At 45.0% G+C, this 104,811-nt stretch carries 100 protein-coding genes and 1 pseudogene (1 of these 101 running past the window's edge); 44 read left to right on the plus strand and 57 right to left on the minus strand.

Annotated features, from left to right (window positions below):
* The 3 genes and pseudogenes from L4D06_RS08600 to L4D06_RS08610 all read left to right on the plus strand — a co-directional run.
* Window positions 1-106, plus strand: the end of a protein-coding gene (locus L4D06_RS08600; RefSeq protein ID WP_429738844.1) for a hypothetical protein. 407 nt of this gene lie to the left of the window's left edge; only the last 106 of its 513 coding nucleotides appear in the window; its start codon lies beyond the left edge, outside the window; the stop codon is at window positions 104-106.
* Window positions 107-473: 367 nt separating this feature from the next.
* Window positions 474-1,825, plus strand: a pseudogene (locus L4D06_RS08605) (ISNCY family transposase).
* A 117-nt stretch (window positions 1,826-1,942) separates the two neighbouring features.
* On the plus strand, window positions 1,943-2,143 hold the full coding sequence (locus L4D06_RS08610; protein ID WP_429738846.1) for a hypothetical protein: 201 nt from the start codon (window positions 1,943-1,945) through the stop codon (window positions 2,141-2,143).
* 30 nt (window positions 2,144-2,173) lie between these two features.
* Here L4D06_RS08610 and L4D06_RS08615 read toward each other — a convergent pair whose 3' ends face one another.
* The 4 genes from L4D06_RS08615 to L4D06_RS08630 all read right to left on the minus strand — a co-directional run bounded on the left by L4D06_RS08615 (window position 2,174) and on the right by L4D06_RS08630 (window position 3,854).
* Window positions 2,174-2,614 (minus strand): hypothetical protein, encoded by a 441-nt coding sequence (locus L4D06_RS08615; protein WP_429738848.1) that lies wholly within the window; start codon window positions 2,612-2,614, stop codon window positions 2,174-2,176.
* Window positions 2,615-2,650: 36 nt separating this feature from the next.
* Complete coding sequence (locus L4D06_RS08620; RefSeq protein ID WP_429738850.1) at window positions 2,651-3,379, minus strand: hypothetical protein; 729 nt, start codon at window positions 3,377-3,379, stop codon at window positions 2,651-2,653.
* A 173-nt stretch (window positions 3,380-3,552) separates the two neighbouring features.
* Window positions 3,553-3,699: a hypothetical protein gene (locus L4D06_RS08625; RefSeq protein WP_429738852.1), complete on the minus strand. Its 147-nt coding sequence runs from the start codon at window positions 3,697-3,699 to the stop codon at window positions 3,553-3,555.
* The gene (locus L4D06_RS08630) at window positions 3,678-3,854 is read right to left on the minus strand and encodes a hypothetical protein (protein WP_429738854.1); all 177 of its coding nucleotides are present in this window, start codon (window positions 3,852-3,854) and stop codon (window positions 3,678-3,680) included. Before L4D06_RS08630 ends, L4D06_RS08625 begins: the two co-directional genes overlap by 22 nt.
* Before the next feature lie 673 nt (window positions 3,855-4,527).
* On the opposite strand from L4D06_RS08630, the gene L4D06_RS08635 reads away from it, so the two are divergent.
* Window positions 4,528-5,328 carry a delta-class carbonic anhydrase gene (locus L4D06_RS08635; protein ID WP_429738970.1) on the plus strand — a complete coding sequence of 267 codons (801 nt, stop codon included), beginning with the start codon at window positions 4,528-4,530 and terminating at the stop codon, window positions 5,326-5,328.
* A 106-nt stretch (window positions 5,329-5,434) separates the two neighbouring features.
* Here the strand turns inward: L4D06_RS08635 and L4D06_RS08640 are convergent, their stop codons facing one another.
* From L4D06_RS08640 to L4D06_RS08655, 4 genes are all read right to left on the minus strand, one after another.
* Window positions 5,435-5,833 carry a VOC family protein gene (locus L4D06_RS08640; RefSeq protein ID WP_429738856.1) on the minus strand — a complete coding sequence of 133 codons (399 nt, stop codon included), beginning with the start codon at window positions 5,831-5,833 and terminating at the stop codon, window positions 5,435-5,437.
* Window positions 5,834-5,862: 29 nt separating this feature from the next.
* Window positions 5,863-6,081 carry a DUF6500 family protein gene (locus L4D06_RS08645; protein ID WP_274163160.1) on the minus strand — a complete coding sequence of 73 codons (219 nt, stop codon included), beginning with the start codon at window positions 6,079-6,081 and terminating at the stop codon, window positions 5,863-5,865.
* Between the two features lie 399 nt (window positions 6,082-6,480).
* Window positions 6,481-6,807: a hypothetical protein gene (locus L4D06_RS08650; protein ID WP_429738858.1), complete on the minus strand. Its 327-nt coding sequence runs from the start codon at window positions 6,805-6,807 to the stop codon at window positions 6,481-6,483.
* Window positions 6,808-7,089: 282 nt separating this feature from the next.
* Complete coding sequence (locus L4D06_RS08655) at window positions 7,090-7,596, minus strand: DUF6985 domain-containing protein (RefSeq protein ID WP_274163162.1); 507 nt, start codon at window positions 7,594-7,596, stop codon at window positions 7,090-7,092.
* A gap of 328 nt (window positions 7,597-7,924) precedes the next feature.
* On the opposite strand from L4D06_RS08655, the gene L4D06_RS08660 reads away from it, so the two are divergent.
* Complete coding sequence (locus L4D06_RS08660) at window positions 7,925-8,206, plus strand: hypothetical protein (protein ID WP_274163163.1); 282 nt, start codon at window positions 7,925-7,927, stop codon at window positions 8,204-8,206.
* A gap of 43 nt (window positions 8,207-8,249) precedes the next feature.
* Here L4D06_RS08660 and L4D06_RS08665 read toward each other — a convergent pair whose 3' ends face one another.
* From L4D06_RS08665 to hutW, 8 genes are all read right to left on the minus strand, one after another.
* Entirely contained in the window at window positions 8,250-8,456 is a 207-nt protein-coding gene (locus tag L4D06_RS08665) for a hypothetical protein (protein WP_274163164.1), read from the minus strand.
* Window positions 8,457-8,795: 339 nt separating this feature from the next.
* On the minus strand, window positions 8,796-9,017 hold the full coding sequence (locus tag L4D06_RS08670) for a hypothetical protein (protein WP_274163165.1): 222 nt from the start codon (window positions 9,015-9,017) through the stop codon (window positions 8,796-8,798).
* Window positions 9,018-9,500: 483 nt separating this feature from the next.
* Window positions 9,501-9,719: a GDCCVxC domain-containing (seleno)protein gene (locus L4D06_RS08675; RefSeq protein ID WP_429738861.1), complete on the minus strand. Its 219-nt coding sequence runs from the start codon at window positions 9,717-9,719 to the stop codon at window positions 9,501-9,503.
* A gap of 237 nt (window positions 9,720-9,956) precedes the next feature.
* Window positions 9,957-11,756: an ABC transporter ATP-binding protein gene (locus tag L4D06_RS08680; RefSeq protein ID WP_274163167.1), complete on the minus strand. Its 1,800-nt coding sequence runs from the start codon at window positions 11,754-11,756 to the stop codon at window positions 9,957-9,959.
* A gap of 111 nt (window positions 11,757-11,867) precedes the next feature.
* Complete coding sequence (locus L4D06_RS08685) at window positions 11,868-14,060, minus strand: TonB-dependent hemoglobin/transferrin/lactoferrin family receptor (protein ID WP_274163168.1); 2,193 nt, start codon at window positions 14,058-14,060, stop codon at window positions 11,868-11,870.
* 125 nt (window positions 14,061-14,185) lie between these two features.
* On the minus strand, window positions 14,186-14,716 hold the full coding sequence (gene hutZ / locus L4D06_RS08690) for a heme utilization protein HutZ (protein WP_028022601.1): 531 nt from the start codon (window positions 14,714-14,716) through the stop codon (window positions 14,186-14,188).
* Window positions 14,713-15,237 carry a heme utilization cystosolic carrier protein HutX gene (gene hutX, locus L4D06_RS08695; RefSeq protein WP_274163169.1) on the minus strand — a complete coding sequence of 175 codons (525 nt, stop codon included), beginning with the start codon at window positions 15,235-15,237 and terminating at the stop codon, window positions 14,713-14,715. The genes hutZ and hutX overlap by 4 nt, the downstream gene beginning before the upstream one ends.
* 121 nt (window positions 15,238-15,358) lie before the next feature.
* A complete protein-coding gene (gene hutW, locus L4D06_RS08700; RefSeq protein ID WP_429738865.1) occupies window positions 15,359-16,813 on the minus strand; it encodes a heme anaerobic degradation radical SAM methyltransferase ChuW/HutW in 1,455 nt (484 codons plus the stop codon).
* A 262-nt stretch (window positions 16,814-17,075) separates the two neighbouring features.
* Between hutW and L4D06_RS08705 the strand changes: the two genes are divergently transcribed.
* From L4D06_RS08705 to L4D06_RS08735, 7 genes are all read left to right on the plus strand, one after another.
* Window positions 17,076-17,798 carry an energy transducer TonB gene (locus L4D06_RS08705; RefSeq protein ID WP_429738867.1) on the plus strand — a complete coding sequence of 241 codons (723 nt, stop codon included), beginning with the start codon at window positions 17,076-17,078 and terminating at the stop codon, window positions 17,796-17,798.
* Window positions 17,799-17,800: 2 nt separating this feature from the next.
* Entirely contained in the window at window positions 17,801-18,532 is a 732-nt protein-coding gene (locus tag L4D06_RS08710; RefSeq protein ID WP_274163172.1) for a MotA/TolQ/ExbB proton channel family protein, read from the plus strand.
* Window positions 18,529-18,945: an ExbD/TolR family protein gene (locus L4D06_RS08715; RefSeq protein WP_274163173.1), complete on the plus strand. Its 417-nt coding sequence runs from the start codon at window positions 18,529-18,531 to the stop codon at window positions 18,943-18,945. Before L4D06_RS08710 ends, L4D06_RS08715 begins: the two co-directional genes overlap by 4 nt.
* Window positions 18,942-19,811 carry a heme/hemin ABC transporter substrate-binding protein gene (locus L4D06_RS08720; RefSeq protein ID WP_429738870.1) on the plus strand — a complete coding sequence of 290 codons (870 nt, stop codon included), beginning with the start codon at window positions 18,942-18,944 and terminating at the stop codon, window positions 19,809-19,811. The genes L4D06_RS08715 and L4D06_RS08720 overlap by 4 nt, the downstream gene beginning before the upstream one ends.
* 9 nt (window positions 19,812-19,820) lie before the next feature.
* Complete coding sequence (locus L4D06_RS08725) at window positions 19,821-20,873, plus strand: FecCD family ABC transporter permease (RefSeq protein ID WP_429738872.1); 1,053 nt, start codon at window positions 19,821-19,823, stop codon at window positions 20,871-20,873.
* Entirely contained in the window at window positions 20,873-21,637 is a 765-nt protein-coding gene (locus tag L4D06_RS08730; protein WP_429738874.1) for a heme ABC transporter ATP-binding protein, read from the plus strand. Before L4D06_RS08725 ends, L4D06_RS08730 begins: the two co-directional genes overlap by 1 nt.
* Before the next feature lie 262 nt (window positions 21,638-21,899).
* The gene (locus L4D06_RS08735) at window positions 21,900-22,928 is read left to right on the plus strand and encodes a Gfo/Idh/MocA family oxidoreductase (RefSeq protein ID WP_429738876.1); all 1,029 of its coding nucleotides are present in this window, start codon (window positions 21,900-21,902) and stop codon (window positions 22,926-22,928) included.
* 357 nt (window positions 22,929-23,285) lie between these two features.
* Here L4D06_RS08735 and chrA read toward each other — a convergent pair whose 3' ends face one another.
* Complete coding sequence (chrA, locus tag L4D06_RS08740) at window positions 23,286-24,437, minus strand: chromate efflux transporter (protein WP_429738878.1); 1,152 nt, start codon at window positions 24,435-24,437, stop codon at window positions 23,286-23,288.
* 614 nt (window positions 24,438-25,051) lie between these two features.
* On the opposite strand from chrA, the gene L4D06_RS08745 reads away from it, so the two are divergent.
* Window positions 25,052-25,963 (plus strand): LysR family transcriptional regulator, encoded by a 912-nt coding sequence (locus L4D06_RS08745; protein ID WP_429738880.1) that lies wholly within the window; start codon window positions 25,052-25,054, stop codon window positions 25,961-25,963.
* 173 nt (window positions 25,964-26,136) lie between these two features.
* Here L4D06_RS08745 and L4D06_RS08750 read toward each other — a convergent pair whose 3' ends face one another.
* On the minus strand, window positions 26,137-27,249 hold the full coding sequence (locus tag L4D06_RS08750) for a 1-acyl-sn-glycerol-3-phosphate acyltransferase (RefSeq protein WP_274163180.1): 1,113 nt from the start codon (window positions 27,247-27,249) through the stop codon (window positions 26,137-26,139).
* Window positions 27,250-27,470: 221 nt separating this feature from the next.
* On the opposite strand from L4D06_RS08750, the gene L4D06_RS08755 reads away from it, so the two are divergent.
* Window positions 27,471-28,139, plus strand: a complete 669-nt coding sequence (locus tag L4D06_RS08755; protein ID WP_274163181.1) for a hypothetical protein — start codon at window positions 27,471-27,473, stop codon at window positions 28,137-28,139.
* A 60-nt stretch (window positions 28,140-28,199) separates the two neighbouring features.
* Here the strand turns inward: L4D06_RS08755 and L4D06_RS08760 are convergent, their stop codons facing one another.
* Together L4D06_RS08760 and L4D06_RS08765 are read right to left on the minus strand one after the other, a co-directional pair.
* Entirely contained in the window at window positions 28,200-28,634 is a 435-nt protein-coding gene (locus L4D06_RS08760) for a hypothetical protein (protein ID WP_274163182.1), read from the minus strand.
* 173 nt (window positions 28,635-28,807) lie between these two features.
* Window positions 28,808-29,329 carry a nicotinate-nicotinamide nucleotide adenylyltransferase gene (locus L4D06_RS08765; RefSeq protein WP_429738883.1) on the minus strand — a complete coding sequence of 174 codons (522 nt, stop codon included), beginning with the start codon at window positions 29,327-29,329 and terminating at the stop codon, window positions 28,808-28,810.
* Between the two features lie 271 nt (window positions 29,330-29,600).
* Here L4D06_RS08765 and nadE point away from each other — a divergent pair, with 271 nt between their 5' ends.
* Complete coding sequence (nadE, locus tag L4D06_RS08770) at window positions 29,601-30,437, plus strand: NAD(+) synthase (protein ID WP_429738885.1); 837 nt, start codon at window positions 29,601-29,603, stop codon at window positions 30,435-30,437.
* A 92-nt stretch (window positions 30,438-30,529) separates the two neighbouring features.
* Here the strand turns inward: nadE and L4D06_RS08775 are convergent, their stop codons facing one another.
* The 10 genes from L4D06_RS08775 to L4D06_RS08820 form a co-directional block, all read right to left on the minus strand.
* Window positions 30,530-31,054, minus strand: a complete 525-nt coding sequence (locus L4D06_RS08775; protein WP_274163185.1) for a phosphohydrolase — start codon at window positions 31,052-31,054, stop codon at window positions 30,530-30,532.
* Between the two features lie 122 nt (window positions 31,055-31,176).
* Complete coding sequence (locus tag L4D06_RS08780; protein WP_274163186.1) at window positions 31,177-31,329, minus strand: YoaH family protein; 153 nt, start codon at window positions 31,327-31,329, stop codon at window positions 31,177-31,179.
* 65 nt (window positions 31,330-31,394) lie between these two features.
* Complete coding sequence (locus L4D06_RS08785; RefSeq protein WP_429738888.1) at window positions 31,395-32,570, minus strand: conjugal transfer protein TraF; 1,176 nt, start codon at window positions 32,568-32,570, stop codon at window positions 31,395-31,397.
* A 209-nt stretch (window positions 32,571-32,779) separates the two neighbouring features.
* Complete coding sequence (locus tag L4D06_RS08790; protein WP_274163188.1) at window positions 32,780-33,634, minus strand: DUF2861 family protein; 855 nt, start codon at window positions 33,632-33,634, stop codon at window positions 32,780-32,782.
* Window positions 33,635-33,675: 41 nt separating this feature from the next.
* Window positions 33,676-34,344: a response regulator transcription factor gene (locus L4D06_RS08795; protein WP_274163189.1), complete on the minus strand. Its 669-nt coding sequence runs from the start codon at window positions 34,342-34,344 to the stop codon at window positions 33,676-33,678.
* On the minus strand, window positions 34,316-35,755 hold the full coding sequence (locus tag L4D06_RS08800; protein ID WP_429738891.1) for an ATP-binding protein: 1,440 nt from the start codon (window positions 35,753-35,755) through the stop codon (window positions 34,316-34,318). The genes L4D06_RS08795 and L4D06_RS08800 overlap by 29 nt, the downstream gene beginning before the upstream one ends.
* A 122-nt stretch (window positions 35,756-35,877) precedes the next feature.
* Window positions 35,878-37,263 carry a Re/Si-specific NAD(P)(+) transhydrogenase subunit beta gene (gene pntB, locus L4D06_RS08805; protein WP_274163191.1) on the minus strand — a complete coding sequence of 462 codons (1,386 nt, stop codon included), beginning with the start codon at window positions 37,261-37,263 and terminating at the stop codon, window positions 35,878-35,880.
* A gap of 15 nt (window positions 37,264-37,278) precedes the next feature.
* Complete coding sequence (gene pntA / locus L4D06_RS08810; protein ID WP_429738893.1) at window positions 37,279-38,835, minus strand: Re/Si-specific NAD(P)(+) transhydrogenase subunit alpha; 1,557 nt, start codon at window positions 38,833-38,835, stop codon at window positions 37,279-37,281.
* Window positions 38,836-39,157: 322 nt separating this feature from the next.
* Window positions 39,158-39,433: an HlyU family transcriptional regulator gene (locus L4D06_RS08815; RefSeq protein WP_274163193.1), complete on the minus strand. Its 276-nt coding sequence runs from the start codon at window positions 39,431-39,433 to the stop codon at window positions 39,158-39,160.
* 259 nt (window positions 39,434-39,692) lie between these two features.
* Complete coding sequence (locus L4D06_RS08820) at window positions 39,693-39,884, minus strand: hypothetical protein (RefSeq protein WP_429738895.1); 192 nt, start codon at window positions 39,882-39,884, stop codon at window positions 39,693-39,695.
* Between the two features lie 257 nt (window positions 39,885-40,141).
* Here L4D06_RS08820 and L4D06_RS08825 point away from each other — a divergent pair, with 257 nt between their 5' ends.
* Window positions 40,142-41,077, plus strand: coding sequence for a hypothetical protein (locus L4D06_RS08825; RefSeq protein WP_429738897.1), 936 nt, complete (start codon window positions 40,142-40,144; stop codon window positions 41,075-41,077).
* A gap of 499 nt (window positions 41,078-41,576) precedes the next feature.
* Here the strand turns inward: L4D06_RS08825 and L4D06_RS08830 are convergent, their stop codons facing one another.
* Both L4D06_RS08830 and L4D06_RS08835 read right to left on the minus strand, forming a co-directional pair.
* The gene (locus L4D06_RS08830; RefSeq protein ID WP_429738899.1) at window positions 41,577-43,325 is read right to left on the minus strand and encodes a bifunctional metallophosphatase/5'-nucleotidase; all 1,749 of its coding nucleotides are present in this window, start codon (window positions 43,323-43,325) and stop codon (window positions 41,577-41,579) included.
* A gap of 674 nt (window positions 43,326-43,999) precedes the next feature.
* Window positions 44,000-44,839 carry a pirin family protein gene (locus tag L4D06_RS08835; RefSeq protein ID WP_429738901.1) on the minus strand — a complete coding sequence of 280 codons (840 nt, stop codon included), beginning with the start codon at window positions 44,837-44,839 and terminating at the stop codon, window positions 44,000-44,002.
* A 306-nt stretch (window positions 44,840-45,145) separates the two neighbouring features.
* Between L4D06_RS08835 and L4D06_RS08840 the strand changes: the two genes are divergently transcribed.
* The 6 genes from L4D06_RS08840 (at window position 45,146) to L4D06_RS08865 (ending at window position 49,059) form a co-directional block, all read left to right on the plus strand.
* A complete protein-coding gene (locus tag L4D06_RS08840) occupies window positions 45,146-45,826 on the plus strand; it encodes a DUF4336 domain-containing protein (protein ID WP_429738903.1) in 681 nt (226 codons plus the stop codon).
* A gap of 109 nt (window positions 45,827-45,935) precedes the next feature.
* Window positions 45,936-46,859 carry a polyprenyl-phosphate transporter gene (locus tag L4D06_RS08845; protein WP_274163198.1) on the plus strand — a complete coding sequence of 308 codons (924 nt, stop codon included), beginning with the start codon at window positions 45,936-45,938 and terminating at the stop codon, window positions 46,857-46,859.
* 165 nt (window positions 46,860-47,024) lie between these two features.
* Complete coding sequence (locus L4D06_RS08850) at window positions 47,025-47,477, plus strand: hypothetical protein (RefSeq protein ID WP_274163199.1); 453 nt, start codon at window positions 47,025-47,027, stop codon at window positions 47,475-47,477.
* Complete coding sequence (locus L4D06_RS08855; protein WP_274163200.1) at window positions 47,474-48,058, plus strand: SCO family protein; 585 nt, start codon at window positions 47,474-47,476, stop codon at window positions 48,056-48,058. Before L4D06_RS08850 ends, L4D06_RS08855 begins: the two co-directional genes overlap by 4 nt.
* 99 nt (window positions 48,059-48,157) lie before the next feature.
* Window positions 48,158-48,619 (plus strand): copper chaperone PCu(A)C, encoded by a 462-nt coding sequence (locus L4D06_RS08860; RefSeq protein WP_274163201.1) that lies wholly within the window; start codon window positions 48,158-48,160, stop codon window positions 48,617-48,619.
* 194 nt (window positions 48,620-48,813) lie between these two features.
* Complete coding sequence (locus L4D06_RS08865) at window positions 48,814-49,059, plus strand: LPP leucine zipper domain-containing protein (RefSeq protein ID WP_028022635.1); 246 nt, start codon at window positions 48,814-48,816, stop codon at window positions 49,057-49,059.
* A gap of 18 nt (window positions 49,060-49,077) precedes the next feature.
* On the opposite strand, the gene L4D06_RS08870 is transcribed toward L4D06_RS08865, so the two are convergent.
* Window positions 49,078-50,013: a L,D-transpeptidase family protein gene (locus L4D06_RS08870; protein ID WP_429738971.1), complete on the minus strand. Its 936-nt coding sequence runs from the start codon at window positions 50,011-50,013 to the stop codon at window positions 49,078-49,080.
* A gap of 322 nt (window positions 50,014-50,335) precedes the next feature.
* On the minus strand, window positions 50,336-50,752 hold the full coding sequence (locus L4D06_RS08875; RefSeq protein WP_429738907.1) for a hypothetical protein: 417 nt from the start codon (window positions 50,750-50,752) through the stop codon (window positions 50,336-50,338).
* Window positions 50,753-51,080: 328 nt separating this feature from the next.
* Between L4D06_RS08875 and msrP the strand changes: the two genes are divergently transcribed.
* The 5 genes from msrP to L4D06_RS08900 all read left to right on the plus strand — a co-directional run bounded on the left by msrP (window position 51,081) and on the right by L4D06_RS08900 (window position 55,814).
* Complete coding sequence (gene msrP / locus L4D06_RS08880; RefSeq protein WP_429738909.1) at window positions 51,081-52,100, plus strand: protein-methionine-sulfoxide reductase catalytic subunit MsrP; 1,020 nt, start codon at window positions 51,081-51,083, stop codon at window positions 52,098-52,100.
* A complete protein-coding gene (msrQ, locus tag L4D06_RS08885; protein ID WP_429738911.1) occupies window positions 52,097-52,717 on the plus strand; it encodes a protein-methionine-sulfoxide reductase heme-binding subunit MsrQ in 621 nt (206 codons plus the stop codon). Before msrP ends, msrQ begins: the two co-directional genes overlap by 4 nt.
* Window positions 52,718-52,831: 114 nt before the next feature.
* Window positions 52,832-53,461: a hypothetical protein gene (locus tag L4D06_RS08890; RefSeq protein ID WP_274163205.1), complete on the plus strand. Its 630-nt coding sequence runs from the start codon at window positions 52,832-52,834 to the stop codon at window positions 53,459-53,461.
* A gap of 79 nt (window positions 53,462-53,540) precedes the next feature.
* Complete coding sequence (locus L4D06_RS08895) at window positions 53,541-54,899, plus strand: MATE family efflux transporter (protein ID WP_429738913.1); 1,359 nt, start codon at window positions 53,541-53,543, stop codon at window positions 54,897-54,899.
* A 33-nt stretch (window positions 54,900-54,932) separates the two neighbouring features.
* On the plus strand, window positions 54,933-55,814 hold the full coding sequence (locus L4D06_RS08900; RefSeq protein WP_429738915.1) for an AEC family transporter: 882 nt from the start codon (window positions 54,933-54,935) through the stop codon (window positions 55,812-55,814).
* A gap of 94 nt (window positions 55,815-55,908) precedes the next feature.
* On the opposite strand, the gene L4D06_RS08905 is transcribed toward L4D06_RS08900, so the two are convergent.
* Window positions 55,909-57,627 (minus strand): SgrR family transcriptional regulator, encoded by a 1,719-nt coding sequence (locus tag L4D06_RS08905; RefSeq protein ID WP_429738917.1) that lies wholly within the window; start codon window positions 57,625-57,627, stop codon window positions 55,909-55,911.
* A 207-nt stretch (window positions 57,628-57,834) separates the two neighbouring features.
* On the opposite strand from L4D06_RS08905, the gene L4D06_RS08910 reads away from it, so the two are divergent.
* Window positions 57,835-58,347: a hypothetical protein gene (locus L4D06_RS08910; protein ID WP_429738919.1), complete on the plus strand. Its 513-nt coding sequence runs from the start codon at window positions 57,835-57,837 to the stop codon at window positions 58,345-58,347.
* 616 nt (window positions 58,348-58,963) lie between these two features.
* On the opposite strand, the gene L4D06_RS08915 is transcribed toward L4D06_RS08910, so the two are convergent.
* From L4D06_RS08915 to puuE, 5 genes are all read right to left on the minus strand, one after another.
* Window positions 58,964-60,193 carry a urate hydroxylase PuuD gene (locus tag L4D06_RS08915; RefSeq protein ID WP_274163210.1) on the minus strand — a complete coding sequence of 410 codons (1,230 nt, stop codon included), beginning with the start codon at window positions 60,191-60,193 and terminating at the stop codon, window positions 58,964-58,966.
* Between the two features lie 170 nt (window positions 60,194-60,363).
* Complete coding sequence (locus L4D06_RS08920; protein ID WP_429738920.1) at window positions 60,364-60,891, minus strand: ureidoglycolate lyase; 528 nt, start codon at window positions 60,889-60,891, stop codon at window positions 60,364-60,366.
* Window positions 60,892-60,943: 52 nt separating this feature from the next.
* On the minus strand, window positions 60,944-61,936 hold the full coding sequence (gene alc, locus L4D06_RS08925; RefSeq protein ID WP_429738921.1) for an allantoicase: 993 nt from the start codon (window positions 61,934-61,936) through the stop codon (window positions 60,944-60,946).
* Between the two features lie 186 nt (window positions 61,937-62,122).
* Window positions 62,123-62,638 carry a 2-oxo-4-hydroxy-4-carboxy-5-ureidoimidazoline decarboxylase gene (gene uraD, locus L4D06_RS08930; protein WP_429738923.1) on the minus strand — a complete coding sequence of 172 codons (516 nt, stop codon included), beginning with the start codon at window positions 62,636-62,638 and terminating at the stop codon, window positions 62,123-62,125.
* Window positions 62,639-62,646: 8 nt separating this feature from the next.
* A complete protein-coding gene (puuE, locus tag L4D06_RS08935; protein WP_274163214.1) occupies window positions 62,647-63,579 on the minus strand; it encodes an allantoinase PuuE in 933 nt (310 codons plus the stop codon).
* A gap of 557 nt (window positions 63,580-64,136) precedes the next feature.
* On the opposite strand from puuE, the gene uraH reads away from it, so the two are divergent.
* From uraH to L4D06_RS08955, 4 genes are all read left to right on the plus strand, one after another.
* Complete coding sequence (gene uraH, locus L4D06_RS08940; protein WP_274163215.1) at window positions 64,137-64,490, plus strand: hydroxyisourate hydrolase; 354 nt, start codon at window positions 64,137-64,139, stop codon at window positions 64,488-64,490.
* A 140-nt stretch (window positions 64,491-64,630) separates the two neighbouring features.
* Window positions 64,631-65,971: an NCS2 family permease gene (locus L4D06_RS08945; protein WP_429738925.1), complete on the plus strand. Its 1,341-nt coding sequence runs from the start codon at window positions 64,631-64,633 to the stop codon at window positions 65,969-65,971.
* Window positions 65,972-66,103: 132 nt separating this feature from the next.
* Window positions 66,104-67,537: a nucleobase:cation symporter-2 family protein gene (locus tag L4D06_RS08950; RefSeq protein WP_429738927.1), complete on the plus strand. Its 1,434-nt coding sequence runs from the start codon at window positions 66,104-66,106 to the stop codon at window positions 67,535-67,537.
* Window positions 67,538-67,636: 99 nt separating this feature from the next.
* A complete protein-coding gene (locus L4D06_RS08955; protein WP_429738928.1) occupies window positions 67,637-68,995 on the plus strand; it encodes an 8-oxoguanine deaminase in 1,359 nt (452 codons plus the stop codon).
* Window positions 68,996-69,261: 266 nt separating this feature from the next.
* On the opposite strand, the gene L4D06_RS08960 is transcribed toward L4D06_RS08955, so the two are convergent.
* The 8 genes from L4D06_RS08960 to L4D06_RS08995 are packed head-to-tail and all read right to left on the minus strand — an operon-like array spanning window position 69,262 to window position 76,625.
* Window positions 69,262-69,837 (minus strand): TerD family protein, encoded by a 576-nt coding sequence (locus tag L4D06_RS08960; RefSeq protein ID WP_274163219.1) that lies wholly within the window; start codon window positions 69,835-69,837, stop codon window positions 69,262-69,264.
* Between the two features lie 11 nt (window positions 69,838-69,848).
* The gene (locus L4D06_RS08965) at window positions 69,849-70,415 is read right to left on the minus strand and encodes a TerD family protein (protein ID WP_274163220.1); all 567 of its coding nucleotides are present in this window, start codon (window positions 70,413-70,415) and stop codon (window positions 69,849-69,851) included.
* Window positions 70,415-71,641, minus strand: coding sequence for a toxic anion resistance protein (locus tag L4D06_RS08970; RefSeq protein WP_429738930.1), 1,227 nt, complete (start codon window positions 71,639-71,641; stop codon window positions 70,415-70,417). The genes L4D06_RS08965 and L4D06_RS08970 overlap by 1 nt, the downstream gene beginning before the upstream one ends.
* On the minus strand, window positions 71,642-72,751 hold the full coding sequence (locus L4D06_RS08975) for a toxic anion resistance protein (RefSeq protein ID WP_429738932.1): 1,110 nt from the start codon (window positions 72,749-72,751) through the stop codon (window positions 71,642-71,644).
* Window positions 72,752-72,802: 51 nt separating this feature from the next.
* Window positions 72,803-73,669, minus strand: coding sequence for an HpcH/HpaI aldolase/citrate lyase family protein (locus L4D06_RS08980; protein ID WP_429738934.1), 867 nt, complete (start codon window positions 73,667-73,669; stop codon window positions 72,803-72,805).
* A gap of 9 nt (window positions 73,670-73,678) precedes the next feature.
* Complete coding sequence (locus L4D06_RS08985; protein WP_429738936.1) at window positions 73,679-74,782, minus strand: cysteine protease StiP family protein; 1,104 nt, start codon at window positions 74,780-74,782, stop codon at window positions 73,679-73,681.
* Window positions 74,779-75,540 (minus strand): HAD family hydrolase, encoded by a 762-nt coding sequence (locus L4D06_RS08990; protein ID WP_429738938.1) that lies wholly within the window; start codon window positions 75,538-75,540, stop codon window positions 74,779-74,781. Before L4D06_RS08990 ends, L4D06_RS08985 begins: the two co-directional genes overlap by 4 nt.
* The gene (locus tag L4D06_RS08995; protein ID WP_429738940.1) at window positions 75,537-76,625 is read right to left on the minus strand and encodes a phosphoribosyltransferase domain-containing protein; all 1,089 of its coding nucleotides are present in this window, start codon (window positions 76,623-76,625) and stop codon (window positions 75,537-75,539) included. Before L4D06_RS08995 ends, L4D06_RS08990 begins: the two co-directional genes overlap by 4 nt.
* 568 nt (window positions 76,626-77,193) lie before the next feature.
* On the opposite strand from L4D06_RS08995, the gene L4D06_RS09000 reads away from it, so the two are divergent.
* On the plus strand, window positions 77,194-77,982 hold the full coding sequence (locus tag L4D06_RS09000; protein ID WP_274163227.1) for a phytanoyl-CoA dioxygenase family protein: 789 nt from the start codon (window positions 77,194-77,196) through the stop codon (window positions 77,980-77,982).
* Between the two features lie 97 nt (window positions 77,983-78,079).
* Here the strand turns inward: L4D06_RS09000 and L4D06_RS09005 are convergent, their stop codons facing one another.
* Window positions 78,080-78,583 (minus strand): hypothetical protein, encoded by a 504-nt coding sequence (locus tag L4D06_RS09005; protein ID WP_429738942.1) that lies wholly within the window; start codon window positions 78,581-78,583, stop codon window positions 78,080-78,082.
* Between the two features lie 211 nt (window positions 78,584-78,794).
* Between L4D06_RS09005 and L4D06_RS09010 the strand changes: the two genes are divergently transcribed.
* Window positions 78,795-79,799, plus strand: a complete 1,005-nt coding sequence (locus L4D06_RS09010) for an alpha/beta hydrolase (protein ID WP_429738944.1) — start codon at window positions 78,795-78,797, stop codon at window positions 79,797-79,799.
* 111 nt (window positions 79,800-79,910) lie between these two features.
* On the opposite strand, the gene L4D06_RS09015 is transcribed toward L4D06_RS09010, so the two are convergent.
* From L4D06_RS09015 to gcl, 7 genes are all read right to left on the minus strand, one after another.
* Window positions 79,911-80,876, minus strand: a complete 966-nt coding sequence (locus L4D06_RS09015) for an alpha/beta hydrolase (RefSeq protein WP_429738945.1) — start codon at window positions 80,874-80,876, stop codon at window positions 79,911-79,913.
* A 199-nt stretch (window positions 80,877-81,075) separates the two neighbouring features.
* A complete protein-coding gene (locus L4D06_RS09020) occupies window positions 81,076-81,657 on the minus strand; it encodes an NAD(P)H-dependent oxidoreductase (protein WP_429738947.1) in 582 nt (193 codons plus the stop codon).
* A gap of 241 nt (window positions 81,658-81,898) precedes the next feature.
* Window positions 81,899-83,971, minus strand: a complete 2,073-nt coding sequence (locus L4D06_RS09025; protein WP_429738948.1) for a hypothetical protein — start codon at window positions 83,969-83,971, stop codon at window positions 81,899-81,901.
* Window positions 83,972-84,460: 489 nt separating this feature from the next.
* Window positions 84,461-85,075, minus strand: a complete 615-nt coding sequence (locus L4D06_RS09030; protein ID WP_429738949.1) for a TetR/AcrR family transcriptional regulator — start codon at window positions 85,073-85,075, stop codon at window positions 84,461-84,463.
* A 182-nt stretch (window positions 85,076-85,257) separates the two neighbouring features.
* Window positions 85,258-86,148 (minus strand): 2-hydroxy-3-oxopropionate reductase, encoded by an 891-nt coding sequence (locus L4D06_RS09035; protein ID WP_429738951.1) that lies wholly within the window; start codon window positions 86,146-86,148, stop codon window positions 85,258-85,260.
* 4 nt (window positions 86,149-86,152) lie between these two features.
* A complete protein-coding gene (hyi, locus tag L4D06_RS09040) occupies window positions 86,153-86,941 on the minus strand; it encodes a hydroxypyruvate isomerase (protein WP_429738953.1) in 789 nt (262 codons plus the stop codon).
* Window positions 86,942-86,982: 41 nt separating this feature from the next.
* Window positions 86,983-88,770 carry a glyoxylate carboligase gene (gene gcl, locus L4D06_RS09045; protein ID WP_429738954.1) on the minus strand — a complete coding sequence of 596 codons (1,788 nt, stop codon included), beginning with the start codon at window positions 88,768-88,770 and terminating at the stop codon, window positions 86,983-86,985.
* Between the two features lie 288 nt (window positions 88,771-89,058).
* On the opposite strand from gcl, the gene aceB reads away from it, so the two are divergent.
* The 10 genes from aceB (at window position 89,059) to L4D06_RS09095 (ending at window position 101,454) form a co-directional block, all read left to right on the plus strand.
* Complete coding sequence (gene aceB / locus L4D06_RS09050; RefSeq protein ID WP_429738956.1) at window positions 89,059-90,705, plus strand: malate synthase A; 1,647 nt, start codon at window positions 89,059-89,061, stop codon at window positions 90,703-90,705.
* Window positions 90,706-90,760: 55 nt separating this feature from the next.
* Entirely contained in the window at window positions 90,761-91,201 is a 441-nt protein-coding gene (locus L4D06_RS09055; RefSeq protein ID WP_274163237.1) for a GlcG/HbpS family heme-binding protein, read from the plus strand.
* Between the two features lie 339 nt (window positions 91,202-91,540).
* The gene (locus L4D06_RS09060; protein ID WP_274163238.1) at window positions 91,541-92,275 is read left to right on the plus strand and encodes a GntR family transcriptional regulator; all 735 of its coding nucleotides are present in this window, start codon (window positions 91,541-91,543) and stop codon (window positions 92,273-92,275) included.
* A 389-nt stretch (window positions 92,276-92,664) separates the two neighbouring features.
* The gene (gene xdhA / locus L4D06_RS09065) at window positions 92,665-94,119 is read left to right on the plus strand and encodes a xanthine dehydrogenase small subunit (RefSeq protein ID WP_274163239.1); all 1,455 of its coding nucleotides are present in this window, start codon (window positions 92,665-92,667) and stop codon (window positions 94,117-94,119) included.
* Window positions 94,109-96,520, plus strand: coding sequence for a xanthine dehydrogenase molybdopterin binding subunit (gene xdhB / locus L4D06_RS09070; RefSeq protein WP_429738958.1), 2,412 nt, complete (start codon window positions 94,109-94,111; stop codon window positions 96,518-96,520). Before xdhA ends, xdhB begins: the two co-directional genes overlap by 11 nt.
* A 35-nt stretch (window positions 96,521-96,555) precedes the next feature.
* Window positions 96,556-97,458 carry a xanthine dehydrogenase accessory protein XdhC gene (xdhC, locus tag L4D06_RS09075; RefSeq protein ID WP_429738959.1) on the plus strand — a complete coding sequence of 301 codons (903 nt, stop codon included), beginning with the start codon at window positions 96,556-96,558 and terminating at the stop codon, window positions 97,456-97,458.
* A 4-nt stretch (window positions 97,459-97,462) separates the two neighbouring features.
* Window positions 97,463-98,788 (plus strand): guanine deaminase, encoded by a 1,326-nt coding sequence (gene guaD, locus L4D06_RS09080; protein ID WP_429738961.1) that lies wholly within the window; start codon window positions 97,463-97,465, stop codon window positions 98,786-98,788.
* Between the two features lie 647 nt (window positions 98,789-99,435).
* On the plus strand, window positions 99,436-100,416 hold the full coding sequence (locus tag L4D06_RS09085) for a hypothetical protein (RefSeq protein WP_429738963.1): 981 nt from the start codon (window positions 99,436-99,438) through the stop codon (window positions 100,414-100,416).
* Window positions 100,417-100,518: 102 nt separating this feature from the next.
* On the plus strand, window positions 100,519-100,821 hold the full coding sequence (locus tag L4D06_RS09090) for a membrane lipoprotein lipid attachment site-containing protein (protein ID WP_429738964.1): 303 nt from the start codon (window positions 100,519-100,521) through the stop codon (window positions 100,819-100,821).
* A gap of 99 nt (window positions 100,822-100,920) precedes the next feature.
* Window positions 100,921-101,454, plus strand: a complete 534-nt coding sequence (locus tag L4D06_RS09095; RefSeq protein WP_429738965.1) for an outer membrane beta-barrel protein — start codon at window positions 100,921-100,923, stop codon at window positions 101,452-101,454.
* 69 nt (window positions 101,455-101,523) lie between these two features.
* Here L4D06_RS09095 and L4D06_RS09100 read toward each other — a convergent pair.
* Window positions 101,524-104,811, minus strand: a 3,288-nt coding sequence (locus tag L4D06_RS09100) for a glycosyl hydrolase (protein ID WP_429738967.1), incomplete at its 5' end; no start/stop codon positions are given.

Raw genomic sequence — 104,811 nt, forward strand, 5'->3', positions numbered from 1 at the left:
TCAAGAAGCCAGAGAGGTCTCGATAAGAGAGACAATGAATTGGGATGGTGACTTAGAAGCTGCAATGAAGGAGCTAGTAAAAATGACCAAGAAGAAATCTGGTTAGCGCCATCAGCAATCAAGCCAGATTTGTTTTCTTGATAATTCACCAAAGCTAGAAGAACTCTGTTGGAACAGAATGATCCAACATGAGCGTCTTAGAGAAGTGGTAATTATCTACTTTATGGTAAATAGCCAATTACGTTCAATAGACTGATATTAATGAAGAATAAGGGTAGTTAGAGAGCTGAGTGGCGTACATTTCAATCTACTGCATATCTTATTTAACATAATATACATAATGCGTACTGGTGATGTAAGGGCAAAGTAGTAATGTCACTTTTTAGCAAAGTTAAAATGTCTCCTTAATCGCACGTCTCAACTAGGTTTCTGTTTTGATCTGACGTTTAAGGAACGATGAGATGCTGGTAGTTATGAGTGACCAAGAGCTGACACGTTTAAAGTAATTCAGGATGTTTGCGATCATCACATTCGTCGTTGCGATGCGGCAGATATTTTGGGACTCAGTGAGCGTCAGGTTCAACGACTGATGAACCGGTTTCGAAAATTTGGTGCGTCAGGTTTAGTACATCGTGCTCGTGGAAAACCAAGTAACCACCGATTGCCTGGCGRACTTCGTAAATCTGTTTTGTCCTTAATTAGAGAGCGTTATCCAGATTTCTCACCAACGTTGGCGCAAGAAAAGCTCACCGAACTGCACCAATTATCGGTGTCAGTTGAAACATTGCGAAAATGGATGACCGCCGATGGTCTCTGGGTACCACATGCTCAACGAAAACCTCGCATCTATCAACCACGCTACCGCCGAGATTGTCTTGGCGAACTTATCCAGATTGACGGCTCCCACCATGACTGGTTTGAAGGTCGTAGCCCCAAGTGCTGCCTGCTGGTGTTTATGGATGATGCCACTGGCCGCTTGATGAACCTGCGTTTCAGCGAAACTGAGTCAGCTTTTGACTACATGATGGCGACACGTGAATACCTAGATGTGCATGGCAAACCTGTCGCACTTTACAGCGATAAGCATTCTATCTTCCGTGTGAATCAAGAGCGTAATAAACAAGTTGGTAAGACACAGTATGGACGGGTTCTCAACGAGTTAGGGATTGAATTGATCTGTGCAAACAGCTCTCAGGCCAAAGGCCGTGTGGAGCGCGCGAATCAAACACTACAAGACCGCATGGTCAAAGAAATGCGCTTACAAGGGATCAATACCATCGAAGAAGCTAATGCCTGGCTCCCCGACTTTATTGACGATTTTAATCAGCGGTTTGGCAAAGTGGCCAACTATCCCAAAGACATGCACCGCACCGTCAGAGAGTCAAAAGGCGAACTGGATGACATTTTCAGTTGGCAGGAAATCCGTAAGCTCTCAAAATCACTGACTTTTCAGTACGATAAAGTTGTCTATTTAATTGAAGATACGGAAGAAAACAGTCGGTTGGTGCATGAAAATGTCAAAGTCCTGGACTACCCAAATGGTGAGATAGCCATTGCTTATGGCTATCGGAAACTCAATTTCAAGACCTTTGACAAGCTGGAAAAAATCGACCAAACCCAGGTCGTTGACAACAAACGCTTGGGGCATGTTTTACGTTTCGCACAACAAAAACAAGAGGAATTTGAGCAACAGAAAACTCGCGAACGCAGTAAGAAAGCCCCGAAGCGTCGCGCGCAAAAACGGGCAGTACAAGAACAACTTCGCGCCATCAATCCGGTTCTCGCCAACCCTAACCCCTTCAAAGCCAGCAGCAGTAAAACCTAGTTGCACTCTCCTGCCCTCATTGCTCATTCACATAAAAAAGGACATTTCTACTTTGCAGGAAACAGGACATTTTAAAATGGGATAGACAGACAGCCCTGGATTTAACATTTACAGAGAGTGGCCTTACTCATTACCCCTGACGGACGTGAATTTGCCCCCGTGAGCTTGATGGCTTTCCGATATGGCGTGACCAATATTACGCGCTGCGTGAGCCGACGTGCGCCAGTGAAGCCGTCTTTGCCACCTGTTACCGTGTACCGTGGTGGCAAGCGCCAACAGCCTGCGCCGTGGATACCGATTCGGGATAAGTTGAAGTAATAAAAAAGCCCGCTACTGCGGGCTTTTTTATTACTTTCGAGTCGTTTTCAAATAACTCGAACTGCACAAAATACAGTGATAATGTTCGTGAGCTAGACCCCAACCGCTATCAGGTCTCGCTTCATAAAATCTAAGATGAACTATTTTTCCTGCACTTTCAAAGCACTTGGTACAAAACGGGCTTTCTTCGTTTTCCTTCCAATACATCTCAGTTTGAGAGCAGTATTTGATAGTCTCGGTTTTTTCTAATTCCGCTCTTAATTGTCTTATTTCGTCATTTTTATGAGCAATGGTCATCATTAATTGTGAAGCCTCAAGTGACGTCCTTGATAGCTGCATGTTGAGGTCGACTAACTTGTGCTTCAACTGTTCAGGACAGGCATCGTCCGATTGAATCAGTTTTGATGTTTCCAATGACTTATTCAGAAAATCAAGGAGCGTTGCTCCTGCTGCGATTGTTGTTATGTCCATTTTATTCTCATTTTACTACCACGGAGTTTTATGCATCTAACTTTGTTTGTGATGATACTTGTAGAAATTCACCTCGCTATATACTTTGCCCAGCTTTTTGTGACAGTGCATAACCCATTCATCGAGCGCCATACATGTCTCATAACCCAGCATGTCAGAGGCATGAGTCATTAGATTTAATGAGCTATTTGCCCAGATGTATTGAAGGTCACCTTTGACAGAAGCGCCAGCTTTCAAAGCGGACAGAGCAGTGTTAAAACTCATCCATTTGCCAATGATCTGTTTTGATGCTTGCTCTAGAAGACTGCTAAAAAACTCGTAATCTTGTTCACTTCCGTTCTTATTTACAGTGAGCGACAATAGAAGTTCTTTTAAGGTCATATCACGTGATTCTCTCTGATTTAACCGGAACTGTGCATTTAAAAAAGCATCCTCATTATTCCAGTTTTTACCCAGGGCACCCCGAATCATGGTGTCATTAATTACATCTGATAGCTTCATGTTGATATCGACTGCCAAGAGGTTGAGCTTATCAGTGCCTTGCTCTTTGTAAGAAGACGTTTGATACATAGCTTGTGAGTACGCATCGTTTTTTACTGACTGCGCATACTGCAACATCAGCACTACTAGCGTGAGGAGCGCAAGTATTGGAGAGTAAATCCCACCCAGTGCGCTCCCCATTTCAGCCCACTGCTTGTGGCTTTTCCATACTCCCCAACCAAAAGCATCTTGATAAAAGTAGATTGGCAAGATTATTGCTGACATTAGAAGGAGACCAATCAAAAGACGAAATAATCTAATTATCAAACGATACGAATTCATGTGTCATGTCATAAGAAATAAAGTTGTCTGGATTATGCCACACAGTTTACATGGTAAAAAAGCCCACATTTGCGGGCTTTTTGGGTTTAACCTAGCGGTGACTATAGAAGCTTTCGTTACTTGCGGGATTTCGCGCCTTTCTTCCCCGCGGCGCTCAGTTTCTTGCGCATGGTGGCAGCAAACTTGCGGTCATTCTTCCAGCGTTTGGCCGTGGCATTGCCACCTTTTCGGCCTGCCTGTTTTACTGTGAGTGATTTAGGCATTTCATCAACATTGTTTCTAGTTCACGAATGCGGCGCTCATGGTCGTTCACTTTCTCTTTTACCCAACGCATATCGACCTTAAGCGGAACGACGGTCAGCACAGACGACAGCAAGCCCGTGGCTGCCGACGCGCCCAGAACGGGGAGTAAATCCATATCAGCGCCCTTTCTTCTAGTTACGGATGGTTTCCCCCATGCGCCAACATGCCAAGCGTGGCGACTGCGCCGCCGAACTGTGGCTCACCTGCATTGGGAACCTCGATGTCACCAACGTTGGCGCAAGAGAAACTCACTTATCTACGCCAATTATTGGTGTTTGTTGAAACATTGCGAAAATAGATAATTGCCGCTGGTCTCTGGGTGACGCACGCACAGCGTAAACCCCGCATAGCACACGACCTTAAAATTTTGCTCTCGAGCAAATAAACCTTTCTCATTTCTCCTTGAAAGTTGGAGGGTAAGCGCGAAAGTGGCGTATTTTTCTGTTCGGCGATAACGCCATATCACCGTCCTTCTATCTATGCTTTTATCAATATTCGCCTTGATTTTGTTGCGCTTCACAATTGACGTTACGCATTTGTTTCAAAGTGATGCAATTTAGAGAAACGGCCTCAAATACGTAGCAGCCTGTTGGTGGTCGAGTGAAAAATGTGTCTAACTTTCGTTACTCTTTTGGGGTGTTCGCAGTCTTAGTGAATGCCGAACGGCGCGTAAAGCATTGCGTATTTCTATGTGCCGACCCTCTGATTTCAACGAATAAGGGAATGAACCAGTGAAAACTACCAAATTGTGCATCATCGCATTCGCCGTCTCCGCGTCTTTTGGTGCAATGGCAAAAAGCGGCCATGAGACCGTATCTGACAAGGTGATTGCGGAACAGCGTCAAGAGCTGGCAGAGAATACTGAAGGCGAAGGCTTTGGTCCTCAATCTCCACGTGACATTGATTCAACTGCAGGTAGCAACACGTTATCGTTTAATGCTGCGCCGGCATATACACAGATGAATCTATGCAATATCCATTTCCACAAAAATGCCGAACATAAAGGTGGCGAATTTACCAAGTATGCGGGTAACGGCGATGGCCACGGTTATCAGAGTGGCTTCCAATATGCAGGTAAGTTGAGTGCGGCTGAATTGGCACCAGTAAAAGGTGAAATCTGCCCAAGCAAACACGGCGACGTGCAACCGGGTGACACCATTGAAGTGCACTATGTTCATACCACCGCACAAGTAGAACCAGGTGCAACCTTGGGCTCATGCTTTAACGATGCGAATAAAAACCCACAGCTTCGCGTAGAAACTCAAGTTTACGTGGTGGTAAATGATAGCGCAGCGTTGGATTTTGAAGATCTAAACGAACACGAGAAGAAAGACGGCGTACATCAGGCTATCAACATTCCGAAAGATACGGGTAAGCCTATTCAGTATGCGGGTTCAACAACGGGCCCAAGTTACAATGAAGAAGGGTCGCCATTCCAAGTGACTTGGAGCGTAAGACCTAAGGTTGCCAAAGTGAATGCAACGTCTGTTGCTGAATGGTGTGAAGGGAATGCGTTTGATGAAGATCACGCTCATGGTGTACGAAATCTCGTCGTGAACAAAGAGCTCCTCTCTGTTATCTCCAACTAACAATAGGTATAGATAGATATAGGGCGCGAAATTGTATTAGCGCCCTATTTGATTGTTCTGCTTTTATTAGCTTCTATGCCATAAGCTTTAGATATCGTGGCGGCAGCTAGCTGTCTGATTCACCATAACAAACGGCTTGTAGCTTATTGCCATCAGGGTCTCTGACGTAAGCTGCGTAGTAGTTAGGCCCAAAATGCTCGCGCAGACCAGGTGCACCTTCATCGGCGCCGCCATTCGCTAGTGCTTCCACGTAAAACTCATCAACGGCTTCTCGTGTTTCAGCTTTAAACGCCACGTGTGTACCGTTTCCCCAAGTGGCAGGTCTTCCATCTATGGGTTTATAGATATAGAGAAACGGCATTTGATCATCTTTAGCATAAAGAGGTGGTTTTCCTGGCGGCTTTGGAACGCGTGTTAACCCCAGGGGCTGTAAAACCGCGTCATAGAACGCCGATGCCCTTTCATAATCATTGGTTCCCAATGTGATGTGGCTAATTACAGACATTAATTTGCCTTCCTGTTGTTCAAAATGCGTTAAGCCTCGTTCTGTACAAGGTCAATAATGTGTTTGGCTTTGACAAAATGATCGAGTCTATGGGTTTGAATCCACCAAGTTGCAGCTTCCATTAAGAGTTCAGGGTCATCATTCTTATTCGCAAAGAAAGCATAGAACGACACACCGACGCCCTCACCTTTTGCGTTGATTTTCTTGTTGCACACGTCGATGACTTTTTTGCGTAATGAATCTCGCATGACTGCTGTTTCCCTCAAGTACTCTATTGCGAACTGTATATTTAAACAGTTTTGATGAAAAGGTTAAGGCTTAGAAACCGGATGAAGGCAACATTTCCTTTGGTGGTCGTATATAGAACATGCATTGATGGTTGAACATCAATCAGGTATTTGGCCATTTTAGCCATTTCATCTTTAGTTTAATGCCGAAGTCTTTGACCATTAAATTAGGCATATAAAGATAGTCGAATGAATGGTTAGTGTCGATAGGTCTACCGTTTCTCGAAGACGAAGTCATTGCACCACACTCTAAAATTCAGAAGCGCCATTGCTTTAAGGTCTTTGTTTTTGGCCTCTCCAAACCCTCATCATGACATGGATTTTAGCAGCACAAAAACGTTGGATGCATTCTTATGGAGGTTAATGAGGGCGTTTAGATGTGATGATCGGCTGTCCATGATTAAGTACAACAAAGTAAGCCCCTTTTATGAATGCGCCTAGCAAAGTTTCCTTGCTTACATCTCGCCAAGACGATGTGATATTGGTGCCTGATAAAAAGCCGTTGATGTCAGTTAGATGAACGGTTTGCTCATGATTCAGTGTTTGGCGAGTCACAAATCCACCGAATGGATAGTAAATCAGGCTGCCGTCTTTGAGAAAAGCTGGGATTAACATGGGATCAGTAGGCAGGTTGTTACTCTCGAGTACAACGTATTGACGATTAAGTTGGTATCGAATTGCAGGCATAATGGTTACTACTGGTTATACATACAGTTATTTTAGTCATTATTAGGAAGACGACAAGTCATTCTGTCGATCTCCCGCTCATTTGCTTGTGGTCGCGTTTTACTAGGACACACTGCGCCATAATGAAAGTAAAAAGACATAAGGCTACGTTCGTTTGCTAAAACATTGGTAGGACTGACAACGTGTTTAACAAGTCACTTTAGATGCAGATAGTGTGATGTTCGTCTTTGGGTATGTTTGATGATATACACTGGCGTGTTTTAACACAGTATTGGCGGGGGTCTAATTGAGGCGCTCGTGGTGACTAAGCAGCATGATGATGTCGTCCAGCATGTCCTTTTCTCCTTGTTTCGTCACTGGATAGTCGGTGTTGACATCGATATGATCGGCAAACTTTCGATAGTACTTGGGAAGATGTGACAGTATGTAATCTGAGCATTCTTGCTGTTTGTTATGGATGAAGTTATTGATGATCTGCTCGTACCCTTCAACTACATCCGTGCTGTCGGCATTTTGAACAAAGAATTCGGCTTTATTATCGATCAAGAAGCGGATATATCTGTTCTCAGTCAGATACTTGTCGAGCAACGCTTGGCGAATACAAGATAGTATGATCTTTGCCGCCCGTTTAGGTTTGATATCACCACTGTCGCGTAAAGTCCCTAGTATCTTTTCTTCTAGGTAGGCTTGGTACTTGTCGTTGCCAAAAAAATCAGCTTCTACGCGGTCAAAGAACTTTTCGTATTTCTTTTTCTGAACCCAGTTCGTCAGAATCCATTTCATAGTCATATCAGCACAGTTATAAACATTCGAAAAGTACCACCATTATGCGAGATGATATCGATCTAATGCGAAAAATTGCGTTTTACTCAGCACTTTTTTGATCCCGTTTGGAACGTGGCTGCATCCTGTGCAGTTATTGCGTGACATACATTGATACGGATATCAAAACGCCAAACAAACAGGATGATGATTGCTTACATTTGCGACGTTTGTCAGGTACAGAGTGTTGTGTTTGCTATTTAATGGCGTAATTGAACGAGTCATATTTCTGAAACATAAGTGAAAATTAGGTCTTCACCTAAACAATCTCAAGATGCTTGGCATAGGAGGCATCATGACACCATTTACGCTTGGCAGAAAAACAATCATCAACGAATGTTCATTGGAATACAGTTGGGTAAGACAGCAAGTAGCGGAAGGTACAGATAGGAACACTGTTGTTTCAGCCATTCAGCAGTGCTTTGGAGGAGACGAAGAGACGGCCTCGTTGTTTTTTAATATCGCGATTGGGGAAAGCTCACCAGGCGTATTGCTATCCCACCTTCGACTCTCTAATTGGAGCACCTTCAACAAGAACGAAGGAAACACTGATACCCATAACGCAATATACTTGTGATTTTGAGGTGGACAGAGCGTCGCCCTGCCCACCCAATAAGTGACTATTGCTTGAACAGGTCCATGACTAAAGGTACGACCTTAATCCAAACCAACGCACCAATTCCTACCCACACCGCTAACCAAAATAAGCGGCCTAGCCATGTGTTACGAGAGTGATAACGCGCAGGATCCGGTTCTCCGCATCCTGGGCATGAAAGCGCACGCTTGGAAACTTGTTTTTCACATACAGGGCAAGCAATTAATGGCATGGTAAATCTCTTCCTTTGATCTTTATTTTGTTTTCCGCAATGGTATTACGTCACGCCATTTGGCTCTAGTGCTTTTGAGTAAAATCCTGAGTCGTTTAACCTTAGATGAACTGAAGTCACTATGTTGTTACATAGAAAAAGCACCTTATCGAGATAATTGATGAGCACAATCGCCACCAGCATATCTGTCTCTAAAGACACTTCTTTGATTGCAGAACCAAATGATTTGCATGTGTTAGATTTATCATTGTAGGTATATTTAGTGGCACACAAATAATAAGTTATAGTGCGTTAAGAGGTATAAAAAAGAGCTATCTATCACTCTTTTTTTGTACATCCTTAATCACCAAAGTCATGGACACCTAACTTCAATATATCAGACGCATCTACCCACTCCACTTGACCACATACAGTACAAGTACATTCTGATGCTTCTGCAAAACGCTCATCTTGCGGTGGTGCCGTTAAAGCACGAATAGCTGGATCGTGGTGTGCTTTTTCACGCACCTCGTGGCCAGTTTCAGCTTCGCAACTACGGCAATACCATGTGTGTACACTCATGACTTTCTCCTTGGGTATAAACTCCTTTCTCGCCGTGAGTGTAATTTCATACTGGGGTCTATTTCTGAATCATTTTTAAGACAATGACGAAATTGTCGTACTGACTGCATCACACAAACTTTTCCATCCATAAGTTTCCCTTATAGGTCGACTTAATTTGTCAGTGCAATGTCTACAAGTGAGATGAATACTTATTGCTATCAGATGGTTGTGTGTACCTGCACTTATTCAAGAATTCAAACAAAAGCTTATGAGCGATAAGCCTCGCAGAGCCTATTACCCAAGGTTTTTGTGATTATAATTCAAACGTACGTTTGTCCGATTAGGGAGATAAGTGTCGCTTGATGATACACAATGACGAATGCCAGAGTGAGAAAGATTAGCACGGTATACGTAAGTTAAGCAGATGAAACTCGGTGCATTTAAACCATAAATACAAAGACGGTTGTAGAGGATGCAGGTAAAGAATCTAGCGCTCACCAATCAATGTAATTTGTCCGTGCAGGTACCATTTACCTGAACGGGCGGACAGCTCACACTTCCATATGAGCAAAATACGCAACAGCCCCCCTCTGCCACCAACAATACTTCATGACAGTTCTCGCATTCATAGTGCTGTTGTGATTCACCTATGGGCATAAGCTCTGTTTTCACGTGACCGCAATTTGGGCAGGTCACATCTGACTTCAAGATAACTTTCATTGATTCTCACTGCGTGTAATGAAGGGATCGTTTTGAACTCTCTCCTCTAAGCGTGGAACATACCTCACGCTCTTTCCACTTTAGATTTAAGAACCACACGGAATCGCCTTGGCAGCAGATGCGCAAATGAATCAGAATCATTGTTTCGTTTTCTTGCTACGAATGTGATGATTTCTTTGTACAGTAAATAAAAAACCCCGCTTTCGCGGGGCTATTAATTGTATATACAGATGCAACTCAACCCACTTGTAAGTTGCCATATAAGGTTTGATACACACCATCTTCATTAACAAGGTCTTGGTGATTACCACATTGAGCCACCTTGCCATCTTCAAGTACGTAGATGAGGTCCGCTTGCTTCACTGCCGACAAACGGTGAGCAACAATGAGAGTTGTTCGTCCTTGTAAGAAGTTGTTCAAGGCATCATGCAATGCTGCTTCTGTCGCGGTATCCAATGCAGACGTCGCCTCATCCAATATGACAAGCTTAGGATTAGTCAAAATCATGCGTGCAATCGCGAGGCGCTGACGTTGTCCTCCCGACAACTTAAGACCCTGGCGACCAAGTTGAGATGACAGTCCATCATCTAAGCGTTCAACCACGTCACTCAGCTGAGCGATTTCCAACGACTTCCAGAGTTGTTCATCGGAAAAATCGGTACGCCCTAACGTCAAATTTTCACGCAAGGTATCATTGAAAATGACGGGTTGCTGCAACACCACAGCGGTATGCTGACGAAGTGTCTCATAGCCGATGTCTTCAACACTTTGCCCATTAACGATGATGTCACCATCGTTTTTACGGTAAAGACCCAAAAGAAGTTGAATCAAGGTCGACTTGCCGCCGCCAGAAGCACCAACTAGCGCCACACGCTTACCTGCAGGTATCGTCAGAGAAAGTCCGTTCAATACGGTTTTTTCGCTGTTGTAGCCAAACGTGAGATCGCGACATTCGACACCAAAGGTATCAAGTTCAAGCAAAGGATCTTGCTTAGATACACTTTTCGGTTCTTCATCTAAGGCGAGTAAACCGTTGAGTCGCTTCATCGCAGCGGATGCACTAAACCATGCGTACTGAATGCCCAATAGCTCTTGAATTGGGCCAAGCATGAACCAGAGGTAACCGAATACCGCAAAAATTTGACCAATCGTTAAGTCGCTAAATAGCACCATAAGCATTGCAGCGGCGCGGAATAGCTCAAAGCCAATCAAGAACATTAAGAACGACACACGGCTTGCCGCTTCCGATTGCCAAGCGTATTTATCGGCATCATGACGAATAGATTCGGCGTCACCCTTCAGAACATCAAGATAAGCGCGTTCACGGTTAGCGGCACGCAGTTGATAAATACCATCTAACGTTTCTACCAAACGCTGCTGAAAACGTTCAAATGATTGGTTCTCTGCTTTTTTTAGGTGTTTAACGCGCTGTCCCATTTTTCGTGACAGGAAAATAACTAGCGGGTTAACCAAAAGAATGAACAGGCCAAGTGCCCAATCGAGCCACAAAAGAATCACAGCCGTGCCGAACACGGTAAGCACGCCAACCACAAATCGGCTCAAACTGTTCCCGATAAACGAATCGATCGTCTCTATGTCTGTGACAAGATGAGAGCTCACACCGCCACTGCCGCGCTCTTCAAACTCTTTCATGCTGACGCGGCCGAGCTTATCCAGCAACTGCTGACGGATAAAGCAGGTAATTGATTTAGACACCAAGGTAAATTGACGGCTCTGCCAGATGTTTAGCGCTTGGCTTGCAATACGCATGACAACAACGAACAACAATACCATCACGATATAGCTCGCCGGTTGCTGTAGCGACTCAGGCAACAAGTGGTTGAAGAATTCAACACCATGAGCTGGCTTGTTCAGCAGTACTTCATCGACCATTAGAGGCATAAATAGCGGGATTGGCACACTGATCAATGTGGCACACACCGCAATAAAATTGGCAAATATCAGCTGCTTTTTATGCTTCTTTGCCTGATCGATTAACCACCGCGTTGAAAGCGTTGTTAAAACTGCATTACTCACTGTGTCTCCAAACTTTTCATTTTCGTTATTGTTTTGTGATTTATGTGTAAGTGTAACCGAAAACACCCCAGCAATGCCGGGGTGTTTTATCGTATTACTCTACGTGTTTCGTTAGAAAACGTATTCGGCTTCTATACCCCAATTACGTCCAGATTGAGTTCGACGATCAAGTCCTTCTGTATCAGACTCTGCGCCAATCAAATCCGTGTATTCCCAATACTTTTTGTCAAAGGCATTGAAAAGACCTGCTCTAACGGTCAAATCAGAGACTGGACGGTAATAAGCCGTGATATCTGTGACAGCGTAACCCGGTGCTGACACATTATCGGTATCAATGTTCGCGTTGCTCCAATCGGAATCAGACTTACCAGCAACGGCCTTCACCGCGACTTTACCGCCATACGTGCCTTCTACATTGGCATAACCCAGCGCAAAGTATGCAGATAACGGAGAGACAGTATCCAGCGCTTCACCGTTTTCTTTGTCCTTACCCTTGGTGTACGCAACACTGAAGTCGGAATACATGCCAGTTGGCGCGTTCAAGAGGACATCCAACGCCAATTGCGCTTTGAACTCAGCACCGTAAATTTCGGCTTTGCTGATGTTTTGCTTAGACCACAGTTCTTTACCTTCACCGTTGTTATCAGCCAGTTTAGTGCTTTCGATGAAGTTCTTGTAATCGTTGTAGTACACCGCGAAATCAAATCGGCCGAAATCTTGAGTTATACGCAGACCCGTTTCATAGCCAACACTCTCTTCTGGCTTCAAGTCTGGGTTTGCTTCATAAACCGCACCATAGGCCGCATCGGTTTCATAGAAGTAGTACAGATCTTGTAACGTCGGTGATTTGAAGCCTTGGCTCACATTCGCATAGCTGCTTAGACGTTCTGTCCAATGATATACCGCCCCCAACTTAGCAGTGACAGCGTCACTTTCTGAGTTGGCATATTCGGTAGTGCCTTTCGGCTCTGCAGAAAAACTGTCATAACGAAGGCCTGCATTCAGTACTAAACGCTCTTCAAGCAGAAACGCTTGGTCTTGAACAAAAATACCCCACTTAACGGATTCAGCATTCGGTACATCACCCGCCTTGTCGGCTTGTGTACCCGCTTTCGAGCCTTCTAAATACATATCACGATAGTCGAGGTTAAACTCATTAGTAATATAGTTAACGCCGTAGCTGATCTCGTGGTAGCTCGTTGCTAAGTCGAATGCTTTATCGAACTGCGCATCAAATTGTGTGCTCTTGTCTTCGCCATTGCGCACTCGCTGGCGGTAACCGTGACCAAACGATGTTGGCGGCTCGGGTGTTTCATCAAAAGTGTTGTGTAGGCTTTCACTTTCCAGTGCGGTAACTTGCCACTTCAATCTGTCGAAAGCCGTGGTGTTTGCTTGCCAATCATGCTCAAACGTCACACGTCTACGCTTATCTTCATCGTTCGCGCTGTTACGCGTATATACAAAACCCGGCATGATTTCATAGCCTTCGTTCGAACTGATCAGGCCATCGGCCTCACGATTGAAAATTTCGCCAGTCAAACCGACGCGATGATCATCATTGATCTGATAAAAAGCTTTCAATAGAAGGTTATCAGAATTGATGTCAAACGGGTCTGCTTGGCCACGCTCACGGCCTTCAATATCTGAACCGCTGCTGTGTGTCTTGGTTTCATGACCATCACGATGCGTAAAGATCAATAGCGTATCAAGGTCGCCTGTGCGGTTCGCAATGGTTGCCGTCGCCTTATAGCTCTCGTCAGCACTGTAGTAACCTGTTTTAACACTGGCATAGGTATCATCACCTTCTGGTACCAATAGGTCTTCGGGGTTCTTGGTGCGAATAATCACTGCGCCCGCTAACGCATCACTACCATAAAGGCTTGATGACGGCCCTTTGTTGATTTCGATACGCTGCAACGTATCCGTTTCAACGTTGTTATTGTATTTGCGCATAACATCTGCGCCTGGGTCGAACGACACTGGTTGTTCAACGCCATCAACCATGGTTTTTACGTAATTTTCACTCAAACCACGGATATTGAATCCTGAATTACCGAAACGCCCTGTGCCTGGCATTGAGACGCCGGGTTCGTTAGCAACGGCCTGCTCCAAATCTTGGGCGAGGTTTTCTTCAATTTTTTTGCTATCAACAACATCTACTGAAACAGCAACATCACTGATGCTCTGTTCGCTACGTGTTGCGGATACAACGACTTCATCAAAAGTGTACACATCCTGTGCGGCTGCACTTCCGGCGCATAGTAGTCCCACGAGAAGCGCCAGCTTGTTCTTCTTGATTGTCATGATCTTCACTCTTTTTTAGGCAATAAAAGGCCGCTCACGCTGAATTCAGCACGATAGAATTATTATTTTTATGGGTTACGCTGGTGTTTGAAGGCTCTGCAGACACAGAGCCTTTATCGAGAAAATTACATTTTCTCTTTCATTTTCTGAACATGGCCTTCGTTTAGGTGCACGACAGAAAGCATATCTTCGCCTGTCACATCAAATGCTTGTCCGAAGCCTTTCACGTAACGGCCGATAACTGGGTTAAGGCGGTATAAGCGGAAATCACCCAATTGACTTAGATTGTCGATCATCTCGCCTAGTCTCGCTTGCATCACCTCGATGCCCTGCTGCCAAACCGCAGATTCACGCTCAATCAGCTCCGCATTGGTATCAAACGACAAACGACGGCGAGCAAAAATAGAACGCGCTTCGCTCTCGTCTTCAATCATCATGATGGAAACCGCTTTACTCACTTTCAGGTTTTGACCGTGAGTCGCTAAATCACTGACAAGGATGTAGTAACCCTGCTCAGAAAATGCGAATGGCGCATAACTTGTGTGCGGCTTGCCGTCTTTATCAACGGTACCTAGCTGAAGGGTTTTACGCGCATCACGAAATTCTTGAATTTCCGGACCAAGGCGATTTTGTAGACGCTCTGCCTTATCAATCATTTTGCCAACTCCTGTTTCATGGCATTAAACAGTTCGATTTGCTCAGGGAATAGTTGACGCTTTTTGTCTCGACCCAAGTAAATCTTAAATACACAGTGACCAGTGCAGTCGAAGAAACCGATGTAGTGACTTTCTGTGCCGCGGAATGGTTTGCTCACGAATACGATGTCAGACACTAGCTCAAGGCGAAGGTGACCGTGTAACTGACCTTCGCGCCCCATTAGGTTGTAGTAACCGTGGGCGAACTTTCCTTTAGGAAACGCGGCTTTGAACTCAAACACCGAACCGCCAGAGTGAACGATGGTCGTCACTTTTCCCCAGCTAGGCATCACTTCCAAAATGCTTTGAGCCAATGAACCTTCTGCGCGTGCAATCATCTCTTCTGGCAATGCCAGAGTGATTTCGCCTTCCGTCAGGTTCAAACTTTCCACCATATTGGACACTGGCGTGTGAACATCTTGAGAAAGGTAGTCAGCGACGCGTTGCTTGGTCTCTGACGTGACGATAATCGCTTGTTGCATTGTGGTACTACTCCTATGAAGCGGCAGAGGCCGCTTTACTATTCAATTCTTTGTTCAGTACATCTTGTACTTAACATCATGCGCGATAATGCAAATTACGATGCCATATCAAGATGCCATATCACGATGCCATAGATACGGGCATTTTCTTGCCTGGCACCATGCCAGAGGGCATTGCTGACGACATACCGCCCTGAGTCTTAGGTGGTGTTTGACCGGATGTTCCTTGAAGCACTTCAATAAGGTTTTGAGCCAATGTCACCCCCCAGAATTGCCCCGCGACAGTCAATGTCAAATAACCACGACCTTCAATATCGCTTCCGCTTCTTTCAAGATAGACTAGGCCGTTGCGCTCCCAGGTTTCAAACAAAGGCGTAAGGGCTGCAAAGGTCCCTGCACCAGCCACACGATCCAGCTTATGCTGCGCTAGCACGCCCGCATCGAAGCCACATTTTACTTCCGCAGAAACAGCACGATTAGCAGGCGCCATTGTCATCATAGTGACAGGGTAACGCCTATCTGTAATCGCAGAGATATAAGTGTCCATATCTCGGGTTTGCATCATCTGACAGCCATTAACATTACCGCCCGCTCCCGCACCTAAAGGCATGATTTCTGCAGTGGTCTTTGCCAGCGAGTTATAGATGCTGCGTTCACGATTATCAGACGCCCAGTGATTGACACTCAGACGCTTTTGATGATGTTTAGCCATGAATTTCACGCCCATTTCAAACATGGTCGCTTTCATCTGCGTGTCAGCGGGATGTGGCAGTTTGCCCTGCTCAACCATCTTCGCCATTGGTAAGCCTTGCATCTCAATAAGCTGATACAAGTCCACACCATGTGCGCCTGACTCTAGGTAGTCCTCAAGATCTTGCTGCCATATATCAAGTGTCTGATGAGGCAATCCGTAAAGCAGATCAAGAACGATCGGTGCTGCATTATAGGAAACCAAGTTCTGGATGGTTTTGAGCACTTCTTCACGCTCATCGAAACGTTTTGCACTCTTACGCACTGCAGTGTTAAAGCTTTGAACACCAAATGAGAAACGATTAACACCGCCCTCTAACGCAGCTTCAAACTTCTCAGGGCCAAATCGGTTAATACGCCCTTCTAGCGTGATTTCGCAATCTGGTGTGAGCGGAAATTGGCTGCGAATGTCAGACACGATGGTACGAATTTGCTCTGCCGACAAATCCGTTGGCGTTCCGCCGCCGATATACACCGCTTGGAATGGTGCGGCTTGCGTCCAAATTTGAGATGCCTTCCAGCGGATCTCTTCACGGAGTGCTTCAACGTAGCTTTCAATCAAAGACTTGCTTGACGCGTATTGGAAAAAATTGCAGTAAGTGCAACGAACGCGACAAAAAGGAATATGGATGTACAGACAACGTGGTGCGAGCGCACTCTGTGGTTTTAATGAGTGTGCGTTTTCAAGAGAGGTCTGAATTTCCTCCCCTTTAACGGCGTGCATCATGCCACCAGCATGTGGGCCTTTTTTTCGCTGAAATGCAAAACGTAATGGGTCAGGCGTTTGCTGTCCCACGAGTTCTACATTGTGTAAATCAAACTTCATCGCCTGAAACGACCTTCTACAGACAACAGCGCCACACAACGGCCTGTTTTCAATTCGTTTTCTATCTTATGCATATCAAACGATAATGCAACTGATAATTGATCTCATTTTTATTTCATGCATAATGCACTCAGTTTCAGCCGTTTTCACGTTGTAGGAGAAAAGTGTGAACGCTCGACGGTACGTTGTTTGTGGTGTCGTTTCAGTTGCATTACACAGTTTGGCTTTGTATGCACAACAGCCACCCACACCCGAATTTTCGATGAGTGATGTCCAAACCGGTCATCGTGTAGCTATTCAGCTTGTGGCCGCGGCGACGCCTCAGCCAAAGGCCCTGCCGGAAGAGATAGTCGAAGTTAAAGAACCGCTCGCTCCTGAGATTCAGGAGACGCCACCTTTGGTCGAACCGACTCCTAAGCCCTTGCCTCCCGAAAAGAAACCCATCGTAGAAGCCAAGGCCGAAAAACCATTACCAAAACCTAAGAAGGTTGAGCAGCCTCAGCCTAAAAAAGAAAAGCCTAAGAAGGTTGAAGAGCCAAAGCCAAAACCCGTTGAAAAAAAGAAGAAAACTGAAATAGAACCGGTTAAGAAAAAGCAGGTAGACAAAATACTGCCACCCCCCCTAAAGCCTGAAGAAAACGTAGACAGCGATCCACAAGATAACGTGGCGGATGCGCAAATGAATCAAGCCAAAGACAGTGCGCCAGTACTCGTTGAACGCCCTGCTTTTAAAGTGCGTCCAAGCCAGCCTAAGTATCCACGTATCGCTAAACGCAGAGGTATGGAAGGCAATGTTTTAATTGAAGTTTGGTTAGATAAAGATGGCAATCAAACTGATCAAAATATTTTGAAGAGTTCCGGCTTCAAGGAACTTGATACCGCCGCCTTAGACGCTGTCAAAAAGTGGCGCTTTAACGGCTACAAACAAGATGGTGTGGCTCTCGCGCACCGCGTCAGAATTCCTGTTCGTTTTAATCTGGATTAATTATGTTGGATCTACAATTTTTCTCATCCATTCACGCTCAACTTGGCATCATGACTTGGCCTTTAACGCTGCTTTCAGCGCTCACGCTTATGTTGATCGTTGAGCGCCTGTTGTTCATGGCTTTAAATACGAAAACTCACAGCAAAAGCCTTCAGAAGCAGATCTATACCTTATCGCTGACTAACGATGAAGAACTCGACCACTACGTGGAGATTCATCAACATGAAAAAAGCACCTTATCTCAAGGGCTTTGTATGTTGATCAGCCATCGTCAGTTTACAAAAACACTTCGTGAAGAAGCAGTAAGCATCTGGCTGCAAAAGAAACGTCGCCAATTCACATCGGGACTTAAGTTACTCAACATCATTGGTGTTCTTAGCCCACTTATCGGTTTATTGGGTACAGTTCTAGGTTTGATTGAGATGTTCAAAGGTTTGTCTGCCACACAAGGTGGGATCTCTCCCGCTGAGTTAGCCGATGGATTGGGACTAGCGATGTCTACCACCGCCGCTGGTTTGTTGATTGCTCTACCCGCTATTGCTTCGTCTCAAGTCTTCACGCTTTGGGCGGATCGCACACTCACAAAGATCGAGTACGTGTTGAATCACTTCAACTTGCACCTTGCTGGCGTGTCTTTCGACGAAAGTGAAATGTGCAGAGCGAAAACAACCCAATGCGCACCTTGTGCAAATCCAGTTGTTTCATGTCCAAACGTCCAGGACGGTGCGGCATGATCCGTTCTCGTTCAGACAGCGAAATCAGTACATTTACGCCTGATCTTACCCCGCTGCTGGATATCATTTTTATTGTGATGGTGTTTCTTCTGCTCACGGCAAATGTCGAATTCAAAAGCATGGAAATCGCGATTCCCCAAACACAAGACTCAGGGGTACTGGCGTCACCAGAACAGCAGATGATTGCCATCAACATCCTTGCAGATTCCCCTGCATGGGCGATTCAAGGACAGCCAATCGACAATTGGCCTTCTTTTACGCAAACCCTTTTAGAAACCATTGAAGCCAACCCTAACAAGACGGTTGTCATTGCTGCTGACAAATCCGCAGCAGTGGAAGACATGTTAAAAGTCCTCGCCTTCATGCAACAAAACCAAATTACTGCTACTAACATTGTGATGGAAGAAGAATGAACACGACTAAATCATTAAAAGCGCTCTCTCTTACCTTGTCGTTACTACTGAGTCCTTTCGCGATTGCTGATGAAACTCGCATTATCAGTGCGGGCTCAACCGTCACCGAACTCCTTTTTGCCCTAGGTGCGGATAAACAAGTTATCGCTATCGATCTGACCAGTCGCCATTACCTCAATGACAGAGAGATTCCCGTGTTGGGATACCACAGACAGCTTGCTGCAGAAGGTTTGTTGGCATTAAGCCCTACCCATCTGCTTGGCTCTCCTGATATGGGTCCAGACACGACATTGCAACTGCTTAAACAAGCGGGTGTTAACGTTGAAACTCTGCCAACCGGCAATTCGGTCGAAGCCTTCAACGAGCGCGTTGATACCATTGCTGAGCTAACCAACACGTTGGATCAAGGTGAAACCATCAAAGCCAACGTGAGTCAGCAAATCAAAACACTAGAATCACAACAGCCAGACACCGCCCCTTCAGTGCTTTTCATGATGCTTTCTGATGGTCGTCCAATGACAGTCGCTGGCGATGAAACGACTGTAAACACCGTCATCGAATTAGCCGGTGGCGTTAACCCTGCTGCCAAAGAAAGCACGAGTTACAAACAACTGTCAGCAGAAGCAATCGTCACAATGCAGCCCGACTATATTCTGGTATCAGATCGCACGTTGAGCCAAATTGGCGGTTTAGAAGGCATGTTAAAGCAACAACCTTTGTTGGCAGCAACCCCCGCTTTCCAAAATAACAAAGTGATTCCGATTCAAGGTCACGCAATCCTTGGTGGTTTCGGGTTGGCGAGCTTAGATCTTGCGACCTCTATCAATACCCGTTTTAACAACGATATCGAACCCGCAGCGAAGTAACTAGAAAAAATGAACGAGCTAAACACACGTCGTGTACCAATGAAATGGATGCTACTCATCGCATCTACACTGCTTTACGTTGCAATGGTGAGTTCCATCACCTTAGGCCCGATGGATATCAGTTTCTCAGACAGCTTAAAAGCCTTGATCCCAAATGCATTAATACAAAGTGACCTTCCCGATTACGTCGGCGTCATTATCCAACAAGTCAGGTTGCCTAGAACGTTGCTGGCTATCGCAGTCGGTGGCATTCTTGCCATTTGTGGTGCTGTCATGCAGGGGCTATTCAGAAACCCGCTTGCTGACCCTGGCATTATCGGCGTATCCGCCGGTGCGTCATTAGGTGCGGCTATTGCGATTGTGTTGTTTGGCGGGATGATTGGTCACACGGCTCTCCTTACCCTCGGAACCGTTCCCCTTTTCGCGTTTCTTGGCGGTGCCCTTGCGACCTTTGCCATTTACTATATGGGTACAAACAGTAATGGCACGTCAGTCACAATTATGCTTTTAGCCGGGGTTGCCCTTGGTGCAATTGCTGGCGCTGGCATGGGTCTGCTTAACTACTTTGCAGACGATCAAGCATTACGTGATCTTTCATTGTGGACAATGGGCTCTTTGGCTGGTGCTTCGTGGGACTCCATTTCATTCGCCTGCATCTCCCTTTTCTTGCTGGCATTTTTCTACCAAAGAAATGCCAAAAAGCTCAATGCTCTGCTTCTAGGTGAAGCGGAAGCTCGCCACTTAGGCATTGATGTTCAGTCACTCAAACGTCAATTGATCTTACTCACAGCGGCGGGGGTTGGCGTTACCGTTGCACTTTCAGGGATGATTGGCTTTATTGGATTGGTTGTTCCCCATATTGCACGCATGCTTACTGGCCCTGACCACCGCTCGCTATTGCCAGTTTCACTTGTGTTGGGTGGCCTTATCTTGCTCGTGTCAGACATGATAGCGCGGACCATCGTTGCCCCGCTGGAAATTCCCGTGGGCATCGTCACGGCGGCGATTGGCGCTCCATTCTTTCTAGCCTTACTGCTGAAACAACGAGGACGATTAGCCTAATGAGTATCAATATCCGCGGTGCATCACTCACAATGGGCAACAAGGTTCTCTTGGATAAAGTGAATCTTAGTTTTAACCCTGGCGAACTCACGATCATTCTCGGACCAAACGGCACAGGCAAAAGTAGCCTTCTCAAATTGCTGAGTCGCGAATGGAAATGTGATGGGGAACTTTCCTTCTATGGAAAACGAGCACATGAGTGGAAACCAGAATTGTTGGCGCAATCTGTTGGCATACTTCCTCAATCGAGCAGCCTAACGTTTGGTTTTACCGTGAGAGAGGTTGTGGAACTAGGTGGTCTCGCGTTAAGTGCGTCTAACCATGAGATACAAGAGATTGCCACCTACAACATGACACAAACCGATGTTTTGCACCTTTCAGAACGTTTATATCCGAGTTTATCTGGTGGTGAGAAGCAGCGTGTTCACCTCGCACGCGTGCTAACTCAAATATCTAAGGCAGAAAGAAACACCGTGCTCATGTTGGACGAACCGACTTCAGCGTTAGACATTGGCCACCAGCACAAAACGTTACGGCTTGCTAAACGCATGGCAAAAGAGGGATCAACCGTGATCGCCGTAATCCACGATCTTAATCTGGCTGCACAGTACGGTGACCGCATCATCATGCTAAACAAGGGTAACATTGAGGCTGATGGCACGCCTGATTCGGTGCTCAATGCCGACAATATCGAATCTGTATACGGTTGGCCAGTGGACGTCATGCCGCATCCACAACATCACTACCCGGTTATTTTGGCGTAATGCCTTTTGTTATCACGACGCTTAGCTGACGCCCCAATTAAGGGGCGTCATTGTTTGCATGGATTCGTCATCATAATAATCAACGCGTTCGTCCCAATAAAACAGTTCTTAGTTGATGCTAGGCGCATTTTTGCAACGACTTCGCGGCTTAACAATACTACGCTATAAAAAACCAATCTCGCGCTCGCGGTGCTTAGTTGCAGCACGATTTCGGTTAGACTTTACTTGTCTATGCGTATTTACGAACTACAAGGATCACATAATGATTCGTACGGGTATTGTTGGCTTTGGCTTTTCTGCACAAACTTTCCACCTACCATTTCTCTCTGTGCTGCCTGATTTTGAGCCAGTCGCGGTGGTATCTTCAAACCAAACGTTAGTGAAAGAGAAACTGCCTAACGCAAGTTACTACTCAAACATTGAAGAAATGCTTAGAGATGCTGAACTTGACCTCGTTGTGATAACCAGCCCCAATCACACCCACTATGAATTCGCCAAACAAGCGCTAGAAGCTGACTGTCATGTACTGCTAGAAAAGCCGTTCGTGGTGAATAGTGGTCAGGGACTCGATCTCCTTCGCATTGCGAATCATCGCGGAAAAGTACTGTGCCCTTATCAAAACCGACGATGGGACGGCGATTTTCTTACCGCAAAAGAACTCATAGAATCAGGAAAACTCGGCAACGTACGAGTCTTTGAATCAAATTTCGATCGGTTTCGCCCAGAAGTCAGACAACGTTGGCGCGAACAACCCGGCGAAGGGTCGGGAATTCTGTATGACTTAGGGTCTCACCTCGTTGATCAAGCCCTCTTCTTGTTTGGCGAACCTATATCCATTACAGCTTGCTGCAAATCAATGAGAGACCAATCTCAAACCACCGATTACTTCCGAATAACATTCCATTACCCAGACAAGGAAATCATCTTAAGTTCCAGCCCATTTCGTTCTGGCAATGGAGCAAGGTTTGTCGTGCAAGGTGATAAAGCGACGTTCACTTGCGCTGGCTTAGATGTTCAAGAACAGCAATTGCGTGACGGTGTCACAGCCACTTATTCAGAATTTGGCCGCCAGCAACACCAAGGCAAGCTAGAAATTGGTGACAACGTCACCGAAAAGGACATTGAATTAGAATATGGCTGCTATTCCGAACTCTTTGCAATGTTAGCCAGCGCTATTCTTAATGGTACACCACCGCCAGTTGATACCTATGACGCCGTCAAAGTCATCTACGCGCTAGAACTCGCCCAACACTCATCTGAAGCGGGTAAAACTGAACGCTGGCAATTCTAAACACGCCCAGAAAGCCCACTATAAAACCTTCCTATAGGTATCACTCATTCACACGTCATTGAGTGGGTGATACTTAAATGTCTGTAGAAACACGTTGGATGTTTACTCTCTAACTGAGAGTAATTTGGGGCAAGCATTTATAGTTATAGTGCGCTTAAGTTAGATTGTTTGCTTTGTATCAGAGTGAAACAGGCGCTTGGTTTCCTCGCGGGTCTACACTGATTTCCAATACTCAATTTACCCTCTCCGATAACCAAAGCTCGTCTTTATACCTTCAAACATAACAACTATGGTCACGATAGTTAAAAACCAAAAAAAACCTGCACATGGCAGGTTTTTTCGAAGACGTCCTTACGCTCAAAGCATGTTATTTAGGACAACATAAGCCAACATACCTGCAAGTAACCAGAATACAGAAAGGTTGAACTTACGCAGAACAGCAAATCCAACGACCACAGCAATAATATCTGAAATACCATGTACCGCAGACAGCCATACCGGCTGATAGAACGCTGCCACCAATAAACCAACTACTGCAGCATTAATAAGCACCACTGAACCTGCGAATTTATTATGGTTCATGACGTTTTGCCATACAGGCAATGCAGCAAACAGTAGCAACGCGCCTGGTAAGAAGATCGCTAACGTGGCGATGAGACTTCCCACAACAGGATGAATACCGTCCATTGACGCGCCAATATAACTTGCAATGGTAAACATAGGGCCAGGTACTAGCTGTGCAGCTGCATAACCCTCAACCAGAGCATCACCAGAAACCGCATCTCCAATCAGAGGCTGAAGCAATGGTAGAACCACGTGACCCCCGCCAAATACAAAGCTGCCTGCTTGGTAGAAGTGATTAAACATACTAATCAGAGGTGTGCTGGTGAGAGACGGCAAAACCAACAAGGCAACGAACACACCGAATAGAACGAAAGTCTGAGTCAGGCTTTGGTCTTTGTTCACACTGGTCCTTTGAGAATGTGGTTTGCGAATAAATATCCAACCCAACACACCAGCAACAACGATAGGCAATAACTGTGCAAGTAAACCTGCTTGCCAGAGAATCCAACCAGATGAACCCACACATACCGCTAGCGTTGATGCGTTAGTGATAAATTTCTTCGCCATTGTCCAAATCGCATCGGCAACCACAACAACAGCAAGCAGTTTGGCTGCCGAAATCAATATCGACAACCAAGTGGCATCACCAAGTTTCGCGCTATATATCGCTGCAAGCGTCAATAATAGAAAAGAAGGGAAAGTAAAACCGACAAACGCTGCAATCGCGCCCAAGTACCCTGCTCGATGGTAACCGATGAACATACCCAATTGGCTACTCGCCGGCCCTGGTAAAAATTGGCACAAGCTCAATGCCATGGTGAACTTCTCTTCTTCAATCCATTTACGCTTATCAACAAACTCTCGCTGAAAGTAACCAATATGCGCAACAGGCCCGCCAAAGCTCATACAACCTAAAACCAAAAAACGAATGAAAACATCAAGCATTGCAATTACACCCTAATTATTTTGCTTAATTCTAACGAACTTATCCCCATTGATAGAAACAATTCGTATCAATCAAAACTATTAACCAAATCGATATGTCGTGAGAACCATTCTCTGTCGTCAGTATTTTGGTTACTAAGATCACGATGATCCGTACTTTTGTTACAAATGTATGTGAGCACACACTAACATGCTTGATTATTGTTTCCCATGAAAAACAAACAAAAACTATCCGTTTATTGTCAATTAGTTAGAGTGAGGTGACGCAATAAAAAAACAAAGAAATGAAAACGTAATTTACTTCCAAATCATGATCTCATGGTGATTTTAAGTGGGTCTCTTCCAGTGAGATGATCTCGTAGCCTGTTTACGGCGTTTGATGTGTGGTGAGTAGAGATGTACACAAGCAGACAGCTTGCAGCAGTGTGAGCAGACAACTGCCCCACTGCTTTATGGGGTTTTGACTGTTGAATACTAACAACGGCAGCATTCACTCTTTTTTTGTAGGCAAGCTATCGATACGATTGATGAAAAACAAATTGTGACAACGTCACTCAACCATGAGCACATAGTTGTGATACGCTATCCTCTTCTCATCAATGAAGAAAATATGCATGTTAGATCATCTTCAACAAATGGTTGTCCTTGCTACCGTAGCGCACGAACAGCACTTCACTCGCGCAGCTGAGTTTTTGGGTATATCCAAATCTCAGGTGAGTAAGCAAATTCGGTATCTTGAAGAGCGACTCGGCGTTCAACTCGTGCAGCGCAATACGCGTTCAGTATCTTTGACTGAAGCTGGCAAACAATATGCCGCGTTTGGACGACAAATTGTAGAAACCATGCAAGATGCAGAGGCCATGGTCGCAGGCTATCGAAACGAAATATCGGGGAGACTAAAAGTTGGCATTGCTCAGTCTTTTGGCAACCAGCAGATCACTCGTCTACTCTCTTCGTTTCAGGAGATTTACCCTGCACTTGAGTTAGAGGTGCATCTTTTTGATCACCGCCCAAATTTGGTTGAAGATGGATTTGACTGTTGGCTAGCGATTCATGAACACCCACCGGAAGGTATGGTGGCAAGGAAGCTCGGGGATTGTCAGTTTCACATCGTCGCATCGCCTTCTTATCTCGAAGCACATGGCGAGCCATCACACCCCGCCGATCTGCGAGAGCATAACTGCATTACTTATCAAAGTGTTCAACGCACCTATGACCAATGGCCATTTCAACGAGATGGCAGCGAACAGTCCGTAACGATCCGTGGTTCTTATCGAATCAATAATGCGCCTGCGGTATTGGAAGCGGCAAAGTCTGGGGTTGGAATTGCCTATATCGCCACGTATTTGCTCGGGGATGAAATCGCGAGTGGTCAGTTGAAAGTACTCATGCCAACGTGGAAGCCGACCATGAATTTACCCGTATATGTGGTTTATCCAAGAAGAGAGTTTTTGGCACCGAAGGTCAGGCACTTCGTTGATTTTCTCTCTGAAAATATCAATATAGGTAAGGACAATCGCTATTAAGTATTTATCGAACATTTAGTATCACGCTTTCTTTAACCCGCATGATTCTGTGATTTGGTAGATAGAGATCAAAAAAGGAGTGACACTGTCACTCCTTTTTATTTTTCATTTACTCATTATCTTCACGTGTCACCGAACAGATACGGCAATAACGTGCAAAAACTGCGTTCCTGTTATATGCCCGCTTTTTTGTCTGTTGGCATTGCATACATGGATCTCACGATTTTCGCGACACCGTCCGGTAGCGCCGATATTTTGCTATCAAACAATTGACGATCACTATCAGTGATCGACGAATGATCTTTTCCTGCCGCAATATAATTAGACGGGAACAGATGATAATTTTGATAGATTTGACGGTCGATTTCAGCGGCTAATGCGTCTGGCGTTTCGAAATCGTTGCCAATCACATCCCCAAAGGCGACGTGAATACGTCGTTTTTGGCCAACGATACCCTGCACTATGCTCTCGATATCTTCGAATTCGCCCTTCTCATATCCACCATCTTCTTGCTTACGGTAAAGCTCGTTAGCTTTTGCCGCGTCACAGGGATCATTCTCATAAGAGATGGTAATAGGAACGATACGCAACGAAGCAATGTAGTCAGCAAAAGCGATTTTTTGACGACGGCCTTCTACATGAAACATTTTTAGAATAGCAGGATCTGTTTTGTCGTTGCCATCTTTGGCTCGCCCTTCTTTTTGTGCAATCCACACCGACTGATTCTCATCAATTGAATGTTTAATGTACGCAGAAAGTTGGCCTAATGCTTTCATCATTTCTCTTGGACCTTTCGCAGAACGTTTCACGATAAAACTCTTGTTCAGCTTCATCAGTTCTGTTGCGCAAGGCTTTTTGAGGAGATTGTCACCAATCGCGATTCTTAGGGTATCAAAGCCATTAACGTGCAAACACCAGTTTACCATCGCCGGATCCATAGCTATGTCACGATGGTTTGATACAAACAAGTAGCTCTGTTTCGGATCTAATTTTTCCAAGCCACTTATTGTAAACCCTTCAGATGTATTTTTGACCATCGACTGCATGTAGCTAGCAACGTTCATTTGTACATCACGTACGGTTTTGACTTTATTCCACTTAGAACGGAGGTAGTGTTTCAGTAACGGTTTGACCAACCAGCCCACGACTCCAGATAGTTTAGGGAAACGATACTTTAAGATCGCCGAAATAAATTCTTCATCATTAACCAAGCGCTCAATAGCACCAGGGACTTCATCGTCACGATAAGGGCGAATTTCTAAGAATGGATCATTTGTTTGAGGCACGAGACTCTACTTTCTCCGTTGAAAAACCGCGACATTCTACGCTGATATGAGTTTTCGAACATTGTTTAGGTCGTCATTCAGCACAGGTTGGAGGTCTTACCTCCCTTACTATTCATCAAATCGTATCAAATTGTACGTTAATCGCCCGATAAGATTCGCACTGCTTGATCTAGATAACAAAACAAAAGACTATGTGCGCGTCAGTTCAAGAGAAATACACAATGAAGCAAGCCATCGAGTTTAATCACTACCACGCAAAAACCATGATCATTGGTGCTCGTAAAAAGCAGCCTTTTGCAAGTTACGTTTTTGTACATAAAGGTTCAGCGCTAATCCGACTTGGAAAGCATGAGCTTCCTCTCTGCACTAACCAAGGTTTTTGGTTGCCAATGGAATGCCTCAATGCCATGACCGTTCTTAAAGGCTCGGAAGTATCAACCTTAAATTTCTCAGTCCGTTCTATTGCCTCTTTACCTACTCAAGCAGGTTTTGTTGAGTCATCGTCTTTAATGAAAGGCATTGTTGAACAGTTAGTCCAATATCAAAAGCGCGATCAACAACAGTGGGATAGCCCTCACGGCAGATTACTTCGTTGTGCACGAGACTACTTATCTATCGTGACACCAACAGACAACAAGTCAAATGTGTTCCGCCAATTGCTGGGCTCACTTGATGCATTGAATAATGGCCATGCATTGAACGACACACAGCGTGATGAATTAAAACGAGCGCTCGGAATTTCAGATGACGACATCGCGATTCAGCTTCGTGTTCGTGAATGGGTTCGCCTTCATAAATCAGGACGCTCCTTTGCTAAGATTGCCGCCGACGTCGGTTTGTCAGAATCAGAGGTGGGACAGTTGCTTGAGCACGTCGCAGGTGTGAGTTAGGGCAAATTGCCCTAACCATTGAATTGAACCTTGTGCTGGACGGTTAACTACTGAGATTTACTACTGAATAGGTACCTGCATCTGCAATAAAATCTCGGTATTAGTATCTTCATGCCAGCGCATGTCTAACCGATACCGAGCATCACTGATATTGGAATCCGTACTAAAACTGAAGTTTAAACCATGGTTAAGAATCCAATCCTCTGTTGAGCTTTCTTCCAGTGAAAAACCTTGATACTCGTCTGGCTTCCAAACACCAAATCCGTAGTACGAGTTTCCACTGGTGGTTGTTAAATACTGCGGAACATCAAATCCGTATTTCCACCCATCCCAAATTGAAGGTAATACCGTATCTTCAATGGACCATTCAATAACGCTGGCTTCATGGGATTGAGAAAAGTTGATTTGATATGCCCCGCCATCTTGAATCGTGTAAGGCGTTCGTAAATTCAAACGCGATTCATCTATGGCAGCATAAGATAGTGACACTGTCACTAAACTTCCTAGCACGACGCTTATTATTTTAATTTTTGTAATCAATGGGAACACATTACCCTATCAATTGATGATAACGGAGACACAAGGTGCACCTCCAAATCGAGACGATTTATTATTGTCGTTTTACATACTTTTTGAATCGAGGCCAATTGCCTACCTCGAAACAACTATCAATCAAAAAAGTCTTTATATTCAATCGTTGCCGCAACTGATGTTGTTGTTAGACTATCTATACTTAAGCCACTTTGTAGCTTATTTCGAATATCGGTACTCCTGACAGGAACAACTTCAGGGCAAGCAAGCACGCTCCAACGGCTCACAATATCTTCAGAACGGTGAAACTTACTAAAGCTTAAAAAATTATCTGGCCCCAGTACAAACGTGAGTTCTGAAGTGGGATATTGGTTCTGAATATGCTCCATCAGCGCCCATGTAGTCACCGCACCGCTTTGCCCAAGTTTTTCTTCATCTTTACAAAGTACAAGATTGCGACAGTCAACATCGGCAATAAATCCTTCAACCCATTGGCAACGTTTAGTGAAATCAGCCATTTTCTTTCCCCAAGCGTGCGAGAAACTGGGGACAAGAAGAACAAGGTCAAAATGAGAGAGGCGCTGCAGGACGCTTAGATGCCCTAGGCTGGGCGGATTAAACGCACTGCCAAAAATGGCGATTCGTTGAGGTCTATCCATGTTTCTCAGTATTATTCTGTTTAGACAAGGGTTTATGTATTGATACTTAATCGTGCCTTAAGGTTCAATCATTTTCTCTACTCAGCCAACTTAAATGACCAATTTATCTACAGACTCACACTATTGCCGCCTCTCCCCGGATAAATCTGACTAAATACCCTATCCTGAGGCTAATTTTCATTCAATGGCGCTTTATCTCGCTGAATGTTCATGATTTTGCTCACAAGATATTGCAGAATAGAAGAAACGTGTTTACGAGGAACCCCACGACATGGAACAAGCGATCCGCGCAGAGATGCGAGTACTACCAACAATCGACCCTGCTTTTGAAGCACAACGCCGTATCAACTTCATAAAGAAGCGTCTTATTGATTCAAGAACGCGTTCATTGGTGCTGGGGATTAGTGGTGGTGTTGATTCTTCGACTTGTGGGCGTCTTGCACAGTTGGCAGTAGATCAATTAAACCAAGAAACAGGCACCGAAGATTACCAATTCATCGCTGTTCGCCTACCTTATGGTGTTCAAAAAGACGAAGATGAGGCACAACTCGCGTTGAGTTTTATCGCTCCATCACATTCCGTTAGTGTAAACATCAAAGACGGCGTTGATGGCATCCATTCCGCTACCTTAAGCGCATTAGAAGGCACAGGACTAACGCCGACAGATAGCGCTAAACTTGATTTCGTCAAAGGCAATGTCAAAGCGCGTGCTCGTATGGTTGCTCAATATGAGATCGCTGGATTGGTCGGTGGACTGGTATTAGGTACTGACCATTCGGCAGAAAATATTACTGGGTTTTATACAAAGTTTGGCGATGGTGCCTGCGATCTTGCCCCACTCTTTGGTTTGAGCAAACGCCAAGTTCGTCAACTCGCTGATCACTTAGGCGCTCCTGAAATACTTGTTGTTAAAACACCGACCGCCGACTTAGAAGAGCTTGATCCTCAGAAAGCGGACGAGGATGCTTTGGAACTGACATATGATGAAATCGACGATTTCTTAGAGGGTAAACCTGTATCTGATCGCGTAACAAATAGATTGGTACACATCTACACGGTCACTCAGCATAAACGCCAGCCAATCCCCACTATTTATGATGACGAGTAAGTCATCGTAGACACTATAAGTGTTATGGCTATAAACAATAAACGCGCCCTGATGGCGCGTTTATTCATTCGATCTTCTTACGCTCTTATTGCTCAATAACGACCAATCTTATCACCCACTTCGATTAACATATCGAGTTCCCACCAAATCATTTCACATAACCCATATCGATATGTCGCTTTACGAAAGTCGGCATGTTCAGATTGATACATCGCATATTTACCTCGATGAAAAAGGCGACAAGCTTTCACGTTAGCTAACCTATCACAGGCCTTTACTATGAGTGCCAAACGGGCTGAACCTTCAGTTTCATCCAGCTGAATCAATCTCTGGTGAAGCTGCTTTTTCTTGGTTTTCCGATCGCCCTGCAATGGATCGGTAACGTAACTGACCGATAAAGCAATGGATTCTCCGAAGTCATGCACCAGCTCATCAACACTGGTTGTTGTGTCTTCGAGTACATCATGCAGTTGAGCAACGATCATCGCATCTATGCCAAAGGGCTGTGCCAGTCGCTCAACATCATCAAGATGAACATAATAGGGGAATTCGCCATATCTTTGTCCTTCATGGCGGGCTCTTGCGAAAGATTTAGCTAGCAACAAACGGTTGTTCAAAGCGATACCTAAAACGTTAATTATGAGCAGTTAATCACCTGATAATATCTAAGTGATTTTAACCTTCATAGATTAACGCTAGGAACAAAAAAGAAAACGGCCAATTATAGGCCGCTTTCACATTAATCATCTTTTTTTGATGCTTCGCGTTCACGAATTTCATTTGCCACTTTCATAATGGCTTCACCGCTACTCATGCCTTGCGCCATCAGTGCGTGAATTCGATCTGCTGCGACTTGCTGCTCTGCATGCGTCAATGTTGGCATACTACTCATACGCGACCCCAAATTCTTACGTTAAGAAGTCGCGTATTCTACTGCCCACTCTCGTCAATGTCACCTTAGAAGGTGAAAGATAACTGAGCGGAGCCACCGTAACTGTTGTTATCACTAAACTGGGCGGCCAAATCGAAGTGAACGGTATTGAATGGTGATAAGCCCAACCCCATCGTCAACGTTCCGTCCAGTGTATCTTCAAGGTCTTCAATGTAGCCACCTCGAACTTGCGCCCATCCCCAAGCATCAAACTCTGCGCCTAATCGAATAAGTTGGGTATTGTCTTTTATCGCAGGCCCACTGGTTGCAGAAAATCGTTTCTGCTCATTCAAATCGATATCAACAGCTACCGTAAGAAGATGAGTCACAAATGCCCCACCGACTGTATACAAAGGACCAATGGTATACGTGTAATCTCGAGTGTAAACAACAGTCTTAATATCTTTTTCAATCAGATTCTTAGCAGCGAAGCCTAAACGAAATGGCCCACTTTGCCACGCTGCACCCAGATCTATATTAAATGCACTTTCTTCTGTGCGGTTGGCGTCAGAGTCCCAATCATCCACGTCAAAATTGTCGACTGCCACTTCATAATGATAGGTGTAGTATTTCTGTGATTTAGGCGTCACGCCGAGTGCTATTCGTTGCCCAGCAAATTCAATGTTACCCGCCAGCGCCAAACCTACATCGACCACACCAAAAGCAAGTACGCGACCTTTAGAGTCGAGGTTGTAGTCGACACCTGGTATTTGAGAGTTGTCATTAATATTCGTCACATCGGAAGCTTCAACCTCCGGCATTACTATTGCTTCGGTATAACCTTTCACAAAGAAGTTACCCGAAATAGTTGAAGTAGGAACGGCAATTGCTCCACCAAAACCACCACTCAAATACGCCAGCTTATTTTCCAAGTTGCCGAGAGCATTAGCCGCTGCGGTTCGATTATCAGAGTTAGTAGGGTCATTTTCAAACTGATCAAACACACCGCCAAAGTCTTCAAGCCCATCAACCAATTCATCAGGATCTCGGTACTGAATACCTATCACCGGTAGCAATATGCCAAATGCTGCATCAGGCTCCAATGCCACCAATGCTGGGTTATGAAAACCCGCAGTTAAATAACTAGAAGCAGCGGTGCCCGCTCCTCCCATTGCATCTATTCGTGTATCAATACTGTAGTTTGCTGCAAAGGACGATGCAGACACCAAAGCCAAACTTGCCGCGACTAAGCTTTTCTTCATAACCCTGAATTCCATGTCTAAGTGCCAATGAAATGGAGACTCACATCCGCGCTTTCACACGTTATCTCTCTGTTTACTTACTAAAATAATGATAGACGACTGAATGACTCGTAATGAAGACAAGTAGTAAAGATGTGACACTACTCATTAGCATGAGAGAGATTGGAGGAGGTTTTAGAAGGAAAACAGCACTATTGGGGTCTGTTTACTTATTTTTCTGGGTTCTCTATTGATAAATCATTTAGATCAACATCTGGCAAATCAATGGCTCTAGCGATGCGTTGTACATCTTCAAATAAAATCGCACCTTGCCACCTTCTTTCGATCAGCGCGATGGAAAACCAATACTGCCCATTTGGTACATCGATAATAGGTAACGATGTTGGAAGGTTTTTGTCTTTTTCTTCAGACCATATTGGCGCTTCATCCACATCAGATTGCTGATACAAGTTCATTGATAGAAAAGGTCGAGGACAAGTGCTTTTCAAGTCGGTAGTTGGAGCTATACGCCAGCTTCGGCTGTCCATCCAACTGATTTTTTGTGTCGCATCGGGCTCACCAATCAATACCCAAGAGGACCAACTTTCACCTTCGTTTGAGGTTAACTCAAGCTTGTAAAGTCCAGCGTGAACGATGCCCGAAACCGTATCAAAATCGAGTTTGAATTGATTTCCATCGTCTCCCCTCAATTCGGAAAGAATCAGCGACTTGTCAGGCCACTCAGCAAAAGACAGTTTGGATATACCCGTTTGGGAACTGCCATAAACAGAGAATTGGTAATAAACTCGGTTTGGCGTTTGCACGGTTTCTCGTCGTATGACAATGCTTTGCAACCAGTTTGGCAGCGAAAGGCTGCTTAAGCTTCTTCCGCAATCCTCGCTGATGGCCAAAGACAATAGCTCAGTGAGATGATCATGCTCAGTTTTTGTCTTGTCTTGTTGCCAAGCTTCAACCATTGCATCAAAACTCTGAGCGGTGTTTCCTTCCAATAAACGTTGGTGAGCCGATGTCAATGCATCAGTGCCATTGAACCAAGCCGCCAACGTATATGTTGGCAGTAACATAGCTATCGTCAAAGTTATGGATTGAAGCACCGCTCGAGTCATCAGTGGCTTTTCATCCTGTAACCAACGCCTCTCAGTGTTTCAATTTCAATCTCAGGGAGCTTTTGACGTAGTTGAAGGACATGGGTATCCACCGTGCGCGTGGTTGGGTAGTGGTTGTAACCCCAGACTTGATCCAACAGTTCGTCGCGGGTAAACACGCGACCTGCGTTTCTCGCTAAAAAGGCGAGAAGATCAAACTCCGTACGTGTCAGTATGACTTCGCTTTCACAGTAAATAACGCCACGAGTGGCCAAGTTAATTCGTAGAGAACTCACCACAATGTCATCGGCGTCCTGCTCTTCCTCAGACGCAGGCTTACGCAAGTGAACGCGAACGCGCGCGAGCAATTCCGCTTCGGCGAATGGTTTAGTCATATAATCTGTCGCGCCAGAATCAAGACCACCAACACGATCACGAACAGACACCATCGCTGTCAGCATGATAACTGGTACATCTTTGATCTTCTTCCAGTTAGGAAGCCACGTCATCGAGTCCCCGTCTGGTAACTGTCTGTCTAACACCACTAGATCTGCATCAGCCCACAATGCTTCTACTTTACTCGCTCTATCGGCGTATAAGCATTTGTATCCGTTTTGCTCTAGGCTGGCTAAAAGGCCATCTGCCAAGTTTGCGTCATCCTCAACGAGCAATAGAGTCGTTTGGGTCACAAGGTATCTCCAAAATAAATGTGGTTGGAGGACCAACAAGTATCAACTTGCCCCCCATCCTTTCAATCATTGATTCAACGATTGTCAGACCAAGCCCTAAGCCTTGAGCACTGACAAACGGTTTACGAATCGTCTTCCAATCTTTTCCGGTCAACTTTCCCTGATCTTGAACTTGGATCTTTAGTAAACCGTTGTTAATTTCGGCAACCACCTTAACAGGTGCAATACCATATTTCTTTGCGTTGCTTATAAGGTTGTCTAGCGACGTCGTCAACCAATAAATGTTAACCGCAATTGCACCATCTTCTTTGACAAGCAATTCAACGTCACGTTCTTCACAAAGGTAGCCAAGCCACTCTGCAAGCGATGGTATTTCCTCTCTCACCAACTGCTGTTGGTTTGATTGCAAGTAATCCTTGCTCGCCTCGGCCAATTGCTTCAAGCGCATTGAGTCTTCACACAAACGGCGGAATTCGTCATACAAAGGTTCTGGAAGGCTATCGAACTTACGGCGGAAACCTTCCACTGTCATCGATAAGCTAGCAATAGGTGTACGCAGTTCATGCGTGAGGATTTGAAGTACCAACATGCGTTCTTGCATCAACCGACGCTGAACCGTCCATCGGTTAAATACCCAAACGGCAATCCAAAATAGGTTAATGACTGCCAGCGCAAATACCAATTGCGACCAATAAGACGGGGCCTGCTCTTGGTTCCAACAAACATTGCCAATTCGGGATAAGCAGTAACCGTTGTCGCTCGTCGGTGAGGCGACTAGATCATGTTGCTCAAGAAGCGGAAGCCATACTTCTGAACCATAGACCTGATACTGCCCACCCGTTCTCACCCAGAGTTCTTCTCCAGACAATATTGATTCCGCACCACCATTAAGCGCCATGATACCTGACTCTGGCATTCGTTGAAGTCTACCGAGTAACCTATCTGGCGGCGCTAATAAGCGCTCTTGAATATGGAAAAACCTCAGCAACTCATCTCTACGCTCTGGGAATTTATCGACATATTTGTTTGCGTAGCTCCCTCCACCAGGATGGATGAGATTTGAGCGAGAAAACCATACAGGCGGCAATCGGGTGTTGAAACATAGCGCACGAGTGAACACTAAAGGATCGGTTACCAAGGGGCTGACAGGCCATGCACCTTTACACTTCTCGGACGACTGATAAAGCCTTTTTAGGTCTTTCAACGGATAGTGAGCTGATTGTGGTAGCAAGCTATCTGGGACAAGCAGTGGTTTCGGATATTCACTGTGTATGGAATTTAGCGCATACGTCGCCATAGGCGGCTCAGATAAGAGTGACAACCTAAAAGCACTGAGCTGTTCAGAGAATGAGCCATTCGCCAATACCTGAGGACTGACTAAGGCTAAAATGATAAGAAAAAACGTACGCATGGCGAGAGAATATCATCAAAATATGACTAATTGTCAGTACTTTGTCAGAGTGTCACAAAATAAGAAAAGGCCAGCAAAGCTGGCCTTAATAAGGATTCAACAACAAAGTTTGTGTGTCAAAATCAAATCGCTTTGGCGATAGCCTCAACGCTTTCTTTCGCATCACCAAACAGCATCGCTGTGTTCTCTTTAAAGAACAATGGGTTTTGAACACCCGCATAACCTGTGTTCATTGAGCGTTTGAATACGATTACGTTTTTCGCATTCCACACTTCAAGAACCGGCATACCTGCGATTGGGCTATTAGGATCTTCCATTGCCGCAGGGTTCACTGTGTCGTTCGCACCGATGACCAATACCGTATCTGTTTCAGGGAAATCCTCATTGATTTCATCCATCTCCAACACGATGTCATAAGGTACTTTCGCTTCAGCCAATAACACGTTCATATGGCCTGGAAGACGTCCTGCGACAGGGTGAATACCAAAACGAACATTGATACCCTTCGCGCGAAGCTTGGCAGTGATGTCATGTACAGGGTATTGAGCTTGAGCTACCGCCATACCGTATCCCGGTGTGATAATCACTGAACGAGAGTCTTTCAACATTTCCGCGACTTCTTCTGCCGAAATCTCTCTGTGCTCGCCATATTCAACGTCGGTCGCAGTAGAAACTGTCTGACCGAAGCCACCAGCGATAACGCTGATGAAAGAACGGTTCATGGCTTTACACATGATATAAGAAAGAATCGCACCCGAAGAACCAACCAATGCGCCCGTGACGATCAGAAGGTCGTTTGCCAACATGAAACCTGCTGCTGCCGCTGCCCAACCTGAGTAAGAGTTCAGCATTGAAACCACAACCGGCATATCCGCACCGCCAATCGACGCAACCAAGTGGTAGCCGAACGCGAACGCGATTAAGGTCATGATAATCAGAGCAAACAGACTGCCATCAGACTTCACAAAATAGAACATCAACAGCGTCGATACCACGATCGCGGCTAGATTCAATTTATGTTTGTGCGGAAGGTTTAGTGCCGAAGAAGAAATAATTCCGCGAAGCTTACCAAAGGCAACAATAGAACCCGTGAAGGTTACCGCACCAATGAAGACGCCAAGGAACACTTCCACCATATGGATAACGTGCTCAGTGTGCGCAAATTCGCCGCTGTATTCTGGCGGTGCCAGAAAGCTATTGAAACCAACGAGAACCGCTGCCATACCTACGAAGCTGTGAAGCACAGCAACGAGTTCTGGCATTTCAGTCATTTCAACTTTCTTGGCGTAGTAAATACCGATGGCACCACCAATGATCATCGCAATGATAATCCAAGTTATGCCTTGTGAGTATGGGCCAAAGATGGTTGCGATCAAAGCAATCGTCATACCCGCGATACCGTAATAGTTACCGGCTCTCGCTGACTCTTGCTTGGACAATCCAGCCAAACTCAAGATAAAAAATAGTGCAGCAACAATATATGCCGCTTGTGCTAGTCCTGCAGACATTCCTTGCTACTCCTATTAATCTTTACGGAACATTTCAAGCATGCGCTTGGTGACGGTGAATCCGCCAAAAATGTTGATGCTTGCAATGAGAACCGCAATAAATGCGAGGAAAGAAACCACACCATTGCCTTGACCGATTTGAAGTAACGCACCCACAACAATGATGCCGGAGATTGCGTTGGTCACAGACATCAGTGGTGTATGCAGAGCATGGGTGACATTCCAAACAACGTAGTAGCCAACAACACAAGCAAGTACAAATACGGTGAAATGCGACAAAAATGCTGGTGGCGCGACAGATGCAACCCAACCAAATGCACCGAGTGCAGCCACTAAGCCAACCAGTTTTTTGACTGGAGATGTCGGCTCATCCACTTTCACTGCTTTTTCCGCTGGTGCAGCTTCAACTTTCGCCTGAGGTTGAGCAGATACTTGAATCGGTGGTGCAGGCCAAGTAATTTCGCCTTCCTTAACAACGGTTACACCGCGAAGCACGACGTCTTCGAAATCAATATCAATGTTACCGTCTTTCTCTTTGCACAGAAGCTTCATCAGGTTGACAAGGTTTGTGCCGTAAAGTTGGGAAGACTGAGTGGGTAGACGGCTGACCATATCGGTATAACCGACGATTTTCACGCCGTTTTCAGTGACAACAACTTTATCTGCTTCGGTATATTCGCAGTTACCACCGTTTGCTGCAGCGAGATCGACAATCACGCTACCAGCACTCATTGAATCCACCATTTCTTTAGTGATCAGTTTCGGTGCTGGTCTGCCAGGAATAAGCGCTGTAGTAATGATGATGTCTACATCTTTCGCTTGTTCTGCATATAGTTCGGCGGCTTTACGATTGAAGTCATCTGACATTTCCTTCGCATAACCATCGCCGCTGCCAGCTTGTTCTTCGAAAGCAACTTCAAGGAACTGGGCACCCATACTTTCCACTTGTTCTTTCACTTCAGGGCGAACATCGAAAGCACGAACGATAGCRCCAAGGCTGCCTGCTGCGCCAATAGCAGCTAGACCCGCAACACCAGCACCGGCAACAAATACTTTTGCTGGTGGTACTTTACCTGCAGCGGTAATTTGCCCCGTGAAGAAACGACCAAACTCGTGGGCGGCCTCTACAACAGCACGATAACCGGCGATGTTAGCCATTGAACTCAACGCATCTAAAGCTTGTGCCCGAGAGATACGTGGCACTGCATCCATTGCAAGAACGTTGATTTTCTTTGAGGTGAGTTGCTGCATCAGTTCTTCATTCTGGGCTGGCCAGATGAAGCTAACAAGGGTGGCCCCTTCTTTGATACGTGCTATTTCGTCAACACTGTCATCTGCATTTTTCACAGGCGCGTTAACTTTAAAGATGATGTCTGATTGCCAAACTGTATCGGAATCAGTCACTGTTGCTCCTGCCTGCTCGAAAGCAGCGTTGTCAAAACTTGCTAGTAAACCAGCATTGTTTTCTACAACAACCTCGAAGCCCATTTTAATCAACTGCTCAACCGTTTTTGGGGTGGCAGCCACTCGCGTTTCGTGCGCAAGTATTTCTTTTGGAACACCAATTTGCATAGTAAGTCCCTGACTATTGGCAATGTAAGTGATTTGTTTGTAACGAACTGAAAAGGCTTAATCAAGCGATTTGTAGTAAAAATACAAAATAAATCATTAGCAAGCGTAAAACAGATTAAATCTTAATGACTTTTAGTAATAAAATAACGTTATTTATTTGTGGACAGAGGTCATACCTCCGCAGCAACGCTAATGTTAAACTACTGATTAAATGTAAATTTGGCTACGAACTCTCATGATCAAATGAACCATTCGGCCTGAATACGAACACTTGGTGTACTTTTTTACCTGAAGTGACGCAATTTGCGTTGATCTCGGTCACTTAGCTAAACATTCTTTCGCCCATTTGATCGATAAATAGTTGAGACTTTTTGATCATAAGGTCAGTTGCACCCGCTTCGCTTGGTAGCAGGTCAGATCGAATAAAATTGTGTGTTTTGATCTCACCGTCGAGTTCTTTGCTAATACGACCACAGATTCTGAACTGACCGCCTTCAGATCTAGGCTCTGGATAGATTAAAAATCCCTTATACTCAGTCGGTTCAACTTGCTTACTTGTTTTTTCATTGTCACCAAACAGCCAGCTAAATAATCCCATTTAGTACTTCTCTTATTATTTACGGTATGACAAACATACTGACGAAGTGAGGCAATCTTGTCTAATGATTTCAGGACATAAGATGGATGTGAAATGACGGTGTCTATGGCGGAGTATAAGTCGGGGATTCCACCAGTGATTTAGCCAAGACAGAATAACCGTTGGCTATGAAAATCACTGTATCTATAAACAAAAAACGCCGGTTCATCACCAGCGTTTTATCAACCGAACTGAATATCTTAAAAAGTTGCAGTGAAAATTAACGGATTAGCCCGATATCGCGCTTAATGTGCTCTGGCAATTCATTAGTTGAACGAATCGCTTTGTTAACATCGTGTTTGCGCAGTACGTCCTTCGCATGGGCAATCAATCCTTTGAAAGTAACCGCATAGTTTTTTTGCACTTTTTCAACAGAAGTCATGGCCGGGCCAAAATCTACAAACTGCGTCATTATTGCCTCACTATGTGATTGTCTTTTCGAAACAAATAGTAATCAGGAATTGGTCATTTATGAAATGACATTATTTGCCAACTCGAATTAGTTTTACTAATGAATACGATTACTTACATCTGTACAGATAGCAGTATATAAAGGGATTAGGCTTTCTAGTGCTAATTAAACCATCCAGCTACGGATTAACTAATTTTATTTATCATTGCATTTTCATTCTGATAACATCCCTCTTTAACAACAACTCCGAGACTATTGTGCTCACATTCCTTAGTAAACACTCATCACTTCTGCTTTTGACGGCGGCACTCGTTGGTTTTGCGCTACCTACCTACTCTGCGGCGTCATTGCCCTACCTTCCTTATGTATTGTTTACTTTGATGCTATTTACACTAATAGGTATCGACCAACGCTCTCTGGTTAAAGCGCTTTTCAATCTCTCTGCGTGGGGGTATTCACTGATTCACGGGGGCGTTACCACGCTGGTCGTCTCTAGTGCTGCGATAGCATTTGGCGCTAGCACCGAACTGCTCTTGGCCGTGACGGCCGTTTGTGCCACGGGTAGTCTGTTTGCGACACCAGCGATTGTTCGCTCAATGGGATTCGAACCATTAACTGCCATGGCTTTCACGATAACCAGTACCTTGATGATGCCCGTCATCCTCTACGTTAATCTTGCGATATTCAGTGGAGACGAATTCTCGCTTGATTTACAAAGCTACTGTTTGAGGATGGTTGTTTTCATCTTTGGTCCAATGGCAACGGCGTACTTCATTCACAAGAACGTTTCACGAAGCCACCTAACTCGTATCCACGGCAAACTCGCTCAGTTCACCATCATATTGGTGTTTAGTTTTCCATTTGGTCTATCTGGACAATTTCGCTTTCTTTGGAACAATGACCGGGATTTTGCCATCAGCATGTTACTTTTGGCATTGGGCATTTGTGTCTTGTTTTTTATTATTGGTTTGGCGTTTTACTGGCGTATGGGGAAAGAGCAGGCTTATGTGGCTGCGATTACGTCGGGGAATAGAAATGTGTTGCTGACCTACTCTGTCGCTGGTGCTTTTCTGGGGCCGCTGTATTTACCCCTTATTGGCGCACTACAACTTCCCATATATTTACAACCCATAGTGGTCAAGTTTTTACTTAAGCAAACAACATCCAAAACGTGCAACTTAGAAGGAAAGTAGCTCAGGCTAACAGTGAATGACTGTTATCCACTTCAGTGACCATGCACGGTTGATACTAGCCAGATATTACGTGATATATCCTGCGATAACGCGATGTCTGGCGTGGTGAGAGCAAGACGCCATCAACCACTGACTACTGGCACAAAATAGACTAACGATAGCCATGCACTTATCCAAAAAGCGATCAATCCAAAGTCTAGCCAATCACGTTTCTCTATCATGATGTCATTCCTTTTTGTTGTATCTCTGCCTTAGTCCTTATATCGACAACTCAGTGATTTACTTGAATGAATTGTGAGCATAAGTATTGAGTCCTTCGCATTAAGTTTCTGCGCCTTCATTTCATAGACGGCAAAAACTCGCCATGTTTCCCAAACTATGCAATTTTTAGGCACATTTGTGATTTATATCAAAACAACCTGAAGATGCAGGATTCAAATGGATGCGAGCAGAACATAGCGGCGTGGATAGCCGCTAAGTCAACTGAATAGATGGTAGGTTATTCTGATGTACAAGCCGGACAGGGAACATAGCTCGCGCAAGTGGTAGGCATAATGACAAGAGATTCTTGCGTTCTCGCATACTCTATAAAACTTTCTGACAAGGTGACGTCAATTGAATACGGAGGTTCTGCGAGATGTTTCAACGAATCATAACCCTCTTTGCCTTGTGAGGTATAAGCGGATGAAACGACGGAATAGATGCTTCCAGGTTCAATAGGTAGCCACGTGCCTTTTTCATCGCGATATTCAAGCAGTGTCAGTCGTGAACCTTTCGGTTTCTCGCACTCATAGCGATACTTGAGCCCCGCCGTGTAAGGAAAACTTCCATCACCAGTGCCTTCAACATTGTTATTTGTTGCATTATCGATAGCACCTTCGAGTGCTTGCATCACTTGAAGTCCAGTCGGCTTATACAACATAAGATCAATAGCAAATGGTAATAGACGCCCTGCCACCTCCGCAGCCGTAAGTTTACCTTGCTCTAAACTAACACGCACTCCACCAGCATTGTGAATGGCAAAATCTACCTGATGCCCCCGGTTTCGAGCCGCATGCAGAAAGCCTTCACACACTAGAGGTGCAATTTCGCTCCCGCCTTTCTCATCAGGAACCCGAATATGGCGCAAACGCGCAGGCAATTTAGTGACAACGTCACTTTTTAGTTTTTCAACCGCCGGCTTATAGCGCTCATTCAGTACGGATTTGATAGTTTCATCACCACGGCAATGAAGTACATTCGCTTGCTGGGCTAAATACTCTTTCGCTTGTGTAAAAGCTTCGGCAGGTAGACTCTGATCCCAAGACGCATCCATCGATAAACTGCGACCAAGCATCAGATAGTTACTGCCACTGTATTCTGACACTTTGCCTTGCGCATCTAACGTGACGTGCAACTTGCCCAGAGCAAATGCATGACAGCCCGCTTGAACCACCAGCGTATTCTGAATTAACCGCCCGTATGGCCCCATGTCTCCTAAGCCAAGGTTACTAAAATCCCCTTGCAGCACATGACTATGCCCACCGACAATAACAGAAAGCCCGTCAACTTCTTCGGCCATTTTTAGGTCTTGTTCATATCCAAGATGACTCAGTAATATGATGTGATTCGTCCCAAGATGTTCCTTGATATGTGCGACGGTATCGAGAATGGTCTGTTTCGCATTCACAAATGGCGTATCCGCATCAGGCATGGCAATATCGGCCATCTTGTCGAGAGCAACACTGAACAGGGCAACGTGTTGATCACCAAATTGCTTCAACATCACGCTAGCAATTTTGTGTAATGGATCAAAAGGAAGCAACTGGCGCTTTCCCTTCACAGGACAAAGCTTTTGATCACATTCATTGCTGACATCCCAATTTCCGGCAAGTAACGGGAAATTGATTTGGTCGAGAAAGCGCGACACGGAAGCATTGCCAAGATCTAGCTCGTGGTTGCCTAAAGCCATTGCATCCGGGCGAAGTAAATTGAGCATTGTGGCATTGGCTTCGCCTTTAAATAGGCTGTAATACAAGGTGCCTTGAAAACAATCCCCTGCATGAAGAAACAAGAAACCATCGGTTGTTAACTTAGCTTCTTCTTTAAATGCTTTAACAACTGAAGAAATACGAGCGAATCCGCCAACATTCGCGTAGATACGCTCATCGAGACCGGGTATTGCCAGTGACATAGGCGTGGGTTCGAAATGGGAGTGAGTATCATTGATGTGCGCGATAGCAAGCGTTATGGGCGTGAAGTTAGGCATGATTTCCTTTATGCATTTCACAAAACAAGAGTGTATCAAACTCTGAGTCTAGAGAACACACATCACAGTTTTGTTGCAATCGCTTGGCACTGCGCAGGTACTGCCAAAAGACCGTATCTATCCAGCATGCTGACGATGCAGAGTTCCAAGCCTTCCATTGCGGTCAATTTAAGTTAGCGTGAGCGACGTTTTTAAGGGAATTGAGGGTAACTAAAAGCAATAAATGAGAAGAATTTTAGGGACCCACCCAGCAACAGGCTGATCATTGCAGCATACCACCACTTCATTTCTTCACTGGAAAGGCTTTGAATATTAAAGAGAACAACATTTAGGCGATGCCACTTATGCGTTCGATAAGCATATTGAAAAGCACAACGCACCAGCATCACTAATCCTGTGACTAACAGAACTGTTTCAACCGCGTGTGCAATTACTGGGAGCAAACCATGTACCTAAACGTTTTCTTTAACCAAAGAAAATAGTACAAAAGGTCAGCGAATATTCAACGTTTTATTCACATTGATACCAGAGTTCGTGAAGTCAGATGAATAAACCAATTATATACACGAAGGTGCGCACCAATAATTTTTCAACTTATCTCAGTACGCGACAAACGTTACAATGATAAAAGGGGCAACACTGCCGCCCCTTCTCCGGCTTCGTCAATCTCATGCTTAGTCTGTTAATACGCCATTCTGATAGTCACGAACCGCTTGATTAATCTCATCCATTGAGTTCATCACAAACGGCCCATAGTGCACAACAGGCTCATCAATAGGTAGACCTGACAGAATCAACACACCAGCATCTTCTGAAGCCGTTAGGCCAAGTAAGTCGCCCGCCGAAAGCTGAACCATGTGCCCTTGATTGACCAGTTGATTTGCAATATCAACCGTTCCTTTATAGACATATATGTTGACCTGATAGTCTGTCGGCACCGTGAGGTTGCGTGCTTCACCTGCATCCGCTCGCCAATCTGCAATAAATGTTTCGACACCCGTCGATTGCAAAGGCCCAACTATCTCAGCACCGTCCTCAGTTGCTCGACCAGAAATTACACGAAGCAGATTCTTCTTCGTTCCGTACTCATTGATTTCGGGTGCTTGAAAATCATGATATTGCGCTGGATTCATCTTCTTAGCCGCTGGTAAGTTGATCCAAATTTGGAAGCCATGCAGCTCCCCATCATTCATGATAGGCATTTCACTATGAATAACGCCTTTGCCTGCAGACATCCACTGAGCGCCGCCGCTACTCAGTTCCCCTACATTACCCATATGGTCTTTATGCTGAAAATGCCCTTTCAACATGTAGGTCAGCGTTTCAATACCACGATGAGGATGTGGAGGGAAACCACCGATGTAATCATCCGGATTGTCGCTTTTCAATTCATCGATCATCAAGAAAGGGCTGAACTTAGCGTCGTTAAACCCATGCACACGACTAATTTTAACGCCGTCCCCATCTTTTGATGCGTGAGATCGAATAACGCGCAGTACTGTTCTGATATTCATAACTTTCTCCTTAGTTAGCGTTATTCTAGTGCGGAGCTACGCTAAGAAAAACTAGGCTAGGAGGAACAAGTTGTTCTGATTCTTCGAACAATCATTTTGCGCCAATCAAGATAAACAAAGAATATTGCTTCTCAACACTTAAATTATTTGCTGTTCCCACAAGAGCATCTTTGATACCTATACCCAAGTAACATCAAGATGCTTGGGTATGAACTCTACGCCCCAAAGTTATCGAACACGCCAGAGCGCACTACATGGAAGCGATTAGTTAGCCAACGCAAAAAGTAATATTCAAGGATGAATTCAATGATCGAATGGAAAGCCAACCACCTATGGTATTACGACGATAGCTTCCGTTGTTTCGGCGTTGATATTGGACAACGGATGACGGTTATTCGCCTAGCCGATGGTGGGCTATTGGTGCATAACCCCTGCGAATTAACGGAATCACTCAAATCCCAAATTGATGCGCTTGGCATTGTGCGCTGTGTGACAACCGCTAACCACACCATACATCAGTCTTTATCAGATTGGTGGCTAACGTATTCTGATGCGTATTTCTATTCCGCCCCAGATCTTGCCGCAAAACGTTCAGATATTGGATTTGATGGAGAGCTAACGTCTAAGTCTTCACCTCTTTGGCGAAACCAACTCTATCAAACAGTGTTACGCGGTAACAATCAGCGAGAGGACGTCGTGTTTTGTGACCCCGAAAGCCAAACACTTGTCATTGGGGAAAGCATAATGCTTTTAAGCGGAGGCTCTGTTTTGCGCCAACTCGTGGGCAAATCAAGTGGATGCCACACCCATGTTCGCGTTCCTTTTTACGAAAAGTATCGTGTCACCGACATCAAGCTCCTCAGGCGCTCACTTCAAGAAATTCTAACATGGCCATTTGATCATATCCTTCCTATACATGGAGACCCTATTCAAGGTGACGGAAAGAAAAAGTTAGCGGCGGCATATAGCTGGGTCCTTAACCATTAACCATTAACCATTAACATCAATGAAATCACAACAAAGTAATTCATAGCCCTTTATATTCAAGTCGCTATAATTGGGCATAATTTTTCACCCGCATCAACAGAAGCAATTCATGAAACAGAATATACTAACCTTTTTCAAAGGAATGGCGATGGGAGCTGCAGACGTCGTTCCCGGCGTTTCAGGCGGTACAATCGCGTTCATCACTGGTATTTATGACACTCTTTTGGAGAGCATTCGTCGCGTCAACCCCTCCCTGTTCTCCCTATGGCGTAAAGAAGGCTTTGCCGCTGTTTGGAAGCACGTAAACGGTACATTTCTTTCTTCATTGCTGGCCGGTATTCTTACCGCAATCTTGACCTTAGCAAAAGCCGTTTCGTACGCGCTAACAGAGCACCCAATCGTTATCTGGTCATTCTTTTTTGGCCTAATCGTAGCATCCGCAATTCATATGATTAAGCAAGTCGAGCGTTGGTCAGTCAAAGAGATCCTCTTTGCAATTGTCGGCGCGGTATTTGCCTACAGCATCACCGTTGCGAATCCGGTATCAATGGAATTCAATATGCTGACGGTTTTCATTGCCGGTTCCATCGCTATCTGTGCGATGATCTTGCCAGGTATCTCCGGCAGCTTTATTTTGCTTCTTCTTGGGATGTACGGCCCCGTATTGGATGCCGTAAAGAGCCTGCAGATTCCTATTCTTGCTTTATTTGCGCTAGGCTGCTTAGTCGGCCTTCTTAGCTTCTCTCATGTATTGTCATGGTTGTTGCGCTGTTATCGCGGTTTCACTATCGCCTTTCTGACGGGTTTGCTGATTGGTGCCTTAGGAAAAGTTTGGCCTTGGAAAGAAGTCATCAGCTTCAGAACTAACTCTTCAGGTGAGCAAGTACCACTGATCGAGAAAGCGTTATCACCAATGGCATTTGAGTCTGTGACAGGTCAACCGTCGCTACTACCCATCGCTCTAGTCATGATGGTTGTAGGTTTTGGTCTGGTTCTTGGCTTAGAGAAAATATCTCAAAAACTCGAAGACTAATTATCATAGAGTTACGGCTTGCTATTAACGCAGCAAGCACAATTCAACGTTAAGGGGTTGCTCAGGCAACCCCTTTTCTTATCACTGATTTCAAGACCTTACTCACATAGCCCGACGGGATAAAGTGATACACTTTTTCATGTCTATTCCTCAAAAATGCTCATCATGAAAACCAGCTTTGTTATCGGTCGTCGATTCGTCGATATTATTTTTGTCATCGTTTTTCTCGCTATCGGCTACGTTTTTGCTGACCTTTTTATTTTTTCAACGTCGAGCAAAACCATAATTAACGAGGACCATTGCACGCTTGGCACCACGGCGTGTAACTTTCAATCTGCCAACGCGATCTTATCTACTGATAGCGTTAAACCCTTAGTGCCATCACAATTGGATGTGACTTTTTCAGATAGCAACGCTGCGCATCTGCTTCTTGCCTTAGAAGGTGTAGAAATGAACATGGGTGTATATAAGCTCAAATTGATGCGGTCTAAGAATAATCAATTCACCGGCAACGTGATGCTGCCTATTTGCATGGACGAAGAAATGACATGGCGAGGCACAATCAGTAGTCCGGACAACGACACCATTTTGCCCGTAGAAATAAGGATGAAGCGATGAAAACCAAAATCATCATACTGGCGCTAGCATTGATTGCGGGATTGGGCGCTCGGTATATGCTCGAACAAAACCAAACACCTGACATTGTCGTGGAGCTTGGCAAATTACAAAGTGGTGACCAAACCGTTCAACTTTTTGACACCACAGATGAAAGGCTACGCGTTCTCTATTTTGGCTATGCACATTGTCCAGACGTTTGCCCAACGTCGCTCGCTATTCTTTCGGCTGCTTTAAAGTCATTGCCCGAAGAAACATTAGCAGGCGTGCGCCCAATTTTCGTTACTCTCGACCCGAAAAGGGATGACGCAGATGTAGCGAAAGAATATGCAGGCTATTTCCACCCAATGCTTGAAGGCACCAGTGGGAGTGTGGAAGCCATTGATGCACTCGCTAAGAAATATGGCGTGCTTTACCAAATTACAGAGTTAGAAGACTCTGCAATGGAGTATGCCGTTGACCACAGTTCCTATTTCTATTTCCTAAAACCAGATGGTGAGCTCATTGAAAAGGTGCCACACACGCTAAACCCCAACATGGTGTCTGATGCTATCGAACGTTTAGGCCCGAGTGCTAAGCGTTAGTATCAAACACATTTTCCGTGCTCTTTATGAGTGACTCGCTGAGCCCGTGTGCCTGATGTGTATTTTTCCGAAAACCGAATGTTTGAAAAAGGAGTGTCGATGAGACCTGCCCCCCTGATATGTTCATTACTCGCTGGAGTATTCTCGTTCTCAGTCAATGCTGCTATTGAACTCACAGATCCTTATGCGCGAGCGACACCGCCAAGAGCCCCGAACAGCGCTGCATTTATGGTAATCAAGAACACAGGCTCCGAAACAGTAAGTTTGATCCGCGCAGAAACACCCGCGGCAAGAACCGTCGAACTTCATAACCATGTCATGGATGGAGGCATGATGAAAATGCGACAAGTTGATAGCATTGAAGTGCCCAGCCACGATAAAGCAACTCTAGAGCCCGGCGGTTTTCATATCATGTTGTTCGATCTCTCTACCCCATTAAAAGATGGCGAACGTCTTCCGTTAACATTGCACTTCTCGAATGGTACAGAGGTCACACAATTTATTCCTATTACGAAGGCAATGGTTGAATCAAAAATGAAACACGGCCACGATAGCCATTAGAAATTGCTAAAATTCTAAGTATTTATGCTGACGTGTGACTTAGATTTTTAGGCAGTATCAACATTGAGGCGTACATCAAATGTCATCTGGCGGCAGAATAGTGAATCGCAGTCTATGTTTATACTGCAACCAGTTATTCAACAGGTAAAAAGCAGTAAAAAAGGCAACCCAACAAAAACAATGAGGTTTTAACTATGAAAATTCGTCTTCTAGCGTTAGCAGCGATTGCATCCAGCGCAGTTCTAGCTGGTTGTTCAAACAACTCAGCGCTTGAGCAAAGTGTTGCAGATCTGTCATCTAAAGTAGATTCTCTTTCAAACCAAGTTTCTTCTCTACAAGGTGACGTCGCTGATGTAGCTGCTGCAACCGCTCTGTCTTATGACGAAGCAGCACGTGCGAATGAACGTATTGACAACATGGCGCAGTCTTACACCAAGTAAGCCGCTTTATAAGTCTCTTTATAATTCAGCGGCATCTTCGGATGCCGCTTCGCTTCCTAACTCAATTGGCATTCCTGACTGCACGGCAAGTGCGGCTCTATATCGACTCTCATTCATTTGATTACTTTTGAGCCAGAGCGACGTTCGCGTATCAGGCAGCGTTAACATTCGCGTTCCCGCTTGCGTTTCGTCTAGTGATAATGGTCGATGCGCTTCTACGTAAACGGCACCATCAGGCTCGTAGCTTGTTTTGACGGGTTCATTGATCACGCGAACTTTATCTCCCACCTTCACTTCATCGAATAGCCAAACAATATCTTCTGGTCTCATTCGAATACAACCTGAACTGACACGTAGCCCGATACCAAAATCCTTATTGGTTCCATGAATTAAATACGTGCCAGTTCCATAAGCCAACCTTAAAGCATGCGTGCCTAAAGGGTTTTCTGGCCCAGCAGGGACAACCTCTGGCAAAACAATGTTCTTTGTCTCAAGGTACTCTTTGCGAATACTTTCTGGTGGTGTCCATGTAGGGTTTTCACGTTTCTGGCTGATCTTGGTTTTCATGATCGGCGTGTCACGCCCTATCCGACCAATGCCAATAGGAAAAACATTCACTTTCCCTATCTCTGGCTCAAAGTAATACAAGCGTAATTCCGCAAGGTTAATCACCACGCCTTCGTAGTCCACATCTGGCAAAATGAGCTTTTGAGGGATAGTGACAAAAGTACCAGCATCAGGAAGATAAGGGTCAATGCCAGGGTTAGCGGAAAGTAACGCTAAAAAGCCGACGTTATATTGCTTTGCGATTAACTCTAGATGCTCGCCCTGTTTAATAACGTGAATCGTATTCTCGCCAATTAGGCGGGTGTTTTCCTCAGGCCAATCATACTGGTTCGCATGAAGCGTCATCGGTAGGATGGCTGCACATAAATACAAAAAGGGTCGAAGCATCGAATTCATGAAACAAAAATCTCTAAGTCTGTGCAGCTATATAGCTGGAAAGGATGAGTGCTCATCGCTCAACGATAGATATATCAATTATATACCCACACCGAACAATCAGTTGCTAAGTCACCCTTTTACTAACCTGCAGTGTTGAATGAGAACGGCAGTAACATATCACGTCATCCCCACTGCACTTGCAACTGACCTCGCTTAAAAGCCAAACAAATGTCGATTTTATCTCGACACTGAAACATCAAGTAAAAAGCAGTTTCTAGGCACTTTGAAGCATAATGTAAGGCACAGTTTGAAAAAAGTGGCGGTATCCCAGTTAGAAATAGATACGCAAACCTAGCGAGCCTTCAAGTTTCAACGCTGAATCGTCCTGCCAATACCATGTAGTACCCGCTTCTCCGTAAAGTTCAATATTCCCTCGCCCCATAGGTGTCGCGGCGCCAACACCCACTCTTGGCCCCCATTTATGCGTAGAATCATCAATCCATTGAAATCCACCAAAGCCATACAAAGAAAGCGGCAAATATTCAGGCCGAGCCAACCAAGGGCCAATATCCCACATTCCATCAACAGCAGCGCCTTTCTCTTCAATCCCCAAAGAAATGCGCATAGCATTTTGTGACACTGTCACACCAGACATTGGTGTACCTAAAAAAACCCCAGCAGAAAAGCCTTGTGACGACGCTGACATTGCTGGCAACAATAGTGCAAGCCCAAAGAGATAACGTTTCATTTTAAATGTCCATTTCATGTGCCTTACTCAAACCAAAAGGCAACTAAATTCATAACGCTCGTGGGATATTAACACTTATCAGCATATTATCAGCGGCTATTGAGAAAAATGCTTTACTGGTTATAAAACAAACACTTCAACCGTGAAACCGCCGACAACCTTCACACCCTTTGCCTTCCGTCACAACTGCTATCATCCGCACCACCTTTTTCTTCGTAGTACGTAAACTTATGAAAGAAAAATGTCGTTATATAGGTCTTTGTAGCAAGTGATAATTTTATCGTTCGTTATATAGCACCAAATTAATGCTGACCAATGGAGATCAACAATGCTGATTCGAGTGCCCAAGAAATCCGAAATTAAAGAGCATGAACTGACTCCAGAGTCCGTTTACCACTCTCGTAGAGACATATTGAAGAAGCTCGGTATCGTGACGGCGACATTGCCCTTTGCAGCGCAAAGCCAAGCCAACATCTTTGATATTTTTGGTGGTGATGACGAAAAGAAAGCTGATGTGATTTTCCAACGTTCTGCATTGACGGCAAAACCGAGTATTTATGGAGCAGATCTGCCTCTCACACCAGAAAAGAAAGTGCTTACCTATAATAACTTCTATGAGTTTGGTACGGGCAAAAACGATCCTGTCGAAAACAGCCAATCTTTTAGCGTTGACCCTTGGAAATTAGAAGTCACGGGGCTAGTCAATAATCCAATCTCGTTGACCTATGACGACCTCCTCAAACGTTTTACTCTTGAAGAGCGCCTATACCGCATGCGCTGTGTTGAAGCATGGTCAATGAATATCCCTTGGATTGGCTTTTCCTTGGGTGATCTAATTAGGGCAGCAGACCCACTCGGTAGCGCAAAATACGTGGCGTTCGAAACTCTCTATGACCCCAAACAAATGCCCGGTCAAGCATCACAGTTTGTTGGCGGCGGCATTGATTACCCTTACGTTGAAGGTTTGCGGCTAGATGAAGCCATGAACGACCTAACACTGCTTAGTGTCGGTCTCTACGGGCAAACGCTTGCACCTCAAAATGGTGCCCCAGTTCGGCTAGTCGTACCTTGGAAATACGGATTTAAAAGCATCAAATCGATTGTGAAGATTCATCTACTTGAGTCGCAACCTGCTACAACTTGGAATTTGTTAGCACGTCATGAATACGGATTCTACGCCAACGTGAACCCTCAAGTTGATCACCCGCGTTGGAGTCAAGGTTCTGAGCGATTTATAGGCGAAGGTTCGATCTTTAGCTCTCGTCGTCAACCTAGCACCATGTTCAACGGATACCAAGACGAAGTCGCAAGCCTTTATAAAGGGATGGATTTGAGGTCAAACTATTGAAGCCTTTGGCAGCAAAGCACATAGTTTGGGTTAAAGCGCTCATTCATGTCGTCAGTTTGTTATTTTTCGCCAACCTGATTTGGCTGGTGTTAAACAATAAGTTTGGTGCAGATCCTGTTGATGGCATTACGCATTACACCGGTATCGCTGCGCTCAATACTTTGATCGTCACCATGTTCGTGAGTCCTATTGCCAGATATGCCAAGCAAGGTCTCTTGGTCCGCTGCCGACGCGTTGTCGGGCTGTATAGTTTCTTTTGGGCGACGCTACACCTGTTTACGTATCTCGCCCTCGATTTAACCTTCAGCTTTGCACTGTTAGGAAGTGAAATACTTAGTCGGCCTTACCTCGCCGTAGGGGCGGTTTGCTGGGTTATTCTCTTTGCCCTAACGGTCACGTCGACAGCTCGCATACAACGCAAAATGGGGGCAAAATGGCAAAAACTGCACCATTACGTCTATTTGGCGCTTGTCCTAGCACCAATCCATTTTTACTGGTCATCAAAGTCAGAGTTAATTGAGCCAACTATCTATTTTTTGTTGGCGATTTCATTACTCGCCGTTCGCTGGAAAACCCTTAAAAGAATTGTATTTCGACCTGCTCTCAAGCGCGGATAGCCTCACTTTTGAACGCTTCACCACATTTAGACACCCGAATTAGTGCAAATTTTTATTTTTTGCCATACTTTAGGTAACCCTTTGTCGTGAAGCTTGTTTTTGGAGTAGGCTTTTTTGCTGGATGAACTTATTTCACAAAGCTTGAGAGACTTTCAATTAGACTGTCTCAGTTTCTGTGAACACCATTATCCAACGATTCATAATCGCGGGATGAAAGAGAGCCATCTCGGCAAGGCATTGGCGCGTCGTATTATGCACTCTTACGACAAGCTAGACATTGACACCACCTGTCGATCAGTCGAAGAATCTAATACGATTAAACAATTAGTGTTTCTCGTCGATACACCAGAGCACCAAATCTATATCGTCGCGCATCGTCTCATCAGCGCAAATCTAGCCTGCCGTAGAGCAATTGTTAACGATATGAAATGGACGCTTGATCACCTTGAAGCACCCAATGACAAAGAAAGGCGTATCATTGTCATCGCAGACCACTGGATTGACCGTTCTGTTGCGAGTAAAGCAGTACCCCACTGGTGGTTGGGTCATCAACCTATTCATCAAGCCGATTTTGCCGCCCAGGGCGTTAAACTTGTCGACGCAGAGCACTCTCTTGCCGGCGATATTGAGGTAGTGTGTTCAATCACGGGTGGACGACATCGAATTTATCATCCGCTTCATCGGCAGCGAGATGGGTTGCCACTTCATAAATACCTTTTGTTAACGGCGACATATCCGTTGTAGAAGTTATTTAGGTATTCTACCCACCCGTTGTTAACGCATTCTCCATTAATTGCTTTCATCTTTTCACGCCGGAAACGCCATGACCACCGATGTAAACGCCAACGATACTCTCCTGCGCGATGCGCCAGTTATCAATCTGTTTCTTCGTTATTCGCTTCCCACGATTGCCGCCATGATGGTCACCGGCATTTATGTCGCCGTTGATGGTATGTTCATTGGTCATTTTGTGGGTGAAAGTGGACTGGCAGCAATCATGTTAGCCTACCCGATTGGTTCTATTCTCTACGCGCTGGGCAACATGATAGGGATGGGCGCTGCATCTTTGGTTTCTATTCACCTAGGAAGCGGAAATGCCAAATTAGCACAACAAGTCGTTGGCAACGCTTTTTCACTGTCGCTGCTTGTCAGTGTGGTTGTTTCTTTTCTCGGCCTTCTGTTTTCAACGGACATTGTGTATGCACTCGGTGCTCAAGGGCATGTGGCCGAGATGGCCATCACCTATCTGAAATGGTATTTCGGTATGGGAGCCTTTGCGCTCGTGTCTATGGCATTTTCAATTTTGCTGAGAAATGATGGGCAGCCCAATCGCGTCACGGCGATTATGATTTTGGGCGGTGTACTCAACATCTTTTTAGATTGGGTGTTCATTGTTCTTATTCCTTGGGAATTAAAAGGCGCAGCCATTGCGACTATGCTTTCCCAGTTAGTGACGGCGTCACTTTGCCTTTTTCATTTTTTCCAACCGTCTACTCGCCTTCGCATTACGTGGCAATCCATTGTTATCAAAACAAAAACCGTCTCAGACATCTTGCAGCTAGGTATTCCTGGTTTACTCATGTACCTATATCTTTCTGTTGTTCTAACACTACACAACATGGCTTTCCTGTCGTTGGGGAGCACTATCCACGTCGCCGCTTATGCCGTCGTCAGTTACACAGAAGCTTTCTTCTACCTCGCGTTTGAAGGAATCGCATTGGGTATGCAGCCAATTACGAGTTTCAATCTTGGTGCGCGAAGAATGGACAGGGTCATTGAAAGTAGGAATATCGCGTTTGGCGCTGCGTTACTGGTGTCCGTGGCAGGATTATTACTCGTTTATGTATTCCCAGAGGCCGTGATCTATGCATTTGCTGGTGATAGCCCAGATCTCGCTGAAGTGACTAAAGAAGGGATGTATCTATACTTCTGGGGCTTGCCAACGGAAGCCTTACTGCTCGTTGGGGCTATTTATTTTCAGTCCATCAACCAAGCGACGATTGCTAACTGGTTAACCGGGGGTAAACTGGTGATAATGGCGGCAATGCTATTTGTCATGACAAAACTGGTTGGTACCACGGGCGTTTGGATTTCTCTGGCATGTACCAGCACATTGCTTTTTGTCTGGATGATGTGGAAACTTTACCAAACAAGGCTATCTGCGCCGCCTTCGACGCGCTAATTTCTCACTATTTCTCTTCTCTAAGGGGCATGGATGCTCGAAAAAGTTGTCAGTATTTTGTTTCCAGTTTTTGCCGTAGTCGTGGCAGGTTTTTTCGTGGGGAAAGGCTTTCGACCGGATATGCGTCATATCAACCGAATCAATATCGATTTAATGGTGCCCTGTTTAGTCTTTACAACACTTTCCGTCATGCCGATGGGCGGTGAACAAAATGCGCTGTTTATTGCCGCGGTTATTGCTGTACTGCTACCCGGGATCTTGATGATACCTGTGAGCAAACTCCTTAATATATCCTATAAAACCTGGGCACCACCGCAAATGTTCCGTAACAGCGGTAACCTGGCGATCCCTTTGTTTGGTTATGCCTTTGGCGCCAGTGCAGAGGCGCCAGCAATCTTACTGTTTGTTGTCTCTATGATGCTCCACATTACTGTGGGATTGGCACTGCTTAGCAACAGTGAGTACCGGTTCTATCAGATTTTCAAAATGCCCATATTAATTGCAGCCCTACTCGCGTTGATTTTTAATTTTAGTGGCATCGAGGTCTGGAAGCCGCTAAACGACGGAATGGTGCTAATTGGAAGCGCGGCCGTCCCGGTCATGTTGATTTCATTGGGAGTGCAATTAACGGCGATTCAATGGTCGGGATTGGGCGTTGGTTTACTGAGCACAGCGTTAAGCCTGGCGACAGGCGCCGCCAGTTTTGCGGTTATTTACTTTTTCGTGCCACTCCCACCTGAACATCTTCGTATGATGCTACTGTTTGCTATGCTGCCACCCGCGGTGATGAATTTCTTGTTTGCAGAACGCTTTCACGTGGGTCCAGACAAAGTGGCTTCAATGGTATTGTTTGGAAACTTCCTCACCATTATTACGCTACCCGCGCTGCTGTATGCCGCTTTCGCGATGTTCTGAATCGCACGCTGCTTAAGCTTGCTAGTCACCTCATGAGCACGAATATCTAGCACTGATACTGATACTGATACTGATACTGATAGTAGGAAATATACTAAAGTGCAGGCTTCTTCCAAACGGATTTAAAATCAAACCAGCCCACTTTGTTAGATGACACATCTTCGAGTTCACGCCCATCAACGACGCCTAGCCAAATATGAAATAACGGGATGATTTGCGCTGATTCCACCAGCATTTTTCCGATGACTTCTGCATCGAAATGCGTTGCATCACCAGATCGCCATTCGGTCATTTTGTTAGTGATTTCGCTAAATTCAGCCGAGGGCATCGCGGTGGAAAGATGGGAGAAACTCAATAACCAAGGCAAAATGGCATCGCTCCGTTTGTTACCTAAACTCATGCCACATAGCCAAATATCGACTTTCTTTGCATGTTTAGGGGACATGATATCTTCGTATGGAACGACATCAATTTCCAACGTAATCCCATCTATTGCGAGAAGTGATTTAAGTGCTTTCGCCATCAAAGGAAATAATGGATTGTCGGATTGATGAGCAAGCCTGAGTCCCTTTTTCTCTGGCGCAGATACGTCCAAATGAGAAACATTAGTATGAATCCAACCCGGCAGTAATCCGTAAGCATTAGTCAAACGATACTCACCAATGCCACTTTCTGCCAAGTGCGGCAATAGTCGTAATGAAGAAAGACGATCACTGAGATATGCCGCCCAACGCGGATCCTTGGCAATACCATTGTTGCGATTTAATAGAAGGTAATTACACCCTTCATCCAACGCCAAGCGCTCTTTAGTTCCACTTTGTAAAATACCTTGTCGTGAATCTAACGCCGTGGGATCAAGTTTGGCTGTAGGCTGTAAGTAACACATGGCGGCACTATCTAGCACCCAAATTTCAATTTCATCTGTTAATGCGCGAAAACCAAAGTAATGATCATTGGCTTTTAACACCAACTGATGACTATTGTTTTCCACCACGCGATATGGCCCAGTGCCAACAGGAAATAACTCACCGTTCTTTGCCTCCGCCGCCTTCCTCGACTGTATGGAAGCCATAGGTACCGCAAGTGTGTCTGGCAAGCGCCTATCAGGGCGTTTTAAGTGGAAATCAATGACGTTTTCAGCAGGAGCTTGAATCGAATCAATGTGAGAAAAAAACACATTACTGCTAAGTACTTGTAGCGACCAAATGACATCATCGGTATGTAGCAGATTCCCATCATGGAATCGCACCGCCGGTCTAAGATAAAAGCGCCAATGGGTATCAGATAGCGCCTCCCAATGATGAGCGAGATCCGCTTCGACTTGCTCCGTTGATTCATTAAAACGCGTTAATCCATTAAATATCTGGGTGATCAAATGCTGTTCAGAGCGTCTTAGTGGTTTGGCAGGATTCAAGCAAGGAAAAGCGCGGTAATAAGGAAGACGAATGATTTGCTTCCCTTCTTGTGTCGACACCCCTAATTGCTCTTGTATCAATTGCGCCAATTTGGACGCATCGTTGCCTAAATCCTCGAGTGCAGCATCAAGCTTTCCATCTTTCACCCACTGTCGAACACGCTTCATTTGCAAGTCGGAATCACTGCGATGGAAAATGAGTTGGCTCTGCTTGCCACGGCCTACTGCTGGCTCCCAGCTTAACCATCCATGCTCCGCCATTTTGCTCAGAACCATGCGGGCATTGCGACGAGTACAACTGAAGATTTCAGCCATATCTTGGAGGTTCGTATCACTGTCTTTGCCACCGAAATGCGCATAGACCTTAGAAAACTGTGTTTGAAGACGCTGTCCTGACATAAAAGGGGAACCTAATTTCAACCAAATTGGACGCCGTAACTTCCTATTTTACTGAATATTCTGGGAATGCCTACTGTTATACTCGCGCAAAAAACGACCAAACCCCAAGTTTGTTTCCTCATTTTCCCTATTGAGGATTGTTATTTAGCGCTATAAAGCTATTATCGAGGCTCAACTGCAAGAGGCCAATCTGGCACAGGAGCAAACATGAGCGACGCTGCTATTCTTTCCCATTTTCACAAAAAACAATTTTGGATGGCGAGCCACGTCAAAAACGCTCAGTTCCCCACACCAGAAAGCATTCAGGGCTTAAGTCTCTACAAAGCGTCAGAGAAAACTCCCACCATTATTGAACAACGCACCAATATGGGTAACAGCAATGATTACACTTTCTACACAGTAGATTGCCACCCTCTGATGGTGAGATATGCGCGAACATTAGCCCAGAAATGGCCGGAATCAGAAAGCGCATCATTGCTTGAGTTTTTATCCCAGTTGTCACTCACCGATATTCCAACACCTGATGGTATTAATGTCTCACTGCATGTCGCAATGCAATCGGGAAAACCTGTTGCAACAGGGATGATTTTTAGCAGCCTAGAAGAAGGCGAATCGGTGGTCGGTTTGTACGACATATTTGGTATGAACGGTGAGGTCGCTGCGGCTATGCGTGCTTACTTGGAAAATCAGACAGACAGCGAAATATTAGTCTGCGAATAGGTACGGGTTATACCCAGCAACCTAAAAACCTAAGGGGCAACCCCAAATAAAAAAGCAGAACCTGACGGCTCTGCTTTTTTATTTAAATTCGGTATATCTCTTACTGTGTTAGCGTGTGGCATCTCGGAGACACTAGCACCTGTAAATTCATGCTTATGTCATTGAAATATCACTGCTGCTTTGCAAGCAGCTAAAAAGGTGCTGATAAAATAGGCTCAAAAAGTGTGTTTAACAGCAGGCTTTCTATTTATGCACGTGAAGCGCGTTCTTTCTTTACGATCAAGAATGCAGCAAAGACGAATGCGACGACAAGAATGGTTTCCACAAGATGCTCCTTAAGGGGTTAGCGCAAAATAATGTTATTTATATAAGGTCAACAACCATTGGCTGTTTTTTCGGCTGCGAGTATAACCAAAAATCGTTACCAAATCTTGCCAAATGTTAAATAAATTCCACTGATATTCGTCTCAAATATGATTTCGTGAGATACCTCAAAGGTGCAACCAGACGCACATCAAGAATAATCACCAAAAGTGCATGATTTACAAAAGATAAAACCCCGAAGAACACCTATTCAGGCAATAACTCCGAGGTTCTACAAAAATGTTTTTTTACACTATTGAATTGCAGCGCCAGCCTTCGCCCATTGCCCTAACACATCACGTTCTTCTTGCGTCATTTGAGTCAAATTCCCTAGCGGCATAATCGTTGTATCAACAGACTGAGCCACTATTCTCATTGCCTCACGTTGTATCTGTTCAGGTGTATCGAGCATGACACCTGCGGGAGCGACAGCAAACGCCGGATGAGAGGGTGATTGAGAATGACAAGCCGTACAGCGTGCTTTGATAATGGTATCCACCTGCACGAACACCTGCATCGTGGGTGACAACGTCGCGGGATCTGCAGGCATGCTCTCGGTATGTGCATGCAAATCTGCCGATGGTGTCGAATTCGATGGTGCAGACACATAAGCTAAACAGATCATACCTAGCGCCGCAGCCGGTAATGTCCATGCATATTTTTGGCTACCATGGCGGGTGTTAAAATAATGCCGAACCAAAACACTGAGTAACGAAACACCGGCTAACACTGCCCAGTTAAATTCGTGACCATAGGTGCTTGGGAAATGATTGCTGATCATGATAAACAGCACAGGAAGGGTAAGATAATTGTTGTGACGTGAACGCAATAACGCCTTAGCCGGCAGACTTGCATCCGGTTCTCTGTTTTCTTCGATCGCCTTCACCAGCGCACGTTGCCCCGGCATGATCACCCTAAATACATTGCCCACCATGATAGTACCAATAATTGCACCAACATGAATGTAAGCGCCACGACCACTGAACACCAAACTTAACGCCCACGCCGCAAACACTAAGCCAGCAAAAAGTGCCATGCCTAATAGCATCGGCTTTTTGCCTAATGGCGAATCACACAAAAGGTCATAGATAAACCACCCAGCCACCAGTGACGCAATGCCAATCATTACTGTCGTGCTGGCGCCAAACTCCGATCCGGGTTTCACCAAGTAGATATCAGCATTTGCATAAAACACGATGAAGAGCAGCGTCATGCCAGTGATCCACGTGAAATACGCTTCCCATTTAAACCAGTGTAAGGTTTCTGGCATCTTTTCTGGGGCGAGTTTGTATTTCTCGAGGTGATAAATGCCCCCGCCATGAATCGCCCACAGATCTCCCGACAATCCATCACGTGGGTTTTGTCTATTCAGGTTGTTCTCAAGCCACACAAAATAAAACGACGCGCCAATCCATGCAACGCCAGTGATCATATGCATCCAGCGCACCGCCAGATTCAGCCATTCCGTGATATAAGGATCCATTATTTCCTCCTTTCTGAACAACGTCGCTCGCCATCAGTGAACGCCACATTTTCTGCCTTGTGAACAAATCACGTTAAGAGTATGTGTTCGCCGACGTCATCCTATTTCTTTCTTTGATATTGGTGCTCACCTTAAACAAAGCAGGTTTTCATTGCTCTCGTCAGTTCATGTTACAAATTAGGTGCCAATATCACATGTGTTTGTCCTGAAAAGAAAAACTCGTCACAGTTGCTCCCCTCACCTTCACGGTCGACCACCAAGAATTGATCCTTTGGTGCGAGTGCCAATACGGGGTGATGCCATACGCCAGAGTGATAATTCACCCCTTGCGTACCTTTTGCATAGAACGCTTTAATTTTAAGAGGATCCGGCTTTTCTTCTACCGGTGCGACAACGACGAGATAATCGTTTCCGAGCAACGGCATGAAGGCTTGCGAACCTTTAGGATGGCGTTCGAGCATCTTGATTGAGAGTGGAAAGGAAAGAGGTGTTGCTTCGAAAATATTGATGATCACACCACTCCCTTCATCAACTTGCGTAGTGGCGAGTTTATGGAAGCGGCGTGTTGAACCATTGTTGATCATGAAGAATTCGCGATCCTCTGCTTCAATAACATCACCAAAAGGTGCAAACGCTTCTCTAGTTAGCGGTTCAGGTATTAACTTGATGGCATTTTCAGCAGCAGTCTCTTTATTCATTCCCTTCTTATCCCTTCTCAATCCCTATGACAATCTGCAACAAGTATTCTTATCAACCCGATTTACGACCAATTAAGCGCACACGACTAATACCGCCGTCTGGGAAAATATTCACTCTGACATGAGAAACAGCACCAAGTGTATTGAGCTGATCAATGAATTCGTGAATGTTGTCGGCCGATAACTTCTGGCTTGGCAGCAATTCGCGCCAGAACAAGCTTTGGGTGGCGATTTGTTCATCGGTTCCTCCATTCACGACCGCCGCTTGAATGGAAATAGTGTCTGGGTAATTACCTTTGAAGTGAGCTGTATCGATCTCGATGCGATCAATGATACCAGCATGACCAAGGGACAAGATGACCCAATCATTTCCAGGCACACGGCGACGGGCGGTTTCCCAGCCATCACCCATGTTCACACCACGTCCCGGCATGATGAGGTTGCTCATATGACCAAAGTGTTGATCGTTACACGCTAGCGCCCTCCCGCCATTCTCAACAGCAACTAAATCCAACTCAGTTTCGGGATGCACTCGCTCCCAATCGATCTCGGGATACCCGTATACACGTAAGCGTGCAACACCACCATCGGGATAAATGTGGAAACGAACATGTGTGAATACATTTGGAGAAGAAATTTCAGCAAAATGATGGCTATCGCCATTGAGGCTCAATGACGGCAAAACTTCAGTCCACTGCTGATCGCGTTCAGGATCACCATCAGGACAGTAACAAGCCTCTAACGAAGCAGAGGGCGGATAGTTACCAGTAAAATGAGAAGTATCAATATCGACCCCAAGGATCTTACCGGTTAAGCCGAGTCTAACAACACAGTAGTCATGACCTTCTTCGCGCTTGCGTCGCGATTCCCAGCCATCCATCCACTTCCCATTGTCGTCATAGACATCTTCTTTCCATTGCGCAGGGCCATCATCCAAAAGACGTTGCTTATCGGCAAAAAAGTCGTCTGTGGCAAAGATTGCCTGTGCGCCTAGTCGGTGACTAGCGAGATTGACGAGCTTGGTGAAATCAGGACGATTATCCATTTCATTGCTTCCTTTATCGTATATATCCAAAGCGTTGCATCAAAACAAACGTCCTTGAATACAAAAGGTCGCGTCTTTTTCCCTTTCACTGTGGCGAGAAACCAAGAACAGGTTTCCGGCGAGCTTCAATTTGCGAGACGCTGTAAACGCCGTTAATTCTAGTGAAAGAAAACGGCGACCAGAGAGCTACAAATCACGTAGCCTGAACAAGGCGATTTTGTTAATTTCAGTAATCGCCGTGTCGAATTCCGTCGCGAGGTCGTTATCTAAACGACGCTCAAATGCTTCCAAGATTGCGTATCGATTAGCACCCTTTACCGCCATGATGAAAGGGAACGCAAACTTCTCTTTGTAACGTTGGTTAAAATCTGTAAACCGTGCAAACTCTTCGGCGGAGCATTGGCTAATACCCGCACTTGCCTGCTCATTAGTAGATTCAGCAGTCAGTTCTCCTGCTTGTGCGGCGCGTCCTGCCAAATCTGGGTGAGCCAAAATCACCTGCATTTTTGATGCATCATCTGCGTTGTTTAGCACTCCTGCCATTCTTGTATGAAGGGTATCTACTTCATCAAATGTGCTATCTAGCCCGTCACCGTAAGCCTGTTCAGCAACCCAAGAGCTGTGTTCGAAAACACCACCGAACGTATCAACAAATTGTTCTTGGGTTTGCTCGCTTGGGCGACACGTAGAAAATAATGCCATTGCGCTACCTACTCCTTGGTCATCGATGGGTGTGGATGATGTTTGTGCCAATGCTCTGCAATATCAACACGACGCGTAATCCATACACTATCGTGTTGCTTCACGTACTCAACAAAACGCTTCAATGCCGCCAATCTTCCTGGTCGACCAATCAAACGGCAATGTAACCCGATAGACATCATTTTTGGGGCGTCTTGTCCTTCTTCATACAACACATCAAAACTGTCTTTCAGGTATTGGAAAAACTGTTCGCCCGAATTAAAACCTTGAACGGTTGAAAAACGCATATCGTTCGCGTCCAGTGAATACGGGATAACAAGTTGCGGCTTGCCAGGCGGTGTGCCGTCTTCATGCCAATACGGAAGATCATCGTCATAAGCGTCAGAGTCATAAAGAAAACCACCCTCTTCTGCCACCAGTCGACGTGTATTTGGACTGGTTCTTCCTGTGTACCAACCTACCGGCCGTTCGCCAACAATGTTCTCAATCGCGTCAATGGCTTTAGTCATGTCTGCGCGTTCATCTTCTTCGCGTACATATTGATAATCAATCCAGCGATAACCGTGGCTGCATATTTCGTGGCCTTCATCAGCCATCGTTCTAATCACATCTGGATGTCGCTCTGCGGCCATACCAACTGCAAAAACGGTCAATGGAATTTCATGCTGTCTAAACAACCGCAGTACACGCCACACGCCCGCCCTCGAACCATATTCATACATCGATTCCATACTGATGTGGCGAACGCCCGCTAGAGGTTGAGCTGAGGGTATTTCAGATAGAAAGGCTTCCGACTCTCTGTCGCCATGCAAAACACAGCGCTCACCGCCTTCTTCGTAGTTGAGTACAAATGACACTGCAATCCGAGCCTCTCCCGGCCATCGAGGGTGAGGTGGGTAAGCGCCATAACCTTTTAGATCCCGAGGGTAGTCACTACTCATCGCCTTTCCTATCAACATACCAACTTCAAGCCAATATCAACGATCAATCAACAACCTATACCCCTCACTAACTGCTGTTTGCAGTTAGAAAGAGCATCGAAAAATGATGCTGATCGAACGAAAGACCTTAGCGCGAAGTCAATTAGAAATTATTTTGTATAACCTATACGTGATGCCTTACTTGGCATAAGCACATTTTTAGTATTACATTTTGTATACAATTTACAAGAACAAGTTAACAAAATGTTGCCGCCATCATGTTTCTGCAAATTGAGAACAGTGCGATTTATCGTCAATTTTTCTCGCCAAACCCATGCTATAAGCGCTTTCTTCTGTATTTCTCACAATTAACACTGCGTAATTTTTGACCTTTACAAGACTTAACTATTGTGTACATTTCAATTTATAGATGTGCACATTTTAGTAAAAGTGTTGTTAGAGATGTCGTTAACGCTTCCAATCAATTGGCAGATCAATTGGCAAAAAAGTTGGAGACATCTCATTCAAACCAAATCAACACATAAAGGAATTATGGTTCATAAAGGGACAAAACCAATATGGGAAAGCTGACAACACACGTACTCGACACGAGCAACGGAAAACCAGGATCAGAAATTGAGGTCACACTCTATAGAGTATCGGGTCACGGCCTCGAACATGTCATCACCACCATCACGAATCAAGATGGTAGAACCAATGAGCCTCTGCTTGAGGGCGATGAGTTGTTGAAAGGCAAGTATCAACTTCAATTCAATACAGCCAATTACTTTCACAGCATGGGGGTCACCCTTAGTGAAATCCCTTTTCTTGATGACATCGTTATTCGATTCGGGATTAACGACCCAAGCGCCCACTTTCATGTTCCTTTATTGGTCTCTCCCTACAGTTTTTCGACTTACCGAGGAAGCTGACACTCCAACAAAGGAAAACAACGCAATAAAAGCGTCAGTTGCGACTGCCGCAAGAACGTAAATACGAATAGGACTTCAGCGACATAGAAACCTCGCCGTAATGCCTAGTGCAATTGGATGGAAACAACAGGATGGAAACGATGGACAAGAATAGCACTGTTGAACAAACATCAGTAAAGAGTGGCTTTCTGGAGAGGTTCTTCAAACTCAGCCAACACGGCACATCAGTAAAGAACGAGTTTATTGGCGGGATCACCACCTTTGCCACCATGGCATATATCATTTTCGTGAACCCAAACATCATGTCCGCGTCAGGTATGGATCCCGGTGCGCTCTTTGTCGCTACCTGCATAGGCGCAGCCATCGGTACTTTGATGATGGGACTATTTGCGAACTGGCCTGTTGGTCTTGCACCAGGGATGGGGTTGAACGCATTTTTTGCTTTCACTGTCGTTGGCGAAATGGGCTATAGCTGGCAAGTCGCACTCGGTGCCGTGTTTATTTCCGGTGTGATCTTTGTGGGTCTCAGCGTGTCACGTGTCCGTGAATGGGTCATCGAAAGTATTCCCACCAGTTTGCGTTATGGCATGACTGCGGGGGTCGGACTATTTCTTGGCATCATTGGGCTGAAAAGTGCCGGCATCGTTGTGGGTAGTAATGCCACACTGGTGACATTGGGTGATTTCACGCAGCCCCCTGCCATTCTTGCCGCAGTCTGCTTCTTCATTATTTCCGTGTTGTCTGTAAAGAAAGTCTTTGGCTCCGTGCTCATTGGCATATTCAGCGTGACGCTCATTGGCCTTGCTCTCGGTCTTTTCGAATACAATGGTATCTTTTCCGCACCGCCGAGTATTGCCCCCACCTTTATGGCCATGGACATCGCTGGCGCGTTCAATGTCGGCATGATCAGTATCATTCTCGCTTTCCTTTTCGTGAACATGTTCGATACCGCGGGCACATTAATGGGCGTGGCTGAACGCGCAAACTTAGTCAACAAAGAAACCGGAAAAATAGATGGGCTACCAAAAGCGCTAAAGGCAGATAGTCTGTCGAGTGTCATCGGCGCTTGCTTTGGTTGCCCACCTGTCACCAGTTATGTTGAAAGTGCATCGGGTGTGTCTGCTGGCGCACGAACGGGGTTGTCTGCGGTTGTGGTGAGCTTGCTGTTTCTGGCCGCTATTTTCCTCGCGCCATTGGCGGGGATGATCCCTGCATACGCCACGGCTGGCGCACTGATTTATGTCGCATTTCTCATGATGAGCAGCATCAAGAACGTCAACTGGGATGACTTTACTGATTCCGTCCCTGCTGCCGTCACCGCGCTCATGATGCCACTGACTTTTTCAATCTCAAATGGCATCGCATTAGGTTTCATCACGTACACCGTACTCAAAGCAGGCACCGGAAAATTCTCAGATATTTCCATCGCCATGTATGTATTGAGCATTCTCTTTGTGTTCAAACTCATCATTCTTGGATAACAAAATATAGGGACCCGCAGAGGTCCCTTCTTTCTATTTTAGGATTGGACAACCTTTCAATCAGTATCAAGGGTAAACGGAATTTCACTATCATCGCTGTCGAAGGGAACGAGACAGTAAGAGGAAAATACTATGAAATTGCTTTACGAGTTAAACGACAGGCCACCAGCAGGCTCAACATTTTTGCTGGCACTACAACATATGCTTGCTTCCATTGGGGGCATTATTGCTGTCCCTCTCATCGTCGGCAGCGCCATCGGATTGCCTGCCGGTGATGTCGTGACACTGATTAACGCAGCACTATTCGTTTCTGGTGCCTTTACTATTGTCCAATGCCTTGGAGTAGGCCCAGTGGGTATTCGTTTGCCCGTAGTTATGGGGTCAAGTTTCGCCTTTTTGGGGATAGCTATCGGGATAGGCAAAGCGGATGGGGTCTCCGGTATAATGGGCGCAGCCCTCGTGGGTGCCTGCCTAGTCATTGTTTCAGCTTTCTTCATGGAGCAGATCCGAAAACTCTTCCCTCCTGTTGTCAGTGGCGTTGTGGTTACCTTGATTGGCTTGACGATATTACCCGTCGCCATGAACTGGATCGGTGATGCCCCCTCAGGCAGCGATCAATTCGCTACACTACCGAAGCTATTTCTTGCTGCAATTTCGCTATTGGTAGTCCTTTTAGTTTCGACCTATGCCAAAGGCGGAGTGGCAGCATCAGCCATCGTGATTGGTTTGGCGGGTGGTTACCTTGTCGCACTCAGTATGGGTATGGTCAACCTCGATCAGCTCCACAATTCAAGCTGGTTTGCCGCTCCAGAGCCCTTTAAGTTTGGTCTCAGTTTCTCATGGCCCGCCATCATAGGCATGTGCCTTGCGTACATCGTCGTGATTGCAGAAGCGACGGGAGATTTCCTTGCCCTTGCCAGTAACTGTCATCGCACCATTTCCGGTAAAGATCTAAAGCGCGGACTGTTAGGTGATGGTATCGGCAGTGCCGTCGGCTCTTTATTTGGCGCCATGCCATTGGCATCGTTCAGCCAGAACGTCGGCATCGTGGGCATTACTGGGGTAGCAAGTCGGTTTGTGGTTGGCACCACTGGCGCATTGCTCATTCTTGCTGGCTTATTCCCTAAATTCGGCGCGTTGGCTGTGTCTGTGCCGAAACCTGTATTGGGTGGCGTTGGTTTTGTTATGTTCGGGATGATCGCTTATGCGGGTATCCGCATGCTAGTGAAAGCAGCCGATACGCGTCGCAACGCCTTGGTGATTTGTGTCTCACTCGCTGCGGGTTTAGCCGTCACCATCAAACCTTCGTTGCTTCAGCACCTCCACCACGATATCGCGCAACTTCTTCATTCAGGCATCACCACAGGGACGATTGTCGCTGTAATGCTGAATCTCGTTCTTCCTAAATCAAGAGAAGATGTGACCGCTGAGCGTGAAGCCGAAGAGGAAGAAATGAACAGCGAACACACTCAGCCATTGAACGAAGACACTGCCGATCCAGTAATGGTTAGCGTTACCGCGCCAAAAGACGCGCCGCTCGATGAGGATTCCAAACCGACACAATAAACCTCACCTAGCACGTTATCGCCCCGTTCATTCGGGGCGATTTTCGTCAAAGACTCTGTTTTCAATCACACTGACTTCACCGACAAAGGATATTCACACATGGCGACAATCTGGCTTAAATCTCCCCTCGCAATTTGGACAGGCACAAACGAAGACGCTTCTGGTGGTGTGGTTATTGAAGGTAATACCATCGTTGAACTGGTCGCTAAGAACGCCCTACCATCCATCAAAGTCGATCAGATTGTGGATGCCTCAGAACATGTCGTGTTACCCGGATTGATCAATGCGCATCACCACTTCTACCAGACCCTTACCCGCGCCTATCCTGATGCACTGGACAAAGAGCTGTTTCATTGGCTCAAAGCTTTGTACCCAGTTTGGGCGGGGCTTGATGAAGAGATGATGCGTTTGGGCACGCAACTCGCGAGCGCGGAATTATTACTTTCCGGCTGTACAACAGCCTCTGATCATCACTATTTGATTCCCGTTGGGCTGGAGCATGCCATCGACATTCAGGTGGAAGCGACCCGAGCTCTAGGCCTAAGAACGGTGCTAACCCGCGGATCGATGAGTTTAGGCGAAGATCAAGGTGGCCTGCCACCTCGACACACCATTCAAACCGAGCAAGCTATTATTGATGACAGCCTTCGCCTAATTCGCGAATACCACCAGCCCGAATTCGGCGGTATGACGCAAATTGCCCTCGCCCCTTGTTCACCATTTTCAGTCACCACTGACTTGATGAAAGAAACCGCACGTGTCGCTAAACAACACGATGTCATGCTTCACACCCACCTTTGTGAAACCATCGACGAAGAGGACTTTTGCTTAGAGAAATTCGGTCTCCGACCTGTTGATTACCTCGAAGATGTCGGCTGGCTTCACAACCGAACATGGCTCGCACATGGTATTCACTTTAATGATGAAGAGATCGAACGATTGGGTAAGGCAGGTATTGGCATTTGCCATTGCCCAAGTTCAAACATGATGCTGGCTTCGGGTATTTGTCGGAACTTGGAACTCGAAGCAGCGGGCGCTTCAGTTGGGCTTGGTGTGGATGGCTCCGCCTCCAATGACGGTTCAAACCTTGTTAATGAACTTCGCATGGCGACTTATATTCAGCGCCTACGATACGGTTCCTCTAGCGTAAGTCATCTAGATGCTTTACGTTGGGCAACCCAAGGCTCTGCTAAAAACATCGGGCGCAGTGATATAGGCACTCTGTCCAAAGGCTTGCTGGCAGACATCGCCATGTTCAAACTCGATGAGATCCAATTTTCAGGTAGCCATGACCCATTAGCAGCACTTGTTTTGTGCGGCGCAAACCGCGCAGACAGAGTCATGGTGAATGGAGAATGGCGAGTGAAAGACGGAGAACTCATTGGTGTCGATACACAAGAGTTGATGGTGAAGCATCGCGCGGCAGCAAGGAGGTTGGCGAACAAGGCAGAGCTATAAAGAGATTGATTATCATGTGCTCTGTGTATCACAACTGATTGTTAGGGATACGACCTCTATTTGAAATAAGCAAAAAACGAGCGTAGACACGTGTACCAAGAAATGTGTTGTTCAACCCCCAAGCTAAACGGTATTTAGTCTTGAGGGTCAAACATCTCTAGTGCTAGAGAATTGATTCTTATCTTTAGCGATTGCGCAGCGACATACATATCTTTAGCGATTGCGCAGCGACATACACTGCGCTTAATCGTCATAAGAATGAATCGTTAGATATGTGCAGGCAAAAGATTAGCCATATCTTTAACTGTCTTGCCGCTCATTGGTATTCCTTTAGAGCTGAAACTCCATTCCTTGTTTTTCAAACTGAGCAAACCGATAAATATACCGGTATGATTACCTTGTTCTGAAAGCGTAAATCGACAAACTTCTTTAGAAGACTGGTCAATAATGCGACAAAATGAATTGTCTACTTTCTCGAAAGATTGACCCGTAAAGCTATTTACAGTGATCGCGATATACTTCACTGATTTATTAAGCTTCGATAAAGAAATTCGAATTTGCTCATCATCACCATCGCCTTCGCCAGTTCGATTGTCCCCTTGGTGATGAACCCCTTTACATGATGATTTAAGTTTGCTGAACCAAACTTCATCAATCACTTTTTGATTCTCGTCCATAAGAATACATGATGCGTCGAGATCAATTGAACCAGAACCAAAAATCGAACCAAAGAAGCCTTTCGGTTTGGCAACATCCCAACCGAGGCCTACAGTAATTTGAGAAAGCGAAGGGACTTCTTTAGTCAATGATATAGTTGAGTTTTTTGAAAGATTAATAGACACCTTATATCTCCTTATTGGTAACCTGCAACGATATCACCAAGACCCAGTTGATAGCCTGCACCTACTGCGTGAAATGTCCATTCATTGCCATTTTTAACTAGTGATCCAACCTGTACGGAAGTTTCGTTAGAGAATTCTTTACCCAGTTTATATTCAGCGATGAGGTTACCACTCGCTTCGTTGTATAAACGGATATAGCTCGTTTGCACATGTGAGAAACCACGACTGTCATTATGCATTGTGACAAACACCGACAACTCAGTTGCACTTGGATTAACCTTAGAAAGGTCTATCTTGATCGTTTCATCATCACCATCACCAGCACCTGTGCGATTGTCTCCCAAATGAACAATGGCACCTTCAGGACATTGGAGGTTGTTATAAAAAACAAAGTGCTGATCTGAAATAAGCTTCGGCTGTTGTTGGGCATCGTGTTTACAAATGAACACACTACAATCAATATCTACTGGTGGATCATTGGCAATAAGATCCCAACCTAATCCCAAACGTAAGTTTTTTAACGTGGGCTCGGATTTATTTAGATTGATTGTATTTCCTTTTTCCAAATTAATTGCCATTAGTTATTACCTCGTCCTTGTTTCAGAAAATTAGTGAGCTCACTCTTCATGTTGACCATTTTTGCATCCGCTTCAAGACGGTTACGAGCACCTTCCTGTTCAATGGATACAACATCTTCAAGTGTCGTAATCAATGTATTTTGAACGTGTTCTAACGTTTCAATATCAATCGTAGAGCGTTGATTCGCTTGGGCGGTTTGAAGTGTGTTTTGCTTAAGAAGATCTGCATTCTTTTTAATGAGATCATTGGTAGCATCATCAATTTTATTTGCCAATTCTACTGATTTCTTTTGCTCCAACAACGAAATAGCAAGTGTAAATTGCTTTTTCCATGACGGGATCGTCAACATCTTGATATTATCGAATTTCTCAACAAGTGTTAGATTGTTATTCTGTACCATTCGAATCATTGGCGCAGTTTGCAAAGACAATAACTGTAAAGATTTTAAGTCATGAACTCGCTTTTCTAACCGACCTTTTGTGGTTTGCAAATCACTCAACTCTTGCGCAAGAAGAGCAGAAGCCGCTTCTTGTTGATTTTTGGCTAAACTGTCAATTTTGTCTTGCATTAACATTGAACGGGCTTCACCGTACACAATGGACAGTGTCAGAGATCGAAATTGATCAACATTGTGGTTATATACAGTGTCAAGCTGAGAAGAACGCTCTTTCAATTTTGACTGTTGAGCGTTTATTTCGTTTACAACACGGTCGAGTTGCGTGGTGACGGAGTTAAATTGAGCCAGGATAGATTCTTTAGTATTTCGGATTTTTGAAACGATTTTGCCAAACATCCCTTTTTTGCCAATCAGCGCCGAGACATCTACATTTTTCGCTAGCCCAATGACTTGGTTGAGGTTATTACCCATGTCCTCAAGATCATTGGTTCTGACGTGTGAAAGCATGGAGTCAGAATATTCGTTAATTTTTACAGCAGAAGACTGACCCAAGTCAGAAATGTTGTCCGAAGAATATACATCTATTTTATTCAGCTGACTCACTATGTCTCTACAAATCGTATCGCTGTCAAGTTTAGCTTCAGAGATCTCTTGTTTATAGTTTTCGACGGCCAATTGCGCACGACTATCTATAGAGGGTAAATCAGAAGAAGTAAGAGACGTATCTACTACTAGCGATGAATCGGCATCGATGGTGACAGGTGTACTCGTTACAACCTGAGGCTGAACAACGCTTTTTGGTGTGAACGTCTTTGGCTTGAATGTCATTTACTTTAACTCCTGAATATTTCTAACCAGCTGATTTTGTATGTCACTTAGTTCGTAATACATGATGGCATCGTTCGATTCATCGACAGCAATAACAGTTAAAAACTGTTGCTTCCATACTTGGATAACATTGACTTTAATTTCTTCGAGTCGCTCGAAACTGGAGAGCAAGTTTGATCGATAGAGGTCTATCTGAGGGAATGTCAACAATATTGATTGATTCAAGGCTAACAAGGTGTTCACTTTTCTATGCCACCTTTCCAAAAACACACCGTTATTACTTTGAAAACTATCAGGAAGCCCATTCATATCAACGTGTTCTTGACTACTGCCAACTTCAACATCATTAATTCTTAGCTTCAAGGCTATCAAATTTATTTGTAGATCTTGATGGAGTGAGCGGAGTTGGTTAGACCAAGCATCAAAATCCCTTAGCAACTTCCTTGCTTCACTAAGATTATCAAATACGCGGTTAACCCGAGCATCTATCAAATCGCTAGCATGGTCGAAATCATGCTTTATCTTAGTTGTTTTCTGGTGTCGACTTCCAAACATATTGGATATTTTAGTACCGATTTTATTGGGATTAAATATGTTAATATCGATGCTTTTCGCCAAGTCTATTATCACCGTCCCCAGCTCTAAAATGCGATCAACCTTACCTATTTTTGCATAGTCAGATAGATGCCCTTGAATGGTTTGAAATCCTTTAGAAATATCATTTCCATACTCAATTTGATATGCAGCATCACTGAAGTTAATTTGGCTGTATACATTTTGAACAAGTAAGTAGTCTTTATTTTTCAAAGTAAGTTCGATGAAGTCTCTTGCACAGATTTCATCAACCTGTCGTTGGAAATCATCTGTTGCACTAAGAACATCACTTTGTATTGACTTAACTCGATTGCTAAATATGACGGAAGGAGAACGTTTAGAAATCGATTCTTTGGCTTCGTCATTTTTTTGGACTGTCCCCATATCCTTTGTTGGGGGCACATCACAAAATCGTTTCACTTTAGCTGTGCTCTGGTCTTGAGTTGAAGATTCGTCCAATTCAGAAGGAGTAGGCTGCGTGCGACTATCATTTTCAGTATGAAATTTTTTTATCATTATTAAGTTCTGCCAACGTTCTCTAGCAATAAATATTTCAGATAATTAGACTCAAAATGAGCTGGCCAAATTTTTGGTGCGCTGAGCCCAATTAAAATGACAGGATTTCTCCATCATCTGTCCATTCAATTGATAAACAGCGGATGATTGCTCAGACAATATTGATTCAGCCTGTTTAATATACACAGACGAATATTCTTGGTAAAAACTCTCGATAATTTCGACCTGGCGCGGATGGATTGCCGTTTTGCAAAACAAACCAAAATTCAAATCCATATAAAGCTCAGATTTTAGTGTTTCGATGTCATTAATGAAGTCAAAAACTGGTGCCGAAATCTCGTATCCATAAGGCCTAAAAGCAATGACAATTTGTTCAATAACAGCACGAAGCGGGGATTCATAAATCGTTTGATACTGCATACGCTTTAAACCAAGCAGGTTAAATAAATCATTACCGCCTATCCTTAGGCAAATGACATTGTCCTTTATTTTATCGAGTTTCTTTCTAATCTTTGACAAATTTGAAGGATCCAGTATATCACTGGACTCTAGGGTTGGCATGACCATCACATCAGGGTGAGAAGTAATGACTTGGTGATAATCATCAGCAGTTTTGAGGTCATACTTCGGAAGAACAAATCCTTCTATTTTGTCTATACCCTCAAAGCTCAAAATCTCGGAAAAAATATCTGAGTTTCGCGGCCTAACAAATCTATAAAAACTCACATCATCAGTATTCGACAGCGCAAGTCTAAGATTAGCCAGACTTTCTTGCAAATCATATTCAGCAACCGCGTCCTCAGTACAAAACACCATGCTTTTCGAGCCTAGCCCATGTTGCATAATTTCACTCAGTCGAGCATGTGTACAAGGGGTATACAACGTAGCTCCGAGCGAAAAATAGTTTATTTTTTTCATCGTTATTTCTTACTTCTTCAACTGCTTAATGAGAGCGCAAGCTTCAAATAATAATGAAGTCTCTACAGATATATTCACATTTTTTTCTTTCGCAAGAGTGATCAAATGTTGGACTTTTTCACTTTTCATAGAGCGTATGATAAGCAGTTCAGGCACTCGCCGAAGCATCACTCTCGTCGCCTCTGCGACACCAGGTTTTATGTGATTGACATCACTAATTCCATATCGGCACATGATGTCATCAATGAAACGCTTCATTGACGATTGCTGGGAAGAACGCAGCTGTTGACTTGTCGGTTGAAATATTTCCCCGATCTCTTTAATTTTGACATATGGAAACAATGATGAAATCTGGTCAACAAACCAGTTAGAGCAATCAACTTCGCTAAGCTCTTCATATTTTGAACACCCATGAAACTTATTGGATTCACGCGGCTGCCATATGCTTCTGGATATCAGTCCTGATACAGTAGAATTAAGCATGGATGATGGAATGGGATAGTCTTCAGCTGTTGCTGAGTAGTCAGCCCACCCTCCACAATCAGATATCACGTACAATTCATTAGGTATTCGAGTATTATTTTCCGCATTGTAGGTGTTTATAGACTGATACAGTTCACGAGTGATCACGCCTTTAGCCGTCCAACCATCAATAAATGCAATGGACTCTTGGTTAACGTTTAGTTCTTCGATTAAATAATCCAGTGCGTTTAGATCCAGACCTCGGTCCCGAATGATACTTACACTGAAGTGTTGAACCTTCCTATTATAATGCTCCTCAAGCGCTCTTTTTAATAAAACGCCGATAGGCGTACCTGCTCTCGCCAAAGAAAGCAACGTTATGTCACCGCGACGATTTTTATCCAGCGTTGAGGCCAACTCCATTACATGCTTTGAAAACTTATATTTGTAGTCCTCTACAAATTGGTAAAACAAAGCCTGATAGACCTCTGATGGGGCTGCCTCTTTATTGAGAACATCCGAATAGTGGACAGTCCCTGACTGAATAGCTTTCTCTTTTTCCTCAATAGACAGATACTTTGCTTCAACCAGCTCTAGAAGAAACTGACAATCTTCTCTTTGGTAACTCCCAACAATTGGTAAGGTCTTCATATCAATTTCTCTCCAGCAAAATAGTCGAAAATTTGGCTGTTTGTTGGAGATATTGAAAAGTCTGCGGTTTGCATAAAAGGAAGATCAGTAAGGCTATCACCAACACTAATAAAGAGGCTCTCTTCATCAAAATAGCGCTCTTTGATAAACTTCACAGCGGCGGCCTTATCCGTATATGAGGGCAGAAGTGCGAGATTTCTCCCGTTGACATGAAGCCTGAAATCAACCGCACTCGATGATACAAGCTTAATTATATGACTAAATATCTCACTATAGTTCGTATCCTCCTCACATTTAACGCATAGGTAACAGAGAATACCCTCTTCAGAAACAATATAACTTCTGGCTGGAAATGATGATTCGTATATCAATGTAGATATAACGTCATTAAGGTGTTTTATCTCTAAAGCCGTACCATCAAGGTCGTAACATGCAGACTGATGCTCCAACCAATGCTTATCTGCATTTCCATTCGCATCTAAAATATATGCTCCGTGGGACACAACTTTCCAAGATTTACTCAGTATATCTAAGGAGACTCGATTAAACACATCATGGCTTCTACCTGTAACAGGGATAATCTCAGCACCTGACGCACTCAATATATTCAGCATCTGCAATTGCTTATTGGAAGCGAAAGAGCGCGGGTTCCCATTTGCATCAAAGGCAGCTGTAGTGAGTGGCGTGTCCTTATGGAATTTTCTTTTTGTAGAAAGAAAACAATCATCAAGATCTGTAAATACAACAATATTCATCATTCACTTTCACAATATTGGCTTACAGGATAGTGACGAGCAAGTTGATGCTGTTGCCTGAGACGTTCATCTTCAATAAAATGTAAGGATGTTCGCCCTTCACTCTCAAGGTTGTAGATATAGTGCTCTACTTCTCTATGATCAACTCTAAACGATAATTTTGATTTTATTGCGTCGCCAAGCATGATGGGAGATCGTGAAGTAGATTGAAAAACAACATCCCTACCATCACTTTCCGCTTTCTCTGCAACTAAGAATGGGAAATACAAATGCTCACCATCTCCAATGATGGTTATTGGGCCCTCAACGTTCAATGAAGGTATCTCTCCCGCATATGGCATTTTGATGGGTAGTCTTCCAAGATCTCTTCGAGAGTTCATTAACGAAAAATCTTTATCGGTATTCCTTGGAAGTGATAAGTCCAAATTGGGTTTTTCTTCGAAAGCAAAGCTTCCTTCCAGTAAGGAAACAAATCTTACGTTGACAGGCCATTCGGTGAATTGCTCTTTATGTTCAACATCCAGCCAATTTACTAAAGATACAATCACGACTTCTTCAATGCAGCAGCCCTTGTCTAAAAGTGCGTCGCCAAGTCTTTTCAGCGTTTTACCCGTTGAAATTTCATCATCAACAAGCAATAGTCTTTGGCACTGTTTTACCTTATCGAGTAATGACTTTTCCGGCTGATATAGAAGGTGACTCGTGGCATGACTATGCGATTCTTCCACTTTCAACCAAACTGTGTCGTTTAGCTGATGCCGTGTAGTATGTTGATAATACACATCATTGGTTTGACTTCTTGCTAGACTATCCGCAACACCAGCACCTAATCCAGTGGCAGTTTCCGACATACCAACCACAAATGTAGACACATCACTGCCAATAAGTGTCGACAATGAATCGTATGTTTTTCTCATCCTGCTTGGTTTTACCGCCCAGTGCTTCCCTAATACTTTTGAGACAAACAGATAGCCTCTTTTAGGGTTCTCACGAGAAGCAAACGAGAGAAGCTCATCCATAGGATATTGAGAGCATTTTACAACAATATCTAGTTTTCCATTACTTATTGTGTGTTGATTCCTTTGCACTTCTATTCTCGCAAACTGAGTTAATAACCAACACCATCAAAGAAACTAGACAGCGCAGCTTTGTTTTACATAAGAAAATAACACCACATTGATTGCTGCTTTAACACAACTCAACAGTTGTGCTTGTTGAGACGCAAAATATTAATTTCGCGAGTCAAAATCATCTAATCGGTGCGATTCAAATCAATATTTTCAATTCAGAAAAAACCGGAGGGAGCCATGAGCTTTTGCCTTGTAATCACGAAAATCCCATAGGTATTAACTGTACCTATTTCGCCATAAAAAAAGCAAAAGAAATGCCAATAGATGATTTCTATAAAAACAGTAAGTTAGATACTTAATTCGAGACGCGTAGCAAATAATTACTCGACACTAGGCAATAAGTTGCTCGATTGGCAAAAAGTTGCCCAGCATATCTGACTCTATTATGAGCTGGAGGTGCAACACATACTCTAGCCGTAATATGCCACCACGTGCTGCATTTCACTTGGTAGAACCACGGCTCTCTGGCATCATGCGCCCAAGATCGCCGTGGTCAGTTACGGCAAAGTACGTGTGAAGGTAGTCAGTGTCAGAAAACAGCCAACAATTAAGTAACCGTTACAACGAACACGGTTACTTTGTTCTCAGAAATTATTTCGATGAAGCTCAAATTGCTTCACTAAGAAAAGTCATTCTCAAGTTCCACGAACTGTGGAAAGACGACAACAGAAGATTTTATCGAGAAGAAGCGTTCAACTCATCGTTGATCACTGGCAGTGAATATCTGCCCGATGAAGACAGAGCCCAACTTTTTGAGTTCATCAGTTCCAAGAAAATCATGAATGTGGTCAATGCGGTTATACCGGAAAACCCTGTGTTCATGAACACACAATTGTTCTTCAACCCAGTGAATCCGGAACAAAAAGACTTCTGGCACCGCGACTGTCAGTATGACTATGACCTTGAAGACCAAAAACGAATCATAAAGGACACTCAAGTCACGCACCTGCGGGTTCCACTGTTTGACGAACCCGGCATGGAGATCATTCCCGGTACACACAAACGTTGGGACAACGAAGAAGAACACAATGTTCGCCAAGAAGAAAACGGTAAGGTAAGCAATGACGAGATCTCGGGCGGGATCAAAATTCCACTGGCTGCGGGTGATCTGTTGGTCTTCTCCGCCGATATGATCCATCGCGGCCTATACGGGCTAGATCGTTTAGCGTGGGATATCTTGATTTTTGATTCAGCGGCAGATTATATCGATTACATTGATGATGACTGTCTACCTACCCCCGCTATGCTGAACAAGCTTGCCGACCCAAGATTGTTCATCAACTCGATGAACCTAAAATCATTAGCGTGTGCTTAGAGACTTCGAGAACAAGCGAAAAATCCCCGAAAGGGGATTTTTTGACCGCTAACAACCTCATATATTGAGATAGCCGCCCTTCCTCAGCATCATGTTTTTACGCCTCTTTACACTGCGCTTTCATCATCGATATCGATGATTTTGCACCATCCAAACTATAGTCAAACTGAACACTGCCAATATTTGACCAAGTAAGTTCAAGAGACAAGCTATCGGAGGATTGAATGCCTTCCAACAGATAAGCCTGGTCGCTCGCTGTCGGGTTCAAATAGAGTTGGCTTGAAGGCTGACGAATAGAGATATCTCTAACTTCATCGTTAAATCTTACCTTCGCGATCAAGGGATCATTATGCTTTAACATTTTTGGCATATTGGTTAAACCAAAATACACACGCGTGCTCTCCCCCTTGCATGACAGGCCAATCCAGCTTTCGGTATCTGCCTGAAAATTCGAAAGACGCGAAGGATAGGAGGATGGAGATATCGCCTCATATGCCACCTTCGAGCTAAACACAGAGGTACTTTCCGTATTTATCCATTCTGTTGTTGCTCCAGCAAACAACATCGTTCCCGCTGCAACGGCTCCCAGTGAATTGATCATTAGCATTTCCTTTCATTATTTTGTCTACCTTCAGACTACCTGTGCTTTCTGAACACAAAGTRAACGAAACACCCATGGTTATGTTTATTCATAATGGCGTAGACACAAACATTCAACTCGGTGCTACCTGAGTCGCATCAATATTATCTAATGCTCGATATCTGCAGGCGCTGTGCTCAAATGAGGTAATTTCCTCATTAAGACCGAGACAATGACCAGCGACTCCACCCTTAAGCAAAAACGCGAAAACACGTATCAAGGTGTTGTGGAACGATTCTCCTTTGAAGCCGTAACGCTAGTCGGTAATACTTCAAACGAAAACGTGTCACGTAATATCATCGTCTACCTCCCGCAGTCATATGCAGACAGCCCGCAGCGTGAATATCCTATCGTCTATCTGCTTCATGGCATGGATAGTAATCCTGAAGCTTGGTTTGCCCCTACCGCAAATAATCCCGGCATTGAGCAGACCATGAACCGCTTGGTAGGTGCGGGAGAAATGGGAGAGATGATCATCGTCGCTGTGGATGGCACATCTTCGATATTGGGATCGTGGTACCTTAACTCTCCGATTTCAGGCAATTTCTTTGACTACCTGACGCAAGAGGTAATCGATATAACAGAAAACCGCTACCGAGCGATAAAAGGAAAACGCGCCATTTGCGGACATTCCATGGGAGGATTTGGCGCACTCAATACAATCATGATGCGCCCAGATCTGTATCAGGCATGTGCAGCATTAAGCCCGGGCGGGATGATGATGCGAGATCATGGCTATCAAGAGCATGCCGATTTCTTCAGACATCAATTCGATTTATTTGCCAAAGGTGAACAATGTGAATGGTTTATTCATGCCTACCTCACCATTCTTCGTGTTATCGCACCAGATAGCGATAACCCTCCTACTTACATCACTCGAAACATAAACGAAGCCATGTTAGCGCTTGAGCAATTCAACCTGTCAGCCACAGCAAGAGACAGAGCGCAATTCCTCAATAGCCAACGTAAAGAAACATTGCCCATCTACACCGAAATCGGCACTGACGAGGGCGAGTCTGTTGGCGAACCGATTCTAGAGAACTTCAAAGCAATGATAGCGACGTTTACTGCCTTAGGTGTTCCTGTATCTAGCCATATTTTTGAAGGTGGTCATATCGATAAAGTCGGCGAGCAAACGATTCGAGGGCTTCGGTTTATTGATAGCAAATTTAATTAATTGAGTATGAAGAATGGAGAAGCCTGAAACTATCCAGACAACCTAAATCGTAGGTCCGATAAATGAAAGAGAAATGAGTAACAAACATCTCTCTTTCATTGTCTTTGATAATTAAAACGCATTGCCGAAAAAGTCTATGATGTGTTCGGCCTGAACAAAAGTGACGACATGTCCACTACCATGGTCATGCTCTCCAACTTCAATTCCTTTTGCCCTTAGCGTTTCAACAAGAAACTGACTTCCTTCCGGAATCCATGTGAACTGATCTTCGCTACCGTACTCAACATAGATTGAAGACAGCTTCTCCTTTTGCTTGAGATACGCGTCTACTTTGCTTTCAACATTGCCGTAACCCGACTCCCACATTTCAACGACAGAGGGATTAGTTGGATCCCACTCGTGCCAAAGGTTATCGTCAAGCGCCTGAGGATTTGGAGCAAAAGCCGCCCCATATGCGTCAAGAACTGGTCCCCACTCTAGTTCATTCCATTGTTTGATTGCTTTTTCTAGGCCATTTTCATCAAACAAACCGGGGCTTAATGTGAAAACATGCTTAAACTTATCGGGATGACGAAAAGCAATGTTGATCGCCGCAAAACCACCCATAGAGAAACCGACAATCCCTCTTTTTTCGGGAACAGGAAGCGTTCTATAATTATTGTCGAGATAGCTAACAACATCTGATGTGACAAAATCTTCCCAATTTCCCGTAACGGGTGAGTTGGTATAAAAACTTCCCCCAAATTGATTGGCACCATTGATGCCCACAATGATCATTTCCTGGATATTATTTTGTTCGGAGTAGCGATCTAATGTTCTTCCGGAAATTGAACGTGCTTCAAAGGGGCCACCTTGGAAACCATGCAAATAGTAAACGACGGGGTATTTTTTATCTGAAGTGAAATAGCTAGAGGGTAGATAGATGTAGATAAATTGTTCATTTGCAGTTTCCAGCTTACTGTTTTTTAACGTAGGCGCATCAATCTTCAAATAGTGCGTTCGAGACTGATTTGCAAAACTCGTACTGCAAACAAACACACCTAATATTATCAAATATAGAGCTAAGAATTTTTGCATATCCATTCTCCTGAACCGTTAACGTAACGGTCACAAAAGAAAGTTTTATCCCTATGTTTTTTGTATTGCAATCAATGGCTAAATCCGTAGGCGACAATGCGATCGTATTCTCAAACACTCCGCATTATAGCACCTAGAAAATCAACGAAAATGCTCTCAACTTTGGCGGTAAAAGCAGGCCGTGTGTTGCACTCAGTGCTCAGAATTTTGCTTTGATCTTCTCAACAAATAACTCAACTTGTGCCTTTGTCACCTTCTCGCTTTCATAGAGTGATAAATATTTAAAATCACATTTTGGGACACAAGCACCCAATATTGCGATTTTAAGCACCCTTTTTACTGGCTTCCACATCACAAAGGTATCAACCCACCAAGGAGAGCCAAGCGTTGTTATCACCTTTACCTCTTTCAGATTGTGGAGGCGTGGTTTCAGCGCACCAAGATCTTTATCATGATCATACGCATAGCCAGGTGCCCAGACCCGATCTATCCACCCTTTCAGAATGGCTGGAAATCCAAACCACCATGTAGGGAATATCAACACCAAACATTGAGCCTCAAGAAGCAACGCTATATCGTCATCGACACGGCTTTTATCATATTCAGATGCATAGTAGCTACTTCGCTCTGCTGAGGTTAAAGAGGGTTCAAATCCACGCTGATACAGATCAATCACGTTAACGTCGTAGCCTTTGCTTTTAAGGTGCTCGACAGTCTGTGCACTCAAATACTGACACAGACTTTCCTTGACGGGATGTGACACAACGACCAAGCATTTCATGATGTTGCTCCTTGAGTAATAACGATGATCCAGGGTGAATTACCCTAGATAGAAATCTGCCACATTGGCATGTGGCATTCAAACGACAGGAGGATTACATCTCTCTCTCAACACATTTTGTGATGAATGAGAGAAAAGAAGTGCAAAATGCTGGATGGGATCGTTTGTCGTCATGATACCTCTCTCACAGAGAGGTATCATGACCAAAGATTGAGGTGAGTTAAACTCACCTCACAAATGATTAATTGATACCTGATATTAGGCGATCAGCTAACTTCTCGTCATCACTTCGAATGTCTTCAAAGTAACTTAATGCACTTGCCTTTGATTTATCAACACCTACACCATGTTGAAACATCAAGCCCAAAACATACTTCGCAGAGGTGAAGCCCTTTTCAGACGAAGCAATAAGATTCTCTTTTGCGGTAACAAAATCAGTATCTACTTTTGTGTAAGAATCATAACTAGGAAGGATTTCATTCACAAAGTCATCAGGAAGATACTCAACCCCTGCAATATATAAGTTAAAACCATCCTCATCTAGTTCTGCGGACTGTAAAACATACTTTAGAGCCATATTTGCATCGGGTTTTTGCTGATAGTGCTCTTCTCCATACTTGTAGATATAAACTAATGATCTTGCTGCTTCCAAGTTATTATTCTTTGCAGCTCTTTCGTACCAACTAATTGAGCGCTGTCCTTCACCGCACCCTCGATAAAAATCCGCCAACATGAGTTGAGAGTCAACATCTTCATTTTCTGCGCTTTGGAAAACGACGACAGGATCTTCAACTGATGTCGAATAACCACATACAATTTTCACCAACTCTCCATTCTCGTAGTACTTAATTGGCGGCTCACCGTTGAAGAAGTTATATCTTGGAAAGCTTCCATCATCAGATGGATATTGCTCTTTGATCAGGCTACCAGTTTCACCGTCGTACGTTTTCTCAGCACTTATCACCATACCATTATCATATTCAACTTCATAGATCAGTCGGCCAGTATTTGCATCCCACTTCTTATGATGCTTGTCTTCTTTATAACCTTTAAAATAGGACTCCTCTATAAGGAAGCCATTCTTAGACCATTCTTTACTTGATATTTTCTCTCCGGATGAATAGCCATAAATCGAACTCAATTTACCGTTCTCATACCATTCCTTTTGCTCTCCATGCATACGAAGGTTTTCGTTGTAATTTGCCACATACTTTTTATTCCCATTATCATACCAAGACTCCCTAAGTATCATAACCTCGCTATTTCCAGTATTCTTGAAAATTTCTCTTTGCCTTAAAAATCCAGATGCTTTGTAGAAATTTACAGTAGTCAGTGCGCCATCAACTGTACTTTCAGATGATTTGGATCCAGATTTATCAAAGCTTACATTGAATACAATCTCTCCGTTTTCATACACTTTTTCATTTGCCAATACCCCATTGGAGTAGAAGTACTTTTGTGTACCCACATAACTTCCATTGCGCTTTTCGTAAGAAGTAAAGACACTACCATCTTCACTATAGTGAGTATATTTTCCATCTTTTAACTCACCCAATTCATACAATAGCTTGCTTTGAATTTGACCATTACCATGATAGGAGATCACTTCACCATGCAGTTGGTCATCATTAAAGGAGGCTGATCTTTTAATCTTGCCATTCTCATGGAACTCCTCCCCTTTACCCTGCTTACGCCCATCCACATCATAGGTATACTTTTCTTTAAACTCGCCGTTAGGGTAATACCCTGTATAAGCCCCATAAAATGAAAGCCCTAATTGACTCTCATCTAGTATTGAAGATTCGAATGCAACCGAGTCAGTTTCAATATATACGCCCTTCACCTTATAGCTTTTTGATGATTCGTCATATGGTAAGGTCTTTTCCATATACATTGACGCTTGTAGCTTACGCACTTTTAGGTAGTCGCTATCCAACCACACTTTATCAGATTTAATGACGTATTTTTCGTCACAAATATCCAGACTACATAGTGATATACTAGTAATCATTTCGGTGCCTTTACTTTCACACCCATTAGTCGTTACAAGAAAATATCCACCTTCTGCAGCATCATACCAAACATTTCTAATAGCAGAATGATAATCATCAACATTCTCTATTTCTAAAGAATCATTGTTAACCGCTATCGTTTGGTCTCCACATATCGTAGCATCGGAAAATGTTATTTCTTCAACTCGTAGCAATTGCATACGAGATCCGATTGCAGTTTGATTAACTTCAATCTCATCCACTCTACTAATGAAGCCATCACCACCAACAATTTCAGCACTCGCACTACCAGCAATAGCCAAGTAAAAGACACACACTAAACATCTCATCACCCATAACCTCTGACATTAACATTTATTTTGTTTTATTATATTTAGATAATTAAATCACATCATGGAGTAAATTAACTAGCAACTTCACAGCCGTTTAAAATCACCCACCCCACAAAGACAAATTTATGCACTGACACCATTTTGAATTGCGTGCCAACTACGGCCACAGCATTATAAAGAACACTCACTAATGAAAATGTGACAATAATGAGAAACCTTACACTCAGATAGAAATGTAATTGCATATCTATCTATAACACTGGTACTTCCACCATATATTTATTGATAATTAACGTAGGTGTTACAGCCTAAAATTTGGCCATAAAATTACCACAAGCCGCATAAATAGCAGCATGATTCACATCGCAGTTAAACGTGAAATATGCATTTCAATTTAGAAATTTTCACGGTTGCGAAACAGGTCAGTTATGGGGTAGCTCAGTTTCCTGAAATAATCCTTCAATCCGCATGCTTAACACCGCATCCATTGAGCACCAAATTCACGAGAAACACCGCTGCTTGTTCAAAGTCTTCGTCTTCCAGCTCATATTGACCACTCACTTGGCAAATCTGCCAGTTAAAGTCGGCGTAGGTTTGGGTGGAAGACCAAAGCATAAACATCAGATGCTTGGCGGGAACAGGGTCCATCCAACCTTGAGCAATCCAATAGTCGAACTTGTTGAGGATCATCTTAGATTGGTCGATCAGGGCTTCTGCAATGTCTCTCGGTAAATGTGGTGCACCCGCCATCACTTCGGCAGCAAAGGTTTTTGAGGCTGAGGCGTGGTCTCGGGAAATTCGGAGTTTGGTGCGAATGTATTGGGTCAGCGCTTCTCTTGGGTCATCCAGTTGCTCTATCGGCAATGAGGCTTCTAGCAACGGTAACGTGACACTCTCCAATACGGCGCGGTAGAGATTATCTTTGGTGTTGAAGTAGTAATAGAGGTTGGGCTTTGGGATTTCTGCGCGTTGGGCAATTTCGGCGGTTGTCGTGGCAGCATAGCCTTTTTCAGCGAACAGTTGACTGGCAACGTCGATGATCTTTTCCTGATTTTTCGCCCTGATGCGTGACATTGACCGTCCATGGATTCAGTAAGTGCTTAGCTCAACTCTAATGAATCAACGGCGAATCATCCAGTCACACTGGTGGAATTCACGATAAATGAAACAAAAAAAAGCCCGTCGTGAAAGAAGCGGGCAAATATCAAAGGACCGATATGATATCTAAAACAAAACTCGGTAAAGCTTAAACCGTGCTACTCGCCTCGAATATTGTGGTCTGAAAGGGATTCAATGGCTTTGATCAGCGCGGAATGATCCCAATCCTGACCGCCTTGCTCTGCGCACAAGCCAAAGAGATCTTGGGCTGATTGGGTATTGGGCAATGCGACACCCAGAGCCTTAGCTCCCGTTAAAGCGAGATTCAAATCTTTCTGGTGAAGGCGAATTCTAAATCCGGGGTCAAAAGTACCTTTCACCATGCGCTCCCCATGTACTTCCAGCACTTTGGAATTGGCAAAACCGCCAAGCAAGGCGTTGCGAATACGTGCTGGATCGGCACCTGCTTTGGAAGCAAATACCAATGCTTCCGACACCGCCTCTATGTTCAACGCGACAATGATTTGGTTTGCTACTTTACACACTTGCCCAGCGCCGCAGTCACCCACCAAATTGATGTTTTGACCCATGGCACCGAACAAAGGCAATGCTTTCTCGAAATCAGTTTCAGCGCCACCCACCATGATAGTCAGCGTGGCATTGATTGCCCCCACTTCTCCGCCAGACACGGGCGCATCTAAATACGCTGCGCCGCTTTCTTTTACGCGAGCAGCAAACTGCTTAGTTTCAATCGGAGAAATTGAGCTCATGTCGATCACGGTTTTCGATGCATCTAACGCGGCTTCAATCCCTTCTGCGCCGAACAGTACTTCATCAACCTGCGGCGTATCAGGCACCATAATGATGATGAAGTCTGCATCCTGAACGGCTTCTCGATGGGTGGCGAAGGTTTTAGCGCCACCTTCTTTCAAGGTGTTTGGTGCTGAAGAACGACGTTCAGAAAGATGAAGTTGATAACCTGCCTTTTGCAGGTTCTCTGCCATAGGCTTGCCCATAATGCCTGTACCAATAAACGCAATTGTCGTCATTTGTTTACTCCTCATTCTGGTTATGATCAGATAGCCATGTCAGACCTTCTTGTGTTGTCGTCGCAGGTTTGTACTCACAGCCCACCCAACCTTGATAACCCATGCTGTCAATATGTTTAAACAGGAAGTGGTAGTTCAATTCACCCGTCCCTGGCTCATGTCGACCTGGGTTATCGGCAATTTGAATATGACCAATGCGGTTGAGTGAGGAAGCCATCGTTTGGGCGATATCGCCTTCCATAATTTGCATGTGGTAGATGTCGTATTGCAGCGAAATGTTGTCACTGCCCACCACATCACAAATTCTCAATGCCTGTTGGGTATTGGTGAGCGCAAAGCCTGGAATGTCACGGGTGTTGATAGCCTCAACCACAAGCCTTATTCCCGCATCTTCCAACTGTTCATTGGCAAATTTCAGGTTCTCAATCAGGGTCGCTTCTGCGTCTTCTTGAGTGACGCCCTGTGGCACAATGCCTGCCAGACAGTTTACTTGGTCGCATTCAAGTACCTTGGCGTATTCAATCGCCGTCGGCACGCCTGCACGAAACTCTTCGACTCGGGAAGGATCAGCAGCAATACCTCGGTCACCGTTGTCCCAATCGCCCGATGGGAGGTTGAACAGCACTTGTTTCAGTTGGTTTTTATCAAGTTCCGCTTTAAGTTCCTGTGCGTTAAACGCATAGGGAAATAGATACTCAACTCCCTTGAACCCACCTTTAGCAGCGGCGCTGAAGCGTTCAATGAATGGCAATTCGGTAAATAGCATGGATAAATTGGCAGCAAGTTTTGGCATCGTTATCTCCTTATCATCAAGCTTTTCTGAGCAGCCTTTGGCTATACAGCATCTCGGTTTTGTGCCGCCAAAGCGGTAGGGGCATCGGCAATAGATTCAGCAATCGATTCAAATTCATTCACGGCATTAATTTCCACACCCATCGAGATGTTAGTGACTTTTTCTAAGATGATTTCTACCACCACGGGCACTTGATGTTTTTCCATTAGCACTTTGGCTTTCTCAAAGGCCGACCCAATTTGATCTGGCTCTCTAACCCTGATTGCCTTACAACCTAAACCCTCCACGACAGCTACATGATCGACACCATAGTCTGCCAATTCAGGGGCATTCTGATTTTCAAATGCCAGTTGCACGCAGTAATCAATATCGAATTGACGCTGAGCCTGACGGATTAAGCCAAGGTAAGAGTTATTCACCAATACGTGGATATACGGCAGCTTAAATTGCGCCCCAACAGCGAGCTCTTCAATCATGAACTGGAAATCATAATCACCCGATATCGCAACAATTTGGCGTTTTGGATCCGCAGCACGAACGCCCAATGCGGCGGGCACTGTCCAACCTAACGGACCAGCCTGCCCGCAGTTGATCCAATGACGAGGCTTATAGACATGCAGAAACTGCGCGGCGGCAATTTGTGAAAGACCTATGGTGCTCACGTAGCAAGTATCACGGTCAAAAATTCGGTTCATTTCTTCGTATACGCGCATCGGTTTCACTGGCTGCTCGGTGTAGTGGGTTTTGCGCAGCATGGTGGCTTTACGCTGCTGACAATCACTCACCCAATCGCTGTGATCTTTCAGGCGACCTTGTGATTTCCATTCTTTGGCGACCTCAACGAGTTGTGACAAAGCTGCATGGGCGTCAGACACGATGCCGAGGTCCGGACAGAAAACACGCCCAATTTGAGTCGGTTCGATGTCGATGTGAACAAATTTTCTGCCTTCGGTATAAACATCAACCGATCCCGTGTGGCGATTCGCCCAACGGTTGCCAACGCCAAATACCAAGTCAGACGCCAGCATGGATGCATTGCCGTAGCGATGAGACGTTTGAAGCCCCACCATGCCCGCCATAAGTTCGTGATCATCCGCGATACTCCCCCATCCCATCAAAGTAGGAATAACCGGTACGCCGAGAATTTCCGCGAACGCTTGCAGCAGCTCGGATGCATTGGCATTAATCACACCGCCGCCTGAAACGATTAACGGACGTTCTGCGTCATTGAGCATTTTCAACGCCATTTCCGCTTGGTGTCTTGTCATCGCAGGCTTGTAGGGTTCAAGCGGCTCATAGCTATCAATATCGAATTCGATCTCAGCCAGCTGAACATCCAAAGGCAGGTCTATCAACACAGGACCCGGACGACCAGAACGCATCACCTGAAAAGCATGCTGAATCGCCCGTGGGACTTGTGCTGGCTCCATCACGGTTGAACACCATTTGGTGACTGGACGCGCTATTGACTCAATATCAACAGCTTGAAAATCTTCTTTATGAAGACGCGCTCTTGGCGCCTGCCCTGTGATACAAAGAATAGGAATTGAGTCTGCTTGTGCGGAATATAGCCCTGTGATCATATCGGTGCCTGCTGGGCCAGATGTCCCAATACAAACACCAATATTTCCCGCATTTGCTCGCGTATACCCTTCCGCCATGTGTGAAGCTCCTTCAACATGACGCGCTAACACATGATCAATCCCTCCTACCTTCTTCAATGCTGAATAAAAAGGGTTAATGGCAGCCCCTGGAACACCAAATGCTTTCACCACCCCTTCACGCTTTAACACTTCTATGGCTGCATCAATCGCTCTCATCTTTGCCATGCAAAACTCCTTTTGTATACAATTTTTAACGTTATTGTATTTTTAGATCGAATAAATTTTAACCGCAAGGCTTTTTTAACATTTTGCCAACAAGAGAAGATTGAGATCCAGCTTATGTGGCATCAGGCTGGGCATTGACAGTGTGGTCTGACAACTCACGAAATATCAGAGATTAGGAAAGATTGCTATTCACATTGCATTAACATTGTGCTTTTATTGTTCACTATAAAACAAATAATAAAACACCATAATTAGATTTATTGTATACATTAGTAAAGGACCTTGCCGATGCATGACATTCAGAGCAACCCAGAACACCAGCAAAAACAACGCCAAACACATCGACTCAACACGACTGCATCAAGGCTAGAAGTCATTGGTTCGCTTTTTAGCGATGAAGCCAAAATGATCCTCGACGAGAAGGCATTAGCATTTTTGGAAGCCCTATGTGTGAATTTTGCGGATGATCTTTACGCACTGCTCAATACACGAAAAGCAAAACAGGCTGAATATGACAGCGGCTCACTGCCAGATTTTCGAGCCGATACAAAGCATATTCGTGATGACCCGAATTGGAGAGTGGATACAGTGCCAAATGCCCTGCTCGACCGTCGTGTTGAGATTACAGGTCCGATCGATCGAAAGATGGTTATTAACGCACTAAACTCTGGCGCCAATGTTTTCATGTGCTGCTTCGAAGATGCAACGTCGCCGACATGGGAAAACATGATCAATGGCCAAATCAACATGCGCGATGCCAATACTGGCACGATTGCGTTTACTGACCCTAAAAACGGCAAGCACTATCAACTGGCAGACAGCCCCGCTACCTTGATCCATCGCCCTCGTGGTTTGCACCTAGAAGAGGCACACATTCTGTTTGATGGCAAAGCAATGCCTGCCAGTTTAATGGATTTCGGCTTGTACTTTTTCCATAACCACCAAAGCAGAAAAGAATCAGGGCAAGGGGTGTATTTCTATTTACCTAAGCTCGAGTCAATGGAAGAAGCAGCATGGTGGGAATCAATTTTCGACTTTACTGAGGATTACTTTGGTGCAGAGACAGGGACGATTAGGGCCACCGTATTGTTGGAAACGCTTCCCGCTGTATTTCAGATGGATGAAATGCTTTATGCCATGCGCAAGCATATCGTTGGCATGAATTGCGGACGTTGGGATTACATTTTCAGCTACATCAAAACCCTCAAGAATCATACTGACCGCATTTTGCCTGATCGCCATGCTATTGGCATGGATCAACCATTTTTAGAAGCCTATAGCAAGCGACTGATCCAAACCTGTCATCGCCGCGGCGCATTAGCCATTGGGGGTATGTCTGCATTTATACCTTCAAAAGATCCGGCAGAAATGGCGAGTGTCACCCAGAAAGTGATCGCCGACAAACGCCGAGAAGCCACCAATGGCCATGACGGCACTTGGGTAGCTCATCCGCACTTGGTCTCTCTAGCTCGAGAAGTTTTCGATGAGTATCTCAACGGTTCGACCCACCAGCGTCACTTCATCCCTGACGGCACATACGGCAAAGACCTTCTGCTGCAACCGAGCAAAGGACCAAAAGACGAGCAAGGCGTAAGAAAGAACATCCGCATTGCGGTGCTATATATGGAGTCTTGGTTACGCGGCATAGGCTGTGTACCAATTTACGGCTTGATGGAAGATGCTGCCACCGCAGAAATCTCCCGTGCAAATATTTGGCAGTGGTTGAAGCATCAAGTATCACTTGATGATGATCGTCCGTTCACCACCGAGATTTTTAGAACGTGGCTTGATCAAGAAGTGAACGAGATAAAAGCGTCAGTTGGTCATGACCAGAGTAGGAAATTTGATCATGCATCAGCATTGTTCTTCGCCCTGTCGACTAACACCCAATTTGCGGACTTCCTAACCATTCCTTGCTACGCAGAACTCGAATAACACGTATTGGCGGCAGCAGGATCATGCTGCCTCCGTTCACTTCTAGGAGAGCTCAATGGAAAATCTGACGATGACAAACGCACTGGATATTACCGACCAGGTATTTCTTGCCGCGCAAAACCGAAATACCGCCCCACTCACCGTTGCTATTTTGGACAAAGGAGGCGCGTTGATTTCTCTCCAGCGACAAGATGGTTCGAGCATGATGCGTCCTGAAATTGCAATTGGTAAAGCATGGGGCGCCTTAGCGCTGGGCTGTTCATCTAGGAAAATCGCTGATGATGCACAAGCAAGACCCAGTTTTATATCGTCAGTTTCGACGCTCGCACATGGCAATCTCGTGCCAGTACCCGGAGGTGTACTTATCCGTGATCAGCAATCCACTCTGCTTGGTGCGGTAGGGGTTTCAGGTGATATCTCAGACACCGACGAAGAAGTCGCCATCGCTGGAATTATTGCTGCGCACTTCAGTACTGACCACGCGTTAAACTCATAGAAACCTCGCCTAACTCTCGTTTCCGGGAGTTAGGTATGCCCAAACATACATGCATGCATGCATGACTGAGTGCACTACACCTCCCTCAGCTATTCCCTGTCACTTCTGTGGCTATTCATAAGTCATGATTCTGCGCTTCACGTGCGGTATGACTAAATAGAACCCATCCCGCAAAGATAAATCTCACCAATACAATAATTGCGTCGATATTGTACAATCACTTCGGCTATTCTTATACAAAACCTAATAATCATAAACTTCAGTTTTTTACGTTCGCTTTTAGAACGTTAGTTGACAGCAGACTCGTGACAGACGACGAGTCGTAATAGGGAAAACGGCATGACAGGGCTTCTCAAAGCAACCTCAAAAAAGAGTAAATCGGCGTCCCCTAAGATGACGCAAGATGACGTTGTATACGGCCATATATTTGATGCCATTCTTGAACAACGTCTCCCACCTGGCACCAAACTAAGCGAAGAAGCTTTAGGCGAAATTTTTGGTGTCAGCCGCACCATCATCCGACGCGCATTGCTGCGTCTATCTGTTGAGCAAGTTGTTAGCACTCGTCCCAACCGTGGCTCCATCGTTGCTTCTCCTTCTGTTGATGAAGCCATGCAAATACTGAAAGCACGCGAAGTGATGGAATTAGCCATTGTTGAACTCGCCGCGGAACACGCCACTGGCGAACAAATCGCAAAGTGTCGAGCCATGGTTGCAGAAGAACACGAAGCCATTGCACTGAACGATACCGGACGAAGCATTCGTCTTTCTGGAGAGTTTCATATAGAGCTAGCAGCCATGGCAGACAACCTGCCATTGATGAGCTTCCAGCGTAGTTTGGTGTCACAATGTTCACTGATAATTGCACTATATGAATCAAGCAAACAGCATAACTGCTCTTATGATGAACACACGCAACTGCTAGACGCCATAGAAGCTCGAGATAAAGATAAAGCAGTTTCTTTGATGAGAACGCACCTTGAACACATCAAATCAAAACTCAACCTTCATGACGAAATTAGTACACAAGATCTTCACGCTGTTTTCTCTAATGTCCTAAAGAAGAAAGCATAACCCGTTAGCCATTGCCCTGCTGAACCTACTGTACGGTGGGGAATATTGAGCAATGGTTAATCCTATTTTTTATCGATTCTGCTATTCTCCTCATCGTCCCTTATGCGGTCATGACTTCACCTTTCAAAGTAAGCTTTTCCTATTTTCCTCTCTATAACACAGTGGGTCTCACTGTAATTTTCAATACTCACAGACGATCATCATCACAAATTGTATACAATTATTGTTTACCATTTTCGTTAATTATAACCAAATAAGTAAGGTACTGATTGATTTTTCAGTCTTTTCCGGCATTACGGACATGTAAACACACTGTTAACATAAAGTTGACCGAACGGTCAGAAATGACTAATTTGTAATCAGTGGATGCTAACTGTCATGGAGGCCATGTGATCCGTTTTCTCTTAAATCAGACCTTGCAGGAAGAAAAGGATATTTCTCCAAACCTAACTGTATTGAATTACCTTCGCGAACATGTGCGCAAGACAGGCACAAAGGAAGGGTGTGGTTCCGGTGATTGCGGGGCATGCACCGTCGTGTTGGGCGAGGTGGTAGATGGCAAGCTTGAATACCGCAGCCTGAACTCTTGCCTCACCTTTGTTTCGGCACTTCACGGAAAACAACTAATTACCGTGGAAGATCTACGAACGAAAGAGTCGCTTCATCCCGTTCAAAAAGCCATTGTCGATTTTCATGGTAGCCAATGTGGGTACTGCACTCCGGGTTTTATCATGTCGATGTTCGCGCTCACCAAAAACACGCCGAACGCCAATAAAGAAGATACCTATGAAGCGCTCGCTGGCAATCTTTGTCGTTGCACGGGTTATCGACCTATCGTTGAAGCGGCGTTATCACTCAGTCAAGAAGCGCCGATCCGCGATCAGTTCTCCGATTACGAACGAGAAACAGTTGAAAAGCTCAATGCCATTGGTAAACCCGAACTTGAACATCATGCTGATGGCAAGACGGCTTTCACCCCGACCAACAGTGACGAACTAGCCAAAACCTTGATGGCGCACCCCAATGCAAAACTGTTAGCAGGTGGCACTGATTTGGCGTTGGAAGTCACGCAATTTCATCGTGACATTGATAAGTTGATTTACCTCGGGCATGTCGAAGATATCAAAACCGTGAACGAGACTGACACGCACATTGAAATCGGAGCCAATGTCCCGTTAACCGATGTGTATCGTTCGCTTGAACCGCACTACCCTGATTTCGGTGCACTGATCCAGCGTTTTGCTTCTCTGCAAATCCGCAACCAAGGCACGATTGGCGGAAATATTGCCAATGCTTCTCCGATTGGTGATGGGCCGCCGTTGTTGATTGCGCTGGGTGCGACAATCACGCTTAGACGTGGAGAAACAGCACGTGAGATCGCGCTCGAAGATTTCTTCAAAGACTACAAAGTCACTGCGTTGCAAGCGTCTGAGTTTATCCAAACGATTCGTGTACCCAAACCGTTGCCAGACCAAGTATTCAAAGCGTACAAGATCTCCAAGCGCTTTGATGATGATATTTCGGCGGTGTGTGCTGCATTTCACCTGAAATTCGATAGTGACACTGTCACAGAAGTGCGTGTGGCGTTTGGCGGTATGGCTGCCATTCCAGCTCGCGCCACTCACTGTGAACAAGCATTGATCGGCAAGCCGCTCTCCTTAACCACGATCCAAGCGGCGATGACAGCATTGGCTAGTGACTTTTCACCAATATCGGATGTAAGAGCCACCAAAGAATATCGAGCGGAAACGGCCGCTAATTTACTTTATCGCTTATATACCGAACTCACTTATACCGCGGCTGGTAACACGATAGAAACGAGGGTTATTCATTATGTCTCGTAAAACAATTCCCTCCATGACAATGGAAGAAATGACCACACAGGCCAAAGCCGGACTAATGACAGGTGTCGGTAAATCCGTGAAGCATGAAAGTGCTGAGAAGCAGGTTTCCGGTGAAGCTCTGTATATTGATGACCGCAACGAATTTCCGAATCAACTGCACGTTTATGCGTTGATGAGCCCACATGCACATGCAAACATCACCAAGCTTGATGTGTCCCCTTGCTATCATGTTGCTGGTGTACGAAGTGTTATAACTTCAGAAGATGTGCCTGGTGAGCTAGATATCGGCCCGATCCTTCCTGGAGACCCAATGCTAGCAGACGGCAAAGTGGTGTATGTTGGACAACCTGTTATTGCTGTTGCTGCTGACAGTCTCGACAACGCCCGCAAAGGTGCAGAAGCCGCCATTGTTGAATACGAACTCTTGCCAGCCGCGCTAGATGTAGAAGAAGCATTGGCTCAAGAACTGTTTGTTACTGACAGCCACACACAAAAACGTGGTGATTCTGCCGCCGCTATCGCCAACGCTGATCATGTCTTAGAAGGAGCACTCCATGTCGGCGGTCAGGAGCACTTCTATTTAGAGACACAGGTTTCTAGTGTTGTTCCGACCGAAGATGGTGGTGTGATTGTCTATTGCTCCACCCAAAACCCGACTGAAGTACAAAAGCTTGTGTCATCGGTTCTTGGTGTTCCTATGCACAAAGTGCTGATTGATATGCGCCGAATGGGTGGTGGATTTGGTGGTAAAGAGACACAAGCTGCTGGCCCTGCCTGTATTGCAGCGGTTTTCGCTATTCAAACCGGACAACCAGTGAAATTCCGTCTTCCTCGTCGTGAAGACATGATGATGACGGGCAAACGACACCCTTTCTTCAACCAATACAAAGTCGGTTTTGATGACAATGGTTTGATTGAAGGAATTGAGATCGTGGTATCTGGCAATGCAGGACACTCCCCAGATTTATCTCGCTCCATCGTCGATCGCGCCATGTTCCACTCAGACAACGCGTATTATCTTGGCAACGCCACTGTCACAGGGCATTGCGTAAAAACCAATACCGCTTCAAACACGGCTTATCGTGGATTCGGTGGCCCTCAAGGGATGATGACCATTGAGCACGTGATGGACACTATCGCTTACCATCTTGGCAAAGATCCTCTCGATGTACGCAAAACCAACTACTACGGCGCAGAAGGCGAAGGCGAAGGCGAAGGCGAAGGCGAAGGCCGTGATGAAACCCACTATTACCAGAAAGTGGAAGATAATTTTATTCATGACATGACGTTAGACTTGGAATCAGAGTGCGACTATCAAGCAAGACGAAAAACGATTGCGGAATTCAACGCCAATAGCCCAATCCTGAAAAAAGGCATTGCTATTACGCCAGTGAAATTTGGTATCTCATTTACGGCAACCTTCCTAAATCAAGCGGGTGCGCTCGTGACTGTGTACACCGACGGTAGCATTTCACTTAACCACGGCGGCACGGAGATGGGCCAAGGATTAAACACCAAAGTCGCCCAAATCGTCGCGGAAACCTTCAATGTGGATGTCAGCACCATTCAAGTCACGGCCACCAATACTGAAAAAGTGCCAAACACATCACCCACCGCAGCGTCGTCTGGTACTGACCTTAATGGTAAAGCAGCGCAGAATGCTGCGCTGATCATCAAAGAGCGTATGGTAAATTTTGCTTCCACTCATTTTGATGTTACCCCCGAAGACGTAAATTTCAGCAATGGCATTGTGTCGATTGGCGACAAGAAAACCCTAACGTTTGCCGATTTTACGGAGCTATGTTGGTTTAACCAGATCTCGCTAGCAGCGTCTGGTTTTTATCGCACACCGAAGATTTTCTACGATCACGAAAAAGCCCGTGGACGTCCCTTCTATTACTTTGCTTATGGCGTGTCTTGCTCTGAAGTGATTATTGATACCCTAACAGGGGAATACAAAGTTCTCCGTGCTGACATTCTTCACGACGTGGGGGCGTCACTTAACCCAGCGATAGATGTTGGTCAGGTTGAAGGAGGCTTTATTCAAGGCATGGGATGGCTGACAACCGAAGAGTTAGTGTGGAACGATAAAGGCCAGTTGATGACTGCAGGCCCGGCAAGCTACAAAATCCCAGCTGTCGCAGACACACCGGAAATCTTTAACACACGTTTGGTCGAAAACCGCACCAACGCCGAAGACACGGTATTCCACTCCAAAGCCGTGGGCGAACCTCCTTTCATGTTGGCGATTTCGGTATGGAGCGCGATTCGCGATGCCATTGTGAGTGTTGCTGAAGACGGGGAAATCCCGCACCTTCCTGCCCCCGCCACACCCGAGCAGGTTTACAACGCCATCAAGCAGGCTCGTAAAGGCAAATCTGCCGCGGATTTTTCGCTCTAAGCAGATAACCCAGAACCATGGATTGGAGAACAGTGATGTTTAAAGACAATTGGATCCAGGCACTGGCTGACTTTGAAGCCAAAGGCACGCCCTGTGTGATGGTAACGGTACTCGAAGACAAGGGCTCAGTGCCACGTGGCGCAGGCACGAAAATGCTGGTGACAGAGAACGAGGTCATTGCCACCATTGGTGGCGGGCATCTTGAACACGTTGCAATGAAAGCCGCACAAGAGATGCTATCGCACGGTCATAGCGAGATGAAAATCGAGCGGTTCAACCTAGGCGCAAGACTAGGGCAATGTTGCGGTGGCATTGTCACACTAAGTTTCGAACCCATCGGACAACAACGACATATACTGGCTCTTTTCGGTGCTGGCCATGTTGCCAAAGCGCTAGTTCATATTCTCGCAACTCTGCCATTCAAGGTGATATGGATTGATGAGCGTGAAGCGCAATTTCCTGCTCAAATTCCTGACAACGTTGAAATGCTATTGAGTGACGACCCAGTCGGTGAAGTGGCTAACCTACCAACCAACTGTATGTATTTGGTGTTAACCCATAACCATCAACTGGATTTTGACCTTTGCCGAGCCATTCTAAAACGCGGAGACAGTCGCTATTTCGGTTTAATTGGTTCGCTGTCTAAACGGAAACGTTTTGATTTTCGCTTGAAAGAACGTGGGTTTAACGATGAAGCGATTAACACCATGATCTGCCCTATCGGTATCGAGGCGGTAAAAGGTAAACACCCCGCAGAAATTGCAGTTTCCGTCGCGGGCGAATTGATCGCTTGTTATCAAGGTGAGCACATCTCCAGCAAACGAGATCACTTACCACAGAAACTGACTGAAAAAGTCTCTACCCTGTCTACAAAGCCTAAGCTTGATATAGAGCTAGAGCATAACGATAAGAATAATAACGAAAAAATAAGGGCATAAAGGAATGAATGACCCAAAAACTCATCCGGCGAAAGCCTTTCGCGCTGCCATACTGCACAGCCTTGCCAACCCAACGGACGTGGGTTTGGAAGACTCTTATCAATACTTTGAAGACGGTATTTTAGTCGTTGCCGACGGTCATATTGTTAGTGTCGGTTATGCAGAAGATATACTGCCAACACTGGATGCCAGTATTGAAATTGTTGAATTTGAAGATAAATTGATCACACCGGGTTTTATCGATACCCACATTCACTATCCTCAAACAGGTATGATTGCTGCCTATGGCGAGCAACTTCTCGATTGGTTAAACAACTATACCTTCCCTGAAGAGAAACGTTTTGCGGATACAGACTATGCCCGGGAAGTCGCTATCCAGTTTTTGGATGAACTTGCGCGCAATGGCACCACGACGGCACTGGTTTTTGGCACAGTGCATAAAGCCTCAGTCGATGAGTTTTTTCAAGAAGCGGAAAAACGAAACCTTCGCATGATCGCAGGCAAAGTCCTGATGGACAGAAATGCCCCAGAAGATCTGACAGACACACCTGAATCAGGCTATGAGGACAGCAAAAGTCTGATCGAGAAATGGCACAATAAGGGCAGATTGCTTTATGCTGTCACACCACGCTTTGCCCCTACAAGCTCCTCAGAGCAACTGCGTTTGGCTGGCAAATTACTCAAAGAATATCCCGATGTATACATGCACACTCACCTATCTGAAAATCTTCAAGAAATCGAATGGGTAAAGTCTCTGTTTCCTGATAGCAAAAACTATTTGGATGTCTACGATCAACATAACCTGCTTTCCAGCCGATCGGTATTCGCCCATGGCATTCATCTTTGTGAAGGTGAATGTACTCGGCTTCAAGAAACCGATTCAGCTATCGCATTTTGCCCAACCTCAAATCTATTTCTCGGTTCTGGCCTGTTTCCACTTGCTGAAATGGAAGCCAAAGGTATCAAAGTGGGGATGGGAACAGACGTTGGTGCAGGTACGAGCTTTTCTCTGCTGCAAACCATGAGTGAAGCATACAAAGTCTTACAGCTACAGGGCAAAAAACTGCATCCGCTAAAATCGCTTTACCAAGCCACACTTGGAGGAGCAAAAGCTTTGTCTCTCGATCACATGATCGGCAATTTCGAATCAGGTAAAGAAGCCGACTTTGTCGTACTCGATCTTCATGCCACTCAACTTATGAAGTTTCGAATAGAGCACGCGCATTCACTGGAGGATAAACTGTTTGTTCTAATGACACTCGGTGATGACCGAACAGTATGTGACACCTTCTCATATGGACAATCCATTTATTCCACTCACCACGTTTAACAGCGGCGACACATCTACAAACAGTATTATTGCGTTTCTGCAATCGCAGAAACGCAAGGCTTCCCCCCAAACCGTTAATCATCTGGTTTTGTTCTCACACAAATCAATCTGGTAACCAAGTCACACTTAGCGTATCCCATTTTGAACAATGAATCATAAACCCGACCAATGCGTTCAAATAATGAGCACTTAAATGATCTTAAATTGTTAAAATTGTCATGCAGCAAGATAACACCAAGCGCATGTTTCTAGGCCAACCCCTTCCATATTTGCAGATAGATCGTCATTCTTTATCAAGCACATTGTTTCATACGCCAAAGCATCGTTACCGTTTCACAGCAAATCGATGCATTTAACAACATTATCGAATAGGTTTGTTAGAAACCGTCCTTGTTGCCAGCTTGTTGCTGCGTGTTTGAAAACTATCGAAATACCCACTCCTTTAATAAGTAATTACGAATAAATTCCCACACTTTGAACAGGTAAATTAATCTTGAGAATAAAAAATACTGTTCATATAATGCCGCCGAATTTATTGGTCACACAGTAATTCACAGAACATATGCAATGGGTATGGATACCTTAAAAGGATTAACAGAACACAAAGACAGGATCGTTTAGTGTTTTTGTATTTATAGGATTTAAAGATGCGAGCAGGAAGTTTAAGCCTTGCAGTAACGCTAGGATTATCAATGGCTGGGTGTAACAGTGAGACATTCACCATTCCAAGCAATCCAACGCCCCCGACGGGTCCAGTTGCTCCCACCACCTCTGTCAGCATTTATCAATCGATTGATAATTGTGAATTCAACGCTGCACAAGATGTTAACAATTGCCCATTCAAACATGGCGTTTATGTGCTTAACCTTGATCCTTTGCAGATCACGGACTCTGAGCATAAAGCCGTACTTCAACGTGTGACAAATATGATGACATGGGCGAGCACAGACGTACAAAGTGCTTTCAACACCAAAACTCTGGTCCTTGGCATCATTCCTTCTCAAGATGACGTAGACCCACCATCGGGTGCTAACCCAACTGATGCTGGCGAATTCGCGGTCGAACTCGCTATGAATGGGAAAAGTGTTGTCGACGGCGTGGAACTGTTGTTTACGCAAGACGCCGGAATCAACGAAACAGAGGGGCCAACCGCCTATCAGAAAATGATGCAGTTATTTGACTATTATATTGATAGCCAAACTGTTGCCGGTGATGAACTCGATATCTCTTATCTCGCCTTTAACATCGCCGTTCCCTATATTGCAGCGCAAGCCAACGCCCAACCCATCGTCCTTCCTCATATTTCAAAATATGACCCTTGCCCATATTCTAACGGCCAAGTCGCTGGCTGTAACGATGACCCCGATCCTATTCACGAGGCTGCAGGTGTCGACATGAACCCTGGTGCAGTGGCTGGAACGGTCTACGAATACATGGTTGAAGGCGCTAAAACATCTCCCCTCGGTGAAATAGAAATCAGCGATGGTAGCAGCTTCGTGAATAAAGGTGTGATTGGCACTGATACGCCTACCCTTATTCCAACCCAGACTCTAAAAAGCTGGGAAAACCCAGCATTTATTCCAATGGTAGATTACTTAAACAAACACTTTTTTGTTTATAAGCAGTGACAAGAAATAACCAACAACACGTAACAATCAGTGGTTATCTCCAGAAAAATCAAGATGGTTATTTAATCTTCAACCGCTCGATCATTTTATTAGGAAGTAAAAATGAAGAAACTAATTTGTGCCATTGGCCTATCTTTAGCACTGGCTGGATGTTCAACACCGTTTGACGAAAGTGCCAAGTTTAATGCTTTTGAGCCTATAAACCACGTTACCTCCATCGACAGTGTTGTTTCATACCATGGCGAACCCGATGAAATCATCAAAAACGGTGACACGACAGTTTATGTGTATGAGTACCGTGAAACCGTCGATATTGTCCCTTTTTTCTTTTCAACCATGGCTTTTAAATCACGTGCGTTCACTTTTGATAACGAAACCAAAACGCTGATTAAAATAACCGACTAACAAATAATAATTATCTAAACATACACATTCACTCTTTATAAATTATTAAGAGCTGGTTCGGTATGCAATAAATTTTTAATTTCAGGAATGACTATTACAATGAAAAATTCAATTGTCGCATTGCTGCTCCTTTCTAGTTTCTCATTCGGTGTATTTGCAAACCCATTTGTTGGTGTCACGGTAGGAACGGGGAAAATTGAAGACTCAGGTTTTGTTGATACCTCTTACGAGACCAGTTACTCAGCCCAAGCCGGCTACGATATGCATCTAACAGATTTACTTTCGGTGTCTGTATTTGGTGAATACAAATATCACGGAGAATTTGAGATTGGCACCATGGCCACGTCAGATTTAATCACTTACTCAGTGAATATCATGCCGAAATTATATGTAATTGATACTTTCTATATCGGTACAAAAGCCGGGCTTGGCAAAGGCGATGTGCAATTAAAGAGTATCAATGGACAAACACTTCAAAACATCACCGGTGATAATGTCGTTGTTGGTCTAGAAGCAGGATATATCGTTGACAACTTCACCTTTAAAGCTGGCCTTGAAGAAAGCAACGTTAAGTACAAAGGTGAGAAAATCAGCGCACCTGCTGGCTATGTAGGGGTCAACTATACATTCTGACACCTTAAACAATAGGCTAGTGTAAAGCTCATTCAGCGAGAGCAATCTCGCTGAATGAGTCACCAAATATCAGTTGCCCGATGAGCCTGATGTGTTAATGCCAAAGCTATTGGCTGGCACCGTCAGTGAAGTGCCATCGCTGAATTGCACTTGTTGGCTGGTATTTTGAAAGTTATAAGCCACGTAAGTCATTTGATTGCCATTTTTGAACGCTACCGCAGTGGGTGAATCAGCGGTTAACGATCCAGTCCCTGTCATCAAGTGCCCTAACGCCTTCCATGTATGTATCCAATGGTAGGTATGCGCTTTCGATTCACCTTCTTCAGTGACATAGTTCGAGCCTCGCGTTTCATAATCTGCAATCGCAGCATCTGCATCTGTCATTGCCCATAGGTTCCACCAGATATCTCGCCAATGACCGTCTTGCAAACCCGACGCTTTTCCATTGCTGGACTCGGTTAAGCCAAGTTCAACATAATCTTCCATGTAGTCAGCGTGGAGGCCAACGTGGAAAACCAATGGATTGAGCGGCAGCCCTTGTATGCCAAGGATATGCGCGTAAGCGCCACTGAACCAGGTAGAAAAAACACCGCCCGTCCCCCAGATAATTGACGTTGTGATCTTGTCGTATCCCGGCGGGAAGTTATCGTAATCGTCCCCTTTGTTTGGATAAAGCGGTGAGCTATTACGATATCCATCAAGGTTGTTCCAATATTCCCAATACGCAGCACTTGATGAAGCATGCAAATACATGCCTTTTTCAACTAACTCATCGTCACCCGTGATCATGCCGTATAGCACGATAGCACCATATGAGTTGGCCGCTTCTGATGTCGATTCGTTGTTGTTACCCAGTTCAAAGTTGGCGTGACCTGATGCCCATGAAAATCCATTCGCAGGGTCGAAATTTCGAAGGTACGGGAACATATCGTCGTCTTTACTCGCGGCATAATCGCGGATCAACAATTCGACCATCGGGCCATACTGATCAGCGCCACACCATGCTATATCAGTACGGCAAATTTCTGCTGCCGCACGAACGAAGTATCCATAATGAAAGTGGTGGTCATTCAGTTGCTGATGCGTGCCAAACGATTCTTCTACGCCCAGTAAGGTTGTCCAAGTTTCGTCATAAACGAAGTATTTCACGGTGTCTAAGCCACCATTGGTGTCAGCGCTGAACCAATCTTCCAACTCGCCTTTTAGCCAGCTCGTCAAGGTATTCGCTTCAGTGGTCATACCGATGCTTCGAGCGATCGCAATCACCTCGGCGGCTTTACCATAGCTTTTGCCAGACCAATACGTGTCTGTGTATGGGTTCCAACCATTCGAGCCTTTGTTAACGTACTCTGTTACCAAATTTTTCAGGGTATTTGTATCAAAATCGCCAACCGTACTCGGAAGATAAGGCAATACGCCAACAAATGGCATGGTGTAAGAAAATCCATTAGTTTGGCTAAATTTGATCACGCCACGCGCACTGCGCATTTTGTAACTGGTTGTCGCGACGTTGCTGTTTTTCCAGTGCAAAGGATGTAACCCTGCGAGGGTTTCAATCGCATTGCCTTGATTATCCAAATAAGTGTGCGTGACTGTTACTTGGTTATTGGCGCGGTTAACTTCGTAATCAATTTCTACGTCACGTACAACTTGGCGCGCCAACGCGGCAAACTCATTGCTAACAGCATTACTTGGCACAGCAGTGCCCGGTAACAATGTAATGGTCGCTTCTTTTGCGCTATTTATAACGGCAATTCTATTGCTCGTTTTCTCAGTGAAAGTGGTTTCACCCTCGCCCACAATAAGAAAGTTCGTGCGATTGCCTGCTACGTTAGTCCACACGCCAAGCATGTTGTTTGAATCTGAAAATGTGCCTTTTTCACCGCCATTTGATTTCAGCGTTTTCAACACAATGTCACCTTGATACGCTTTCACATAAACGTAAGGTGAGCCATGCACAAAAGTGGCTTCCATGATTGGCGTTGTTCCGTTTCGCCATTCGACCGTCATTGCGCCATCACTGTGATCTTTTAGATAGCCTTCCATATCGGTGAACTGCGAGTTGGCGATAGTAATACCATCAAAAACTTCATCAAGTGGCGCTGGCACCGTGTATTCAAACTTATCAACCGCACCTCTTAACCCACTGGGGATGCCCAGCATTCTGAAGCCACGTTCTGAAATGCGTGCGCTAACGGGATCGGGGGTGATATACGCAGCACTGTCGGAATCACCAATGCGCATTTCACCTAGAAAGGATACCGACCCCCACCATTTGTGTGTGGGTACGGGTTGATTTGAGAGTTCTGGCACTAGCTGAGGAAATATCTTAGTTGGCGTACCAATGTTCGAGCAAGATTCTACACCGGGTTTAACCACCCCAGCATTAAACACCCAAAAGCCATGATCTTCAGCACAGCCGTATCCATCAGGGTTAAAGGTGTCTGAAATGCTGCCTGCGCCATAAGAGGTTATCTTATAGTCTCCTTCGTAGCCGCTTCCATTACCTTCAGCCTGCTCAAGGTACACATCTGCCACTAACAAAGTGCCGTTGCCCGAAAACTGTAATCCGATCCACGTCAAATCGTTGAATGCAGGAAACGGTATTTGCATCTCGATCCAGCCGTTGCTCAGCGCTGTGCCAGTATTAATCGCATAAGGCTTTTTATCTTCGGTGCTATTCACGCCCTGAATGGACACTTCAACTTGAGTGGCAAAAGTACTCTTCACTTTAAAACGAAGTTGGTTATACGCCGACGCATCGATAGCATCTGCCGGATTGCGATTGCCCCACGCAAGTTCAGCATAAGGAACGCCATATCCCGTGCCGCTTGTTACCTGAATGGCGCGCTCATAGGTGGTGTCTGAAGGGGTTGTATTGATAGATGATTTTGAACCCCAAGATACGGCAGATTCAGCAAAATCGAATGAATCAGCATTCTCTGAATGGAAAACGTAACCATTAGTATCTTCAGGGGTTTCGCCACCATCTGTGCCATCGCCACCATCTGTGCCATCACCGCCGTCTGTGCCATCGCCGCCGTCTGTGCCATCGCCACCGTCTGTGCCATCACCGCCGTCTGTGCCATCGCCACCGTCTGTGCCATCACCGCCGTCTGTGCCATCGCCACCGTCTGTGCCATCGCCGCCGTCTGTGCCATCGCCGCCGTCTGTGCCATCACCGCCGTCTGTGCCATCGCCACTGTCTGTGCCATCGCCGCCGTCTGAGCCATCGCCACCGTCTGTGCCATCGCCGCCGTCTGAGCCATCGCCACTGTCTGTGCCATCACCGCCGTCTGTGCCATCACCACTGTCTGTGCCATCACCGCCGTCTGTGCCATCGCCACTGTCTGTGCC

The sequence above is a fragment of the Enterovibrio makurazakiensis genome, from assembly GCF_050336585.1.
GTDB classification, from domain to species: Bacteria; Pseudomonadota; Gammaproteobacteria; order Enterobacterales; family Vibrionaceae; genus Enterovibrio; species Enterovibrio gelatinilyticus.

Coding starts and splice junctions, on each gene's coding strand:
- L4D06_RS08910 (WP_429738919.1), top strand. CDS start 57,835: ATGAGCGACGCTGCTATTCTTTCCCATTTTCACAAAAAACAATTTTGG.
- L4D06_RS08855 (WP_274163200.1), top strand. CDS start 47,474: ATGAAAACCAAAATCATCATACTGGCGCTAGCATTGATTGCGGGATTG.
- L4D06_RS08975 (WP_429738932.1), bottom strand. CDS start 72,751: ATGATAAAAAAATTTCATACTGAAAATGATAGTCGCACGCAGCCTACT.
- L4D06_RS09035 (WP_429738951.1), bottom strand. CDS start 86,148: ATGACGACAATTGCGTTTATTGGTACAGGCATTATGGGCAAGCCTATG.
- guaD (WP_429738961.1), top strand. CDS start 97,463: ATGAATGACCCAAAAACTCATCCGGCGAAAGCCTTTCGCGCTGCCATA.
- xdhC (WP_429738959.1), top strand. CDS start 96,556: ATGTTTAAAGACAATTGGATCCAGGCACTGGCTGACTTTGAAGCCAAA.
- hutX (WP_274163169.1), bottom strand. CDS start 15,237: ATGCAACAAGCGATTATCGTCACGTCAGAGACCAAGCAACGCGTCGCT.
- L4D06_RS08895 (WP_429738913.1), top strand. CDS start 53,541: ATGACCACCGATGTAAACGCCAACGATACTCTCCTGCGCGATGCGCCA.
- L4D06_RS08845 (WP_274163198.1), top strand. CDS start 45,936: ATGAAACAGAATATACTAACCTTTTTCAAAGGAATGGCGATGGGAGCT.
- L4D06_RS08735 (WP_429738876.1), top strand. CDS start 21,900: ATGATTCGTACGGGTATTGTTGGCTTTGGCTTTTCTGCACAAACTTTC.
- L4D06_RS08945 (WP_429738925.1), top strand. CDS start 64,631: ATGGACAAGAATAGCACTGTTGAACAAACATCAGTAAAGAGTGGCTTT.
- L4D06_RS08615 (WP_429738848.1), bottom strand. CDS start 2,614: ATGGACATAACAACAATCGCAGCAGGAGCAACGCTCCTTGATTTTCTG.
- L4D06_RS08725 (WP_429738872.1), top strand. CDS start 19,821: ATGAACGAGCTAAACACACGTCGTGTACCAATGAAATGGATGCTACTC.
- L4D06_RS09085 (WP_429738963.1), top strand. CDS start 99,436: ATGCGAGCAGGAAGTTTAAGCCTTGCAGTAACGCTAGGATTATCAATG.
- L4D06_RS08850 (WP_274163199.1), top strand. CDS start 47,025: ATGAAAACCAGCTTTGTTATCGGTCGTCGATTCGTCGATATTATTTTT.
- gcl (WP_429738954.1), bottom strand. CDS start 88,770: ATGGCAAAGATGAGAGCGATTGATGCAGCCATAGAAGTGTTAAAGCGT.
- L4D06_RS08800 (WP_429738891.1), bottom strand. CDS start 35,755: ATGCGTACGTTTTTTCTTATCATTTTAGCCTTAGTCAGTCCTCAGGTA.
- L4D06_RS08730 (WP_429738874.1), top strand. CDS start 20,873: ATGAGTATCAATATCCGCGGTGCATCACTCACAATGGGCAACAAGGTT.
- chrA (WP_429738878.1), bottom strand. CDS start 24,437: ATGCTTGATGTTTTCATTCGTTTTTTGGTTTTAGGTTGTATGAGCTTT.
- uraD (WP_429738923.1), bottom strand. CDS start 62,638: ATGGCATTATTTTCTACGTGTCGCCCAAGCGAGCAAACCCAAGAACAA.
- L4D06_RS08745 (WP_429738880.1), top strand. CDS start 25,052: ATGTTAGATCATCTTCAACAAATGGTTGTCCTTGCTACCGTAGCGCAC.
- L4D06_RS08675 (WP_429738861.1), bottom strand. CDS start 9,719: ATGAAAGTTATCTTGAAGTCAGATGTGACCTGCCCAAATTGCGGTCAC.
- hyi (WP_429738953.1), bottom strand. CDS start 86,941: ATGCCAAAACTTGCTGCCAATTTATCCATGCTATTTACCGAATTGCCA.
- L4D06_RS08685 (WP_274163168.1), bottom strand. CDS start 14,060: ATGACAATCAAGAAGAACAAGCTGGCGCTTCTCGTGGGACTACTATGC.
- L4D06_RS08790 (WP_274163188.1), bottom strand. CDS start 33,634: ATGTTACTGCCAACATATACGTTGGCGGCTTGGTTCAATGGCACTGAT.
- L4D06_RS09095 (WP_429738965.1), top strand. CDS start 100,921: ATGAAAAATTCAATTGTCGCATTGCTGCTCCTTTCTAGTTTCTCATTC.
- aceB (WP_429738956.1), top strand. CDS start 89,059: ATGCATGACATTCAGAGCAACCCAGAACACCAGCAAAAACAACGCCAA.
- L4D06_RS08655 (WP_274163162.1), bottom strand. CDS start 7,596: ATGACTATGAAATGGATTCTGACGAACTGGGTTCAGAAAAAGAAATAC.
- L4D06_RS08665 (WP_274163164.1), bottom strand. CDS start 8,456: ATGCCATTAATTGCTTGCCCTGTATGTGAAAAACAAGTTTCCAAGCGT.
- L4D06_RS08840 (WP_429738903.1), top strand. CDS start 45,146: ATGATCGAATGGAAAGCCAACCACCTATGGTATTACGACGATAGCTTC.
- L4D06_RS08765 (WP_429738883.1), bottom strand. CDS start 29,329: ATGGATAGACCTCAACGAATCGCCATTTTTGGCAGTGCGTTTAATCCG.
- L4D06_RS08640 (WP_429738856.1), bottom strand. CDS start 5,833: ATGTCTGTAATTAGCCACATCACATTGGGAACCAATGATTATGAAAGG.
- msrP (WP_429738909.1), top strand. CDS start 51,081: ATGCTGATTCGAGTGCCCAAGAAATCCGAAATTAAAGAGCATGAACTG.
- L4D06_RS08955 (WP_429738928.1), top strand. CDS start 67,637: ATGGCGACAATCTGGCTTAAATCTCCCCTCGCAATTTGGACAGGCACA.
- L4D06_RS09015 (WP_429738945.1), bottom strand. CDS start 80,876: ATGCAAAAATTCTTAGCTCTATATTTGATAATATTAGGTGTGTTTGTT.
- L4D06_RS08625 (WP_429738852.1), bottom strand. CDS start 3,699: ATGCCTAAATCACTCACAGTAAAACAGGCAGGCCGAAAAGGTGGCAAT.
- xdhB (WP_429738958.1), top strand. CDS start 94,109: ATGTCTCGTAAAACAATTCCCTCCATGACAATGGAAGAAATGACCACA.
- L4D06_RS08815 (WP_274163193.1), bottom strand. CDS start 39,433: ATGGGATTATTTAGCTGGCTGTTTGGTGACAATGAAAAAACAAGTAAG.
- L4D06_RS09090 (WP_429738964.1), top strand. CDS start 100,519: ATGAAGAAACTAATTTGTGCCATTGGCCTATCTTTAGCACTGGCTGGA.
- L4D06_RS08660 (WP_274163163.1), top strand. CDS start 7,925: ATGACACCATTTACGCTTGGCAGAAAAACAATCATCAACGAATGTTCA.
- L4D06_RS09005 (WP_429738942.1), bottom strand. CDS start 78,583: ATGATCAATTCACTGGGAGCCGTTGCAGCGGGAACGATGTTGTTTGCT.
- L4D06_RS08755 (WP_274163181.1), top strand. CDS start 27,471: ATGAAGCAAGCCATCGAGTTTAATCACTACCACGCAAAAACCATGATC.
- L4D06_RS09010 (WP_429738944.1), top strand. CDS start 78,795: ATGACCAGCGACTCCACCCTTAAGCAAAAACGCGAAAACACGTATCAA.
- alc (WP_429738921.1), bottom strand. CDS start 61,936: ATGGATAATCGTCCTGATTTCACCAAGCTCGTCAATCTCGCTAGTCAC.
- pntB (WP_274163191.1), bottom strand. CDS start 37,263: ATGTCTGCAGGACTAGCACAAGCGGCATATATTGTTGCTGCACTATTT.
- L4D06_RS08870 (WP_429738971.1), bottom strand. CDS start 50,013: ATGCTTCGACCCTTTTTGTATTTATGTGCAGCCATCCTACCGATGACG.
- L4D06_RS09055 (WP_274163237.1), top strand. CDS start 90,761: ATGGAAAATCTGACGATGACAAACGCACTGGATATTACCGACCAGGTA.
- hutW (WP_429738865.1), bottom strand. CDS start 16,813: ATGAAGTTTGATTTACACAATGTAGAACTCGTGGGACAGCAAACGCCT.
- L4D06_RS08720 (WP_429738870.1), top strand. CDS start 18,942: ATGAACACGACTAAATCATTAAAAGCGCTCTCTCTTACCTTGTCGTTA.
- L4D06_RS08705 (WP_429738867.1), top strand. CDS start 17,076: ATGAGTGATGTCCAAACCGGTCATCGTGTAGCTATTCAGCTTGTGGCC.
- L4D06_RS09060 (WP_274163238.1), top strand. CDS start 91,541: ATGACAGGGCTTCTCAAAGCAACCTCAAAAAAGAGTAAATCGGCGTCC.
- L4D06_RS08950 (WP_429738927.1), top strand. CDS start 66,104: ATGAAATTGCTTTACGAGTTAAACGACAGGCCACCAGCAGGCTCAACA.
- L4D06_RS08860 (WP_274163201.1), top strand. CDS start 48,158: ATGAGACCTGCCCCCCTGATATGTTCATTACTCGCTGGAGTATTCTCG.
- L4D06_RS08620 (WP_429738850.1), bottom strand. CDS start 3,379: ATGTCAGCAATAATCTTGCCAATCTACTTTTATCAAGATGCTTTTGGT.
- L4D06_RS08820 (WP_429738895.1), bottom strand. CDS start 39,884: ATGACGCAGTTTGTAGATTTTGGCCCGGCCATGACTTCTGTTGAAAAA.
- L4D06_RS08920 (WP_429738920.1), bottom strand. CDS start 60,891: ATGAATAAAGAGACTGCTGCTGAAAATGCCATCAAGTTAATACCTGAA.
- L4D06_RS08650 (WP_429738858.1), bottom strand. CDS start 6,807: ATGCCTGCAATTCGATACCAACTTAATCGTCAATACGTTGTACTCGAG.
- L4D06_RS09020 (WP_429738947.1), bottom strand. CDS start 81,657: ATGAAATGCTTGGTCGTTGTGTCACATCCCGTCAAGGAAAGTCTGTGT.
- L4D06_RS08990 (WP_429738938.1), bottom strand. CDS start 75,540: ATGATGAATATTGTTGTATTTACAGATCTTGATGATTGTTTTCTTTCT.
- uraH (WP_274163215.1), top strand. CDS start 64,137: ATGGGAAAGCTGACAACACACGTACTCGACACGAGCAACGGAAAACCA.
- L4D06_RS08905 (WP_429738917.1), bottom strand. CDS start 57,627: ATGTCAGGACAGCGTCTTCAAACACAGTTTTCTAAGGTCTATGCGCAT.
- L4D06_RS08900 (WP_429738915.1), top strand. CDS start 54,933: ATGCTCGAAAAAGTTGTCAGTATTTTGTTTCCAGTTTTTGCCGTAGTC.
- L4D06_RS08785 (WP_429738888.1), bottom strand. CDS start 32,570: ATGAAGAAAAGCTTAGTCGCGGCAAGTTTGGCTTTGGTGTCTGCATCG.
- L4D06_RS08985 (WP_429738936.1), bottom strand. CDS start 74,782: ATGAAGACCTTACCAATTGTTGGGAGTTACCAAAGAGAAGATTGTCAG.
- L4D06_RS08835 (WP_429738901.1), bottom strand. CDS start 44,839: ATGAATATCAGAACAGTACTGCGCGTTATTCGATCTCACGCATCAAAA.
- L4D06_RS08830 (WP_429738899.1), bottom strand. CDS start 43,325: ATGCCTAACTTCACGCCCATAACGCTTGCTATCGCGCACATCAATGAT.
- L4D06_RS09030 (WP_429738949.1), bottom strand. CDS start 85,075: ATGTCACGCATCAGGGCGAAAAATCAGGAAAAGATCATCGACGTTGCC.
- L4D06_RS08915 (WP_274163210.1), bottom strand. CDS start 60,193: ATGGATCCTTATATCACGGAATGGCTGAATCTGGCGGTGCGCTGGATG.
- nadE (WP_429738885.1), top strand. CDS start 29,601: ATGGAACAAGCGATCCGCGCAGAGATGCGAGTACTACCAACAATCGAC.
- L4D06_RS08865 (WP_028022635.1), top strand. CDS start 48,814: ATGAAAATTCGTCTTCTAGCGTTAGCAGCGATTGCATCCAGCGCAGTT.
- L4D06_RS08710 (WP_274163172.1), top strand. CDS start 17,801: ATGTTGGATCTACAATTTTTCTCATCCATTCACGCTCAACTTGGCATC.
- L4D06_RS08970 (WP_429738930.1), bottom strand. CDS start 71,641: ATGACATTCAAGCCAAAGACGTTCACACCAAAAAGCGTTGTTCAGCCT.
- L4D06_RS08715 (WP_274163173.1), top strand. CDS start 18,529: ATGATCCGTTCTCGTTCAGACAGCGAAATCAGTACATTTACGCCTGAT.
- puuE (WP_274163214.1), bottom strand. CDS start 63,579: ATGAGTAGTGACTACCCTCGGGATCTAAAAGGTTATGGCGCTTACCCA.
- L4D06_RS08635 (WP_429738970.1), top strand. CDS start 4,528: ATGGCAAAAAGCGGCCATGAGACCGTATCTGACAAGGTGATTGCGGAA.
- L4D06_RS08980 (WP_429738934.1), bottom strand. CDS start 73,669: ATGAAAAAAATAAACTATTTTTCGCTCGGAGCTACGTTGTATACCCCT.
- hutZ (WP_028022601.1), bottom strand. CDS start 14,716: ATGATTGATAAGGCAGAGCGTCTACAAAATCGCCTTGGTCCGGAAATT.
- L4D06_RS08965 (WP_274163220.1), bottom strand. CDS start 70,415: ATGGCAATTAATTTGGAAAAAGGAAATACAATCAATCTAAATAAATCC.
- L4D06_RS08645 (WP_274163160.1), bottom strand. CDS start 6,081: ATGCGAGATTCATTACGCAAAAAAGTCATCGACGTGTGCAACAAGAAA.
- L4D06_RS08875 (WP_429738907.1), bottom strand. CDS start 50,752: ATGAAACGTTATCTCTTTGGGCTTGCACTATTGTTGCCAGCAATGTCA.
- L4D06_RS08670 (WP_274163165.1), bottom strand. CDS start 9,017: ATGAGTGTACACACATGGTATTGCCGTAGTTGCGAAGCTGAAACTGGC.
- L4D06_RS08780 (WP_274163186.1), bottom strand. CDS start 31,329: ATGAGTAGTATGCCAACATTGACGCATGCAGAGCAGCAAGTCGCAGCA.
- L4D06_RS08630 (WP_429738854.1), bottom strand. CDS start 3,854: ATGGATTTACTCCCCGTTCTGGGCGCGTCGGCAGCCACGGGCTTGCTG.